Raw genomic sequence first — 112179 nt, 5'->3', positions numbered from 1 at the left:
CCTCGACGCCTTCGATCCCGACACCGAAACGGTGGCCGGCCTCAAAGACGATTACGGGAAAAGCGGCGTGCCCAACAAGGTGCTGAAAGACCGCCTGACCCAGGTCTTGAATGACCGGCTCGACCCGTTCCGCGAGCGGAGGGCGTACTACGAAGCGCGTATGCCGCTTGTGCGCGAATCGCTCGAAGCGGGCACCAACCGGATGCGCATCATCGCCCGCGAGACGATGGAAATGGTCCGCGACGCCCTCGACCTGAACTACCTGGGGAAGTACTGATGCTCCGGCCGACGCTCGATGAAGTGAAGGCGATGGCGGCGAAAGCCGAAGGCAACCTCGTGCCGATTTTCCGCGAAGTGACCGCGGACCTGGAAACCCCGGTCTCCGCCTTCCTCAAGGTGCGCACCGGGCAGTACTCGTTCCTGCTCGAGTCGGTGGAAGGCGGCGAACGTCTGGCGCGCTATTCGTTCATCGGCACCCAGCCCTACCGCGTCTTGAAGACCGGGCCCGGCCAGGAGTACGACGGCGACCCGCTCCTTCCACTTGAGCAGGAGATGGCACGCTTCAAGGCGGTTTCGGTCCCCGGCGTCCCGGCCTTCACCGGGGGCGCGATCGGCTACGTCGCCTACGACGCTGTTCGCCACTTCGAGCCGCGCGTCGTCCCCCCGGAAACCGACGTCCTCGGCATCCCCGAGGCAATCTTCCTCTTCTGCGACTCGATGGTCGTGTTCGACCACATCCACCACACCATCAAGGTCATCGCGCATTGCCGGCTCGACGGCGACATCGACTCTTCCTACCGGCAGGCAGCGTTCCAGATCGACGAAATCGTCGACCGCCTGAATAGCCCGACGATCAAGCTTCCCGAACAGGAAGTCGCCGCCGTACTTCGCACCAACGGCCAGGCCGAGAGCAACGTCGGTCGCGAGGGCTACGAACTCATGGTGGAACGCATCCGCGACTACGTGATCGCGGGCGACGTGATCCAGGCGGTGCCTTCCCAGCGGCTCGCCCGGCCGACGGCTGTCCACCCGTTCAACATCTACCGCCAGCTCCGGACCGTGAACCCGTCGCCATACATGTTCTACCTCGAGCTCGGCGACTTCCAGGTAGTCGGCGCCTCGCCCGAGCTCCTCGTCCGCGTGGAAGACGGTGAAGTCGTGACCCACCCGATCGCCGGCACTCGCCCGCGCGGTGCTACGCCGGAAGAGGACGACAGACTCGCGGTGGAACTCCTCGCCGACGAAAAAGAGCGTGCCGAGCACATCATGCTTGTCGACCTTGGCCGGAACGACGTCGGGCGCGTTGCCGCTCCCGGCAGCGTCCGCGTCACGAAGATGATGGAGATCGAGCGCTACTCACACGTCATGCACATCGTTTCCAACGTCTCCGGCCAACTCGCGCCGGGCAAGACACCTTTCGACGCGTTCCGGGCGGTGTTCCCGGCGGGCACCGTCTCCGGCGCCCCGAAGGTTCGAGCGATGGAAATCATCGCCGAGCTGGAGCCATCGAAACGGGGCATCTACGCCGGCGCCGTCGGCTACACGAGCTTCGCCGGCAGCCTCGACACCTGCATCGCCATCCGCACGATGCTGGTGAAGGACGGGGTCGCCTACCTTCAGGCCGGGGGCGGCATCGTCTACGACTCCGTCCCGGATACCGAGTACGTCGAGACCGTCAACAAGATGCGCGCGCTCATGCGTGCCATCGACCAGGCGGAAATCGCCGCCGCCGAGGTCAAGACCGGTAGCCTCGGCTACGGCTAGGCAGGCGCACCAGAGCCGCCCGCGATGCGGGTCGCAGGCACTTCGAGGAAAGGGGGACGGGAAGGTGACCGACAGGCGGCCTGACTGCGTCTACGGGGTGCTCGTTCGCGACGGGCGAGTCTTCGTGCGCTTGATGGATGGCCACTTCGGCCTGCCCGGCGGCGTATTCCGCCCGATGGCCGAAGACCGCAAGGTCGAGCTGACCGCCCACCTCTGGGACCAGCTGGGCATTGAAGCCGCCTCGATCTGGGGCCAGGGAGCCTTCATCTACCGCAACCCGGAGGAAGACCGCGAGAAATTCTGCGGCTTCTACTCCGTGTGGGACTGGACCGGCGACGTGCCCCCGGAAGCCGGGCGCTGGCTGACCGATACCGAGCTCGCGATGACCGCCCTCCCGGCATCCCTCCGTATCCTCCTTTTCAGCATCCTCCAGACGCACGCGATGAAGACAACATGAGACAGGACATCCACATGGCGGCAATCCTCGAACGCGACGGCAGGCTGTTCCTCGTCCGTGCACGGCCCGATGCCCCGTGGGAACTCCCGGGCGGGCCGCTGCCGCTCGAAAACGACGACATCGACGCCGAGATGGATGCTGTCCTCCAGCGGCTGGGAGTGATGGCGCCCGCCATCGAAGAAGACTTCCTCCAGACCCACTACTTCCCGGTCGAAGGCGGCCAGGTCGTTTATAACGTCTACGCCGCCACGGAATGGGTGGGGGATCCGTCGGTCAGCCCAGGACACGGCGCCGGCTGGTTCGGGCTCGAAGACATCCAGGCCATCCACATGGACGAGCGCGCACGCAACGCCATCCTCCAGGCCTTCGGCCTCAAAGAAGCCGAGGACGACACCGCCAGGATCATGGCGGCCCTCAGCGGACAGGCGGCCGCGGCCCCCGCCGGAGCTCCCTCGCTCGACCTGCTCCCTGCCCCGGAAACGGGAAACCGCGGCGAGCGAAGCCGGCGCGCTGCGGGCCTGGATGTGCTCGGGGCGCTGCGCGCCTCCGATGCCCTCGAAGCCGCCGCCCGGCTGGAGAAAGCCCGGCCGGAGCTCGCCGGAGACATCATCGACTTCGCCCTCGGAGAAGTCTGGGCGAGTCCGGCTCTCGACCCCCGCACCCGCAGCCTCGAGGCCATCTCCATGTTGGCCGCAACGGGCCGCACCGGCGCTCCGCTGCGCACGCATATCGAAGGCGCCCTGAACTACGGCGTCAGCCCCGAACAAGTGGTCGAGACCCTGCGTATGGTCGCTGTCTACGCAGGCTTCCCTGCAGCGCTCGAAGCCTGGCCGGTAATGGAAGCCACCTTCGCCCAGCGCGGCATCCCTCGCCCGGGGAGGCCTTCGTGACCGCGGTGCTCTGGGATATGGACGACACCTTGCTCAACACCCTGCCGGGCCGGATGAAGGCGCTCGCCTACGCCCACGAGGCCTGCCTGGGCTGGAAGACCGACCCCGAGGCCCTCTGGCGTTCGCACCGCGGCGGCAGTCTCGAGGACATGGGCCGCCGCCTGCTGCCGGATGACTACATGCGCTTCGTGAACACTTACCGCGAGCACTACTACAACCTCGCGCGCGAGATCGACCCGTATCCCGGGGTGGTCGCCGTCCTCGAAGCCTTCCAGCAAGCCGAGATCCCGATGGCCGTCGTCACCTCCAAGATCGCCTGGGGGGCGACTGAAGAACTGACCTCGACCGGGCTCCTTCAGTATTTCCACTCCGTCGTCGGCGCCGACGACACCGACGACCACAAGCCGGACCCCGCGCCGGTCTACGAGGCGCTCGATCGGCTCCTCATCGAGGCGTCGCCGCGCGTCGTCTTCGTTGGCGACAGCCCGGCAGACGTCTGGGCGGCGAAGAACGCCGGAGTGACCTCCGTCGCCGCGCTCTGGGGCACGCTCGATGCCGAACTCCTGCTCGATGCAAGCCCCCATCACACCGTCAAGACCCCCGGCGAAGTGCTCGCGGTTTTCGCAAGTGAGGCATCGCCATCGTGACCGCGAACTTCGAGAAATACCTGTCGCACGTGGGCGTCCGCTTCTACCGCAGCGGCGGCGTGGAGCTCGTCCTCGTCCCCTTGATGCGCGAAACGGCAAGCTTCACGCGGTCCGCGGGCGATGGGTACTTCCTCGTATCTCTCATGGGCGAACCCGGCAGCGCCTACCCGCTGAACCTGCGCTCCCCGGGTTCGTACGAGCCCGCATACCTGGAGAAGAAGTTCAAACTCGACCGGCGGGGATTCGGCTATACCCCCGAAGAGCTGGCCGCCACCTTGCGCCTCATCGCCGAAGACCTGGCCCACGAGGAGGGACTGGACCAATGACCACCGTTCTCATCGATAACTACGACAGCTTCACCTACAACCTCTACCAGTACCTCGCCGAGCTGGGCGCCGACGTGAGAGTGTTTCGCAACGACCAGGTGACCATGGCCGAGATCCGTGCCCTCAACCCGGACCACGTCGTCATCTCGCCGGGCCCCGGCAACCCGGACGATGCCGGCATCTCCCGCGACGTCATCCGGGAGTACGCGGGGAAGGTCCCGGTCCTCGGCGTCTGCCTTGGGCACCAGTGCATCTACGATGTCTACGGCGGCACGGTGGCCGGGGCCGGGGAGATCAAGCACGGCAAGACCTCCCACATCCACCATGACGGCAGGGGCGTCTTCAAAGACATCCCGAATGACTACGAAGCCGTCCGTTACCACTCGCTCGCCGGGACACCGGAGACCCAGCCACGTGAACTCGAAGTCACCGCAACGTCCGAGAGCGGCGTCATCATGGGCATCCGCCACCGGGATCTGAAAGTCGAAGGCGTCCAGTTCCACCCCGAGTCGATCGCCACAGAACACGGCAAGGACCTGCTGAAGAACTTCCTCGAAATGGAGGGCGGAAGATGGTGATCCAGGATGCCATCCGCGCACTCGCGGAACGCGGCCCGCTGACCGGCTCGGAGACGGCCGCCGCCCTCGAGGAGATCATGACCGGCAACGCCAGCCCGGCCCAGGTCGGCGCCTTCCTCGCGGCGATGCGCGTCCGCGGCGAAACCGCCGAAGCCGTCGCTGCCGGCCTTGCCGTCATGGAGACCCATGCCGAACCGTGCCCCGTCTCCGACGTCATCGATATCTGCGGGACCGGCGGCGACGGTATCGACACCATCAACGTCTCCACGGCGGCGGGCTTTGTCGTCGCCGCCAACGGCGTGCGCGTGGCGAAGCATGGGAACCGCGCGGCATCCTCGAAGTGCGGCAGTGCCGACGTCCTCGAAGCCCTCGGCGCCCGCATCGACCTCGGCGGCGAACAGGTCGCAAAGGTCATCAATTCCTGCGGATTCGGCTTCCTCTTCGCGCAACGCTTCCACCCGGCCATGCGCCACGTTGGCGGCCCTCGCCGCGAAATCGGGATCCGCACCATTTTCAATATCCTCGGGCCGCTCTCGAACCCGGCAAGGCCGCGCGCCCAACTCGTCGGGGTCGGCGCACGCGCTATCGGCCCGATTGTGGCGGAAGCACTCGCCCTCCGCGGTATGGCGCGCGCGCTGGTGGTCCACTCGAACGACGGCATGGACGAGATCAGTACCGCCGTCCCCACGCACGCATGGATCGTCGCCGATGGGGAGGTCTCCGAGCGCGAACTCGCTCCCGCCGATTTCGCCCTTCCCGTCCGCCCCATCTCCGATGTCGCCGGCGGTGACTCCCGCCAGAACGCTGGCGACATCCTCGCCATCCTCGATGGACACGACGGCCCGAAGACCGAGTTTGTCCTGATGAACGCCGCTGCCGCTCTCTTTGTCGCCGGCAAGGCCACAGCCTTCCCCGAAGGCGTCGTGCTCGCCCGCGAAGCCATCGCTTCCGGACGCGCACGAGAAGTGCTCGACCATTATGTCGCGCTCACGCAGGAGGCCGGCAGTGACTGAACCCGCTGCCCGGACATCTATCGCCCAGTCCGACCTCTTCGCGGAGCGAGAGCTCGAACTCACCACTCCGCAGGGGCGGGCGGGCAAGCTGCATGTGCGCATCGCGCGGCCGGTCGAAGCCCTGGACGGTTCGTGGAACTGCGGCTTGCACCTCCAGGAAGTGGAAGGCACCGTCACGGAACTCTCCGGCGAAGACTCGCTCCAGGCGCTCGTCCATGCGCTCTACGTAATCCCGGTCCTCATCGGGCAACTCCGAAAGCAGGGTTTCACCGTCACCCTCGAAGGCCACGAGGAACTGCTTTTGCCCGAGTTTCCACTCCCCGGGGCCGGCCATGCCTGAGCCGACGATCCTCGACACGATCGTCGCCCGCCGGAAGCTCGACGTGGCGGAAGCGAAGCTGGCGAAGCCCGCACAGGCGCTCCAGGCCGCCCTCGCCGGCGCGCCAACCCCCATCGACTTCGCCGAGCGCCTGCGCCGCGACCGGCCGATGGCCGTCATCGCCGAAGTGAAGCGCGCCTCTCCGAGCAAAGGCGACATCGCCCCCGGGATGGACGCCGTCGCCCAGGGGATGAGATACGCCAGCGGCGGCGCCGCCGGAATCTCGGTGCTCACGGAGCCAACCTGGTTCAAGGGCACGCTTGCCGACCTCGCCGGAGTCCGCGGAGCCGTCGAATCGATGGGCGAAACCCGCCCGGCGGTGTTGCGCAAGGACTTCATCATCGACGAGTACCAGGTCCTCGAAGCGCGCGTCGCCGGCGCCGACTCCGTGCTGCTCATCGTGGCTTCCCTGGACGATGAGACGCTGGCACAACTCCTGGACTTCTCCCGCGAACTCGGCATGGAACCGCTCGTCGAGGTGAACAACGCGGAAGAGATGCGCCGCGCAATCGATAGCGGGGCGGCGATCATCGGCATCAACAACCGTGATCTCCGCAGCTTCGATGTCGACCTGGGCACGACCGACCGGCTTGCCGGGCTGGCTTCTGGCGGCGTGCTGCTCGCCGCGCTCAGTGGGATCAGCACCCGCGCAGATGTCGAGCGCTTCCAGGCCGCGGGCGCCGGCGCGGTGCTGGTCGGCGAATCGCTGATGCTCGCCGACGACCCGGCCGCGAAGATCGGCGAGCTCCGCGGACTCCCTGCCCCGGCGGTGCGGCCATGACTCTCGTCAAGATCTGCGGGATTCGTGAAGCCGAAACCGCCCTCGAGACCGCGAAGGCCGGCGCCGACTTCATCGGCATCATGTTCGCCGAATCGAAGCGCCGGGTGACGCCCCAGCAGTGCCACGACATCGTCGAGGCAATCAAGGGCGGCCGCAGCCAGGCAGGCGAGGCCACCTTCGAAGGCCCCGTCCGCGGCGAGGTCTCGGCACGCACCTGGTTCGGCGCCTGGGCCGAGGCCATCGACCAGTCGGCGACCAGCTGGCGCCCGCTCCTCGTCGGCGTCTTCGCCGGGATGAACCCGGACGAAGTGAACGACATCGCCGATGCCGCCGGCCTCGACCTCGTGCAACTCTCCGGCGGTGAGGACGATGATTTCGTCCGGCGTGTCCACCGGCCGGTCCTCCGTGCCGTCCACGTCCACTCCGGCATGTCCGCCGAAGATGTCGAGGACCGATGCGTCCCCGGGATCTCCGCAGGACTGCTCCTGGACACCGGTTCGGCTGGCGCACTCGGCGGGACAGGCACAACCTTCGATTGGTCGATCGCCGCTCAGGTCGGGGAACGGAAGCCATTCCTGCTTGCCGGGGGCCTGACGCCCGAAAACGTGGCCGAAGCCATCGGGCAGGTAGAGCCATGGGGCGTCGACGTTTCCACCGGCGTCGCAACCGGCGGGGTCAAAGACATCGAGAAGATCCGCGCGTTCATCCGCGCGGCGAAAGGGGCTCCTGTTGGCCGTTGAAACACCACTTCCGTGGCACTTTGGCGAATTCGGGGGGCGCTTCATCCCGGAAGTGCTCGTCGCCGCCCACGAAGAACTCGAGCGCGAGTACAACCGGGCCAGCGCCGACCCCGAGTTCCACCGCGAACTGGACTACCTGCTGAAGCATTACGTGGGGCGCGCGACGCCGCTCTACCATGCCGAACGCCTCACCCGCGAATGCGGCGGCTCTCGCATCTGGCTCAAGCGCGAAGACCTCGCCCACACCGGCGCCCATAAGATCAACAACGCCCTCGGGCAGGCCCTCCTCGCGAAGCGTATCGGCAAGCCGCGCATCATCGCCGAAACCGGGGCCGGCCAACACGGAGTGGCCACCGCCACGGTCTGCGCCATGCTCGACCTGGAATGCGTCGTTTACATGGGCAGCGAGGACATCAAGCGCCAATCGCTCAATGCCTTCCGCATGAAGATGCTCGGCGCGACCCTGGTCCCGGTGGAATCCGGCAGCAAGACGCTCAAGGACGCCATCAACGAGGCCATGCGCGATTGGGTGACCAACGTCGAGACGACCCACTACATCATCGGCTCGGCAATCGGCCCTCACCCGTTCCCGACGATAGTGCGCGACTTCCAGTCCGTCATCGGCAAGGAAGCGCGCGCCCAGATGCTCGAGCAGGCCGGGAAACTGCCTGATGTGGCGATCGCCTGCGTCGGCGGCGGCAGCAACGCCATCGGCCTCTTCCACCCCTTCGTCGATGACCCGGTCCGCCTCATCGGCGTCGAAGCCGGCGGCGACGGTGTCGGGACCGGCCGGCACTCGGCGACGCTAGTAGCCGGCCGGCCGGGCGTGCTCCACGGCACGAAAACGTACCTCCTCCAGGATGCCGACGGGCAGATACTCGAGACCCACAGCATCTCGGCGGGGCTCGACTACCCCGGCGTCGGGCCGGAGCACGCCTGGCTGAAGACCAGCGAACGCGCCGAATACGTCGCCGTCGATGACAAACAGGCCCTCGAAGGGTTCCAGGCACTGACCAGGACGGAGGGCATCATCCCTGCTCTCGAACCGTCGCACGCCATCTACCACGCCATGCGTGTCGCCCGTGAACTCGGCCCAGGAAAGGACATCCTGCTCGGGCTCAGCGGCCGCGGCGACAAGGACATGCACACCGTCGCGGGAGCGTTGGGAGTGACGCTCTGAACGAAGCCGCCGTCCACCGGCCGCCGAGGACGTTCGGCTGGGGGCCGAAGGAGGCCCTCATTGGCGTTGGCGGGTTCATCGGGCTGTTCATCGTCATCTCCGTGGCAATCGTGCTCTTCGCATTGACGACCGATGAATTTACGACCGACGACATCGGCGACAGCTTCGAGAAGATGAACGCCGTCGCCCGGTACGCCGACCAGCGCCTCGAAGCGGCGGCGAACAGCCGGGCCCTCCCCACCCCGCCGGCCGTGCTGGCCGACCAGCGTGACCTCCGCTTCGCCCTGGTGATGACCGGTGTGTCCCAGGTCTTCCTGGTGGCGCTCGTGATCATGGTCGCCCGCCAGGGTTTCTCCGGGTTCGTGCGGCAAACCGGCATGGACCAGATCAACCCCGGGAGGATCTGGCTGATCGCCGGGTGCGTCATCCTCGCCTACGCCGGGACCTTCCTCTACTCGATCGCGGCCGCGGCGACCGGGATCTCGTGGCTCGAACCGACCTCGACCGTGCCGGCAGCGGTCATCCGCGACGACACGACGTTCGCGATCACCGGCATCGTCACGCTCATCGGCGCCCCACTTTCGGAGGAAATGTTCTTCCGCGGGCTGGTCTTCAGTGGACTGAGCCGTTGGGGAACGATCATCGCTGCGCTTATCTCCGGGTTCATGTTCAGCCTCGTGCACTTCGACCCGGGCAGTTTCATCCCGTTCGTCGGGATCGCCCTCCTGATCGGCTGGATCTACTGGCGCCGGGGCTCACTCTGGGACTCCATCGCCTTCCACTTCCTCTTCAATGCGACGAGTTTCGCAATCATGGCGGCCACACGATGAGCCCGCGGAAGCTGGGCGAGATGCCCTGGGGCGAAACTGCAGTGCTCCTCGGCATCTGGCTCGGGCTCGCGGCGTTCATCGTGCCGAGATTGCTCATCGGGCCGACGGCCGGCGCGGTGGGTGCGGAACGGGCGTTCACCGACATCGGCAACTCCTTCGAAAAGGCGGCGGCGGTGGCCGAATACGCCGACCTGCGTCTCGTCCGCGCGGCTGCAGGAAATGCAGTGCCGGACCCGCCTCGGATCCACGGAGACGTCGTCGCAGCCCGTGTCGCCTGGGGATATGCCATCCTCGCGACGCTCCTCTTCGGTGGTATCGCGCTGGTCGCCGGCCGCCAGGGGCCCGGGCGCTTCGCCTCGCTGACCGGCCTTCGGCGATTCGACTTCGACCGCCTCTGGATCCCCGGACTGGCAGTCATGGCCGTTTACCTCGCCGCCGGCCTCTACACCAGGGCTATAGACGCCTTCGGGATCGACGCGCTCCAGGGCGAGCCGGGCGGGCTCGAAGTCACCGCGCGGGACTCCTGGGCGCTGGCACTCTACGGAGTGACAACCCTCGTGGCGGCGCCGTTCGGCGAAGAGTTGTTCTACCGCGGCCTCGTCTTCGGCGGGCTGAGCCAATGGGGATTCCTCCCGGCGTCTGCTGTCTCGAGCGTCCTCTTCGCGCTCTCCCACCTCGATGCGGCGACGGTCATCCCCTTCGCCTGCGCGGGGCTGGTGATGTGCTGGCTCTACTGGCGGAGCGGCTCCCTCTGGGATGCCATCGCCTTTCACGTGCTTTTCAATCTGCTCAGCTTCATTCTCTTATTGGCGAGGATCTGATCGATGTCGAAACGAATGCGCGAACTGTTCGAAGACGCCCGCCGCAACGGGCGCAAGCTTTTCATCCCGTACGTCACCGCCGGCTACCCAACTATGAAGGACACGGTCCCGATCCTGCTGGCGGCGGAGGCCGGTGGAGCCGACATCATCGAAATCGGCGTCCCCTTCACCGACCCGATGGCCGACGGCGCAACCATCCAGCACGCGAACCAGATCGCGCTTGAGCACGGCATCTCGGTTCAGGGCTGTTTCGATATCGTCCGCGAGGCCCGCGAGAAGGGGCTGAAGGCCCCGATCGTCCTCATGGGCTACTACAACCCCCTCTACTCCCGGGGCGAAGCCCGTGCCGTCGCCGAAGCGAAAGCGGCGGGGGCGGACGGTTTCATCGTCGTCGACTTGCCCGCCGAAGAGAGCGGCAACTTCCTCGCGGCATGCCGGGCGAACGACATGAGTCTCATCCCCCTGGTGGCTCCTACAAGCACGAATGAGCGCATCGAACTGCTGGCGACCACCGCCGATGCATGGATGTACTGCGTCAGCGTGACAGGCACGACAGGCGGGAAAACGGTGGATTCGGGAGACCTCGCAACCTTCATTTCGCGCGTGCGCGCCCACACCTCGCTCCCCCTCGCCGTCGGCTTCGGGGTCAATACGCGCAAGCAGGCCGATATCGTCCGCGAAGTCGCCGATGCAGCAGTCGTGGGCTCTGCTATAATCGCGACCATTGACGCCGCGGAGGAAGACCACCGCGCGCAGAGCGTCAGGGAGTTTGTGGAGGATGTCTCCGGTCGATAGTGGACAGGTGATAGCGGCCCGCACGTGGGCTAACGAGCGCCGATGGGCGTGGCGTTGGCCCTTCGTGGGCCGCGCTTATGGCTGTCCGCTGGCCGGGGCTTTTGCGCTCCCGGTTCGCTAAGGGCACAGACACACAACCCGATCGAACCAACCCTGGAGGAGGCAACTGCGCGTATGCCGGTTCGCGGCGTCCGTGGTGCGACTACTGTCACCCGGAACCAGAAAGACGAGATCCTCGAAGTCACGACCGAGCTGCTAAAAACCATGCTCGACGTGAACGGCATCAATACCGAGGACATCGCTTCCTGCTGGATCACCACAACGCCCGACGTGTTCGCCGAATTCCCGGCGGTTGCAGCGCGCCACATAGGGTGGACGCAAGTCCCCCTGATGCAGAGCCACGAAATGTCGGTCCCCGGCATGCTCCCGCTCTGCATCCGTGTCCTTCTCCACTGGAATACGGAGAAAACCCAGAGTGATATCCGCCACGTCTACCTCCGAGAGGCAGCACGCCTCCGGCCAGACCTCAGCTCGAGTACTTTCTCGACCGCGCGTTAGTGGAGAACCCCCCGTGATTATCGTTGTATCGCCGGACGCAAGCCCGGAAGACCTTGACCACATCGTTGCCCGGGTAGAAGAGACCGGGCGCCAGGCACACCTGTCCGTTGGCACCGAACGCAGCATCATCGGCGTCATCGGCCCCGATGACCCCTCCCTTCAGGACACCTTCGAGGCCCTCCCCCACGTCGAGTCCGTCCACCGCGTCACGAAGCCCTACAAGCTCGTCAGCCGCGACTTCCATCCCGCGAACACCATCGTCGATGTCGGCCTCGGTGTAACCGTCGGTGGAACCGAACTGGCCGTGATGGCGGGGCCCTGCTCGATCGAAAACGAATCGCACATCTTCGACGCCGCTCGCGCGGTCAAGGCCGCCGGCGCGAACATGCTCAGGGGCGGCGCATACAAGCCGCGCAGCTCGCCTTACGCGTTTCGTGGACTGGGCCCGGAAGGTCTCGCCTACCTTGCCGCTGCGGGCAAGGCATCAGGCCTGCCCGTCATCACCGAGCTCATGAGCGTCCGCGACATCGACGCGGTCTGCCGGTACTCCGACGTCATCCAGATTGGCGCCCGGAACATGCAGAACTTCATCCTCCTCGATGAGGTCGGCAAGGCGAAGAAACCCGTCATGCTGAAGCGCGCCCTCGCCGGCCAGATCGAAGAGTGGCTGCTCGCGGCGGAGTACATCCTGGCACAGGGCAACCCGGATGTGATCCTCTGCGAACGCGGCATCCGCACCTTCGAAACGGCCTACCGCAACACCTTCGACGTGAACGCGATCCCGCTCGTGAAGGAGCTCAGCCATCTCCCTATCATCGCCGACCCGAGCCACGGCACAGGCAAGGTGGGGCTGGTCACGCCGGTTGCGATGGCAGGCATCGCCGCTGGCGCCGACGGCCTCATGATCGAGGTCCACAACGACCCCGAACACGCCCTCAGCGACGGCGCCCAGTCGTTGACCTATGAAAGGTTCGGAGTGATGATGCGCTCGGTCGCCGGTATCGCTGCCGCCGTCGAGAGGACCCTCTCAGGAGTGAGAGCGCCTGTCGCGGCACGATAACGGAGAGGGTCGTAAGACCAGGACGGGGGTGCCCCTGCGGGGGGGCGCTGGCCCGTCGGGAGTCATGGCCGAAATTTCCCTCCCCGTTTTCCAGGGCCCCCTGGACTTGTTGCTGCACCTCATCGAGCGAGACGACCTCGACATCACGGCCGTCTCGCTGGTCGCTGTCACCGACCAGTACCTCAGGGCCATCCGGACCGGCGAGCGCTTCGACCCGCAGGCGCTCGCCGAGTTCGTGGCTGTCGGCGCCAAGCTGATTTACCTGAAGTCGAAAGCGCTCCTCCCGCGGCCCCCGCAGGAAGACGCGGACCTCCTGGAAGACGACGATGTCGGCGCCGAGCTGATCGAATTGCTCCGGGAGTACCGGCGCTTCTCCGAAGTCGCTGACCTCCTGGAGGAGCGCCAGGAGGAAGGCTCCCGCATCTACACGCGCCTCGCGCCGCCGCCCGAAGCACCGGAAGGGACCGGCCTCGGCAACGTCACCATGGACCGGCTCCGGGCGATCATGCTCGAGGTACTCAACAAGACGCCCGTCGAGCCTCGCACGCGGGCGGTCATCCCGCGGGACACGACGATGACCCTGAGCGACCGCATGTTCGACTTCCGGGAGCGCCTCCAGCGGCGCGGGAAGTTCTCCTTCCGGCGGATGATGATGGAGTGCAAGACGCGAGTAGACGTCGTCGTCTCCTTTCTCGCGGTGCTCGAACTCATCCGCTCCGGGGAATGCGATGCCGAGCAGGACGGGGCATGGGGAGACATCGTCGTGGTGGCGCTGGTACGGGTGTAGCGGCAAGCGGCGCCCGGTGGCCGTGATATCATGCCAGCCGTGGGGTCAGTGGAACTTCAGGAGCTCATCGAGCGGACTCCCGGCATAGCCGGCGGCCGTCCATGTCTCGCCGGTACCGGCATGCCGGTGATACAGCTCGCTGTGCACTACCGGGCAGGCGAGAGTCCGAGCCGGCTATTGCGGCGATTCCCCCACCTCGACCTCGTAAGGATTCACGCCGCGATCGCCTACTACCTGGCGAACCAAGCGGCCATTGACGCCGAAATCGAGCGCGAAGCACTGGCCTTCCAGGCAGCAAAACGGAGCCAGGAAACGACCGCGCGGTCCGCGTAAGCATTGGATCTGCGGCTGTACATGGACCAGGACTCTCTCGATGCGCTGGTGATTGCAGGGCTGCGCCGCGCCGGGGCGGACGTGCTCTCGTCAGCCGATGCCGGACGGCAACGCGCGCCCGACCACGAGCAACTGGTGTTCGCGACGGCTCAAGAGCGGGCGATCTACACCGCCAACCGCCCCGACTTCGCCAGGTTGCACGCCGAGTGGATGGCAACGGGCCAAAGCCACTGGGGCGTCATCATCAGGTCTCGGCAGCAGATTAGCGTGCGGGAACAAATCCGGCTTCTGGTCGCTGCCGCACGGCAACTCACCCACGACCAGTGGCGCGACCGAATCCTCTATCTCTGAACCACGCCGCCACAGCCACCCCGATTCCCCCACCCACCGCATCCAACCCCACATCCAACCAGTTCGAATCCCGGTTCGGGACGAACGACTGGTGAAGCTCGTCACTCATGCCATACAGGACCGAGACCGCCCACGCCGCGAGCACGACCACCGCGACGGGCTGCGCCGAGAGATACGTGCGGAGCGCGCCGAACGCGAGCGCCCCGAAAACCAGGTACTCGATCACGTGGGCGACTTCGTACTTCCACTCGCCACCACCGGCGTCCGGCGGGTTGGGAAAGCTCGAAACGACGAAGATCGCCACCGCCCAGCCGAGCAAGGCGAAAAGGGGGAGGTGTCGCACCAGCCCCAGTCTACGGACGGGAGTGCTCCAGTCTCAGCATGGGATCCCCGAGTGAGCACTCACCCCTTTGAGATCTACGCCGCGATCGCGGCGCATGCACAGTCCACCCTGCGTTGGTAGGCTGTCATGCACATGACCATTCCGTCGTTCACTGCCGCGCAGCTTGCTGCAGGTGCGCCCGGCCCCGAAACCGCGCTCACTATCGGCGTCCTGGACGGTGTCCACCTGGGACACCAGGCGTTGCTTCAGCGCCTGCGCGACGAAGCCCGCAAGCTCGCGCTCTCCCCTGGCGTCGTCACCCTTCACCCCCACCCGATCACCGTCCTCCGCCCGGAGGTGGCGCCAAGCTACCTGACCTCGCTGGAAGACCGGATGGAACTGATTCGCGCCGCCGGCGCCGATTGGGTCGTCCCGCTGACGTTCACGGGCGAGGTCTCCGAAGTCGAATGCGAGGAGCTGGCTGGAGCGTTCTACGACCTCCTGCGCATGCGGCTGATGGTCCTCGGGCCCGATTCCTCGTTCGGGCGCGGCGCGCCGAAAGATACGGTCGATCGTATGCGGAAGCTGGGCGCGGATCTCGGCTTCGAAGTCGTCCAGATCGAACCGCTCATGCACGACCACGAACGCTACAGTTCGACAGCCGTGCGCCGCGCGCTTGCCGATGGAGACATGGACCGCGTGACATCGCTCCTCGGCCGCCGGTACACCATCTCTGGCCCCGTCGTCCACGGCTTCGAACGGGGCCGCACCATCGGCTTCCCAACCGCCAACATCTCCGTTGCCCGCGACCGCGCCCTCCCAGGGATCGGCGTCTATGCCACGCGCGCCCGCGTCGCCGGACATGTGCTCAAGGGCGCGACCAACATCGGCCGGCGCCCGACCTTCGATGCCGGCCACATCTCGATCGAGACTCACCTGCTCGATTTCGAAGGCGATATCTACGGTGAACGCATGGACCTCGAGATCCTCGCACGCGTCCGCGGCGAAGTGAGGTTCGAAAGCGTCGCTCAGTTGAAGGCCCAGATCGCCAAAGACGTCGACTCCGCCCGCAATCTCGTCCCCTGACCGGGACTGCCACCACCGACCGTCCCAGGGGAACGCACACCATGACCAGGACCATGCCTCCAGTCGACGACCAGATCACCGTACTCATGAGCGGCGTTGACTACGGCGATGCGCTCCTCCGCCAGCAGATGGAACGCGAACTTCGGCTCCTCATCGAGCAGGACCGCCCGCTCCGGGTCTACCTGGGCATCGACCCAACTGCCACCTCGCTCACCCTCGGCCACACGGTGCCCCTCCGGAAGCTGCGCCAGTTCCAGCAGTTCGGCCACCATGCGATATTCCTCATCGGCGACTACACCGCGCTCATCGGCGACCCAAGCGACAAGAACAAGCTTCGGCCGATGCTCACCACCGAAGACATCCAGCGGAACGAGGCCACCTACTTCGACCAGGCCGCCCGCATCCTCGACGCGCAGCAGACCGAACTTCGCCACAATTCCGAGTGGCTCGGCCAGCTCAGCTTCCCCGACATCATCAGCCTGATGTCCAAGTTCACCGTCGCAGAAATGCTCCGGCGCGATAACTTCCGCACCCGCTTCGATGCGGGCGATGCCGTCTACCTCCACGAATTCCTCTACGCCCTCATGCAGGGCTACGACGCCTACGCGCTCGAGTGCGATGTCCAGGTTGGGGGCACCGAACAGCTCTTTAACCTCATGGCTGGCCGCAAGATCCAGGAGGACGCGGGCCAGAAGCCCCACGTGCCCGTCACCCTGCCCATCCTCGTCGGTCTCGACGGCAAGGAGCGCATGTCGAAGTCGAAGGGAAACCACATCGGCGTCGGCGACTCCCCCGGGGAGCAGTACGGAAAAGCGATGTCGATCCCGGACGAGGCCGTCGAGGACTTCTTCACGCTCGCCACCAACCTCCACCCCGATCAGGTCCGGGAAGTCATGGACGAGACCCGTAGCGGGCGGCGCAGCCCGATCGACACGAAAAAGCACCTCGCATGGACGATCGTCTCGGAGTTCTGGGGCGAAGCCGCAGCAGCGGAGGCCCAGGATCATTTCGAACGCACCATCCAGCGCAAGGAGGTACCGGACGAAGTGCCCGAGCACAGCGTGGCGGACGGCGCTTTGCTGCTCGATGTCGTTGTCGAAGCGGGTGCGGCGCCATCGAGACGTGAAGCCCGGAGGCTGTTCGAACAGCGCGCGGTGACGATGGACGGCAACGTCGTCGAGCCCACGACTCCTGCGCGCAAGGGGACGATCGTCCAGGTAGGCAAGCGGCGCTGGATCAGGCTCGTCTAGCAGCGCCGACCGGACAGAGTGACATCACCTTCACAGAGTTCTTCACTTTCGACGGCTATACTCCCGCACGCCGCAAATCCGCGGCGGAGGACTCTCTTTTGGCCAACTTCCTACTCATCTATCACGGTGGCGAGACCATGGAAAACGCCACCCCCGAACAGCAGCAGGCGACCATGCAGCAGTGGATGAACTGGTTCGCCGGGCTCGGGGCCGCTGTCGCCGACGGCGGTAACCCGATCAGCCGCGCCTGGACCATCTCGACTGACGGCACCACCGAAGACGGCGGCGCGAACCCGGCGACGGGTTACAGCGTCCTCACCGCCGACTCCATGCAGGCCGCCCTCGAAATGGCGAAGGGCTGCCCGCACCTCGCCTCCGGCGGCACCATCGAACTCGCCGAAACGTACAACGTCGGCCCATAGTCCGCAGCGGGTTTCGAGAGGCCGGCCCCTCGACAGGGTGCCGGCGTCCCGGACGCCACAATCAGCCGGCGGCCACTGCGGCGAGGTGCTCGTCCAGCCGGTCCATCGTCTCCGACATCCCCTCAACGACGCCCATGCCCAGGACCTGCTGCCGGTGCTCGCCGCTCGCGAAGATCGTCTTGTTTCGCACCAGGGTCGTCCCACCCCGGTCCACGAAATCGATTTCGGCGATCGCCTCCGGAGGGATCTCTGTACCGTCCTCGTCCGAGAAGTAGTCGGAGTAGACGAGGCGCGAAGACGGCATGATCTCCCGGTAGACTCCCTTCCCCCAGCCTTCTTCACCGGCCGGGCCACGCATGCGGTAGTGCCAGGCGCCCCCGACACGAAGGTCGACCGTGCAGTAGTCGATCGGCCAGGTGGGCGGCCCCCACCATTGCATCAGGCGGTCGCGTTCTGTCCATGCTTTGAAGACGAGCTCCCGGGGCGCGGCGAACTCCCGCTCGATGAGCAGTTCGCGTTCGCCCGCCGGTGTCGCCGTGGTCTTTGGATTAATCATGGTGGTCCTCCGGTGATTTGGCCCCTCTGGCCTGTGCTTCGCTCAGGTAGTCGTCCAACCGGTCGAACCGTTCCTCCCAGAGCAGCCGGTACCGCTCGATCCACTCCTCTGCGTCCTGCAGCGGCTCGGCCCGCAAGCGGCACGGCCGCCACTGGGCGTCCCGCCCCCGCGAGATGAGCTTCGCGCGCTCGAGCACCTTCAGGTGTTTCGAAATTGCAGGCAGCGTCATCGTGAACGGCGCTGCGAGCTCCGTCACCGAAGCCTCACCGCCCGCGAGCCGGGCGAGGATCGCCCGCCGCGTCGGGTCGGCAAGTGCGGAGAACGTCAGGCTAAGCTGGTCGGCGGTCATTGGAGACTCATTTTACCGATTGGTTAACTAACCATGTGGTAAACTACGACGCACGCGGACGGATGTCAACACGCTCGCGATCGCGTTCAGCCGAACGGCGGCGGCCGCTATACTCCTCGTAATGCCGCGTTCCTTTTCCGCACTCGTCCGGGGCATCGCGCTCCTCCCTGTAGCCGTCGTGTCGTTCGCAAGCCCGGCGCTCCGCACCGGCGACCAGGAAGCGCTCGCCGCGAGCAGCCCGGTCGACTTCGTCGTCGAAAACCTGGACGGTTCGCAGTTCGTCTACGTCGTCTTCCACGCCCTCGACCGCGATGGCTTCTGTAGCCCGCCCGAAGGCGCCGTGAGCCTCCATCCGGTGCTCGACATACCGGTCGACTTCGTCATCGAGGCTGGCGACGGCGTCATCATCGAGACAAGCGATGGCTCCGCCGGGTTCGGCCGTAGCGCGACGGGGGTCAAGACTTTCTCGACGGCGGTAAACGCGGCATCGGCCAGCCCCGTGCGCGCCTTCGCCCCGCTCGTCACCGGTCTGACCGATGAATGCCAGGCATGGATCAAGGTTTCCCAGAGCATCCCTGGACCGCTGCGCGTGCTGGTGACCGTCCCGAGCGATGACGGGGCCGGCGAACTTACGTTCCTTGCCGATCTCGAACGCCCGGCGACCATAGATGTCACGCTCAATTTCCGCTGGAGCCTGGTTACCTGGCACGGCGCCGACACGACCGCCCCCGCCAGCGCCTTGCTCGGCGCGGGCGGAACCTCCGACATCACCGGCAAGGTCACGGCGATCTACGGCTGGGACGCTGCAACGCAAACATGGCGTGCCTACTTCCCCGCTGGGGCGGGCGTCCCAGGCGCAAACGACCTCACCGCCCTGAGAGCGGGCGCCGCCTACTGGGTGGCAATCACCGGCCCCGGCCCGGTCACCTGGTCGATCGCTGAAACCCCCTGAGGCCCGCCGAAGACGCACCCCCCATCTCGATCCACTGGCGTTCGGGGGCGGAGAGGAAGACACTTCCGCTCGCGGGAGATAGAACAATGAAGATCGTCGTCCTCGGGAACAGCGCCACCGCTGGCGAAGGCCTGGCCGACCGGTCGCTCGCCTGGCCGTTCGTCGTTGGCCGGTCGCTCGAAGCGGAGTTCGGCACTCCAGTCGAAGTGGAAAACGTCACCGTCTTCGCAAAGGGTCCGAAAGCCGTCGACGTCGCGCTCTCCAGGGTAGAGGCGGCAAACCCGGACCTCGTCGTCATCTCGCTCGGCTCCTACATTTGTGCGATCCGCGTCGTCGCCGAGCAGGTGCGCCATCTCTTCGGCGAGCGCGCACGTAACCGGTATGTGCGCCTCGAACGTCGCTTCGACCGAAAGACGGCGTCGGGCTCCACCGCCAGCAAAACGACGAACCGCGCCGCGCGTTCTGTCCTCCACCGCATCATCGGCGGGCGCACCCTCGCGACCGTCCCCGAGGTCGCGGCAGTCTGGGAAGAAGTCCTGCACCGGCTCGCCCGCTTCGAAGGCATGCAGGTCGTGGTCTTCTCCGACCCGAACTGGCCGGACCGGGTCGCTCGTGCGAACAAGGGCGCCCAGGCGGCCCTGGACGAACTGCGGCTCCGGGTGAAGACTGTCGCCGATTCCCACCACTTCCCCTGGGCCTCCGCCCAGGACCTCTACGGCGTCGCGCCCGACCGCGAGGCTCTCTACCTGCTCGATGGCGTCCACAAGTCTGTCGAAGGCCACCGTGTCCAGGCACAGGCAGTCCTGGATGTCCTGCGCGCCCAGGTGCAGGCCCGCGAGTCCGCGGCGCCGCGCTGACCCGGTCGCCAGCTTCGCTCCGCTGTGTCACCATGCGCCCCTGTCACTTCATGAGGGCTCCCTCTGTTGAAAATGCTCATCATCGGCTCCAGCGATACAAGGGGCGCCACCCTGCCGGACCCCTCGCAGGCATGGCCCAACCTCGTGGCCGCTGAACTGACGCGGGTGCTCGGCGAACCCGTCGACTTCGTCGACCTTCCACTCGTGCCCGTCGGCCCCAGGGCGGTGCCCCGAGTCGAATCTGCCCTCGACAGAGAGCACCCGGACATCGTCGTATGCTCCGCGGGCGCCTACCAGTTCATCGTCGGGACTGTGGGGTTGCGCGTCCGGCGACGTTACGGCGAACGCGCCTACCGGTGGTTTCGCAAACTCGAAACCGGGTTCGAGCGAAAGACCGCAAGCCCTTCCGGTGGCCCTGCGCGCACCAACCACGCCGCACGTTGGCTCGCCCGGCGCGTCATCGGCGCAGAAGCCCCCTCGACGAAGGAGGAAGTCACCCGGGTCCAGACCGAAATGTTCCACAAACTGTCCCAGCGCGAAGGCCTGATCGTTGTCCTCCTCACCACACCTCCTATCGGCGAGTCCCTCGAGAAGGAGAACAAAGGTGCCAACAGGCTCCTCACCGAACACCAGGAACGCATGGGAGCCGTCGCACGGAGCCACCACTTCCTCATCGCTGACTGCCGCCCCGGGTTCGCCGCAGCCGCGAAGGTAGCCCTCCGTCACTCAGATGGCGTCCACAAGGGCGCCACCGGACATCGCATCCAGGCCGATGCCATCCTCAGCGCCCTCCTCGGCTCCCCTTCGCCTCTCGCGCCCGGCGAACCAGCGCCACCTGCCTCCGCCCCGGGGCGAACTGGCGCGTAGACTGGGCTCGATGGTCATCCACGGCACCTGCCACCCCCGGTTCGCGCCCGTCCGCGAAGCCTTCGAACGCAATCTCCGCGACCACAACGAAATCGGCGCCGCTGTTGCCGTGGCCCTCGATGGCGAACTCGTCGTCGACCTCTGGGCCGGCTGGCAGGACCATGCCCGCACGCTGCCGTGGACGCAAGACACCATCGTCAACGTCTGGTCGGTCGGTAAGGCCGTGACGGCCGTCTGTCTCCTCCGCCTGGTCGAGCGCGGCCTCGTCGAACTCGATGCGCCCGTCGCCCGGTATTGGCCCGAATTCGCCCAGGCCGGCAAGAGCGCGATCTCCGTCCGTACCCTGATGAGCCACCAGGCTGGCCTCCAGGCCGTGGCCAGGCCGCTGCCGCCTGGCTACAACCTCACCGACTGGGACGGCATGTGTGCGGCGCTCGCGGCCCAACAACCGTGGTGGCCACCCGGTAGCCACTTCGGCTACCACACCAATACCTTCGGGTTCCTCCTCGGCGAGATCGTCCGCCGCGTCGATGGCCGCAGCATCGACCGGTTCCTCCAGGAGGAGCTGTCACAACCGCTCGGCATCGATTTTCACTTCGGCTTCGGGCCTGAACTGGATGCGCGGACGGCGGAGTGGATCCCTTATCAGCGTGCCGAAGGCGAACCCAACGACCGCCCCTGGCTCGAACGCGACCCGGCAACGCTCCAGGGCATCGAACTGGCCCGCCTGCTCGCCTATCGCAACCCGCCACCGCACCCCGAGGGCGGCACGAACACCCGCCTGTGGCGCGCCTCCGTCTACCCATCGACCAGCGGCCACGGAAACGCCCGCGCCATCGCCACGATCTTCGGAGGCATGTCTGCGGCGGGAGAATGGCATGGGCACCACATCCTTGGTGAAGCCACCCGGGACGAGGCGATCCAGATCCACGCGGACGGAGAGGATGCCGTTCTCGGCCGGCCCAACCGCTTCGGGCTCGGGTTCCAGCTCACCAACCCGGGAATACGGCCCCTCGGCCCAGGCCAACGGTCTTTCGGTCATTACGGGAACGGGGCGATACTCGGCTTCGGCGACCCCGACGGCCGCATCGGCTTCGGCTACGTCTGCAACCGAGCGGGGCGTTCATGGCGTGACCCACGAAACATCGCCCTCGTCGATGCGCTCTACGCGTCGGTCTAGCAGCCGGAGCGCTGTCCTAGATATCTCCGGAGAACGTGTCGCATTTGTCCGGATCGCCGCTCTGGTAACCGGTCGTGAACCACGTCTTGCGTTGTTCCGAACTGCCGTGCGTCCAGGTGTCCGGGTTCACCTCCACACCGGCCTGCTTCTGCAGACGATCGTCTCCCACCGCGGCAGCTGCCGCGAGGCCCTCATCGATATCGCCGCGTTCGAGGATGACATTCTCGTAGGTGTTGTGCGCCCAAACGCCGGCCAGGCAGTCGGCCTGGAGTTCGAGCCTCACCGAGAGCTCGTTCGCCTCACTCGGCTTCGCCTGCTGCTCCTTGCGCACCGCAGCGCTGACACCGGTGATGTTCTGGACGTGGTGGCCCACCTCGTGCGCGATCACATATGCGGGCGCGAAGTCGCCCGGCGCCTTGTACTTCGTCGCCAGGTCATCCAGGAAAGAGAGGTCGAGATAGACCGACTTGTCGGCCGGGCAGTAGAACGGCCCGACTTCGCTGGGCGCGAAGCCACAGCCGCCTGTCTGGACGCCCTTTTCGAAGAGGATCAGTTTCGCCCGCTCGTACGTCCCACCGGCCTGCTTGAACTGCGCTTCCCAGCTGTCCTGGATGTCGTCCAGCACGTACCTCACCCACTCGACCGTATCCGCCTGTGGGTCCGGCGCTCCGGCCACGGCCGTGGAAAGCGAGTCTGTCGGTTGGACGCCGCCGGCCATCTTGCCAAGGATGTCGCCAAGCCCACCGTCGCCGGAACTGCCACCCATGAGCTGGCTGCCCCCGAGGAGCGCGAGGATAAGGGCGATGATGACTCCGGCAAGGCCCCCCTTCGCCCCACCGGGCAGGGCCATGCCTCCCCTGCCGACCGCCGCGCGAGTCTCCGCCCGCTTGTCGATGACATCGTCGCTGATCGTACCGCCGCGCCGGATCTTCATGCGGCCAGTGTAGAGGAATTCGATCCCACGAGCCTCATCCCGCCGCCCGGCCCTGCGAGGCCCGTCGCCGGAGTGATTCCATCCTTTACACTCGGGCCATGGCGTTCACCTGCGGCACCTGCTCGCGCGAGTTCACCCTCCCGTCGGCGGTCCTTGCGAAGTACCCGAACTGGACCCCGAAGCAGTGCATGGACTGCCGCGACAAACCGTCTCCTGCCGGCCCGGCCAAAGCCGCGAAGCCAAAATCGAAAGGCTCGTCCGTCACCCGGACGCAGGACCTCACGACCGCTGAGGTCCTCGCTCGTTTCGATGGAGGCCCCGCCCACGGCGTCTTCACCGACGGCTCGTCCCGGCCCAATCCCGGCCCCGGCGGCTGGGGAGCCGTCTTCGTCCGGGACAACGCGGTCATCGAACAGCGCCACGGCGCCGACCCCTGGACAACCAACAACCGCATGGAGCTCACCGCTCTGATTGCGGGTCTGGAAATGGCCCCGCCCGCGGAGTCCGTCATCGTCTTTTCGGATAGCCAGCTCGTCGTGAATACGCTCACGAAATGGGCCAGGGGCTGGGAAGGCCGCGGCTGGAAGCGAAAGGAAGGCGAGATCGCCAACCTGGACCTCGTCAAGCGCGCTTGGGATCTCGTCCAGCAACGGCCGAACGCCCGCATCGAGTGGATCCGCGCCCACGACGGCTCGCGCTGGAACGAATATGCCGATGCCTTATCGACAGCTCATCTCAGGTCTGAAGTCTGAACGGCTACTTGTCACCGTGTCGTAACCTAACTGCGCCTGTCTCCGTCACCGCCCCCGGCGAGAGACTTGGGCCATGGATCCAATGCCAGGCGAAAGCAACCGGATAGACAGCCGCGAACTGCGCGAAATCCTCCTTGAAGTGGCCGAGACCCTCGAGGCGGTGATCATTGCCCTGCAGGCGGAACGCACCGGCGCCGAGCCTGGCTACGTCATTCGCGAGGCAGTCCGCCGCGTCGTCCTCCTCCGCCAACATCTCGATGCGCCGGGCGGCGAAGCTATCTGACAGCTCCCGCGACCGCGCCCAATGGGCTCACTATCGCTCGCCGCGGAGCAGCCACGTCCCGTTCTCACATCTCCTGTACATTCAGACACATGGGTTCCTGGTTCCGTGACACCTTCGCCGCGTTAGCGGAGCGCAACTTCCGCATCCTTTGGACGGGCTCGCTTCTCGCCTTCATCGCGTTCTTCATGTCGACCGTCGTCCAGAGCGTTGTGGCGTTCGACCTGAGTGGAAACAACCGCGCTGTCGGTTTTGTCGTTTTCGCCCAGGGCATCGCCCAGCTCGCGCTCGGCCCACTGGGTGGGGCACTCGCTGACCGGCTCTCGAAGAAGGCGGTCATCCTCGCCTGCCAGACCACCATCTTTTCTGCCTTTGTGGCCCTTGGCCTCCTCGTCGCCACCGATGTCATCACGATCGGCTACCTCGCCGGCGGTTCGTTCGTCATCGGTGTAGCTTTCTCGTTCCTCGGTCCATCACGCCAGGCGTTCATGCTCGAACTGGTCGATGGAGACCGCCGGGGGAACGCCGTGGCCCTCAGCCAGGTTGCCTTGAATGCCTCACGAATCGTCGCCCCCCTGGTCGCCGGCGCGATGCTTGCCGTGGGCTTCCTCGGCGCGGCGGGCGCGTTTCTCGGCATGGGCGTGCTCTACGTCGGCGCCATCGTCTGCACCATCGTCCTTCCGCCGTCCCGGACACCTTCCGGTACCAGCCGCAGCGTCCTCGGCGATATCGCCAGCGGTCTCGCCTACGTCCGCGACCACGCCAGGCTCAGGCGCCTCGTGCTCTCCTACGTGCTTGTCATCATGTTCGGGTTCACCTACGTGACGCTCCTGCCGGGCCTGGTTGAGAACGAACTCCACCGCGACGCGAAGAGCATCACCCTCCTCCTCGGTGTGAACGCCGTCGGGGGTCTCGGCGCTAGCATCGGCGTCGCCTCGCGGGCCGATTCAAGGCACGCGCGCACGATCTACACGGTGATGTGCCTGATCTTCGGCCTGTCGCTGCTCGCGCAGGGGTTCGCCCCCAGCTACGCCTTCCTCGCCGTCGCCATGTTCTTCGGAGGGCTGGGAGCCGGGGGGTTCCAGACGCTCAACGGCGCAATTGTGAGCCACATCACCGAGCCCGAGTACTTCGGGCGAGTTGTGTCCCTCACTTTCCTCGCGTTCGCTGCTTCGAGCATCTTCGCGCTTCCCGTCGGCTTCCTCGCGGATGCCATCGGTGAGCGCCCGACAATCTGGATCACCGGGAGCATCGTCACGGCCGCAACAGCGATGTTCTGGCTTCTCGAGCGCGCCGCGGAGTCAGATTCGGTGCCCGTCCCGGCAGCAGCCACCGCGGGAGACTGACTCCGGCCCCGAACTGGCGCCGACTCCTCTTCAAAGCACGAAGCCCGCGCCAGCCTCCCTCAGCCGCTTTCGGCGGGACTGGAAGTCCGGCAGCATCCGCGCGACTTCTTGCCAGAATGCCTGCTGGTGGTTCCGGTGCCGCAAGTGCGCGATCTCGTGGACAACGACGTATTCGGCAAGGTCCGGCGCTCCGAGGACGAGCCGCCAGTTGAGACGGATGGTCCCATCAGGCCCGCAACTTCCCCATCGCGACTTCTGGTCTCGAACCATGAGCGCCCGGGGCACAAGTCCGGATTCGGAAGACCAATGCCGTGCGAACTCCCCGAACAACTCAGCAGCCCGGTCGCGGTACCAGGCTGCCAGGATCCTCCGAGCTTTCTCCCGGCGCGCCTCCGCGTCCATCGCTTCCGGGACATGCACTACGAGTTCGTCGCCTTCGACGGCCGCTCGCGAACGCCTGCCGGCCACCGGTACCACCCGAAGCCGCATCTCTCGCCCCAGGTACGGCAGAGTCTCGCCATCCTCAAAAGTACGGCGGGGCTGCAAAGCCGCCGAGTCTAGCCGCTGCAGGATCCACGAACGCCGCAACTCGACCATGCGCGCGACTTCCGCCTGGGTCGTGCGCATGGGAGCGCGCACGACAACGACGCCGCTATCCACTCCAATGGCAATCGTCCGCCGCCGCCGGGCACTCCGCACGACCTGCAGCGGGATCTCTCTGCCGTCAAGATGGACCGACGTTGCCTGCGGGCGCTGCGCCATCGGCACATCGTGATGCGGCGGGGTGGTTCGGGGAAGGAACCTCGTGGACTACGCCGTTACATGTTCGACCATCGCGGACGGCGGCGGCACCGGCAGGCCGTCTTCCCTGAGTCCTACGACGTGAAACCTGATCGCCTCGCGGATCGCGAGCTCCACTTCCGCGAGGCTATCGCCAACCGCGACGCACCCGGGGAGATCGGGAACGTAGGCGGAGTAGTTGCCCGGCGCCTTCTCTATCACAACCGCGTACCGCATCAGCCATCACCTCGCCGGATCCCTGCCTGTTTCAAGATGCTCCCAAGTGTGCCTTTCACTGCGCGGCCGCGGCCAGCAGCTCGCGGGCAGCCTGCAACCCGGCCTCGCCTGTCCCTCCCAGCATCGCCGCCAGCTCTTCCACCCGTGCGCCGCCATCGACGACGGCGATCTCGGACCAGGTCCGTTCGCCGTCGGTCTGCTTCGAAACGACAACGTGGCGGTCACCGAAAGCGGCCACCTGCGGCAGGTGCGTGATGCACAAGACCTGGTGCTTCGCGGCCAACCTCCGAAGCGCCCGGCCAACAACCGCGCCCGTCCGGCCACCAACACCTTCGTCCACTTCGTCCAGCACTTCGAGCCGGCCCGACCCTGCGCTGCCGAGCGCCGTCGTCAGGGCGAGCAGGAAGCGCGAAGTCTCGCCGCCGCTGGCCACCGCCGAAAGCGGTCGGGGGCTTTCGCCGGCGTTGAACGAGACCAGGAACTCCACCCGGTCGACCCCGGCCTCGGTGAAAGCGACGCCATGCAGCTCGCCTTCCCCGGCCAGCGGGCTCCGCGTGATGACAATCTCGTAGTCAGGCACCGCCACCAGCGGGCCCGCCGCGTCGTCTTCGCACGCGAACCCCACGCTGAGCACCGCCTGGCCCATGGACAACGATTCCAGCTCTTCCGAGATGGCTCGCACGAGGTCGCCGGCGGCCGCCCGGCGCGCCCGCGAAAGGTCTGTCGCCTGTTCGCCAAGCCGCCCGAGGAGCGACGCCTCCTTCGCGCGCAGTCCGTCCAGCGAAGCACCCTCGCCGGTCAGTCCGGCCAGCCGGCGCGCGGCATCCTCGCCGTAGCGCAGCACATCCTCAACGGTCTCGCCGTACTTCCGGCAAAGCCGCGCTATCCGGTCCAGCCGCTCCCCCGCTGCCGCCAGCCGCTCGGGGTCCTCCTCGAGGCTCTCCCGGTAGCGTCGCAACGTGCGCGAGAGCTCCCCGGCGGTTGACTCCAGTGTCGCCGCCAGCTCGGCCACGTCGCTCGCGCCAGGGTCGCGCTGCGCCAGGTCGCCCGTGGCCCGCACCACTTCGCCTAGCGCCGCCGAATCCAGGGCTTCCAGCGCCACAGCCACGTCTTCGAGCAGTCGCCGTGCGTTCCCGAGCACGCTCTGCTCCCGCCGGAGCTCCTCGGCTTCGCCCGGGCGCAGCGCGGCGCCATCGATCTCCTCTGTCTCGAACCGCAGCTGCTCCACCAGCCGCTCACGCTCGCGCGCGTCGGTCGCCAGGCTTCCCAGCTGGCGGCGCACTTCCCGAAGCTCCCGCACCGTCCGCGAGACCGCCTCGCGTTCGCCCGAAAGCCCGGCAAACTCGTCCAGGACCGCCAGCTGCACCCGCGGCGAAAGGATCGCCAGCTGCTCCGACTGCCCGTGGATGTCGACGAAGCCCTCGGCCAGCGCCCTCAGGTCCTCCACCGTCGCCGGTTCGCCATCGATGCGCGCAGAAGTCCGCCCGCTGAGCGCGATCGTCCGTTCGAGCACGCGCCCGCCGACGTGGGCCCGCACCGTCGCTCTTTCAGCCCCGCTCGCGATGACTTCCCGCCCCCGCCGCGCACCGAACACGAACGCCAGCGCATCGACCACCAGCGACTTGCCCGCTCCCGTTTCGCCCGTGAACACCGTCAGGCCCGCGCCGGGCTCTATCACGACCGAGCGCGCGACCGCGAAGTCCGCTATTTCGAGGCGGTCAAGCACCCGGGCTCATCGCGCTCGAAAGTTGCCCTTCGAGCCGTTCCGCGAGGTCTGAATAGAACGTCTGCGGCGCCCTGAATCGCACGAACCGCGTGATGTGCTCGCTCTGGTGCACGAACACCCGCACCCCCGATGCGACCGGCACTTCGTCCTGCCCGTCGATGCTCACGATAGCGCCGCTATCGCTCGTCACTTCGAGTTCCACGACCGAGGCCGGCTGCAGCACCAGGCTTCGCCCCAGCGCCAGGTGCGCCGAGACAGGCGTCATCACCAGGTGGTGCTCCGTCGGCGCCAGGATTGGCCCGCCCGCGCTCAGCGAATACCCCGTGCTCCCTGTCGGCGTCGCCACGATGATCCCGTCGCAGCGGTAGTTCGCCAGCCGCGCCCCATCGATCCGCACGTCCACGTATACCGGCCGCCCCGGGAGGCTCCGGCTCACCACGATGTCGTTCAGCCCGTGCGCCTCGAAATTCCGCCCTGCAGGGTCCCGCACGTCGCAGCGCACCATGATTCGCTCCTCCAGCCGCCAGTCCTCCGCCACGATCCTTTCGACGTTGTTGAAGCAGTCCCGCGGCGACATATCCGTCAGGAAACCCAGCCGCCCCATGTTCACCCCGAACAGCGGGATCCCTCGAGGCACCACCCGCCGCGCCGAACGCAACACCGTCCCGTCCCCCCCGATGCAGCACACCAGGCCCGCCTTGTCCAGCTCCGGGAACGGCTCCTCCGACCACGCATCCTGCACAGCCGTCGCCACCCCGGCACGCTCGAGTTCGCGCGCAAGCTGGCTCGCGAACGCCGCCGCACCCTCGCTCTTTGGCGCATGGAACACCACCGCGTTCTTCAGCACCACACCGCGCCCCCCGCCGAGTTTCGAATCACCAACTTCGAATGTCGCCAGCCCGAACGTCGGACCTGGCGTTCACGGCACACTTCGAAACTCGTCATTCGAAACTCTCCGTGTCTCCGTGGACAGGTCCTTCTGGGCCTCCGGGGGTTCGTACGTGCACCAGGTACTCCGTGTTGCCATCGCCTCCGCGAATTGGCGACGCAATCATGCCATACAGGGGCCATCCGTTGCCCTCAAGCCACTCGACGAACTCCCGGCGCACCCGTTCCAGCACCGCCTCGTCCTTGATCACCCCGCCCCGAGGCACATCCTTCGGCCCCGCCTCGAACTGCGGCTTCAGCAACACCACCCCCTCCGTCCCGGGCCCCAACCGCGAAGCCACACTCGGCAACACCTTCCGCAGCGAGATAAACGAAAGGTCGGCCACGAACAGGGAGATGAAAGATGAAGGATCCAAGATGAAAGTCCCCTCGCCCTCGCCCTCGTCTTGCTCTTTCCTCTTTTCTCTTTCCTCGTTCCTCTCGAGCTCGGGCAAATCCCGGGCGTTCGTCTGCTCCAGCAGCACCACCCGAAGGTCCTCCCGGAGCCGCTGGTGCAACTGCGCCCGCCCCACATCCACCGCGATCACCCGCGACGCCCCGTGCTGCAACAAACAGTCTGTGAACCCGCCCGTCGAAGCCCCCAGGTCCAGGCACACCCGTCCCGCCGGGTCCACCCCAAACGCCGAAAGCGCCCCCTCCAGCTTCAACCCCCCGCGCGACACATACCGCTCCGGCTCCGAAACCGAAAGCTCCGCATCCTCCGCCACCATCTGCGAAGCCTTCACGAACGTCAGCGTCCCCGAACGCACCCGCCCCGCCGAAACCAAACGTTGAGCCTGCTCGCGTGTGTCTGCGAGACCTCGCTCAACAAGCGCAACATCAACCCGGACCTTCGCCACACCGCGATCCTAACCCCTATCGCCCATCGCCTACCGCCTAACCTCTATCGCCTATCCCCTAACCTCTAATCCCTATCGCCTAACCCCTATCGCCTATACCCTACCCATGGCTATGTTCATCCGCCCGCCCGCTCGCGACGCCCCTTGCTCCCGCGCCGGGGGCCACCGGGGTTCCGCACACGGTCGCCCCACACCAACCCTCCCCGCCCATCGTCGAACGACTGGGGTCGCGGGGCTCGGCCCCCGCTTAAGCCGAATCACATCTGCGATTCCCCGCGGTCGCACGAAGCCCACGACCGGCCAGGCGCCGCGACGCGAACGCCGAGAGCGTCGTCCTAGCCCCAGGCTCTTCCGGATCTCGGGCGAAGGCACGACAATTGTCACCGACGGCAATATGCTCTCGCCGTGCAAAGTGAAGCCCGCCTGCGTGCAATTGAGCGAGCTACGAACCTCCCATTGCTCCTCCTCGCCTTGGTCATGGTTCCGCTTCTGCTCTTGCCGCTCGTCGGTGACTTCCCGGAAGGCGTCGAACGGCTGTTTCTGGCTGCAGACTGGTTCATTTGGGCTGCCTTTGCGGTCGACTACGGCGTCAAATTCGCCGTGGCGCCACGCCGTATCCAATACGTCCGCGATCACCCTCTGGAGGGGGCCATGGTCGTGTTGCCCTTCCTGAGGCCGCTTCGGCTCGCGCGATTCCTAAGACTGGCACGCGCGGCAACAGCACTCGGCATCAACGTCACGATCTTGCGAGACCTGGCGCGGCAGCGCGGAACGAAGTTGATGGTCGCCGCCGTATTGGGATGCCTCGTCGCCGGCGCGGGAGGTGTGTTTTTCGTCGAGCGCGACGAAAGAGGCGCGAACATCCAGACGTTCGGCGATGCTATCTGGTGGGCTGCAACAACAATGACCACCGTTGGCTACGGCGACTTCTACCCCGTCACCGACGAAGGCCGTGGAATCGCTGTGGCCCTTATGCTTTTCGGGATCGCCTCTTTGACGGCGCTTACAGCCACCATCGCTGCGATGCTCGTTCGCGAACACGAAGAAGTCGACCGCGCCAGCACCGCAGACTTGGCCGACGAGATTCGAGCATTACGCGGTGAGGTCGAGAAGCTGAGGGACACAATCGAGACTGAACGCGGTATCGATTGAATCCACGGCCGCGCCTCTGAAACATGCTCCATCAGTCGTCGTAATAGCTCACGAGCTGTCCGGTGCAGTTGTACAGGGCGGCGTCGTCATCCTCGGAATTGCTCCACTGGTTCGCCGATGTCCACCAGAGCTGGCTCGGGGAATTTGCGAATTCGGGCGTACCGGACCGAACCTGGACGGTTCCCGTCAGCGTGAAGTTCGCCGGGAAGTCGAACCGCTGATTCCCTCGCACGCTAATCACGTACCACCCCGTCAAGTTCCCTGATCCCGAGACGGTCACGACCTCCGAGTATTTGTCGAGAGCGGTGATCGCTGCCGAGGCAGCCCCGCAGGCGCCGCCGACTGTCGGAGTAGGCGTGGCGGTTCCTGGAGGTGTCGGGGACGGGCTGGCTGTCGACGTCGGGGACTGCACAGGAGTTGGCGTTCCCGGCACTCCGAGCCCTCCACAAATGGGCCAGAGACCGCGACCGTGTGCTTTGGCTTCCTGCTCCGCCGCTTCCATCCGAGCGAGGTACTTCACATCGGGAGGGTAGATCCCGACCGCGGCGTAGCCTTCGCGGACCAGGTGTTCGTTGAATAGTTCTCCGTCGACCCAAATGTAGCGCAGGAGGCGACCGAAGCTGTCCGTTTCGGACTTGTCCTTCTCAAGACCGACTTGGCGGTTCAACAGTCTCTCCGTTGTGTGGGCCGCAGCCTGCTTGCCGAAGCATTCGCCGGGACTGATCTCGGGGGTGTTGACGAGGATGAGCCGGATGCGGCCAGCGGCCGCGCAGCCATTCACATCGACGGTGTCGCCATCGACGATGTGCGAGACGATGCAGAGCGTCAGGTTGGTTGGGGTCGAGAGCGGCGCGGTCGTTGGAGTCTGGGGGAACGTCCCGGAATCCGCGGCGAGCTGCGGCAGCCTCGCCCTCAGCGGGAAGTCCGAAGCATTCGTTGGGCGGCCCGCCGCGAGGAGGGAACCGAGCCCGAGCCCAAGTCCCACCAAAGCTAGCGTTGTCGCGAGAGATCTGCCGTTCAAAGACCGCTCCGAGTGAGAAGTAGAAGCACTCTACTCCCGGGCGGCCGCGCCCTCATAGGTCGGAGCCGAAACACGACATCGATTGACGCCGTCTCCTATTGCAGCGGCTTCGGGACAGGCCTAGTGTCGAACCCAAAGAACGGCTTGGGTGAGTGCCATGACGAACAAACAACCACACCAGCACTCCAGCGCCCCCAACAAGCTCCGGCGCCACGCAGCTCTCAGCGCTGTGGTGCTCCTACTGCCGGTGTTCTGGTCCGCATGCGAAACCGCCACCGAGACGAGCCCGGCGGTTGCGGGGGAAACGGTGGTGCCGCTTTCTGGTACCACGGGAGTTCAAAGTCCAGCGGCAACCCTCGCGTTGCCAACCACCGCTGCCGCTCCTCAACATCGCAGTCCACCTCACCCGCAGCCGCTCCTGCGACAGCCGCCCCAACGACAGCGCCTGCAAGCGACGGGCGTACGTGGTACACCTCGTCGGCGAGCAACGCGCAGTACTACTACTGCGACCTCGACGACGGATGGAAGACCCTGAGCCAGTCAAATCTCCGGGCGTATGGCTCCGAAGCTGCACTCAAAGCGGCGTGGGGTAACTCCCGAGTCAAGCACTCCGCATCGAAGTGCTAGCCAACCGCTCCCTCCAGCCGTTCCTCGCGCACCATCCCCGCTCCCCCTCCAATCCGCCGCAAGCTCCCCCTCTCCCAAGCCTCGGAGAGGGGGCGGGGGGTGAGGGACCGCACCCGCAACCACAGCCACACGAACCGCGAGCGCGAGCGACCGGCCCTCCCACCCTCCAGGCCGCAGGCCGCCGAGGGCCGTCAAGCCACGACCGCCGTCGACACGCGAACACTCCCCCTCTCCCAAGCCTGGGAGAGGGGGGCCGGGGGGTGAGGGACCGCAGCTCGCGCCCTTTCCTCTTTCTCCTTTCCTCTTTCCTCTGGCTCGGTGCGGGGTGAGGGACACCCGCCCCTTCCACCTCCCCCGCCCCACCACGCAACCTCTCCATACACGTCCGTCCCGCGAGGAGAGGCAACATGCACGACCAAACACGGACCCGGCCCATGACCACCCACGCGCCGTCCCCAACCCGACAACTGCGCGCCGCATCACACCCCGAAGACACCTCCGAAGACACCTCACAAAACCCCCGGCCTCGAATCTACCGCGGTGTCTTAAGGTGTCTTGAAGACACCAAAAAAAAGTCCCCGAACTCCAGGGGCAACCAACTCCAAAACCCCCCTCTCCCAGACCTGGGAGAGGGGCCGGGGGTGAGGGACGGTTGCTCGTTTCCCTTTCCTCTTTCCTCTTTTCTCCTTCGTCTTTCCTCTTTCCGCTCTCTCGTTCAACAATTCGCAGGTGACTCCCCCCGAACGCGTCCAGCAGGCCCTCGCTGCCCTCGGCCTCCCCGGCCGCGTCCGCGTCTTCGATGAAGCGAGCACCCACACCGCCCAGGAAGCCGCCGACGCCGTCGGCTGCCAGCTCGGACAGATCGTCAAGACCCTCTTCTTCATGGCCGAAGGACGCCCGACCATGGCCCTCGTCGCCGGCGACCGCCAGGTCGATACCTCCGCCCTCGCCGAACTCGTCGGAGTCGGCCGCAAGAAGCTCAAGATGGGCACCCCGGATGAGGTGCGCGACACCACCGGCTACGAAGTTGGCGGCGTCGCCCCCGTCGGCTGGCCCCAGCCCTGCGACACCATCGCCGATGAGAGCCTCCAGCGCTTCGATGACATCTGGGCCGCCGCCGGCGCGCCAAACGCCGTCTTCCCCGCACGCACCACGGAGCTCGCCCTCGCCGTCAACGCCCAGTGGGCCCGCATCGTGAAGGACCCGGCATGAGCACCACCGCGGACGCACCGGCCGCCACCGCACAGCGTTCCGTCGTCCCGGCCCTCATCGCCGCCATGCGGCCGTACCAGTGGCCCAAGAACGTCATCGTCTTCGCCGCCCTCATCTTCACCACCGGCGATGCCTGGCAGCCGCGGGACCTCGATAGCCTCTGGCCGCTCCTCTGGCGCACGTGCGCGCTCTTCGGCCTGTGGAGTCTTGCCGCCAGCGCCACCTACCTCCTGAACGACGTCCGCGACCGCGAGAACGACCGCCTCCACCCGCGCAAGGCTCGCCGGCCCATCGCCAGCGGCGAAGTCAGCGTCGGGCTCGCACTCGCCGTCGCAGCCGTCCTCACAGCCGTCGCCCTCCCGCTCACCTTCCTGCTCGATACCACGGCGGCGCTCATCCTCGCCGGCTACTCCGCCCTCATGGTCGCCTACAGCTTCGGCCTCAAGACGGTCGCCATCCTCGATATCATCATCCTCACCGGTGGCGTCGTCGCCCGTGCCGCCGCCGGCGCAACCGCCATCGATGTCGACATCTCGCCCTGGCTCTACGTCTGTTCGAGCTTCGCGGCGCTCTTCTTCGCGACCTCGAAGCGCTGGGCCGAGTACCGCCAGCTTGGCCCGGAAGCGGCGCGCCACCGCCCCGCGCTCGAAGGCTACTCCGGCGACGTGCTCGGCCAGATGCTGACCATCACGGCCGGCGGCGCCCTGCTCTCCTACGCGCTCTACACCATCGAATCGGCCCGCGTGCCAACGAACGGCTCGATGGCCCTCACGCTGCCGTTCGTCGCCTTCGGGCTCTTCCGCTACCTGCTCCTGCTCAACGGCGAACGCAAGACCGACGCCCCGGACCGCATCCTCTTCACCGACCCCCAGCTCCTGCTGGCGGTGGCCGGGTTCGTCATCACGGCGCTGGCGGTCCTGGCTTCGAACTGAGGCCCGCGGCGCCTAGTGGCCGGTCCCCAGGGGGGCGCCCGCAAGCTCCGGGTGGCCTGACCATGCCCAGCCGTACATCGTCTTGCTCACGCCCATCAGCATGCCGAACAGCGCCTGCGGGTGGATGAACAGGTTGGTGCCGTCCGGCCGGCCCTCGCCCGGCGAGTAGCGCAGGTGGTTGGCCTCCAGGCGGGCCTGCATGGCGAACACGTCGTCGGTCTCGATGTAGCACATGTAGAGCGAGTCGCCGCGCTTCCTGTAGAAGCGGTCCATCGCGCCGCTGCCCTCGTACGTCGTCACCACCTCCACCCGGTCGAGCCGGTTCGGGGGGTCGAACAGGGTGAGCGTGCCCTGGTAGCCGTAGAGCTTGGAACCGATAGGGCAGTACTTCGAGTCATCCAGGGAGAACAGGTCGGTGTAGTAGGCCGTCGCCGCTTCCCAGTCCCCAACGGGGTTGGTCACCTCGTACACGCAGCGGATGTGCCCGGTGTAGCCGCGGCCCGCCGGCGAAGGGTCCTCGGTGAGCACGATCGGCATCCCGAAGCGAGTCTCGCCAAGGTAGAGCCGCCCGCCTTCCTCGACAGTCGGGCAACCCTTGTCCGCGAGCCGCTTCGCCAGCGCCGTGAGGTCGGGAGTCGAGAAGCCGGCGCCGTACAGGCCCTGGCCCCAGCGGTCGCGGAAGTCCTGGATCGGCCCGGGCCCGGCCGGTTCGAGGAACTCGAAGAGCGAGCGTCCCGCCTGCACGGTCGTCCGGTGGGCGTTCAGGTGGCGCGAGCCGTCCTCGGCCAGCTGTTCAGCGCCGAACACGGCCTGCCAGCGTGCGACGGCCTCCTTGCGGTCAGGTACAACCATCTGGATGCGGTCGACGTAGCTGAGCATGCGAACCCCCGGTTGCCTGTTGGCGCTGGCGGGGAGTATGCGCGAGTCCGCCGTGTTGGACAAAGGGCGCCAACGAGAGACGCCCCGCAAACAGCGGGGCGCTTCGCCAACACTGAGCCTCGGGAAGCTGTTAGGCCGACTCCGCCTGGGTGTTGACAACCGGCGTGTCGACTTCCTGGCCGCCGCGCGTCAGCAGCAGCGGACGAGTCTTGGCGGTGACGCTTTCGGCGTTGACCACGCACTTCTTGACGTCTCCGCGGCCCGGGATTTCATACATGACTTCCATGAGTGTTTCCTCGAGGACGGTGCGAAGACCGCGGGCGCCGGTCTTGTGCTTGATGGCTACTTCGGCAATGGCCTTGAGTGCGTCATCGGTGAAGACCAACTCGACCCCATCCATCTGGAAGTAGCGCTGGTATTGCTTGATGAGAGCGTTCTTGGGCTCGGTGAGGATGCGGACAAGGGCTTCCTCATCGAGCGACTGGAGACCAACGACCATCGGCAAGCGTCCGACGAACTCGGGGATGAGCCCGAATTCGAGGAGGTCGTCGTGCGTCACGTGCATCATGAGCTCGTCTTTGCGCTTGGTGCCGCGGAAGCCGCGCTGGGCCTGGAAACCGAGGCGGACGTGGTCGCGGGTGAGGCGCTTCTCGATGTGGTTTTCGAGGCCCTCGAAAGCCCCGCCACAGATGAAGAGGATGTTCGCCGTGTTGATCTGGAGGAAGTCCTGGTGGGGGTGTTTCCGGCCGCCCTGCGGCGGCACATTCGCGACGCAGCCCTCGATGATCTTCAGCAGCGCCTGCTGCACCCCTTCGCCGGAGACATCGCGTGTGATGCTCGGGTTGTCGCTCTTGCGGGCGATCTTGTCGATCTCGTCGATGTAGATGATGCCGCGCTCGGCCTTCTGGATGTCGAAATCGGCGGCCTGGATGAGATGGAGGAGGATGTTTTCCACGTCCTCGCCGACATATCCGGCCTCGGTAAGGGCGGTGGCATCGGCGATGGAGAAAGGGACCTCGAGCATCTTGGCGAGCGTCTTGGCGAGGTACGTCTTGCCGACACCTGTGGGGCCGACGAGGAGGATGTTCGACTTCTCAAGTTCGATATCGTTCTCGACAGTGGCGCCGGTGCGCTTGTAGTGGTTATAAACGGCGACCGCGAGGACCTTCTTGGCCTGCTCCTGACCGATCACGTATTCCTGGAGGTGGTCGAAGATGAACTTGGGCGGAGGGACTCGCTGACTGACACCTGCAGCGCCCTTGGCCGCGGCGGTGGTGGTGCCAGTGCCGTTCTCCTCATCGATGATCTCGCGACAGAGATCGACGCATTCGTCGCAAATGTAGACAGCACCCGGGCCAGCGATGAGCCGGCGGACCTGGTCCTGGTTCTTCCCACAAAAGGAGCAGTGATACTGGACTCGATTGGTGCGGTTGGTGGCCAAGTTGTGCTGTCTCCCCTCGTCTACTTCGCGTCTTCGGGCCGCACGAGCAGCTCGTCGACGAATCCGTAGTCTTTCGCGCCCTGGGCATCCAGGTAGAAGTCGCGGTCGAAGTCTTTCGTGACACGCTCAACCGGCTGGCCGGTGTGCGAGGCGATGATGTTTCGGATGATCTCGTTGTTGCGAAGGATCTCCTTCGCTGCGATCTCAATATCGGACGCCTGGCCCCTGGCGCCACCGAGGGCCTGATGCATGTGGACGGTGGCATTGGGGAGCGCGAAGCGCTTGCCTTTGGCACCGGCGCAAAGCAGGACCGTAGCCATCGAGGCGGTCTGGCCCACCGCGATGGTGCTAACTGCAGGCTCGATGAGCTGCATCGTGTCGTAGATCGCGAGGCCAGCGGTGATCACACCGCCGGGGGAGTGAATGTACATGCTGATATCGCGTTCCGGATCCTCGCGCTGGAGGTAGAGGAGCTGGGCGACGATCAAGTTGGCGATCTGGTCGTCGATGGGCGTGCCGAGGAAGACGATCCGCTCCTTCAGGAGGAGGGAGAAGATATCGAAGGCCCGTTCAGAGCGTGGGCCGGATTCGATGACGGTCGGAATGACGTCGTGGATCAGCGGGTGAACGTGCTGGCCCGAATTCAAGCTGGTTCCTCCTGGAGTTCGCCTTTGGCGATCGCTGCGAGGCAATCGAGCGTCTTGCGCGAAAGAAGGTTGCGGCGGATCGTCGCAACCCCCTCTTCGCTCGCGAACATCTGGCGGAACCGGGCAGCGTCATCACCCATGGGTGCGACGAGCGAATCCAGCTCCTGATCTATTTCTTCGGCTGTTGCGGCCAGACCTTCAGCCTCAGCGAGCTCGCTGAGCACCAAAGATCTTTGAACTCGCAGTTCCGCAGCTTCGCGCCACGTCTCGCGGAAGTCGGCCTCGGAGCGGCCCACGGTCCGCAGATAGGCCTGGTACTGAGCCTGATCGTTGCCGGTTGCCTCGCGGACGAGGTGGTCAATTTCGTGCTCTACGAGCAATTTTGGGTATTCGAGCGTGGCGGTTTCGACGAGTTTTTCCACGGCGGCGTTCCGCAACGTATTCTCGGCAGCCTGTTCGAGGTTGGCGCGGAGGTCGGCTTCGATGCGCGAACGGAGGGCGTCGAAGGTTTCGAACTCCTCAGCGTTGACCATCGCCGCGAACTCGTCGTCGAGTTCCGGCAGGTCCTCTTCCTTCACTTCGCGGACATGAAGCGTGAAGTGGGCATCCTTGCCCTGGAGCCGTTCGACGCGGAAGTCCGGCGGGAAAGCAAGCGTGAGCTCCTTGGTTTCGCCCTTCTTCATGCCGACGAAACCTTCTGCCAGGCCCTCGATGAAGAGCATCTGACCTTCGCGCAGCGGGAACTCAGCGTCTTTGTCCTCGAGGAACTGGTCACCATCGGCTTCGCCGAAGACGTCGGCGATGAGCATGTCGTCCCACTTGATTTCGCGATCCACGGGCGTGTACGTCGCGTGGCGGCGGCGGAGCAATTCGAGCTGTTCATCGATGGCTTCGGGGGTGACGTCGACTGCTTCCTTCTCGATGCGGATGGCCCGATAGTCGTTGAGCTGGACGCTTGGCCGGACGGGAACGATGGCCGTGAACTTCACGGGCTCGAGTTGATCGATCGCCAATTCCGGCTGACCGATTGCATCGACGTCTTCGGCCTCGATGGCCTCGTTGTAGGCATCGGGGACGAGCTTATCGAGCGCTTCGCGGATGAGGCCCTCGCGTCCGACCGCCCGTTCGACGATGGCACGCGGAGCCTTTCCGGGACGGAAACCGGGGAACCGGTTCTTGTTGGCGATGCGCTTGTACGCGGAATCGAGGGAACGTTCGAGACGGTCCTCGTCAATTTCAATGTTCAACTGGACGCGGCTCTCAGGGAGCCGTTCGGTGGTTACCTTCACAGTGGGTTCGCGAACCTCCAAATTCGAGTATAGCAAACAGGGCGCGCCGTGCCGGGCGGAGGGCAGATGGAACAGCAATTTCGCGTCCTGGACGTACGAGCGTTCTTCCTACTCGGCCGGTCGACGCTTAGCGGTGCGAGTTCTGACGCCGATCGAAGACATCGACGAGGGCATCGCCGAGCAGATTCCAGGAAAAGAGAAAGAGAATGACTGGACCGGCGCCCGCGACGAGCAAGTACGGGTACTGCTCGAAGAATCGGGTTCCGTTCACGTCACCGATGAGGTTTCCGAAACTGGCGGCGGGTTCATCTATGCCCAGGCCGAGGTAGCTTAGGGCCACTTCGGCGCCGGCGATGCCGGCCATGCCGGAGGAAAGGCCGACGAGGAAGAGGGGCATGACTCCGGGAAGTACATGCCGGATAAGGATTCGGGGAGTCGTGGCGCCAAGGCTCTCCGCGGCCGTGACGTACGCCTGTTCGCGGATCGCGAGGACCTGGCTGCGGACGATTCGCGAACTCCCGAGCCAGGCGAAAGGCACAGTCGCCAGGGAGATGATGGTGAACTTGACCAGGGTCTTGGAGTCGTCCCCGAGGAAAGTGTGATCTTCGAGCCAGAAGGACCAGGAGTTGATGCGGCCGCGGAAAGAGGCGGTTATGGCAAGCATGAGGATGAGCGTCGGCATCCCCGAGAGGACTTCGCCGGTGCGCATGATCGCTGTATCCACCCAGCCGCCCCGGTAGCCCGCTAGCAATCCAAGGCCGAGGCCGAGAAAGAGCCCGCCAGAAATGACGATAACAATGGTGAAGACGACGGTTGTCCGGGCGGAGTAGAGGACGCGGGTGAGCATGTCGCGGCCGAGGCGATCCGTCCCGAGGGGGTGGTCCGCAGAAGGAGGCTGCAGGCGCGTTTCGACGGTGAGTTGCTGGTCGTTCAGTCCGTAAGGTGCGATGAACGGGGCAATCAGGCCGCAGGCGTAGAAGATGGCCAGGTAGGCGATTGCAAGGAGCGCGATCTTCTTTCGCAGGAGGTCACGAAACGTGCGGAAACGGCGAGGTGGCGCGAGCTCAGGTTCGGGAATCAGGGCGGGGACTGTCGTCTCACTGGCCACGGCCGACCCCTACTCGCACGCGCGGATCGATGAAGCCGTAGAGGATGTCGATGGCTACATTCGCCAACACAAAGAGAGTGGCGCCAAAGAGAACCAGGGCAAGGATGACATCGTAGTCGGGTGCGAGGACCGCCTGGAGCGACTCGTTGGCAATGCCGGGAATGCCGAAGCCCACCTCGACGAAGAGGGAGCCCGTAGTGATGCCGGGAAGAGACAGGCCGATGACGGTGATCATCGGGAGGAGAGCGTTCCGGGTAATGTGCGTGAGGACGATGGTCTGTTCTTTCAGGCCTTTCGCCCGGGCTGTGCGGATGTAGTCTTCGCCGAGGACACCGATGACGGATGCCCGCATGAACCGCGCGACCCCGGCGACGCCGGGCAGAGACATGACAAGCACGGGGACGATCATGTTCGGGGTCCAGACGCCCTCGTATCCCAAGTCGATAACACCGAGTTTCAACGCGAAGAACCAGCTCGTGAGCGTCACGAGGACGAAGGTGGGGATGGCTTCTATGGCGAGCCAGAAGGCAATCGTGAGGGGATCGATGAATGTGCCGCGGGCCATCGCGGCGTAGACCCCGACAGGGATGCCAAGACCAAAGACGATGACCAGCGCGATCAACCCGAGCTGGGTAGAGATCCAGATCTTCGGCCAGATGATCTCGCTGGCGGTGAAATCGCGGTGGCGGGTGGAAACGCCGAGGTCACCCTGGGCGAGGTTGCCGATGTACTTGACGTACTGCACGGGCAGCGGATCGTCGTAGCCGTACTTGTCGCGGAGAACCGCCGCCTGCTCTTCGGTGTAGCGCTGCCCAAGAATCGCGTCGATCGGAGACCCCGGGGCGAGCCGGAGCATCGCGAATACCGTTATGGAAATGAGAAACAGGACGGGAATGGCCCAGAGCAAGCGGCGGATGATGTAACCGGCAAGCCCTGGGCCCATGCCTAGTCGTCCTTGATTTCGACGTACCGGTACTTGGGGATGACCAGCGCAGCGGAAGGCAGGTTCTTCACGCACGACTTCACGAGCGTGTGTGTCACCGGCCAGAAGGTCGGGATGACTGTCGCATCATCGATAATCTTCTGCTCGGCCTGGCGGTAAAGGTCGAAGCGCTTGGTGCGGTCGGTCTCGATGCGAGCCTGCTTGAGGAGGGCATCGACTTCATCGTTTTTGTACCTGGCATAGTTGAGCGAACTGTCGCTGGCGAAGAGCTTCCCGAGGAAGTCCTCGGGGTCCGGATAGTCGGCAGCCCAGCCATCGGACTGCATCTGGAACTGTCCTTTGCGTTGTTCGCGGAGGAAGGCCGAGCTATCGACAGCCTGGAGTTCGATTTCGACGCCGAGGTTGTCGGACCAGCCCTTCTGGATGGCGACGAGCAGGTCGGGGGCGGCCGACCCCGAGCCGCTGTAGGTGAGGACGATGCGCGGGAGCTTGCCGGCGTACCTGGACTCCTGGAGGAGCTGCTTCGCCTTCACAGGGTCGTAGGAATAGGACTTGATGGACTCGCTGTACCCGGGAGTTTCCGGGGGCATGAATCCATCGGCCACTCGGTAGGCATCGTAGAGGAGGACGGTATTGATGTTCTGGCGGTCGAAGGACATCGCAAAGGCCTGGCGGACCTTGGGGTCATCGAACGGAGCCTTCTGGGGATTCAGCGTGAAGTAGAAGACAGCCATCTCGGGAATTTCCCGATAGTCGTCGCTGAGGGGATTCTGCCCGCTCTTGATCGAGTCGAGTTGGGTCGCCGGGAATCCGCCGACATGGATCTCGTTGTTTTCGTAACGGGTGAGAATGCTCCCGCCGGCGAGTTCGAATACGACTTCATCGAGCTTCGCGACGCCAAGGTGGTAGCGATCGTTCTTTGCCAGGACGATTTTCTCGGCAGGCTTGAATTCCTTGAGCTGGAAGGGGCCGGTGCCACGCGGCTTCTGCGTCCAGTTACGGGCGTTGCCTTCGATCTGCTCCTTGTCGACGACGTAGGCGACGGGGTAGGTGAGTTCGGAGAGGAAGAAGTCAGACGGTTCGACGAGGTCGATTTGCACTGTCGTTTCGTCGATGACTTTGACGCCGCTGACGCTCGATGCCTTGTTCTGAAACCGGTCCTTCAGGCCGACGATGTTGCCGAGGTACGCGAGTACCGTGGGGGAAGCGTTGGCGGGGTCGGCGGCGCGTTCGATGCTGTACTTGAAGTCGTTCGCCGTGACGCGCTTGGCTGTGCCGGAGTGGAACACGACGTTATCGCGGAGTTTGAAGGTGTAGGTCTTTCCGCCGTTCGAGGAAGTCCACTCCTTGGCGATGTCCGGCTGAACCTTCAGGTCGGGATCGAGCGTGACCAGGCCGCCGAAGATCTCGACGACGTATTCAGCAGTGCTGACATCGGCCACCTGGATCGGATCCAGCACCGACGACGGGTCATCGCCGGGGACGATGAGCGACTTCCCATCGCATATCTTCCCGGAGGTGGACGAGCGGTTGTTTTCGCCACCGCCGTCGGCAGGGGAGCCATCGTCGTCGTCTCCACCGCCGGCGAGGGCGATGAGGAAGACGACGCCCACCGCGAGGATAAGGAAAGCAACGAAACCCATCATCAGGGTCAACATCTTGTTCGACATGGGCACCTGCCGGGTGAGTCTGTTCAGGATTCGGTTCGGACGACGAAAGGCGATCCGTCTGGCCACGTCAGGTTGAAAAGCGTACACGGGTTGGCATTCGACGAGAATGCATGGCCGGGCCGCGAGGAAACGCGGCTTTACGGCAGCGGGGTCAGGTTCGGGCCGGGTCGGGCTTGAGCACCAGGCCAAGTTCGTCGAGCTGGGCGGTGTCCACGGGCGAAGGCGCACCCATCAAGGGGTCCGAACCGGAGGACGCCTTGGGGAACGCGATAACATCCCGGATGTTCTCACTGCCGATGAGCGACATGATCAGGCGGTCGATGCCCATGCCGACGCCGCCTTCCGGCGGGGCGCCGTACTCAAGCGCGTCGAGGACGACACCGAAGCGGTCCTGCATCTCTTCGGGGGTGTAGCCCATGAGGCCCAGGACTTTCTCCTGGTCGGTTCGGGTGTTCAGGCGGATGGAGCCACCGCCGACCTCGGAGCCGTTGAGGACCAGGTCGTACTGGCGAGCGATAACCTTGCCGGGGTCTGTATCGAGTTTCGGACGGTCGGCTTCAACGAAGCCGCTGAACGGGTTGTGCGTCGCATCCCAGCGCTCTTCCTCTGGGCGCCATTCGAGCAACGGGAATCCCGTGACCCAGGCGAATGAGAGCACGGCCGGATCCTTCAGGCCAAGGCGGTCGCCGAGGTAGTCGCGGACACCGAACAGCGACCGCGCCACGGTCTCCGGCTGGTCAGCGACGATGAAGACCATATCGCCATCCTGCGCCCCGGCGAGGGACTTGATGGCAGCGATTTCATCCGGGTTCAGGAATTTCGCGATTGGCGACCGGAGTTCGGCAGGCATGAAGCCAATGTAGGCGAGGCCTTTGGCGCCGCCGCCGCGGGCGATTTCGGTGAGTTCGTCGATCTCGCGACGCGTCATGTCTGCTTTGCCGGGCACGCGGATCGCTTTGATCTCGCCGCCGCCCTGGAGCGCAGTAACGAAGACCTGGAAGCCTGACGCACGGAGCGGTTCAGCGATGTCGACGAACTCAAGGCCATAGCGCAGGTCCGGACGGTCGATCCCATAGCGAGCCATGCACTCGCGGTAATCGAGGCGGGGAAACGGAGTGCTCTGGATAGCGCCGCGCCCGAACTGCGTCGCAATACCGGCGTAGAGCTCTTCGATCAGACCCATGATGTCCGCCTCTTCGACGAAGCTCATTTCCAGGTCCAGCTGGGTATGCTCGGCGACGCGATTGGCACGGGTGTCCTCATCGCGGTAGCAGCGGGCGATCTGGAAGTACTTCTCGAAGCCGGCAACCATCAGGAGTTGTTTCAGAATCTGGGGAGACTGGGGCAACGCGAAGAAGTGGCCCGGCTTCATCCGAGAAGGGACGAGGAAATCACGCGCGCCTTCAGGTGTGGACTTGATGAGGGTCGGCGTTTCGATTTCATAGAAGCCACGCGCGACCAGGAACTGGCGAATGTACCAGACGACTTCGTGGCGGAGCTTGATGACTTCGGCCACTTCGGGACGGCGAAGGTCGAGGTAGCGGTACTTGAGGCGGAGTTGTTCGTCCACATCAGCGGGCTCGTTGATGTAGAAGGGCGGGGTGAGCGCCTCGTTGAGGACCGTCACCGAAGATGGGGCGACTTCCACTTCACCGGTCGCCATGTTCGGATTCACGGTCGCGGGGTCGCGGGGGCTCACGACGCCTTCGACCTGGAGGACCCATTCGATGCGGGCGCGGTGGGCGGCGGCGTGGGCCTGGGAATTTTCGGGATTGATCACGAGCTGGACGATGCCGGAGGAATCGCGGAGGTCGATGAAGATGAGGCCACCGTGGTCGCGGCGGCGATGGACCCATCCGGCGATGCGGACGGTCTTGCCGGCATCGGCGAGCCGAAGTTCGCCGCAGTTCGTGGTTTTGAGCATGGGCTAAGGGTAAACGGGGAACCGGGAAGCGGCGACAGGACGGACCTAAGGCTTGAGGGCCACCAGCACGAAGGCGCCGGGGAGCCGCCAACGGACGTCCCAGCGGACGTTGTGAAAGCGGTCGAGCGGTGTCTGGTAGCGCTCCGAGTCCGGCATCTCTTCGAGGTAGATCGTTGGCATCCCGGCCATGCCGAGAGCGGAGATGAGATCGCCCATGGTCCAGCCGGGGCCACCGCCATCCTCTTCGTCGTCAAAGTAGGAGTGCGCGACCGCGAAGACTCCCTTGCGGACCCCGGGCACGTACGCGGCGGGATGCACGTCGTGGATGACGAGGCGCCCCCCAGTCTTCAAGGCCCCTGCGATACCTCCCGCCCAGTCGTCGAAGAATTCGAGCGCGCTCAGCAGTCCAAAGCAGCTGTAAACCGTGTCATATGGCCCACCCGGGATCTCAGGGCTGCCGGGCACTCCTTCGAGAAAGGTGACGGCGATGCCGGCCTGTTCCGCCAGCGCGCGAGCTCGTGCGGAGTTCTCGAGGGAATCGAATACGGAGACGGTGGCACCGAGGTTCGCCAGGGAGAGCGCCTCCTCACCACCGCTGGCGGGATAGACAAGCGCCCGTTCGCCCTTCGCTTCGGCGAGGGCGAGCATTTCGCCCGGCCCGAAACTGTGACCTCCATGGCGATAGAACTCCGGGTCGACTTGGAGCCAGGAGGGGTCTGGCTGAAGCGTCGTGGACATCAGGCGTTGACGTCGCCGCGCGAGGTCTGGAACGGCATGACATGGGAATAGTCGTTGACCGTCAGGATGACGCGGCGGGTGTCGGCAGCACGCATGACGCTGACAGAGGTGTGATGAACCGCGACGAGGTGATCGAACGATGAGCCGAGGACATGGCTGAGGACAGCATTGATGACGCCGCCGTGGCAGACCACGGCTATCCGCATTCCATGGCTCTCAGCGATGGCCGCGTCCAGCGCCGTGAAGACGCGGCTCCGGAAGGAATCGACATCCTCGCAGAACGGGTAGGCGGAATGCTTCCGCGTGCGCGTGACTTCTCGATAGACGTCGGCGAGTTGCTCGCGGGTGTAGATGTCGAGCAGACCCTTGTCTTGCGGCGCGTTCTGCCACAGGTCTATCTCCCTGAGGCCGGGCATGACGATTTCGTTCAAGCCGTGGTGCCCGGCGACTGCTTTTGCCGTGTCGTGGGCGCGCTTCATGTCGCTGCAGTAGACCCGTCCAATGCGGGCGTTGGCGAGGCGCTCGCCAACGGCTTCGGCCTGGCGCCGACCAAGCGCGGAAAGGGGAGCATCGTAGGCCTGGCCAAGGGGAATGTTGTCGAAGAACTGCTGCTCGCCGTGGCGGATGAGCAGTACCTCGCACATACCTTCGAAGGATTCAGCGAAGGGATTCTCGAGGTCGATAGAGCGGACTCGGCGGGGCGTGGTCATTCTGCACTCATCCCGGGCATGGCTACGGCTGCGAGGTTCGGTTCGACGTTAGCGACATAGGTGCTCGCCTTGATAAAGGCCTTGAGACCGGCAGTGAAGGCCTGGAGGTCTCGGGGATCCATCTCGACGAGGATGCGGCGCGTGAAGATCTCGGTGCCCTGTTCCATCCGCTTGCAGGCGTTCTCACCCTGATCGGTGAGGATGTTGCGAACGAGACGGCGGTCGCTCTCATCGTCTTCCCGGCGGACGAGGTTGAGCTTGACCAGGCGATCGACGATGCCGGAGATGGTTGGAGGAGTGACAGCGAGACGGTGCGCGAGTTCGCCGGCGGTGACCCCTGGGGATTCGCGGACGAGAAAGAGGACACGGAGCTGGGCTGTGGTGAGCCCCATCTCGGCCCAGGCACGGAAACGGAGGGGGTCGAACATGTTAAGTGCCTCTCCGAAGAAACGGAGGGCGGAATCCACGGAAGGCTCGGACTGAAGCGCGGGTGTTGGCATTCGTTGCCCTGTAGAGAGGATTCGTGGCGTTTTGCGAAGCGTAGCAGGCAGCCGCCGGTGACGACAGGTTGGGATGCCGCGTGGGAGAATCGGTGAGCATGGCCCTGGACCTTGACCCCGGCAAAGCGGCACTCGGCAACCCCCGGTTGATCGAGGCGATCATCAAGGAGATGGCCGGCGGGGCGATCACTTTCGAGCGGTTCATGGAGATCGCGCTCTATCACCCCCAGCATGGCTACTACCGGCGACCAGGCCGCGTCGGGAGGCAGGGCGACTTCCTCACCAGCCCGACAATTCACCCGATGTTCGGTTGGGCGGTGGCAGGTTGGTGCCGCCACGTGTGGCAACAGATCGGCGAACCGGACGAGTTCGCCATTTTCGAACCGGGCGCTGGCGAAGGCGCGCTGGCGACGTCGATCCTGGACTGGGCGGAGGGGAGAGACCCTGCGTTTCGAGCGGCGATCAGGTACGTCGCCTTCGAGCCGAATAGCCCCGGAAGCGACAGCCGGGTGGAGTGGCGCGAGGGCCCCGAGGGGCCGGCCGCGCACGGCGTTGTCATCACGAATGAGTTGTTCGATGCCTTCCCAGTGCGGATGTTCGACGTGGGGGGACGCGGACCGGTGGAGGTCCTGGTGCGCTGGGACGGGGAGCGATTCGTCGAGCTTCCGGGAGGGGTCGCGAGTATCGATGACGCCCCGGAGGCAGGCCGTTTCGAGGTGAACTCGCGTGCCTACCCGGCGATGCGAGCGCTCTGTTCGCTGGTGCAGCGGGGCGCAGTCCTCGTCTTCGACTACGGCTACCCACAGGAAGAGCTCTGGGCATCGTGGCGGATGAGGGGGACGCTCCTGTGTTACTACAAGCACACTGCCCACGAGAACCCGTACATCCACGTCGGCGACCAGGACCTGACGACGCACGTGAACTTCTCGGACCTTGCCGCGGCGGCTGAGGACGAGGGAATGACGGTGTTCGGGCCGGTAGCCCAATCGGAGTTCCTTTACGCACTCGGTGCCGGGCAACTTGTCGAGGCGGCCAGGAACGACCTCGGTGAGTACTTCGCGCGGCGCCGGGCCCTGGAGCAACTGACCGACGGCGCCGGGCTCGGACGTGTCCGCGTTCTTGCCGCCGTGCGCGGCATGGACGGGCCGATGCCCGGATTCGAGCCGACAGCGTGAGGGAGCCACCCGGAAAGCCACTGCCGGCGCGGCGGGAACCTATCCGGGCCGGGGAAACAGCCCCGCTCTTCGTCTTGCCCGCCGTCGCGACCGACGGCTCACGGTTCGAGCTCGACCTGGCCGAGTGGCTGGGGCTTGGCCCCGTCCTCCTGGTGTTCTACGAGGACGACGGGATGCCTATCTGCACCAGGGAACTCCGCGCCTTCGCCCAGGAAGAGCCTTTGCTGGCCGCGGCCGGGATCCAGGTAGTTGGCATCAATACGAATGGACTCGGGTCGCACGAGCGGTTCCAGGAACGCGACCGGTTCCCATTCCCGCTTGTCAGTGACTTCCACGGCGAGGCGGTCAAGGCGTTCGGGATGTGGGACGAGCGAGAAAAGAAGTCCCGTCGCGGGGTCGTCGCCATCGAAGGCGACGGGCGAGTGACCTACGTCCTCTCGCACTTCAACCCGGGAGCAGTGAACAGCTTCGCTGGCATCTTCGAAGCCCTCGGGCTGGCGTAGCGCCGCCGACGCCCGTGGCCGATTGTGTGGGGGCGGCTCATCGCTTCGAGCCGGGCCGGACGAGATCATCAATCCATTCGAACCTGATACCTTCTGTTCGTGGCCGCTTATTCAGACCTTGTGGTCGAGCACTTCCAGCACCCCCGAAACGCGGGGGAAATGCCGGACCCGGACGGCGAAGCAACGAAGTCCAACCCGGTGTGTGGCGACCGGATGCGGGTGATGATCCGGGTGGCGGACGGCCGGATTGCGGAGGTACGCTGGCAGACGCGAGGGTGCCCGCCGGCGATCGCCACCAGCTCCGTCGCGAGCGAAATGGTCACCGGCTGGGACCTGGAGCGGGTGGAGGAACTGACGCGGGAGGCCATCGCCGAGGCCGTCGGCGGGCTCCCGAAGGACAAGGTTCATTGCAGCGTCCTCGCGGCCGACGCTCTGCGAGCGGCGATCGCGGACTACCGATCGCGGCGGCAGGCGTAACACTCAGCAGCCCCTCCGCGACCCTGAGCAACTCGCTTCACAATCCCTGCATGTCCCCGGCAACGACACCGAGCGTCAACCGGCTGTTCCCGGACGACCGTCGAATCCTCATACAGGTTCCAAGGGGAAGGGGCCTGTCTGGGGGCTTGGTATGGAGGTCCGAAAAACACAGCAACGAGCGGCGATTCCACTCGCCCTTGCGATTGCGGGGGCGCTGTTCGCGGCGTTCGCGATGATGGTGGCGGCGGACAAGGGTGCGGCCGCGCTGACGAACTGCTCGGTCACCCACGATGGGAACGACAGCGAGGAGCTCGCGTTCCTGACACTCATCAACAACTACCGCCAGGCGAACGGACTGGGGACGTTGACGATTTCGACCAACCTGAACCGCGGGTCTGCCTGGATGACGGAAGACCTCGCCACGAACAACTACTTCTCTCATACAGATTCGCTGGGGCGCTCCGCCTACCAGCGCGGCATCGACTGTGGTTATCCCACGGGAGCGGGCGAGAACCTGGCGGCCGGGGGGGCCTGGAGCAGCGCATCGGCGGCATTCACGGCCTGGCAAAATTCGCCGGGGCACAACGCGAACATGCTCGGGTCGTACTACAAGCAGATCGGCATCGGGCGCTACTACAAGTCCGGCTCGCAATACGGCTGGTACTGGGCGACAACGTTCGGCACCACGGATGACGGCACCGGCGGCGGCGGAGCGGGCCCCACGAACACCCCAACGAACACCGCGACATCGACGCCAACCCGTACCCCCACGCCGGCCGGCTCGACGAACACGCCGACAGCCGTCCCTCCGACAAGCACACCGACGTCGATGCCACCGACAAGCACGCCTGCCCAGGGTGGGCAGAGCACGGCGACTCCGACACCTTCCCAGGCCGCGCCAACGAGTACGCCCACCCCATTTGCGCCGACCAGCACGCCGGCCCAGGGCGGGCAGGGTACGGCTACTCCAACGATGGCCGCGACGAGCACTCCCAGCCCGGCCGCGACGAACACGCCGGCGCCGGCCGCATCCAGCACTCCGGCGGCGACAGCGACACCTGCTTCGCCGAGTGCCACCCTGGCGCTCTCGCCTGGAGCGAACTTCGTGGCCTGGCCAGCGGCGAACATGGCTCCTGGAGAGGCGTTCGCCGGCAACACCACGGTGGCAGTGGTCTACGAATGGGACCCGGCGGCGGGGGTGTGGAAGCGCTACTTCCCGGGGCTTCCTTCCTACCTGAACAACCTGCCCCAGATGCGACAGGGGGTCGCGTACTGGATCATCGCGAAGACCAAATCCAACCTCACGATCGGCTGGTAGGGGCGAACCAAAGCCAGAACGAAAGGGCCCGCGGTCTTCGGACCGCGGGCCTTCTCCGTGCGGGGGGCCAGCCGGGGCTACGTCCCGGAGATCGTCATTTCCCGTATCCTGATCGTCGGGGCGGAGGACGACCCGAAGGAAGTCAGGTCGTCCCCGACTGCATCGACTCCCGCGAGCATGGAATCCATGTGCCCAGAGATGTTCACCTCGCTGACGGGGTAGGCGAGTTTGCCGTCCTGGATCCAGAATCCGGCCGCCCCGCGCGAGTAGTCACCGGTGGTTGGATTGAATCCGTTGCCCATGAGCGTGGTCAGATACAGACCCTCGGTGACACCGGCGATGATCGACCCCGGCTCCGAGTTGCCGGCTTCGAAGATGAGGGTCGAAGCACCGGGTGCCGGGAGCGATTCGATGCCCCGCTGGGCGCTCCCCGTCGTTGAATTGCCAGTGCGTCTGGCGGTGTAGCAATCGAACAGGAAACCGGAGAACACTCCCTGCCGGAAGATGTCATTGCGGCGGGCACCGACGCCTTCACCGTCGAAGGGACGGGACCCGAGCCCGCCCGGACGGGAGGGGTCATCGGAGATGTTCACGAGCGGTGAACCCAGGGCCTTGCCGGCCCGGCTCGCGAGGAACGTCGCGCCGCGATAGAGGGCGCTACCGGTCGCACAGCCCACGAGGTCGCCCATGAGGGCCACTGTCATCATCGGTTCGAAGACGACCGGGGACTGGCGAGTCGCAATCTTGCGTGCGCCCAACTGATCGATGGTTCTGCGGGCCGCGATACGGCCGATCTCTTCGGGATCCATGAGTCGATGGAGACTTCGTTCGGCCGAGTACCAGTAGCCATTGCGCTTCTTGCCGTCAGCATCGTCGGCAATGGCCTCGACCATGAGGGAGATGCTCGTCGCCGGATAGGAGCCTTCGAAGCCATAGGAATTGGCGAGTGCGAGCTGGCCGATACGGGTGGAGAGGCTGGCGCCATCGGAGTTGTTCACGCGCGCGTCGAAGCCGAGCGCGGCGCCTTCGCAGGCCTTCGCCATGCGTATCCTTTCGTCCGTGCTCAGGGTCTCCATGTGTTCGTCATAGAGGCTGAGCCCGGCCGCGGTGGTGGCGCGAGAGAGCAGTTCCGGCTCGGGTAGTCCCGCGAACTCGTCCGGCTCGGAGATAGAGGCAAGATCGACCGCCTCGGCGGCAAAGCGCTCCAAAGCGGCCGGTGAGAGGTCGGACGTGGAACACACGGCGGTGCGGCCGCCGTTTATCACTCGAAGGCCGAGAGACATGGAGCCGGCCTCGATGAGCTTCTCGAGTTCACCGAGGCGGACGGTCACGTTCGCCTCGGTATACATGGAGACGATGGCGTCGCACTGCTCGGCCCCGGCGCGGCGGGCGAGGGAGACGACGTTGCGGGCAATTTCGAGCGGGGTCGGCCCTTCCATGTGCATCAGCCTACTTTCGTCCCGCCGACGGTGATGCCGGAAACGAGGATGGTCGGCATGCCAACTCCGACGGGAACCGACTGGCCGTCCTTACCGCAGGTCCAGCGGCCGTCGGACAGCTGGTAGTCGTTCGCGACGGCAGTGACCTTCGAGAGGACATCGGGGCCGTTTCCGATGAGCATGACGTTCCGCAGCGGGGAGGTTACCCTGCCGTTCTCGATGAGATAAGCCTCGGTGACAGAGAAGACGAAGTCGCCGTTGGAGATGTTCACCTGGCCGCCGGAGTAGGAGACGGCGTAGATGCCATGGTTGACGGCGCGGATAATGTCCGCGGGAGTGCTTTCCCCCGGCAGCATGAATGTGTTCGTCATGCGGGGCATGATGTAGTCCTTGAAGGTCTGGCGACGACCGGAGCCGGAAGGAGCCACGCCGAAGTGGCGTGCACTCACCTCGTCGTGAAGGTAGCCACGGAGCATGCCGTTTTCGATGAGGGTGTTTCTCGTGGAGGGATTGCCTTCGTCATCGACGTTGATGGACCCACGCGAATCGAGGATCGTGCCGTCGTCGATGACGGTGACAAGCGGGCTTGCCACTGGCTGGCCGATACGTCCCGAGTAGTTGCTCGTGCCCTTGCGATTGAAGTCGGCCTCGAGTCCGTGGCCGACTGCCTCGTGAAGGAGGACACCGCTGTCGCCGGCAGCGAGGACGACGGGCAGGGTCCCGGCCGGGGCCTCCATAGCGCCTTGCTGGAGGACGGCCTGACGGGCAGCATCGCGGCCCAATTCCTCCGGCGTGACGCGGTCGAAGTATTCGATCCCCAGACGACCACCACCACCGGTGCGGGCGATCTGCCGGCTCTCGCCCTGCTGAGAGAGGGCGCTGACGTTGAAGCGGATGAGGGGCTGGATATCGCCGACCACTTTGCCATCGCTCCTCGCCACCATCACATACTTGAGTTCATCTCCGATGCTCGCATCTAGCCGGGCGATGCTTGGATCGAAGGCGCGGGCGGCCCGGTCGGCACGTTCGAGGAGAGCGACCTTGCGGGCGGCAGGCTCGCCGGTGAGCGGTTCACCGATCGAGTAGAAGGAGCCGCCGGAAAGGTGCGGGGTGGCGTCGACGGGCGCTGGCCGCTCTTCGCTGGCGCCGATGCGAGATGCTGTCCCAGCGGCCCGGCGCATGGCTTCCATGTCCAGCGACTCCGTGTAGGCGTAGCCGATGGCATCGCCTCTTACGACGCGGATGCCAACACCCTGCGCGACGTTGCGAGACGCGGACTTCACGCACTGGTCTTCCCACTGGATGGCGCTGTTCGTCCGGTGTTCGAAGAAGAGCTCGGCGAAGTCTCCACCCCTGCTGAGGGCAATGGAGAGTAGCGAGGACATCGCTGCCGAATCGATGTTGTAGCGGCTGTGGAAGAACGCGATGGAATCGGCGCCCGGGTTGGACATTGCAGCCTCCGCTGGCGGGATGTCCCGATCGTAGCGGATGCAACGCCGCCGCCGAAGGAGTACGTGAGAAAGTCCGAGGACTCTCGGGGAGCACCGGGGCGCGGGTGGCCCGTTCCGGAATGGTTGTGTACGTTCGGACTATCGGGTTTGCCCCTGCACCCGGAGATTACTTTTGGCTTCTCCCGCAGCCCCACACACGGCGCGCCGGAAGCGCGGCAACGGCCTGACCGCGCCCGGGCGACCGCTGGCTTCGCTCCGTCACCGGGACTTTCGCTTCCTCCTCGTTTCCACGATGGCCCTCCAGATTGGGTCCTGGGTGCAGACGATCGGCCAGGGATGGCTGGTAAAGGTCGACCTCGGCGGTTCGGCGACCGACCTGGCAGCGGTGGCGCTTCTGCGGGGGGCCTTCCTGGTGCTGCTTTCGCCGTTCGGGGGGTATCTCGCGGGCAGGTACGAGCGCCGGCGCCAGTTGATGGTGTACACCACCGGCAGCGCGACGATCGCGGCTGCGCTGGCGCTGCTGGTTTGGTCGGGGCGCATTGAAATCTGGATGGTGTACTTCTTCGCGGCGACGGCGGGCATCGTAGAAGCGTTGGCCGGCCCGATCAGGAGCCTCCTGGTATTCGACACGGCAGGCGCGGACGAGATGACCAACGCCGTGGCCCTGAACGCGCTGGGCGGCAACGCGATGCGGGTGATCGGGCCAGCGATCGGCGGGGCGCTGATCGGGCTGATTGGGACGGAAGGCACGTTCACGGCACAGGCGATCTGCCTGATCCTCGCGGTCGCGCTCACATCGAGGTTGCGACCGAGCATGCCCGCGGTCCTTGCTGAGAAGATCGGTGTATTCGGGAGCGTCGCATCCGGGCTTGCCTACGTCGTTCGGGACCGGCGGATGGCGCTCATCGTGACAATGGCTATCCTGCCGAGCGTCCTCGTCTACCCGTACGTCACGTTCCTGCCGGTCTTCGCAATTGATGTGTTAAAGAGCGACGAGAAGGCCTACGGGTATCTCGCCGCCGCCGTCGGGCTCGGGTCGCTGCTGGGCGGCGGCATCGTCGCCGTGACTTCGAACCGGGAGCGGATCGGCCCGGGAATGATGTGGGCTTGCTTCTTCTATTGCGGGGCGGTCGGTCTTTTCAGCCTCACGCGGGACCTCTGGTTAGCGGTTGCGGTGCTGGCTGTGGCAGGGATCTTCCACAGTATCTACTCGGCGTTCAACGCATCGCTGATGCAGATGAAGGCCGCGCCGGAATACCGCAGCAGAGTCGTGGCTCTGCAGACGATGACCTGGGGGCTGACTCCGTTCGCAGGACTCCTCATGGGGCGGATGATCGACGTCTGGGGTGCACCTCACGTAGTCGGCGGATGGATGGTTGTCGCGGCGGCAGCGACACTGGTGATCACGGTGACTTCGCGCGAGCTTCGGCGGATCTGAGTCCATGGAAGACATCCTCAACCTCCTGCAACACGGCCTTCGGCGTCTGGACCCGGAGGGGCGGCTCACCCCTCAACCGGGGACCCCGGAGGATCTTCGTGGGATCGGCGCGCTGTTCGTCGTCGACCTTGAGATGAGCGGCCCGAACGCGCAGATGCACGAAGTGCTGGACCTTGCCGGAGTGCGGGCGGCGTTGGCGCCAAGGCTCCCGGAGAAGGAGGCATGGGGCGCACGGGTGAAGCCGAAGCACATCGGGAATGCCGTGCCGGCTGCGCTGAAGGTGGTGGGGTACTCGGCGAAAGGGTGGAAGGCTGCCCTGGACCTTGAAGAGGCGCTGGACAAATTCAACGCGGCGGGCCGGGACGCAGTCGTCACGGGCTGGGGGATTGGGCAAGACATGGCATTCCTGGTCGAGACGTACCGGCGGATGCAGCAGCCCTGGCCGTTCGCGACGGTGGCACTGGACGTCCAGCCGGTCGCCCGGACTCTCCTGAAGACCGGGGGCCAGGTGGACCGGTTCAACCTGGGACACGTGGCGGACCGGCTCGGGATCGGCCGCATGGGCGAGCACGGGGCGCTGGCGGATGCGTACGCGACGTACGACGTGCTGGTGAAACTGCTCGACCGCAGCCCGGAATGACGGGCTGCTTGACAAGTCCTTCGCTCAACGCGAACCATACCGGTTAGATGTTCTCGGGGCGGGGTGAAATTCCCCACCGGCGGTGAAAGCCCGCGACTCTTTTCGCTCAGCGAAAGGACTGATCCGGTGAAATTCCGGGGCCGACGGTTAGAGTCCGGATGGGAGAGGACACTTGCGGCGTGCCCGTTGCCTTCGCGCAGCCGGGACGCCCGCTCTGCGCTAGCCTGCGCGGAGCCTCTCCCGCCGTCCCTGCGAACTTCGAATTCCGCCAGGGGCAGGGAATGTTCACAGGCATCATCGAAGAAGTCGGCACAGTGGTGGAGGCGGGCGAAGGGACACTTCGCATCCGCGCGCCCAAGGTCCTGGTCGACAGCCAGCTCGGAGATTCGATCGCTATCAACGGAGTCGACCTGACGGTCGCGGAGATGGACGGAGAGTTCTTCTTCGCGAACCTGATGCCCGAGACCTACCGGCGATCAAACCTGGGCGAGTTAAGAGTTGGAGACCTCGTGAACCTGGAGCGGAGCTGCCGGCCAACGGACCGCCTGAGCGGACACATCGTCCGCGGCGTCGTGGAAGGCACCGGAGTCCTGCACTCAATGACGAACGAAGGTGAGGCAATCATCGCTCGCTTCCTCACGCCGCCGGAGCTTCTTCGGTACATGGTGGTCAAGGGCCCGGTCTGCATCGACGGCATCAGCCTCACCATTGTGGCGAAGGACCCGGAGAGCTTTTCGGTCTCTCTCGTGCAGTACACGCAGGAGCACACGAACCTGGTGAACCGGAAGTCCGGAGACCGGATCAACCTCGAGACCGACATCATCGCGCGGTACATCGAGAACTTCGTTGTGGAGACACAGGAGGCACGGAGATGACTGAACGGGACCCCGTGATGGCAACCGTACCTGAAGCGATCGAGGAATACCGCCGGGGCCGGTTCGTCATCATCACCGACGACGAAGACCGGGAGAACGAGGGCGACCTCTGCATGGCAGCCGAGTTCGTGACTCCGGAGACGATCAACTTCATGGCGAAGTACGGCCGAGGCCTCATTTGCTGCTCGATACCGGAAGATCGTTGCGAACAGCTGAAGCTGCCGCTGATGGTTGACCAGACTTCGAACACGTCAGGCTTCGGGACACCTTTCACCGTTTCGGTCGAGGCGCGCACGGGAGTGACGACAGGCATTAGCGCAGCGGATCGAGCGCGAACGGTCCAGGTGCTCATCGACCCGGCAACGCGGCCGGAAGACCTGGCGCGGCCGGGACACATGTTCCCCCTACGCGCCCGCCGCGGGGGTGTGCTTGTGCGCGCCGGCCAGACCGAAGCCAGCCTCGACCTCGCCCGGATGGGGGGGCTGACGCACGGAGCGGTGCTCTGTGAAGTGATGAAGATGGACGGTGAGATGGCGCGAATGCCTGACCTGAAGCGTTTCGCTCGGCGGCACGGCCTCCGCATCGTGACCGTCAACGAGATGATCAAGTACCGGCTGCAGAACGAGCGCCTGGTCACGCGGGTTGCGGAAACGCGGCTGCCCACGCCGTTCGGCGACATGATGATCCTCGCGTACAAGGCCGAGAACTACCCGGACGAGCATGTGGCGCTCGTAAAGGGACCGATCGACGCCGAGACACCGACCCTGGTACGCGTCCACGACCAGTGCGTCACGGGCGATGTGTTCGCCTCGATGCGCTGCGACTGCGGCGAACAAAAAGACCGGGCGATGAAGATGATCGGCGAAGAGGGGGGCGTGTTTCTCTACATGCGCCAGGAGGGGCGCGGGATCGGGTTACACAACAAGTTACGGACCTATGAACTGCAGGATGAGGGCCTGGACACGGTGGACGCGAACTTGGCGCTCGGCTTCCCGGCCGACCGCCGCGACTACGGGATCGGCATGCAGATCCTGCGCGACATCGGCGTCCGCAAGATGAGGCTCATCACGAACAACCCGGCGAAACGTGCGGGATTGGAAGCGTACGGGCTCGAAGTTGTTGAGCGGGTCTCGATCCAGACGGAACCGAACCCGCACAACGTGCGCTACCTCGACACCAAGCGGCAGCGGATGGGGCACCTGCTCGATGGACTCGAATCGGTCAGCAGCGCAGGGAGTTCCTGATGCCGACGCTCGAAGGTGCTCTGGATGGCGCCGGGCTCCGAGTCTGCATCGTGGTCGCGCGCTGGAACGAATTCGTCACGCGCAAGCTGCTCGACGGGGCGGAATCGGCCCTGCAACACCGGGGAATCGCCAAGGACGACGTGACGGTCGCATGGGTGCCGGGCGCCTTCGAGGTCCCAACGGCGGCGAACTGGGCGGCACGGAGCGGACGGTTCGACGCGGTCATCTGCATTGGGGCAGTGATCCGCGGGGACACCGCGCACTTCGAGTACGTGGCCGGGGGCGCGACTGAAGGCATCGGAAGGATAGCCCTGGAGACCGGCGTCCCGGTGATCTTTGGTGTCCTGACCGTGGACAACGTCGAGCAGGCGATGTCCCGCGCAGGCGGCAAGGACGGACACAAAGGTGAAGAGGCAGCGCAGGCGGCAATCGAGATGGCGAACCTGCGGCGATTGCTGCGGGCTGATTAGAACGGGCAGATTTTCGTGAGCCAGGCGCTTCCCGCGGGGTTCGCGTATCCGTAGTTGAAGAGTTGCTCGACGTAGGCGCGGGTGTCGGCTCCGGCCGCGGGCCGGGTGAGGTAGAGGTTGACTGCGGCGCACCCGCCGATGAGGCCACCGCTTTCGTTGTAGCCGCGCCGGAACTCCATGGCAACGTTGACGAAGAGCGGCTCGAAGTCGGGCAGGGCACTCTGGAGGATGACCCGGTCAATGGCCGCGGTGATCGAGGCTGCGTCGTCTTGAAGTACGGCCTTGGCCAGGACGATGCGGAAGAGTGCGAAACCCTTGAGGGCCGGACGGCGGTCCTTCTGGTCTGACTTCGCTTTCCAGTCCTTGAGCGCCTCGCGGGTCAGCACAGATTCGAATGCCGCGATAGAGGCTTCCTTGTCCCGGTCGAAGATGGCATCGGCATCGAGGAATGCCTGGTAAAGGTACTCGGCCGAGTCGTGTTCGACTTTCGTCGCGGTGTAGCGGGAACCGACCAGTTGCAGGGTTGTGGTCGCGGCGCGGGACGGTCCTGCTTCGGCCGGCGCAGAAGCAGGGAGCTTACCGCCGTGGATCCTGAGGGCACTGGTGGCGCCGCTCCCAGTCCAGGAGACCGAATCGACGTTGGCGATGCCCGAATCGGCAGGGCCGGCGTCCCGCCAGGCGGTCCCATCCCAAGTTTGGATGACGACTGTCGTCTTGCAGCCGCTCGCTCCGCAGCGGTTCTCGAGGTACGTGAGGTCTCCGCGCGCGTCCCCGGTGCGGTCGACCAGCGAGAAGGCGGCGATACCCATCGGCGAAGCATCGGCGGTCAGGTCGACTGCGAACTCCTCAAGCTTCTGGGTGCCGCCGCGGCGGAGGAAGACGGCCGAGGGATGGGGCAGCAGGGTCCCGGGGAGCGTGACCGGCAACAAGTAGGCAAGGTCCTTCAGGCCGTCCCCGTCCACATCGCCTTCGGTGCAGGCGACGCCGGCTTGCTGAAAGCGCTGCGGGCAGGGGGGATCGAACCCGCTCGGTCCCAGGGCTCTTTGCAACCAGGCGCGTGCGTCGACATGGGACGCAGGCGGTGTGGCCAGCAGGTCGGGAGTCGGTGAGGGAGTTGGGACAGCGGATGATGGGGAGGCGAGGACGACCGGTTCCGGCGAGGCCCCGGCGTCGCCGGAACCGCCATTGCGGCATCCAGCGAGCAGCACCAGGAGGACAGCCGTCCACAGGACCGCAGCGAACCTCAGGGCTTCTTTACGAGGTAGTCTTCGGCCGCCCATCCCTCACCCAATTCCGTCTGGACTTTCCACCAGATTAGTTCGCCCGCAGATTCTGGCCCGCCGACGACTCGAAGATCCGTGCCGTCTTTCACACAGACTATCGCATCGTTCTCCCGGCCCGGCTTCACACGGACATTGAGACACTCCCCGGTCCCGGTGACGGTGACGATATCGCCTCCCTTGAACTTGCCGGGACCGGTGCTGGGCGCAGCGGAAGGCGATGACGACGGGGACGCGGCGGCGCTCGGGCCTGGCGTGGCGTTGGATTGCGTGGGCAAGGCAGCGCTTGTTGCCGCCGGGGTGGGGCGTTGGGGAGTCGCGGCATCGTCCTCGCCGGTCAGCTTCCCGACCGTCCAGATCACGGCGAAGGCAACGAAGATCGCGAGTCCGATGGCTGCCGGGACGTACCAGTACGCAAGCAGCGGATGGCCCCCGTAGATTTTCGGCATCTGGCGGCGGGGCATCTGTTCGCCGGGCGGTGGCTGGTAGCGTCGTGGGACCGAGGGAACACCAACTGTGGAGGGTAGGGTGCGGTGGACCATCGGCCGAATCTCGGCACTGCCGATCACGAGTGGGTCGTCGGGGTCCGAAGTACCTTCCGGTGAACGACTTGCGGGGCGGAAAGGAATGGGCTCGGAGGTCGCCGGGGGCGGCGCCGGCGCAACTTCGCCGGGATGCGGCGCGGGAGTCCCGCCGGGACGGTCGCTGTGGGGGTAGGCCATGGCGGCCGGGGTGACGCGATGGTCGGCCTGCGTCGCGCAGCCGCCGTTGGTCACCCAGCACCCGGGATGGTGCAGCACGGAACAGCCCTCGCAGCGGAGGACGGCTTCGGCCTCCTGGAAAGCGCGATTGCAGATTGGGCAGAATCGTTGTTGGGCGCTCACAAAGCCAACCCGGGGGTGAGTTCAGTATCCGCCGACCGATCGCCATCATCAACACGGAACGTCGAAAGAGGCGGGAAAGTTCCGTCACCGGCCGGCAAGGAGCGCCTCCACTTCCTGGCGAGTCGGGAGCGACGCCTGCGCACCCGCACGCGTCACCGCAACGGCGCCTGCCGCGGCGGCGAAGTGGGCGGCCGACGCCAGCGGCGCACCTTCACAGAGGGAAAGAGCGAGGCCGGCACAGAAGGCGTCTCCCGCTCCAACCGAATCCACCGCCTGGACGGCGAAAGGCGGAATGCTCCTGGGGCCTGACCCATCATCCACGACGGCGCCATCATGGCCGAGGGTGATGACGGCGCTCCTGGACATCCTGCGGAGCACTCCGACTTCGGCGTCGTGGTCGCCCGACGCGGAGGGAACGAGCGCAGCGGCCTCGATCTCGTTTGCGACGATTACGGAGGCGAGTTCCAGCGTCCCGGGAGGGTAGGGAGCCACTGGCGCAGGGTTCAGCAGGATAGGGACCCGCGCGGCCTCCGCCAGGCGCATGGCGGCGAGGGTGGCGTCCATGTTGACCTCGAACTGCACGAGTAGCATGGCGGCGGAAGAGATCACATCGCGCGCCCGTTCCATCAGCAGAGGAAGACAGGGTCAGATTCGCCTGAGGAACCGCGAAGATGGCGTTCTCGCCGGAATCGAGGACGATCGGGACGGCGACGCCGGTCCCCAGCTCCGGGTCGACGGAGACGAATCGCGTGTCGACGCCTTCAGCTTCGAGTCTCTCGCGGAGGATCTCGCCAAAGCGGTCGGCGCCGACCTGTCCGATCATTGTGACGGAGGCGCCGAGTCTCGCGGCGGCAATGGCCTGGTTGCCGCCCTTGCCACCTGGGGAAGTCCTGAAGCTATGGCTGAGCAAGGACTCGCCGATGACGGGGAGGCGGGGCGCACGGACGACGAGGTCCATCATGAGCGAACCTACGACCACAACCCGCGGCTTCACGGGGGGAGTGTACGAGGCGGATGGACTCCGTGCGCATCGCCCGTTCGCCCGGGGGTTCGTACGCTAACGAGATGACGCGCATCCTTGGCATCAACGGCAGTATGCGACCGCGCAGTTCAGCGGACCGGGCACTCCAGTTCGCGTTCAAGGTGCTCGAGTCGGCCGGGGCGCAGTGCGAGGGATTCGAGATCGGCTCACTGCCGTTGATGGACGGCAGGCCGGAGGACCAGTACCCGGCGGCGGTGGGCGCCTTCCGGGCAGCATGCAGCGCGGCCGATGCTTTCCTGATCACGGTGCCTTCGTACCACGGGGCGATCCCGGGCGGCCTGAAGAACGCACTCGACTTCATCGATCTGCCGCACGCAGGTGGCAAGCCGTTCGCGCTCATCGGCATCGCGGGCGGAGACGCGGAGCCAGGCGTGACGGACACCGCACGGGTAATGCGGCACATCGGCGGCATCGCCGCTGTGCCGGACGTCGTGATTTCCCGGGCGAGCGAGCACTGGGGACCGGGCGACCAACCTGCGAACGCGAGCGTGAAGATTGCAATCGCGAAGGTGGCTGAGGACCTCGTCGCGATGGCGGAGCTCCGAGCGGCGGGCAAGCTGCCCCAGCCGTGAGCGCGACGTTCTGTCCTGACTGTGGGAACCGGCTCGTCGAGGCGGAGAGGGCAGGCAAGACCCGCAAGACCTGTGGCGAGTGCGCGTTCGTGGAGTACCGGAACCCGGCTGTGGGGGTGGCCGTCGTGCTGCGGGACGAAGCCGGACGGGTGCTGATGGGGCGGCGCGCGACGGGAATCTACGCGGGACTCTGGTGCATCCCATGCGGGTATGTGGAGTGGGACGAGGACGTCCGCGACGCAGCCGTGCGCGAGTTCGAGGAGGAAACGGGAGTCCGAGTCGAGCTGGGCGGCGTCGTCGCGGTGCATTCGAACTTCCACAACCGCGACAAACAGACGGTCGGCATCTGGTTCGAAGGCATCACGCGTGACGGCGAGCCCCATCCCATCGACGGCGAATTCACCGAACTGGACTGGTTCGAACCGGAAACACCGCCCGAGCTCGCGTTCCCGACCGACGGGCTTGTGCTCGGGGAGCTGGCCGGCAGCCGCGATCAGAGCACGGCGCCCGCGCGGCTCAGCGGCCAGTAGCGCCAGCGCACGCGACCGGAGATGAGGCTGGCCGGCAGCGGGCCGAAATCCCGGCTGTCGGTGCTCGCCGCCGCGTTGTCCCCTTCGATGCGGATGTACCCGTGCAGATCGACCGAGGTGACTCGTTTGACGAGGTGGCGCCAGGGTTCGCGAGGATCGCGGGCGACGAGGATGTGGCCGCGGCGCGGTAGACGGCCGCGATAGGCGTGCTCATCGACGAGCACCCAGTCGCCAGCGCGCAAGGTCGGGAGCATCGACGTCCCGGAGATGGCGAAGCGGCGGAAGCGGCGGCCAACGCGAAAGGCGGCCGCGACTCCAGCAAGGATGAGCGCGGATCCGAAGAGGACGGGCGCCACCCGCCCGGAACGACTGCTCATGCCCTCATCCTGTCCGATGCGCGACGAATTGGCCACAAGCGCGTTCGCGCGACCCTGAACGCGAGCATCGCCGCGGCGAGGGCGTACGTCGCAAGCGGATGAGTCGCCGCAGCACCCTTCATGCGCACACCGGGAAACAGTAGAGGCCCCGTGACTCGGGCGAGTCACTGGGCCCTACATGCGTTTGTCCGCGAGCGTGATCAGGGGTTCGCGCGATAGAAGGCGATGTCGCGGTTCTTCGTCGCCCAGAAGATCTTGTGGATCTCCTCGATGGCGCCCATCAGGGCTTCGCCGTTGGCCGGGTCCTGTTCGGTCTTGTTCTTCGAGGCGAGCTTGGCGGCCTTCCAGAAGGTGTCGTGGAGGTTCGGGTACTTCTCGAGGTGCTCGGGCTTGAAGTAGTCGTGCCAGAGGATGTCGAGTTCCTTCTTCACGACCTCGGCCTGCTGCTCTTTGATGGTGATGAAGCGCGTGCGAGTGTTGATGGTGGCCGCGTCCTGGGCATCGCCGAGGGCGGCGATCTTTTTTTCCATGGAAAGGACGGCTTCGGCGGCGATGCGGGCAGCGGCGGGGTCGTAGACCCCGCAAGGGCCATCGCAGTGAGCGAACGCGACGGCGGACGGACGAATGAGACGACTAAGCAGATTCACCTGTGGTGCCTCCGGAGAAAAGAATGGACAGACTTAGAGCGTGCCAGATTCGGCGGCGGGGCGCCACTGTGTGCGCGGACACGCGGCGCCGCGCGGGGTAGAGTTCCAGCCCATGGCAAGCGTGTTTGAAGAAGTGATAGACGACCTGGCTGAGGAGCACCGCGCATTGGAGCGCGTGCTCGATCGATTGGCCCCATCGGTGTTCGAGAAGGCGACGCACGCGATCGGCTGGGCGGTGCGAGACCAGGTGGCCCACCTTGCCCACTTCGACGAGGCGGCCGCCCTAGCGATCACCGACGCGGAGGCGCTTCGCGAACACTTCCGGCGTCCCGAAAACGGGGAACCCGCCTACCTCGAGCGCGCAAGGACGCTCGCCCACGGAGACCTCCTCGAGTGGTGGCGAATCGCATCGAGCAACCTGCGGGCGGCACTCAAATCGCTCGACCCCGCAGCGCGCATCCCGTGGGCCGGCCCGCCGATGTCCGGCGTCTCGCACGTCACCGCGCGGCTGATGGAGACGTGGTCCCACGGGCTGGACGTGGTGGACGTTGCGGGTGTCGAACGACCGGACACCGACAGGCTCCGGCATGTCGCCTTCCTGGGGGTGCGGACGCGGCCGTACAGCTACCAGACACGGAACCTGGAGCCATCGAGGGTGCCGGTCCGCGTCTCCCTGACGGCGCCCTCCGGGGCGACCTGGGAACTCGGGGACGACACCAACGAGAACGTGGTCCGGGGCAGCGCCACCGACTTCTGCCGGGTCGTCACCCAGAGGCGGCATATCGCCGACACCTCGCTGGAAGTCATCGGCGACGCCGCGCGGGAGTGGATGGGCATTGCCCAGGCCTTCGCCGGGCCGCCCGGCGCGGGACGGCAGCCAGGCGAGTTCCCGCGAGAGGCGAAGCGATGACCGAACTGGTGCACTACGAACTCCGGGATGGCGTCGGGACGATCACCATGGACTCGCCGCACAACCGGAACGCTCTCTCGCAGCAGCTGACCCGGGAGCTGGCGGCGCACATGGACGCGGCCATCGCCGACGCCGGTGTCCGGGTGATCGTCCTGACGGCAACCGGCACGGTCTTCTGCTCCGGCGCAGACTTGAAGGAACAACGTGAGGCGAACCAGGGAGGCGCCAGCACGGGAGCGACATCGCTTGCGCCGATCCTCGAAGCGATGTGGGAAGCGCCGAAACCGGTTGTCGGGCGGATCAATGGCGCAGCACGAGCGGGCGGGATGGGTCTCGTCGGGGCGTGCGACATCGCGGTCGGTGTGGATACGGCGACGTTTGCGGTGAACGAAGTCCGGATTGGTGTGATCCCGGCGGTGATTTCGGTCATCCTCGTGCGCAAACTGTCGCTGCCCGTCGCGATGGAGCTCTTCCTCACGGGGGAGGCTTTCGATGGAGAAAGAGCGGCGGCCATCGGATTGCTCAACCGTGCGACTGCCGCTTCGGAGCTTGATACCGTCGTCGAGCAGTACCTGGACGCGCTTCGGAAAGGCGCGCCGGGGGCCCTCGGGGGTGCAAAGCGACTCATTCGGGATGTGCCAGCGATGGAGCTACACGCCGGCTTCGAAGAAATGGCTGCCCGCTCCGCGGGGTACTTCGCCTCCGCAGAGGCGCTCGAGGGAATGACGGCCTTCGCCGAGAAGCGGCCGCCGACATGGGCTGCCCAGCGGTTCCCAGTTGGCGGCCCAGATGCCGCGCCTGCTACGATCGATTAGCTATCCCAAATTTGTCCCGTGAGGTTCCAATGTCAGAGACCGCCACCCTCAAGGTGGGTGACGAAGCCCCCGATTTCGAACTCCCTTCGAGCCCAACGGGCGAGAAGTTCAAGTTAAGCGACTACGAAGGCAAGAACGCCGTGGTGATCAACTTCGTCCCGGCGGCGTTTTCCCCGGCCTGCAGCAACCAGATGCCGCTGATCGAGAAGAAGAGGGAGGAGTTCGCGAGCCAGGACGCCCTGCCCGTGGTGATCTCGAGCGACGGTGTGTGGGCACAGGCCGCGTGGAAGAAAGAACTCGGGTTGGAGTTCCCGATACTGAGTGATTTCGCTCCCCTGGGGGACACGGCGCGCAAATATGGCGTCGTCATCGAGCCGCGAGGCATCGCGAACCGGGTCGTCATCGTCGTCGACAAGCACGGGAAGATCGCCTGGATCCAGCCGGTGGAGAAGATCACCGACATGCCGGACTACGACCCGGTGCTCGCCTGTTCGAAGGACTGAGACCTCGTCTGCGAACAACGCAGAACAGAGAAGGCCCGCCGGTTCGGCGGGCCTTCTCTTTCGGTGGAGGCGAAGCCCGGATTAGAAAACGATCACCGAGCGGTTGACCTCGCCGCCCTTGAGGGCGTCATAGGCTTCGTTGATCTGGCTGAGCTGATACCTGCGAGAAATGAGCTCATCGATCTTGAGGCGCTTCTGGCGGTAGAGCTCCATCAGCCACGGCATGTCGTAGGTCTGGCGAGTGGAGCCGTAGTAGCTGCCCACGATGCCCTTTTCCCCGAGGAACGACATGCCGGCGTTCGGGATGGTGAGTTGCTCGGTGAGCGGGAGCATGCCGACGATCACCGCCTGCCCACCGCGGCGTGCCATTTCGAAACACTGTTGCGCGGTCTTCATGAGGCCGATGGCCTCGAAGGCATAGTCCACTCCGCCGCCAGTGAGGGCCTGGACCTGGGCAACGGCGTCGCCGCTTGAGGCATCGACGACATCGGTGGCGCCGAACTCCTTCGCCGCGGCGAGCTTCGATTCCAGCATGTCGACCGCGATGATGCGAGAGGCGCCGGCGAGACGGGCGCCCTGGATGATGTTGAGGCCGACGCCGCCGCAACCGACGACGGCGACGGTTTCGCCGACCTGGAGCTTGACAGTGTTGGTGACGGCCCCGACGCCCGTCATGACGCTGCAGCCAACGAGTGCGGCGACTTCCAGAGGGACAGCATCGGGGACCTTCACACATGCCCGCGAGCTGACGAGCTGGAACTCAGCGAAGGCGGACATGCCGGCGAATTGCATGATCGGCTGGCCGTTGAGCTTCACGCGGCCCATGCGGTTCAGGGACTGACCGTTGGAGCAGAGGTTGGGCCGGCCGGTGGTGCAGCGGTCACAGACGCCACAGGACTGGACGAAGGCGATGACGACGCGGTCGCCGGCCTTTACGTTGGTTACGCCGGGGCCGACCTTCTCGACGACGCCCGCGGACTCGTGGCCGAGGACGACCGGCATCGGATACATCCACTTGCCTTCCATGAAGTGAAGGTCGGAGTGGCAGACGCCGGTGGCGCTGGTCTTGACGAGGACTTCGTTGGCCTGGGGTTCATCGAGCTCGATGTCCTCGATGACGAGGGGCTGATTCGGTGCGTAGAGCACTGCGGCTTTCATGGAAATGGGGCTCCTCCTTATGAAGCATGGCGATTCTTCCGTGGGGTAGGAGGACTGTCAATCAACCCGCGGATGGGACTCGGGACGGCTAGAAGGGGAGCCGGAGCGGCCCGGCACGAACGGTGAAGCGAGCCGCCCGCGTGGGGTTGGCGTCTGCCCAGCGTTCGAAGCGGCAGACGAGAGAGAAAGCCAGGCCGACCATCACCGCGCCGGCGACCATGTCCAGGAAGTAGTGGTTCCCGGTGACAACAATCGCCCACCACATGAGCCCGGCAAACGCCGTCGCGACGGCGCGCAGCGCCCACAACTTCCAATACCACCACACCCCAGCGACAGCGAGCGCAATCCAGCCGAAGTGGTAGGAAGGCACCGCCGCATACCAGTTCGCCAGAGGGCCAGGTTTCGTGCGGACGGCTTCCGGGATGGTGTCGAAGATGCCGAGGGGGTACCCGGCGCTGCCCATGAGCCGGGGCGGCGTAACCGGGAAGACGGCGTAGATGGGGACGGCCATGAATGCGGAGAGGAGGATCGTGTTCCGGATGACCCGGTGTTTACGCGGCTCGGCAAGAAAGAAGAGCCCGCCCATCGCCACGAGAAGGGGCATGTGGAGATTCAGATAGGTGAAGTTCGCGAGGCTCGTCAGGCGTTCGTTTTCGATCACGGCCTGCTGCCAGGCCGGCTCGTGGAAGACTCCGAGGGTGCGCTCGGCGTCGATGATGTAGAACGCGTTCCGGGTAGACTGTGTGACCCGATCGTGGGGGAGGCCGCGGAGGAGGAAATAGACGAAGAAGAAAGCGACGACGAAGGCCATATCCACGGCGTACCAGAGAGCACCTCGGGCAAGTGCACGGAGCCGGGGGCGGAGTTGCTCCACCAGGCGGCGAGTGGGGGCCATCTCAACACTCCTCCAGGGAGGGTTCGTCGAAGGCGATGCTACGCCGACTGGATGTGCAGGAGCGCGGTGGTAGTACCAATTTGAAGCGCAACGCGTAGACTTCGGCGCTACTCACTTCAGGGGAATTCGATGGACATCAAGGGTGGCGTGGTCATCGTGACGGGGTCGGCGACGGGCGTGGGCGCCGCGTGCGCGAAGCTGCTCGCGAGCAAGGGCTGCAACGTCGTCATCAACTACACCAAGAGCGAGGCGGAAGCGAAAGAGACGCAGGCCGAATGCGAGAAGCTCGGCGTGCAAACGCTGCTCTGCCAGGCAGACGTTTCGAACGACGCTGACTGCCGGCGGATGGCCCAGGCGGCTATCGACAAGTGGGGACGAATCGACGGCCTCATCAACAACGCGGGCACGACGCACTTCGTGAACCACGCCAACCTGGAAGGGTTGACGGCAGACGATTTCCACCGGATCTACGGTGTGAATGTGATCGGGCCGTACCAGATGACCCGGGCGGTGGCCGCGCAGATGAAGAAGCAGGGCCAGGGGGCCGTCACCAACGTGTCGTCGGTGGCGGGAGTGATGGGCGTCGGCAGTTCGATCGCCTACACCGCCTCGAAGGGCGCGCTCAATACGATGACTCTCTCACTCGCTCGAGCGCTTGGGCCAGAAGTCCGGGTGAACACCATCTGCCCGGGGTTCATCCAGGGGCGCTGGCTGCGCGGCGGCATGGGTGACGACGCCTATGAGGCAGCGAAGGCGGCGCAGGAGCGCAACACCCCCCTGCGCAAGGCCGGCACGCCCGAGGACATGGCCCAGGCGGCGGTCTGGTTCATCGAAGGGGCGGACCTTATCACCGGAGAAATCCTCATCGTGGACGCGGGCTCGCACCTCGGCGGCGCGCCGCTCATCGCGCGGTAGGGCCGTGTCCAGCGCATCGAGCGCTCGAGGGCGGCAACGCGCCATCCTCACCGGGCCTGTGGCCGCGGGGCTGTTGGCTGTCCTGGTGAGTGCGCTGGCGCTGACGGCGCCGGCCCGGGACGCGGCGAGTGCGGAGGCGCTCACGAATGGTGGGTTCGAGTCCTGGGGAGGAACGAATCCAACGGGTTGGAGTGCGACAGGCGGCCTGCTGGCGCAGGACACAGGAGGATTGGGTGGTGGGCTGGCGGCGAAGGTCTCGAAGACATCGCTCACGACCACGGTGAAGCATCAGGCACAGGAAGTGTCCCCGGGTGACACCTTCACTGGTTCAGTCTGGGTGAAGGGTGCAAACGCAGGCTCGGCACAGTTGCAGCTGCGGTTCCTCGACGAGTACCTCATGCCGAAACTAACGGCTTCGGGAAGCGCCGGATCTGTGGGACCCGCGTTCAGCCAATTCACGATCGGCGGAGTAGTGGCGCCGGGGAACGCCGCGTGGGTGGAGTTCGTTGTGACCCTGACCGGCACAGGCGACATGATCCTGGATTCCGCCTCCCTGGACATCACATCGGCGCCGACCGCGACTCCAACCACCGAACCACCCTCGCCGACGCCAACGCCAACCGACGAAGGACCAACGGCGACACAGCCACCGGCCACGGGTTCGGCCATCCCGACTGGCGGGGCGACTTCGACCGCGACCGCGACCGCGACCGCGAAAGACGGCGACACCCACGAAGACGCCGACCGGGACGCGCACACCGTCTCCGACGCACGAGCCCACAGCGACACGGACGCCGACGCCACCAAAAGCGGCGGGCGGAACCCCGACGGCTCCTCTTCCGACCTCAACGCCGACGATCCCGGCCGGTTCGGGATATGGCGGACTCCTCGCGAACGGCGACTTCGAGATCATCCGGGAGGGAAAGCCCGCCTACTGGGAGAAGTTCGGCGGCATGATGACAGCGACCGGAGAGGCGGCGCGCGGCTCCTACTCCGGGTGCATCGTTTCGGAAACGAACTCCACAAAGTGGCTCTACCAGGTTGTGAGCGTGGAGGGAGGCGGCTGGTATGCCGGCGGCGTGACGGCGCGCGTGACTGGCGGCAGCGCTTCGGTACGGATCAGCTGGTACGCCAGCGACGACGGTTCAGGGAGTCAGCTCTCGCAGGACGAGAGCACCGTGAGCGGGTCCTCCGGATGGAACGAAGTGGCAACTGATGCGCGCCAGGCGCCTGCTTCCGCACTGTCGGCGCGGCTGAGGCTGGTGCTGCAGACCACCGGGACAGCGACGGCCTGCTTCGACGACGCCTCGTTCGCCGCCGTCGCCGCGCCCGAGGCGGCACCCCCTCCCGGAGCAAGCTCGGCACCGACCACCCCGACGCAGACAGCCCCCGGTGGCACAAACGTGCCGGCACAGACGTCAACTGCCACCACCGGCGGTACAGCTATTGCGACGGGGCGGAGCGAGACAACCGTCACCGGGCCGAACAGCCTGCGGATTTCTGAGATCATGAGCGATCCGGAACAACCGGGACGCGATGCCGCCTATGAGTGGGTGGAGCTCGTGAACGTGGGCGCCGAGGCCGTCGAGTTGAGTGGATGGACGATTGCGGATGGGAGCACCAGGCAGTCGTTGCCGGGACTTGTCGTCCCACCACGGGGATTCGTCGTGATCGCTGGCGATGCCGCTACCTTCGCAACTGGAACAGTCGTCGTGGTGGCACCCGGGGGAGAAATTGGCAACGGCCTCGGCAACACTGGAGACCTCCTTCGCCTGACCGCACCGGACGGCACGGTGGTCGACGAGGTTTCCTGGGGTGACAGCACCAAGGTCTTCGACCCGCCGCCGATGGCGGCGGGAGCGGGACAGACGCTCGGCGTGCGGGACGCCGCGGCCGAACCAGCGAGCGAGAATTGGGCCGTCACGCTCCGGCCAACGCCCGGGGAAACCAACATCTTCGCGCCGAAGGCGGCGTCTACCGTGGCTGGTGCTCGGACAGCCGGAACGGGCGCAGGGGGCGCCGAACAGCTGGCAACCGGCATCGATATCCGGGAAGGAGCAGGCCCCGGACTCGCCTGGAGCTGGATCGTGCTCCTCGGCGCGGCAGGAGTTTCCGCTGGGATCGCCGGAACAGCGTTCGCGCCGAAGGCGCGGAAGTGGTGGGATGGATGGCGTGGCCGTTGAACGATTACAGAAGATCCTCTCGAACGCGGGCATAGCCTCGCGGCGGGTGGCCGAGGAGATGATCCTGGCGGGCAGGGTGAGCGTGAACGGCGTGCAGATCGAGACGCTCGGCGCGCGTGCAGACCCCGAGATCGATGAAGTCATGGTCGATGGCGTCCCAGTCCTGAAGGGGCGCTATCGCTATTTCGCACTGCACAAGCCTGCGGGTTTCGTCACGACGGCGAGGGATGATCTCGGGCGCGAGACGGTGCTGGACCTCGTCCCAATCGGCGAGATCCAGCTGCACCCGGTTGGGCGGCTCGACCTGGAGAGCGAGGGTCTCGTCATCCTGACCAGCGACGGACACCTTACCGACTTGCTCACTCACCCCCGGTACGAAGTGGAAAAGGAGTACCTGGTCGGACTCGATGCGATGCCCGCGAAGAGGGACATGGAACGGCTGGTGCGGGGAATCGAGGATAGCGGGGAGCGCCTCCGGGCGGTCTCGGCGCAGGAGGCTGCCGCTCCACCGAAACCGATGGATGTGGAGATCGACTTCGACGACGTTGAGGATGACGAAGAAGACGACGAGCAGGTGACGATGGTGGAGCCGCGGCCAGAACCAAACGCGTGGCTCATCCTCACGCTGAAGGAAGGGAAGAACCGGGAGATCCGGCGAATGATGGCCGCCATCGGGAGAGACGTGCTGGCCCTGAGGCGCATCCGGATCGGCCCTTTGTTGTTAGGCACGCTCAGTTCGGGAGCGTTCCGCGAGATTTCGCCGGAGGAAGTCGACGCGCTGTATGCCGCGGCGGGCGGCAAGGACCGGAATAGCAAGTAGGGCGGGATGCTCTACGATGGCGCACCGATGACGCACCAACTTCCCGGCAGCATCGCGATCGATGGCCCGGCCGCATCCGGCAAGACGACAGTGGGGCTGGCGATCGCGGCGGAATTTGGCTACAGCTTCCTGGACACCGGGTTGATGTACCGGGGCGTGACCCTGGCCGCGCTGCGAGCCGGCGTGCCTGCCGACAACGATGCCGTGAAGCCACTTCTCCGGCGGATGCGGATGACTGTCCGCGTCGACGCGGCGGGAACCCGAATCTTCCTTGGGGGTGAAGACGTCACCGGCGAACTGCGACGTTCGGACGTCGAAAAGAACGTGAGCAAGTACTCGGCGCTGGCGAGTGTGCGGGCTTCGATGGTGCGCCGGCAGCGAACCATCGCGAAGCGGGAGGCTACCGTGCTTGCGGGAAGAGACATCGGGACGGTAGTTCTCCCGAAAGCTCCGCTGAAGCTTTACCTCGATGCGAGCGAGGAGGCGCGGGCGAAACGGCGCGGGACACAGGCGACCCAGGATGAGAACGACGCCAAGAAGGACATCGCCAGCCGGGACAAAGTCGACGCGGCCCGAGCTGTGAGCCCGATGAGGCCCGCAGGCGACGCGATCGCGGTCGACACGACCAACATGACGCTAGAGCAGGTGATCTCCTTTGCACTGGAGAAGGTGAGATGCGCCAGAAACTGAAGAATCGACTCTCCCGCATCGGCTGGGGGATGTTCGCCCCGCCGTTCTACTGGACGCTGACCTATGTCCTCCGTGGGCTGCTCTGGTGCGTGGTGAGCTGGAAAGTGACGGGCCGGGAAAACGTGCCGAAAGAAGGGGCGTTGATCATCGTTTCGAACCACTTGAACAATGCCGACCCACCGATCCTGGGGGCAGGCATCGCTCGACGGCGCATCCGGTTCATGGCGAAGGTGGAGCTGTTCAAGATGCCGTTCGGAGCGATCATCCGGCTCTGGGACGCGTTCCCGGTGCGGCGGTTCGATTCGGACCTTGGCGCGATGTTGACGGCCGAACGGATCCTCAAACGGGGCGGTGTCATCGGAATGTTCCCGGAAGGGCACCGAAGCAAGACTGGCTTCATGGGAGAGGTACACCCGGGGACGGCGATGATCGCGCTTCGTTCCGGGGCGACGGTCCTGCCCTGCTCGATGACAGGGACTGAACAACTCAGGCAGCCACTGGTGCTGGCAAGGCGACCTGAATTCCGGATCACAATTGGCGAACCGATCAGGCTCGAACCGGTTAGACGGCCAACGCAGGAGCAGGTAACCGAACTCACCCGGCGAATCGAGGCGGCCATCCAAGCCCAATTACCCGCGAAATACCTCCCTCCCTATACTGGAAGTGAAGGCGGGAGAGACGCATCCCATGGTGACGGTGATCCGGGCGAATGAGATGGGGTTTTGCATGGGCGTGCGGCGTGCCGTGCAGATCATGGAAGGCGAGGCGAGCCCGGAGCGGCCCGTCTTCAGTGTCGGCGAGATCGTCCACAACCCCCATGTCGTGAGCAGCCTCGAACGTAACGGCGTGATCCAGCTGCCCGGCCCCGACCAGATCCACGGTGACATCGGGGCAGCGACGGCGGCGCGCGTGCCGGAAGGTCGCGTCGCTATCACCGCACACGGTGTCGGCGAACGCGCGATGAAGGAACTCCAGGCAAGCGGCCTCGAAGTCATCGATACCACCTGCCCGATCGTGACCCGGGCGCAGCGCTACGCTCAGAAGTTCGTGCGCGACGGGTGGCACGTCCTCATCTTCGGAGACCCCGGACACAAGGAAGTGCGCGGGATCATGGGCTGGACGATGAGCAAGGACGGGCTTTCCCAGGCGACGATTGCGCCAAGCGCCGACTTCGGGGCGTTGAAGGACCTGGTGGATGGCTTCCCCGGCGGGTTTCCCAACAAGATCGCGGTGATGGTGCAGACGACGCACAAGATGGAGGACTTCGCCAAATTCGTCTCCAACCTGATGCTCCTCGGGCGGGATCGAAACTTCGAGATGCACGTGGTGAACACCCTCTGTCACGCTACGACAGGCCAACAGGAAGCGGCTGCCGCGCTGGCATCGACGGTGGACGTGATGGTGGTGGTGGGCGGGAAGAAGAGCGCGAACACCCGCCACCTGAGAGAAGTGTGCGAGGAACAGGGCACGGTCGCGCACCACATCGAGGGGGCCGAGGAGCTGCGGGCCGAATGGTTCACGGGGGCTCAGCGGGTGGGCCTGACGGCCGGCGCCTCAACGCCGGACTACTCCATCGACGAGGTGGAGGCGCGGATTCGGGAGCTGGCCCCGGCCTGACGGCGAGCACCCGTGAGGGAGCGCCACCACCCCATTGCCGCCCCCACGCCCGACCGCTACCTTCCGCGCATGGTCGAACGTATCACTGCGCGGGAATTCCAGGCGGCCCCCGGTGTCGAAGATTGGCGCGTGGTCGGCGACGGCGCCTGCGCTTTCTTCCGAACGGGGTCATTCACGGCAAGCGCAGGGTTCGTCGCCGCGGTCAGCGAGCTTCCAGGCATCAACGATCAACCTCCGGACCTCGACATCCGCGCCGGGGGCGTCACGGTGCGCCTTATCACCTACACCGCGGACTACTTCGGAATGAGCCGACACGACGTTGAGCTTGCACGCCAGATCTCAGCAGCAGCACGCGAACAGGGCGCGACCGCGGACCCATCTGCCGTCCAGAGCGTACTCGTCGTCCCCGGCGCGCTCGCGGTCCCGGCGGTGATGCCTTTCTGGGAGGCGGTGCTTGGCTATGAGCCTCGCCGTGACAGCCCCACGGAAGATCTCGTCGATCCGAACAATCGCGGACCGGCGTTCTGGTTCGAAGAGATGAAGGAGCCGCGCAAGGATGGCGGTGGCGCCATCCATATCGCCGTCTGGGTACCGCACGACCAGGCGCCGGCTCGTGTCGCCGCTGCACTCGCGGCGGGCGGACGCATGGTCCGGGACGAGTTCGCCCCCGCATGGTGGACCCTCGCCGACGCGGCCGGTAATGAAGCAGACATCGCGACCATCCAGCACCGCGACTGACCCCGTCTGCCTCGGTCAACTTCGACCTCGCACCTTCAGTCCCGCACAATGATCCTTATGCAACGTCCCCCCGCGCCTGGGCTGGTCTCCGCGGTCGTTCCGGGATCCCTCGCCGAAGAGGCCGGGATCGAGGCGGGCGACGCCGTCGTGTCGGTCGACGGGCGCGTACCCCGGGACGTCGTCGACTTCCAGTTCTTTGCAGCCGCACACGAGGTCGAGGTCGCGATCAAGAAGGCGAACGGGCTGGACGATCTGATCCTGTTCGAGAAGGAGATCGACGAAGACCTCGGGATCGAGTTCGAACGGGCGACCTGGGACGATGTCATCCTCTGCAACAACAACTGTTTCTTCTGCTTCCTCAAAGGCCTGCCGAAGGGCATGCGGAAGACGCTTTACACGAAGGACGACGACTACCGGCTAAGTTTCCTTCACGGGAACTTCGTGACTCTCACGAACCTGACAGGGGCGGACTGGGAGCGGCTCGAGGAGCAGCGGCTCAGCCCGCTCAACGTCTCTGTGCATGCCACGGAGCTGGGCCTGCGGCGTCATATGCTTGCGAACGACACGGCGCCGGACATCATCGAGCAGCTCCAGAGGCTGGGAAGCCTCGGCATCGTTGCGCACACCCAAATCGTGCTCTGCCCCGGCGTGAATGACGGCGAACACCTGGCGCGTTCGATACGGGCCCTCGGCGAACTGCACCCGGCAGTGCAGACGATTTCGGTCGTGCCGGTAGGAGCGAGCCCAAAGCTCGAGCAGTGGTCACTGAAGCGAGACGGCATCCAGCTGGTGCGCCCGAACCGTGAGTACGCACGGGGAATCATCCAGATCCTCCAGCCGCTGCAGAAGGAATTTCGGAAGCGCTTCGGTGCAACCATCGTGCAGTGCAGCGACGAGTACTACGTCACCGCGGATCTCCCGATCCCGGGTCGCACGACCTACGACGGCTTTCCCCAGTACGAGAACGGCATCGGCATGGTGCGGACGATGCTGGAGGACTGGTCGCGGACGCGGCGCCGGGTGCGTCCTGGCGCCAGCGCCGGGAAGCAGGTCGTCATCGGGACAGCCGCACTGATCGCGCCGACACTGGCGAAAGTGGCGCAGGAGGTCTCGGCGGTGACAGGGGCGGAAATCCGTGTGAAGGGCATCACGAATACGGTGTTCGGCGAACGGGTGAACGTCAGTGGGCTCGTCTGTGGCAAGGATTATGTAGAGCAACTTGCGGGTGAGCGGCCCGACATCTTCATCCTTCCGCGGCCGAGCCTCGATTACTTTGGCGAGAAGTTCCTGGATTCGATGACCGTGGCGGAGGCCGGAGACCGGCTTGGAGCGCCGGTCGGCTTTGCAGCGCTGTGGTCGGACGTTGTGGAGATCCTCGAGCGCGGACCGCGCGCGCCACACCGGAATGAAGCCCCGAACGGCGCGTTCTGGTCACGGTAGCTTCTCCGGACGTCTTTACCCCACCCGGCGGTTGAGGCACTGACGCAGCAGCCCTCGTGGGGACAAACCAGACACTGGATGCGGGAACTCCCCAATCCACCCCGCGCGCAATTCGGCAGAGACTCAAAGCGAATAGCCACTGGAGGGGCACTTATGCCCACGAATCCTCAGCAGCCCGCGTCTCGCGCTTCGAGCATTCTTTCGGCGATAGAAGCCCTCCCGCCGCTGCCAGCAGTCGCGCTGCGGGTGATGGAAGTCGCGCAGAACCCGAAGTCCTCGGCTTCGGACCTCGCGTTGGTGGTCTCGTCCGACCCGGGACTGAGTGGGAGACTGCTTCGCGTGGTGAACTCGGCGGCCTATCGGCGCGCACGCGAGGTCACATCCGTCCAGGAGGCGCTCGTGACGCTGGGCTTCGTGCAAGCCCGGAATATGGCGATCAGCGGGGCGATTGCGGGGGCGTATGCACCCGACGCATTGAACGCGCTGTTCCGGATCGAAGTGTTCTGGCGCCATTCCATCGCCGTGGCATTCAAGGCGGCCGAACTGGCCGGCAAGAGCCGGCGACTCGACGTACCGACCGCGTTCACGGCGGGCATTCTCCATAACATGGGGCGGTTGGCGATGTTCTACGCCGACGCCACTGCGCTCGACCAGGCCATAGCGGCGTGCCTGGCGCGGGGGGAAACGCTGGAGGCACTGGAAGGCGAACTTCTCGGGTACGACCACGCGGAAGTCGGTGGCCTGCTGGCGAAGCGCTGGAACCTGCCGGCGGATATCCAGGAGGCAGTCGCCCGCCACCATTCGGCGGAGCCAGACGATGTCACGCTCGCGGCGGTTGTGTCGGTCGCGGACCGGTTCGTAACGGCGAACGGGCTGCAGGCGGGGTACATCATTCCTCCTGCGTACGGGGAGTTGCGAGTCCCGACACCGGACTTCCTGCAGCTTTCGAAGCAGGTGGATTCGCTCATGGAACTCGTGAAAGGTTCGCCGGCGGGAGTCGCCGCTTAGGACGGAGAGTCATCGACGGGGCATTGCATGCTATCGCTCTCACCTATATCTCATGCCTCAGCTATTCACATGGCGGGGTAAGTGGCCGTATTCTGCACCAGTCGGGCAACTGCCCCTGAGAGCTGAGTAGAGATGGCTATATCGCCGGCGTCGACCAATGTTGCGAGCCAAATCCTTTCCAATGCCGGAGAGGTGTATCACAACCTTTCGGTGCCCGTGCTCTACGAACACGCGGTCAAGCGCCACGAGGGCAAGCTTCTCCAGGGGGGCACGTTCGCCGTTTTCAGCGGCGAACGGACGGGCCGCAGTCCCAAGGATAAATTCGTCGTCCGCACGCCGGAGATCTCCGAACACGTGTGGTGGGGGAACCACAACCAACCGCTTTCGGTGGATACCTTCGAGCGGCTTCGGGCGAAGGCCACCGCCTATCTGAAGGACAAGGATATCTACCTGCAGGACTGCGTTGTGGCGCAGGACCCAGACCACCGCAAGACGGTGCGAGTCATCACGGAGCAGGCGTATCACTCCCTGTTCGCGCGGACGATGTTCATCCCGTCGTCGCCGAAGCCGGCCGATAGCGCCCCGGACATCACTATCATCCACTGCCCGTTCTTGCAGCTTGAGGGCGAAGCGGACGGCATCAACAGCGACGCGGTAGTCGCCCTCAACATGACGGAGGGCGTCATCCTGATTGCAGGTTCGGCGTACGCGGGAGAGATGAAGAAGTCCGTCTTTACGGCGATGAACTACTACCTTCCGCTTGATGGCGTGCTCTCGCTGCATTCGGCGGCGAACGTCGACCCACGCACGGGGAAGTCGGCACTGTTCTTTGGGCTTTCCGGCACGGGGAAGACGACGCTGAGCACCGACCCCGAGCGACTGCTGATTGGGGACGACGAGCACGCATGGACGGAAAGCGGCATCTTTAACATTGAAGGCGGCTGTTACGCCAAGACGATCCGCCTCTCGAAAGACGCCGAACCGGACATATTCGAACAGACCAGTGAATTTGGGACGATCCTCGAGAACGTGATCTTCGATGAGGACACGCGCGAGGTTGACCTGGACAACGACTCGGTGACCGAGAACACGCGTGGCAGCTACCCGCTCGAATCGCTTCGGAACGTCTACACCGAAGAAGTCGCGCCGCACCCCGCACACGTGATCCTCTTGACGGCTGACGCCTATGGCGTGCTGCCACCGATCGCGCGTCTGACGCCGGCACAGGCGCTGTATCACTTCCTCAGCGGCTACACCTGCAAGCTGGCGGGCACCGAAGTGGGAATTACGGACCCGGAGACCACGTTCAGTCCCTGCTACGGCGCACCCTTCATGGCTCTGAACCCGACGGTTTACGCCGAGTTGCTCGAACAGCGGCTGAAGATGACCGGGGCAGAGGTCTGGATGGTGAACACTGGTTGGACCGGTGGAAAATACGGCATCGGGAAGCGCATCGCCATCCGCGAGACGCGGCAGATGGTGCGCGCGATCCTCAACAACGGCTTCGGCGATGTCACCTTCCGGAAGGACGCGGTGTTCGGCTTCGAAGTGCCGACGGCGGCGCCCGGAGTCGACAGCAAGCTCCTCAGCCCGCGTGATTGCTGGGCCGACAAGGCTGAGTATGACGCGACGTATGCGTCGATCGCGGAGAAGTTCAAGGCGAACTTCGCGCAATTCCGCAACCTGGTGAAGCCGGAAGTCGCACAAGCGGGCCCGTGACCCGGCTTCGGTAGGGATGGGCGTCTCGCTTCTCCCTACTCGCCCGGGCTGTAGAATCGAAGGACTGCGATCTGGAGGGCTGTTCCGTGACTGCGAAGTATCTCAGTGAGTTGCGTCACCAGGGGGCAGTGGCCGAAATCGCGAAGGTGAAGTTCCCCTACCCCGGGCCAGAAGGCGCCGACCTCGACACGATCGTGAACGTGCCCAAGCCGAAAATGGCGGTGGGGGAAGAAGGCGGCAAAGACCTCTACCCGGACATCGTCGTTGTCCGGCGCCCGGGACAATGGCTCCAGATCATGGCTGATGTCGAGACAGCCGATTCGGTGAACGACGAAACCGCAGTGAACGATTGGCTCCCCAAAGCGAAAGCGGGCGAGTTCTTCGTATACGTCCCGGCGGGGATGGTGCCGGAAGCGAAGAAGCTCATCAAGAAGCACAACATCCCGGTGAGCGGCATTCGGACCTGGCGTTTCCGGCCGGTCTGGGGCCTCGACGTCACCGAGGCCTAGACGGAGCCGCGAGGCGGACAGGCCCAGAGGGGATGACCCGGGTGATCGCTACCATCGTGACCTTCAGCCACAGCGAGGCCACGTACGACCGCGCCAGCCTCGAAGCGATCAATCGCTCGACCGCGCCGAAGTACCAGGGCCTGGCAGGGCTGGTGTGGAAGTCGTACTGGTACGACGACATGGCCCGGGAGAACGGCGGTATCTACCTGTGGACCTCCCGGGAGGCCGCGGAGGCGACCCACGACGAGGTTCACCTGGGCCGGTTGGAAACGCTCTACGGTGTCCGGCCGACAGTACGGTGGCTCGATGTGCCGGTGTTCGTGGACAACCGGACCGAGAGTTGAGTGCAGCGTTTCATTTCCCGGGCGAACGCCGCTACAGTGCCCGTTAACGTCAAACGAGGACGACCATGCCGCTAAATATCTTTTTCGATGTCGACCACACGCTGGTGTTCATCGACCAGCACACAAACGCTCTGCGGCCCGGCGCCCACGAGGCGATGCGCAAGCTGAAGGCCGCCGGACACGGCGTTTTCGTCTGGTCGGCGAGCGGGCTGGCTCACGTCGAGCGAGTCGTCCACATGCACGGACTGGGCGAATGGGTCGATGGCATGTTCGATAAGGACCCCCGGGTACAGCCGTATCCCGACTTCATCATCGACGACGACTGGTACCTGGTGGAGAAGTACGGCGGCCATTGCGTGAGCCAGTACAAAGCCGTGAACCCGGACGACACCGAGTTTGAGGATGCGCTGTTCAAGCTGGCGGAACTGGGGCACATGTGATCCGCGCGCTTCACCTGTGGGAACCCGCAGACGGACTCCGGGAGAAGCGTGGCTAGCGTGCGCGGGGTATTCGTAGAGCCGTTCTACGGCGGCAGTCACAAGGCGTTCCTCGATGGACTATCGGCACACTCGTCCCACGAGATTCACCTGCTCTCGCTGCCGGACGGGGAGTGGCGACGGCGAATGAGGCGGGGAGCCCAGGAGCTTGCGGCGGCGGCGCGGGCACTCCCCGGCCAGTTCGACTTCCTCATCGTCAGCGACATGCTGGATTTGCCGGCATTCCTTGCCCTGACGAGACCGCGCTTCGAGCGCGTCCCGGTGATGGCCTACTTCCATGAGAACCAGATGACCTATCCGCGTCTGAAGGGAACGAAGTTCAACTCCTGGTTCGGCCAGATCAACTACCTGTCGGCGCTCGCTGCGGATGTCGTGGCATTCAATTCGCAGTTTCACCGCGAGGACTTCGCCGGCGCGCTGCGATCGCTGGTGTCACAGCCGAACAACTGGCTGCTGGAGGATGGCGTGGCGCAAGTAGAAGCGAAGAGCACGGTGCTATCCGTGGGGGTGGAGCTGGACTGGCTTGCCCAGTTCGAATCGCCGAGACGAAAGAGCGGCCCTCGGACGATCCTCTGGAACCACCGGTGGGAGTTCGACAAGTCCCCAGAATTGTTCGCGCGGGCGCTGCGGGCGATCAAGGGACGCGGTGTGCCATTCCGCCTCGTAGTAGCCGGAGAGCCAGGCGAAAACCCCAGTGAGGCGATCATCGGCCTGGAGAGCGAGTTCGCGACGGACATTGCGCACTTTGGTTTCGCTCCATCGAAAGCAGAGTACGGGCGCCTGCTCTGGCAGAGCGACATCGTGGTCAGCACTACGCGCCACGAGTTCTTCGGCGTCGGAATGGTGGAGGCGATGGCTGCAGGATGCGTCCCCTGTGCCCCGCGCCGCTACAACTACCCGGCACTGGTGCCTTCCGGGCTACACAGCCGTGTGCTCTGGGACGACGAAGGCGACCTCGAAGAGAAACTTGAATCGCTGCTTACCGACCCGCTCCCGGAAAGGACGGCCCTCCAGGAGGCTGCCCGGCGATTCGCCTGGGACCAGGTGGCGCCTGACTGGGACCACGCGATCGAGCGGTTGGCCAGTGGCGAATTCGCGAGAGTCCAGGATGGGCCAGCCCACTGACCGGAGCTTGAGCGGTCCGGGTACTACCATGGCCCGGATGCTGACTACCGTTGAACTCGAGACCAGGGAACTAGAACAGTATCGCCCCGCGGTGCTTCCGGGGGTTGTGGAGGCGATCCGCGATGACGCGCGGCCGCTTCGAGGGGCACGCGTCTTGCATGTGAATGCAACGGCCTATGGCGGCGGCGTGGCAGAAATTCTCGGTTCGATGGTCCCGCTGATGCGGGACCTCGGGCTGGAAGCCGATTGGAAAGTCATCTCGGGATCAGACCCGTTCTTCGGAGTGACGAAGGCGATGCACAACGCTCTCCAGGGGAAGCCGCATCGCTGGACGCAAGAGGAGCGGACGCTCTGGGTGGAGACGAGCCGCGCGAACGCCCAAACCTGGGAGGAGTACGACTTTGTCGTCGTCCATGACCCGCAGCCAGCACCGATCCTGGGCGTGTTGCGTGCGGACGGGCGCAGACCAGGAGGGAAGTGGCTCTGGCGTTGCCACATCGACCTGACCGATGCACAACCGGAGGCCTGGAGCTTGCTCCGCCCGTACGTCGCGGAGTACGACGGGACAGTCTGGACGATGCCGCAGTACGTCCGGGGGGAGTGAGCGAAGCAAATCGGTTCATCGCGCCACCAGCGATCGACCCGCTGAGCGCCAAGAACGTGACGTTGTCTCCGGGAGAAGCCGACAGCGTGCTGAAGCGGTTCTCGGTGGACTCGCCACGGCCGATGGTGTGCCAGGTTTCGCGATTCGATCCATGGAAGGACCCGCTGGGTGTGATCGACGCCTACCGGATGGCGAAGGAGCGATACCCCGAGCTACAACTCGTCCTGGTGGGTTCGCTCGCGCACGACGACCCCGAGGGCGAGGAGTGGCTGCAGAAGGTGCTGAAGCATCGCAGCAGGGACGCGGACATTCACGTGCTAACGAACATGGACGGTGTCGGCAACCACGAAGTCAATGCCTTCCAGGAAGCGGCGAAGGTGGTCATTCAGAAGTCGACGCGCGAGGGCTTCGGACTGGTGGTGTCCGAAGGTCTCTGGAAAGGGCGGCCGGTGATCGGTGGGAATTGTGGAGGAATCCCGCTACAGGTGCGGGACGGCGAGACCGGCTACCTCGTGGACAGCAGCGCGGAATGCGGGGAGCGACTGATCGAGCTGCTTAGCGACGAGGATACCTGTAGACGCATGGGCGCCGCCGGGCGGGAAGTCGTCCGGGAGCACTTCCTTCTCACCCGGTACCTGCACGACTATGTACGCATGTTCCGGACACTTGCGGGGTTGCGCCCTTCGGAGCGTGACTGAATGCTCGAAGCGGCCGCGGAGTCCTGGCGGACGTTGCCGTCACGTGTCCGACGGCCGTTCGACGTCGTGGCCACCACCATCCGGCTGTACGTCGAGGATGGATGTTCGACGTATGCGGCGGCCATCGCGTACTACGCCATCTTCTCGATCATCCCATTGAGCCTGATCACCCTCTCGGTAGTCGGTCTGGTTATCGAGGAGGACCGAATCGCCCAGTGGATCTTCGACCAGATACCACTGAAGGAGACGGAGAGCGTCCGCGAGAGCGTGGACGAGATCGTCAAACAGGCAAGACGGAGCAGCCCGGCGAGCCTGGGCCTGGGCTTCTTGTTCCTGGTGTGGGCTTCGAGCGGGATCTTCGGCGCCGTGCGAAAAGGACTCAGCGCGGCAGCCCACTTGCGGCGGGGGCGGCCCTACTGGCATGGGAAGCTGATTGACTTTGTGATGATCCCTGCCCTGGGAGTGCTCATCGTGCTCTCCGTGGGCCTGACGGCGACCGCGCGGCTGGTGCTCGAGCGCGTGGACGAGATCGGGCCGTTCAACATCGACACAAACACCGCGCTGCGCATCGCGGGATACGTCTTGCCGGCGATGGTGTCGTTTTCGATGTTCTCGCTGCTGTACAGGTACGTACCGACGGTGCGCCCGCCGTGGCGGGAGGCGCTGGGAGGGGCACTGTTCGCGACGGTGCTGTTCGAAGCGGCGAAGAACCTTCTCGCAACGTTCTTCGCCATCGCCGACTTTTCCCGTGACACTGCCATCTACGCGAGTTTCGGGACGGCGCTGGCGTTCCTGGTCTGGATGTTCGTGAACGCCTCGATCCTCCTGCTCGGGGCCGAATTCGGCCGGGCGATTCGGCGTGAGGCCGGGGAAGCCCTTGCGGACGACATACCGGTCTCGCCGGAATACTTCCCATCGCCCGTCGCCCAATCGGCGAAGCTGGACCAAGGACCCAAGTCGCGCTAGGACGAGGGGACGGTTGTTTCGAGTCTGGCGAGGGCCCACCGAAGTTCGCGAACCCACGCTTCCTCGGCCCGGAGGAGCTGGATTGGCCGGCTGTTGATGCACTGCCAGAGCAAGCGCTGGCGCGGACTGCCGAGAGCGACACCAACGCCACGACGCTCGATCTCCTCGAGGCCAAGGAGCTTAAGGCGGACTTCCTCGGCGTAGCGGGACAGCAGCAAGTCGAGGTCTTCGGCCGAGAGGACTTCAGCGGCGATGAGGCGAGAGACGATCGGAGCACGCAGCTGCGGCGCCTCGGTTTCAGAGCGGAGCCACTCGCGAAGGGCCGTGATGCCCTGCGGGGTGATCGTATAGAGCTTTCGGGCAGGACCATCAGCGGGCTGCTGAACTTCGAGGAGGGCGAGACCGTCGCCGTGGAGGCCAACCAGCGCCCTGTAAACCTGGTTGTTGTTGCCGGACCAGGGGAGAGCCTCAGATTGGGCAAGCATCTTCTTCAGGTCGTAGCCGGAAAGCGGCCCGGAAGACAGGAACGCCAGGATGGTGAACTCGATAGACACTTCTCTACTATGTTACATGTAACCTACAGCGATCAAGGAGATAACTGTCGCCGCGATGGTCCCGGTCGGCAAATAGGCGCCATAGAGGACTTTTGCAACAACAAAGTAGAAAAAGCCCGGAAAGGCGCGTAGACTGGGCGTGTGCAAGGAACTCGTGAACGGATCCTGGACCTGGTGGTCGAGCAGCGAGAGGTGCGAGTGGAAGACCTCGCGACCGAGTTGACGATCACGACGGCCGCGATCCGCCGGCACCTGGATCATCTCCGGGCCGACGGACTGGTGGATGTGAAGGCGGTGAAGCAAGCGACGGGGCGCCCGTACCACGTGTACTTCGCCACGGAGAAGGCTACGCAATCGGTTCCTCCGGCGTACGCCGACTTGCTCGAACGGATGCTGAAGAGCCTGGGCGAACGCGAAGACGTCATCTCTACGGTGATGACGAGCGTGGCCGAATCGCTGGCGCTGAAGCATCGCGTCGAAGCGTCGGGCCTGACGGAACAGGAGCTTGTCGCCAAGGTGACGGCGAGTCTCCGGGGAGAGGGCATCCTCGACGCCTGGCGGACCGAAGCCGACGGGATCCACCTCGTAAACGGCAGATGCCCTTACCACAAGGCCGCTGAGATCTCGAAGCTTCCGTGCGAATCGGACAAGCGGGCGATCGAGTTGCTGCTGGGGCACGATGTCGAACAGCTCAACCGAATCGTCGACGGGGCGTCCTGTTGCGAATACCTGGTGAGGGCGCAGCCCGGCCAACCACAAATCATCGAAGTTGGATAAGAGGAGAGCTCCGCAATGACCAAGCTTCTGGAGATACGCGATCTTCGCGCCAATATCGGCGACAAAGAGATCCTGAAGGGGCTCTCGCTGACCGTCGATGCGGGCGAAGTGCACGCGATCATGGGGCCGAACGGCTCGGGCAAGAGCACCCTGGCGAACGTGCTGATGGGTAACCCGAGTTACAAACTGACGGGCGGCGAGATCCTGTTCAAGGGTGAGTCCCTGGCCGGCCTGGCAGTGGACGAGCGCGCGCGGCTGGGGCTGTTCCTCGCGTTCCAGTACCCGGTGGCCATCCCTGGGGTGACGCTGGTGAACTTCATGCGCCAGGCGGTCAACGCGCGGCGCGGCCAGGAAGTGCCGATCCGGGAGTTCCGCGAGTCGCTGTTCAAGAAGATGGACCTCCTGAAAGTGGACCAGAACTTCGCCCGCCGTTACGTGAATGACGGTTTCAGCGGCGGAGAGAAGAAACGGGCCGAGATGCTGCAGATGGCGATGCTCGAACCTTCGATGGCGGTACTCGACGAGACCGACTCAGGACTCGACATCGACGCCTTGCGGACAGTAGCGGAGGGCGTGAACACGCTCATGAACCCGGCGATGGGCCTCCTGCTGATCACGCACTACCAGCGCCTCCTGAACTACATCAAGCCGCAGTTCGTCCACGTGCTGGTGGACGGCCGAATCGTGAAGTCCGGTGGCCCGGAGCTGGCAGAACAGCTCGAAGCGACCGGCTACGACGAATACGAAGCAGCCGCCGCAACCGCCTGAGGAGGCAACCATGACCACCGCACCTGAGTCGATCGTCTCTGATTACCAGTTTGGCTTTTACGACCCGGAAGAGGCGCTCTTCAAGGCGAACAAGGGCGTCAGCCCCGACATCGTGAACATGATTTCGGATATGAAAGACGAGCCGCAGTGGATGCGCGAGTTCCGCCTGCGGTCGCTCGAGCTGTTCCGGGAGAAGCAAAACCCACCGTGGGCGACGGAGCAGCTCACCGACATCAACTTCGATGACATTCACTACTTTGTGCGCGCAACGGACCGCGACGAGCGGAGCTGGGAGGACGTGCCGGAGTACATCCGACGGACGTTCGACAAGCTCGGGATCCCCGAGGCGGAGAAGAAGTACCTCGCCGGCGTCGGCGCGCAGTACGACTCGGAAGTGGTGTACCACAACATCCGAGAGGACCTTGAGAAGCTCGGAGTGATCTTCCTTGGCACCGACCAGGCGCTGAGGGAGCACGAAGAGATCTTCAAGGAGTACTTCGGTACGGTGGTGCCGCCGGGGGACAACCGCTTCGCGGCGCTGAACAGCGCAGTCTGGAGCGGCGGCTCGTTCATCTACGTGCCCAAGGGCGTGAAGGTGGACATCCCGCTCCAGGCGTACTTCCGCATCAACACGCAGAACATGGGCCAGTTCGAGCGGACGCTGATCATCGCGGACGAAGGCAGCCAGATCCATTACGTGGAAGGCTGCACCGCCCCGATCTACAGTTCGGACTCGCTGCACAGCGCGGTGGTGGAGATCATCGTGAAGAAGGGCGCCCGCGTGCGCTACACGACCATCCAGAACTGGTCGAACAACGTGTACAACCTGGTGACGAAGCGGGCGATGGCCTACCAGGACGCAGTGATGGAGTGGGTGGACGGAAACCTGGGCTCCAAGCTGACGATGAAGTACCCGAGTGTGTACCTGATGGAGCCGGGCGCCCACGGGGAGATCCTTTCGCTGGCGTTCGCGGGGGCCGGCCAGCACCAGGACGCAGGCGGCAAGATCGTCCATGCAGCGCCGAACACGACCTCGACAATCATCTCGAAGTCACTCAGCAAGGACGGCGGGCGGACGAGCTACCGCGGGCTGCTGAAGGTGTACGACGGCTGTGAGGGCGTGAAGGCGAACGTCCGCTGCGACGCTCTTCTGCTTGACCACACATCGCGCTCCGACACCTACCCGACGATGGAGATCGACGAGCCGAACGTGAGCATTCAGCACGAGGCGTACGTTTCGAAGCTCGGCGAAGACCAGCTCTTCTACCTGATGAGTCGCGGCATGTCGGAGGAAGCGGCGGCGAAGATGATCGTCAACGGGTTTGTAGAGCCGATCGTGAAGGAGCTGCCGATGGAATACGCGGTGGAACTGAACCGGCTGATCGAAATGCAAATGGAAGGCGCCGTCGGTTAAGGCGGTGCACCCAGGGATAGAACGAGGTAGCGAATGACTGCTTTAGTAGAGCAGCGGATGGATTTCCGGACGGCGAGCGCGGCAGTAGGGACTTCGTGGAAGGACTCCCCGGCGCAGGCGGCGCTGCGGGCGCGAGGAGCGAAGGCTGCGAGCGAAATGGAGTGGCCTGACTCCCGCGCGGAACGGCCATGGAAGTACTTCGAGGCGACGAGTTTCGGTCTGACCCCCGAGACGCCACTCGCCGACATCGGCGTCGCGATCTCGGGGGCGCCGGCTGGCGTTGCCGTCCGGTTCAGCGAGGCTACGGGCGACGCCGCCGGTGTTCTCGCGAAGCACCTTGGGACGGTGGTCCTGCCGGAAGCGGACCGTCTGACAGCACTGCACTACGCCTACCTGCGCGACGGTGTCCTCATCAACGTGCCGGCGAATGCTGAACTCTCCGAGCCGATTCACCTGACGAGGACCGTCAGCGGGCCGGGTGTGAGTACGCCGCACACGCTCATCGTCACAGGCGCGAACAGTCGCGTGACGGTAGTCCAGGAATACGTCTCGAGTGACGAGCCGATTGTGGCACTGCTCGCAGCGGAGGTGATCCCCGGCCCGGGGGCCGAGGTGCAGTACTACTGTGTGCACCGTTGGGGCCGAAAGACGAAGGCGTTCGCCTACCAGCGATTCCTCGGACGCGAGCGCGATGCAGCGTTCCGAAACCTCCACATGGTCCTCGGGGGCGAAGCGGTGAAGGGCCACCTTGAATCGACGTTGGAGGCGCGCGGAACTTCGAGCGAACTCCTCGGCGTCGCGTATGGGACGGGCAACACCCAGGCGGACTTCTACACGTTCCAAGACCATATGGGCCCGGACACGCGGAGCGACCTGGAGTACAAGGCCGCGCTGAAGGACGACTCCCAGGCCATCTATTACGGGGTCACGAAGGTCGGCCTCGGTGCGAAAAACGCCGATGCGAACCAGGAGAACCGGAACCTTCTGCTGAGCGAAACGGCGCGGGCGAACAGTGACCCTGTGCTAGAGATCCTGACCAGCGACATCGTCCGTGCGTCCCACGGAGCAACTGCTGGGCCGGTGGACCAGGAACAGCTGTTCTACATGCAAGCGCGCGGCATCGCCCGTCCCGAGGCGGAATCGATGCTCGTGACGGCATTCCTGGAGGACGTGCTCAGCCGTGTGCCCAACCTCGAGTTGCGAGAGGAGCTGGTCGCGAAACTGGAAGGGGCCTTCGACCGATGACGTGGTTCAAGGTGGCGAACGCCGGCGACATTGAAGCGGGCCACGCGAAAGTCGTGGAAGCCGGCGGAAAGCGCATCGCCCTGTGTAACACGGGCGACGGCATCTACGCGATCGACGACATGTGCAGCCACGACCGCGGACCACTCGACCAGGGCAAACTGATAGGCCACCGGATCGAGTGTCCGCGCCACGGGGCGCAGTTTGATGTAACAAACGGGAAAGTGTTGTCGTTGCCGGCGGTGCGGCCGATCAGGTCATACCCGACGCGTCTCGATGGCAAGGAGATCGAAGTCGAGGTGTGAATCTTGACAAAAGTAACAGCCGGCTGAGAGGGGCCTCCCCAGACTGAGCCGGAAGGCTGCGGTGCAGAGATGTTGGACATAGAGCGACTTCGCGAGGATTTTCCGATCCTGCACCAGCGGGTGAACGGGCATCGCCTCGTTTACCTGGATAGTGCCGCGACGACACAGAAGCCCCGTGGCGTGATTGACGCGCTCGTGAACTACTACGAGACGAGCAACGCGAACATCCACCGGGGCATCCACACGCTGGCGCAGCGCGCGACGGAGCAGTACGAAGGCACCCGCGCGAAGGTGGCGCGATTTATCGGCGCGAGCAACCCCGAGGACGTGGTCTTCACAAGGAACACCACCGAGAGCATCAACCTGGTAGCCCATTCCTGGGGCGATCGGTTCATCGGCGAAGGCGACGAAATCGTTATCAGCCAGATGGAGCATCACTCAAACATTGTGCCGTGGCAGCTGCTGGCGGCACGTGCGGGCGCGGCGGTGCGGTTCGCCAGCTTGACGCCAGACGGACATCTCGACGTGGATTCGCTGCGGGCGCTGATTGGCCCCCGGACGAAACTGGTTAGCCTGATGCATATGTCGAACGTACTGGGGACCATCAACCCGGTGGCGGAGTTCGCAGAGATGGCGCATCGAGCGGGCGCTCTCTTCCTCCTGGACGCGGCTCAGAGCGTGCCCCACCTCCCGTTTGATGTGCGCGCGACCGGCGCGGATTTCGTTGCCTTTTCGGCGCACAAGATGCTGGGCCCGACGGGCGTCGGGGTGCTGTGGGCGCGTGAGGGACTGCTCGAAGAGATGGACCCGTTCATGGGCGGCGGCGACATGATCGCGACCGTGCGGGAGGAAGCCTCGACGTGGGCAGAGGTACCGCACAAGTTCGAAGCGGGCACACCGAACATCGCAGACGTGATTGCCCTCGGTGCGGCCATCGAGTACCTCGAAGCTCTCGGCATGGACGAAGTCCGGCGCCACGAGGTCGCCCTGACGGCATACGCGATGGACACACTCGAGCGGATCCCGGGCCTCGCGATCCACGGCCCGCGCGATCCGGAGGAGCGCGGTGGAGTGGTGAGTTTCGAAGTGCCGGGGGTACACCCCCATGACATGGCGACGATCGCGGATGGGCACGGCGTGGCGATCCGCGCCGGACACCACTGCGCACAGCTGCTCATGCGGCAGCTCCGCGTGCCGGCGACGAGCCGGGCGAGCTTCTCGGTGTACAACGGCGAAGACGACATCGCCCCGCTCGTTGAGGCGATCGAGCACGCGCGAAAGGTGTTCGCCTGATGGCCGAACTGTTTGATGACCTCTACCGGGAGCTGATCCTGGACCACTACCGGCGCCCGAGGAATCACGGCGAGCTCCCTGATGCGCCAATCCGGGTGGAAGGGGTGAACCCGGTTTGCGGGGACGAGATTCACCTCGACCTGAAGGTGGCCGACGGGGCGATCGCGGACATCGGCTTCTGGGGACATGGATGTTCGATCAGCCAGTCGAGTGCATCGATGCTGACGGAACGATTGAAAGGGCGCCCTCTGGACGAGGCAGGGCGAGTGACGAAAAAGGTGCGAGCCATGCTGATCGATGGGGAGTTGCCGGATTCGGAACTTGGCGACCTTGAAGCCCTGGAGGGAGTCGCGCGGCTGCCGGTACGGGTGAAATGCGCGCTGCTATGCTGGAACGTACTCGAACAGGGCCTCGCCGAGGCCGCCACGACCGCCTGAGGAGGCCAGGACAATGACCGACGCGACGACCACGGCGCCGACTTTTGAAGAGATGAAGGCGAAGCTCTGGGAAGTGAACGACCCCGAGATCAACCTGAGCATCGTCGACCTGGGACTGATCTACGACGTCACATACGACGATGGCGACGTGCTCGTGACGATGACCCTGACGAGCCCCGGCTGCCCGCTGGGCCCGATCATTCGGGGTGAGGTGTACGCGAAGCTGCGCGAGATCCCCGGAGTCAAGGACGTCGACGTGCAGATCGTCTGGAATCCCCCTTGGGACCCGCGAACGATGGCGAGTGAAGACGTGAAGATGCAGCTCGGCATCTGGTAAGCCTTCGAGCTTCGACCGGACGCCCCGCTCGCTAGAGCGGGACGAAGGGGAGGAGCATCCGGCTGAGGGTATGGACGGCGACCAGCCAGCCCGGCATCTCATCATCCATGGCGTGTTCATCGACAGTGGACATCGCAAGCGACTGAGCCGGCTTGAGCTTGTAGACCGCTGCGATCTCCCCGACATCGAACCAGGTGCCGCGGCAGGCAGTGCACTGGTCCAGGCGCACCTGGCCTTCCTTGAAGCGCTGCATCGTCTGCCCGCAGGCGGGGCATTCCAGGGCAGGGGGCGCTTTGGCGCACTTCGCACAGGTGTCGTCGGGCTTCAAGTGGCCAAAGCAATAGCGGCAACGCCGCGGCGCCGGGACTGCCTCGAGCGCGGGATGGCTGACGCCGGGGTCGGCTACGCCCCGCGCGAGCGAATCGCCGACGGCCCAGAACCCATAGCAGGCGCCGCAATACGTGATCGGGTCGGCCGAGAGGAGCTCGTAGCGTGGGAAATCGAGCAAGCCGGGGCGCCCCTCGCAGGCGGGGCAGGTAACCGCGGACGGCCTGGCAGCCGGGAGCGTGGCGGCCTGCTTGCGCAGCTCGGCGAAAATAGTATCGGCGCTGCGCTCCCATCCACCGGCGGAAGCCCGGGCGCGTGCATCGGCCAGCCAGCGGTCGTCGGCGGAGACAGTCATGCTGGGAGAATCGACAGGGTGACGGCCTACGAAGAGAGTGCGTCGAAGGCGGCCTGCGCCGAAACCGAATGTCTGTAGACTGACAGTAATGACCTGCGAGGACGAAACCGCAGAGCTGTTGCGACGCGCGGGGCACAAGATGACGCCTCAGCGGCTGCTCATCGTCCGGGCGTTGCGACATGCCGAAGGGCACGTCAGCGCGGCCCAGATCGCCGAACAAGTCCGGGCGGAATTCCCCTTCGTTGATGTGAGCACGGTCTATCGCACGCTGGACGTTCTGAAGCGCCTGCGGCTGGCAACCTCGACCGATATGGGCGCCGGCGACGTGGTTTTCGAGTGGGCGCCGGAAGACCCCCACCACCACCTGGTCTGCTCTAGTTGCGGCCACGTGGAAGCGATCGGGCATGCCTACCTGGAGGGTCTCGAGGCGAAAGTCCGATGCGACTTCGGCTTCGCTCCCGATATGCACCATTTTGCGATTTTCGGGCTGTGCCGCGAATGCCAGCTCGCGGAGAGCACCGATGCCGACTCGGCGTGACCTGGTCCGGGCCCTCGAGGAGGCTGCCGGAGCGAAGAACGTGCTCTGGCGGCCGGAAGACCTGGCCGTTTACGAGTTCGACGGCACGATAGAGCGGTCCACCCCGCACGCCGTGGTGCTGCCGGGAACTACCGAAGAAGTGGCAAAGGTTGTACGGGCGTGCAACCGTTTCGGTGTACCAATCACACCCCGCGGGGCGGGTACCGGTCTGAGCGGCGGGAGCGTGCCGGCGAAGCGCGGTGTTGTCATCGGGACCGGACGGATGCGACAGATCATCGAGATCGACAAGCAGAACCGCCTCGCCGTCGTCGAGCCGGGCGTCCCGAACCTGGAACTTTCGAAGGCGGCGGCGCCGTTTGGGCTCTTCTACGCCCCCGACCCAAGCTCGCAGCAGGCGTGCACTATCGGCGGGAACGTGGCTGAGAACGCGGGCGGCCCACACTGCCTTGCCCTGGGAGTCACGCAGAACCACGTACTGGGCATTGAGATCGTGACCGCCGACGGTGACATCACGTGGTTGGGCGGACGGGTTTCCGATTCGTTCGGGTATGACCTTCGGGGAATCTTCATCGGGAGCGAAGGAACCCTGGGCGTCGCCACGAAGGTGGTGGTGCGCCTGGTGCCGCTACCCGCGAGCGTGATCACGCTGCTGGCTGTCTTCGACACCGTCCAGCAGGCGAGCGAGACCGTCTCGACGATCATCTCCGCGGGCATGATCCCGGCGGCGATGGAGATGATGGACCGGCTGACGCTCCAGGCAGCGGAGGCCGGTCTGCAATGCGGCTATCCGCCGGACGCGGGCGCCGTGCTCCTTGTCGAACTCGACGGACTGCCGGAGGTCATCGACTCCCAGGCGGTGCGCGTGCGGGCCGAGTGCCTGGAGCGCGGAGCGGTGGAAGTGCGGCTGGCAAGCACCCAGCGGGAACGCGAATTGCTCTGGAGGGGTCGCAAGGGGGCGATCCCCTCGCTCGGACGCCTCGCGCCGAATTACTACATCCTGGACGGAGTAGTGCCACGGTCGAAACTTGTGGACGTGATGGAAGTGGTGAGTGCGGTCTCGGAGCGATACGGCATCCCCATCGCGAACGTGTTTCATGCCGGTGACGGGAACCTGCATCCCCTCGTGCTGTTCGACGAACGGGTGCCGGGCGCGAAGGAGCGCGTGCTTGCGGCCGGCGGCGAGATCATGAAAGCGTGCGTCGACGCCGGCGGGGCTTTGAGCGGCGAGCACGGCATCGGGGCTGAGAAGCGGATGTTCATGCCCTGGCTGTACAACGAGACCGACATCGAGAACATGGAGCGGGTTCGGTTGGTGTTCGGCAACGCCGGGCAGTTCAACCCGTGCAAGCTTCTGCCGACCGGGACGGGGTGCGGCGAAATGGCGCACCAGGCCGCTGCCATCCGGGCTGCCGGGCCGGACGCTTATGTCTGAAGGGACCACCCAGACACCGGACATCGCGGGCCGCACTGCGGAGGCCGTCTACGCTCCGGCGAACCTGGCGGAACTGCGCGAGCTGGTACGTCAGCGCGACGGGGTGACACTCGTGCCGCGCGGAGGAGGGACGCAGCTGGCACTCGGGGCGGCGCCTTCAGGGCGTTTTGCGGTAGTGGACTTGCGCAGGGCACTCGGTGGAGAAATTGAACACATCGCCGAAGACCTGACGGCGGTTGTCCCGGCCGGGGCGACGCTCAGCGAAGTTGCGGAGGTGCTGAACCGGTCCTCGCAGCTGTTGCCGATCGACCCACCGAACGCGGAATCGGCGACCATCGGCGGTGCACTGGCTGTAGCCGTTGGCGGCCCCTTGCGAAGCCGGTATGGGTTGCCCCGCGATATGGTGCTCGGGATGACGGTACTACGGGCGGATGGCGAGATGGTGACGGCTGGCGGGCGAGTTGTGAAGAACGTCACCGGCTATGACCTCATGCGAGCCTGGTGTGGCTCGTTGGGGACGCTTGGCATCGTTACTTCGGTATCTGTGCGGGTGCTTCCAAAGCCAGCCGCACGGGAGTTCACCTGCGAGGTGCGCGATATCCCAGGCGGTTGCGCGATCGTTGACCGGCTCCTGACAGCGGACGTGAGGCCGGAGGTCGCGGAGATCATCACCGACGGGCGGGCCGGGCCCTTGCTGTTGCTGCGGCTGACGGAACCGACGGTGGGAGCCGCCCAGCGGGCAGTGGGAAGCCGCTTACTGGGCGATTCGAAGGGAGAGGAATACTTGATCGCCCGCGATGCCGGGTTCCGGGAACGCGACGTGCTTTCGGTGCGCATTGCCGGGCTCCCGGGGGACCTGGCCGCCCTGACAGAACGACTAGAACCATTCCGGCCGACCACGGTTGTCGTGCGGCCCGCCGCCGGCTTCGTTCGTGCAGCCTGGGACGCCCCGGCTGCGCCAAGCGCGCGGGAGGTGGATAGCCTCATGCGTCAATTGCGCGCCGACCTCAGACAGAGCGGCGGGGCGGCGATCGTGGAGCGGATGCGGGACCACTTCCGCGACGTGGTAGAGCCGTGGGGTGACCCGCCGCCAGCGTTCGGACTGATGAGGAAGCTCAAGACGGCCTATGACCCCGATGGCCGGTTGAACCGGGGGAGGTTCGTCGGTGGCATCTGAAAAGCCGCTTTGGCCGCTGCTTGCGGACGCGCCTTCAGACGCAGACCTCAGTCGATGCGTGCATTGTGGGTTGTGCCTGAACGCCTGCCCAACCTACCTCATAACCGGTCTCGAGGTGGAGTCGCCGCGCGGCCGGATTCACATGGCGAAACTGGTCTCCGACGGGCGGAGCGAACTCACGGCATCCATCCAGGCACACTGGGAACTCTGTCTGCAATGCCGCGCGTGCGAGGCGATATGCCCAAGCGGAGTCCCTTACGGGCGAATCCAGGAAGGTGCGCGGGCGCAGCTCGATGCGGCGGCGCCGGTGGGGAAAAACGCGCGGCGCATCCGGAAGTTCGTACTGCGGAATGTCGTCGCCCGTCCGCGGGTGCTGGCCACCGTGGTTGCTCCAGCTCGCTGGTATGCGAACACACGCGCGCGAGGCCTCGTGAGGAGACTGTTGAGAGGACGGCTCCGGGTAATCGAATCACAGCTCCCACACCGGGTGGGCGCGCCGTTCCGGGCGACGACGGGGGGAACTGACGCGGACCGGGCCGACGGTGTGCTGTTCACCGGGTGTGTCATGGGAGAGCTCTTCGGAAACGTGCACCGCGCGACGGAACGGGTTTATGAACGCGCTGGAATCAGGCTTTCGGCGGCGGCGGGCCAGGGTTGTTGTGGTGCATTGCACGCCCACGACGGCGACCTGGAGTTCGCACGGAGACTGGCCCGCAAGAACATCGCTGCACTTGAGCGGACGACCGGACCGATCGTCGTGAACTCCGCGGGTTGCGGAGCAGCGATGAAGGAGTACGGCGACCTGCTGGCGAACGACGAACCCTGGGCGAGACGCGCACAAGCGTTCGGCGCGCGCGTGAAGGACGCTTCGGAGCTGCTTTCGCCAACACAGGGTGGGGCATTCGCGGAAACGGTGGCGTACCAGGACGCATGCCACCTTGTGCACGCCCAAAGGATCAAAGACGGCCCGAGAGCGCTCCTGGCGAGTCTCGAAGGCTGCGAGATGATCGAAACGCCGGGCGCCGATGTCTGCTGTGGGGCGGCCGGGATCTACTCGTTGGTGCAGCCCGCCATGTCCGCAGAGTTGCGAAAGCGGAAGGCCGACCAATTCGCAGCGGCGATGCCTGCGGTCATCGTGACGGCGAACCCGGGGTGCCACATGCAATATGAAGCAGCGGTTGGCGAGGCCGGAATCCAGGCGCGCGTGATGCACCTGATGGAGGTCCTCGACGAAGCCGGGAGCGACGACCGGGTAGGGTGAACCGAGACTGACCCGGTGGCTACCTGCCCCGGAGGCGGGGGTCCAACTCGTCGCGGATCGCGTCGCCGGCGAGGTTGAACCCGAGCACTGCGAGTGTGATCGCCGCGCCGGAGATCACCGACTCCCAGGGATGCAGGTCCAGCGCGACACGGCCGGCGTTCACCATCTTGCCCCAGGTGGTCTTGTCGGCCGGGCCGAGACCGAGGAAGGAGAGCGACGCTTCGGCGAGGATGTACGCGCCGATGCTGATGGAGAAGACGACGAGGATGGGAGCGAGAATGTTCGGCAAGACATGCTGGAGCATGATGCGGATATCGGTGGCACCGTACGATCGGGCGGCTTCGACGAAGGCCGCCTGTGAAACCCCGAGCACGGAAGAGCGGACGATGCGAACCGACGTAGCGAAGCCAAGGAAACCGAGCGCGACGATCATCAGTGTCAGGCTCGGCCGGTCCATGATCGAGACGATGAGCATGAGAAGGACGAGCCCGGGAAAAGCCTGGATCGCATCGACGAAGCGCTGGATCACGAGGTCGATCTTCCCGCCGAAGTAGCCCGAAACGAGCCCGACGATACTCCCGGAGATGACGGCGATCAGGCTCGCACCGACGCCGATCAGCACGGCAAGGCGAGCGCCGACGACGATGCGAGAGTAGATGTCGCGTCCGAACTGATCCGTACCGAGCCAGTGGTCGCTGCCCAGCGGGCTCTCCCAGCGGTCGAGGATGTACGGCGAGGCGAGACCCGGGTTCGCCGCGATCTCGAAAGGATTGGCGGTGGGGTTGAAGTCGGGGTTGGCGGTCTGGAAGCTCTCGGTGTCGTCGTAGCGCTTGATCAGTGGCGAGAAGATGGCGACGAAGAGGATGAGCAAGACGAGGATGACGCCCACGGCCCCGAGCTTGTTACGCCGGGCGAGTGCGCCTGCGCGGCGCAACGTCGAACCTACCGAGCGTCGCCGACGGAAGTCGGTGTAACCGGCGGCGGGGAGCGCTGCAGGCTGCTGAGTCTGCGTCAAGGACGGGCCTCCGTGGCTAGGTGTACCGGATTCGAGGGTCGATCCAGGCGTAGGTGAGGTCGACCGCGAGGTTCACGGTGACGATGATGAACGCGGTGACGAGGACGGTGCCCTGAAATGGCGGGAAGTCGCGGGCGTTGAGCCGGGAGAAGAGGAACCTTCCCACACCATCGATGTTGAACATCGTCTCAAGGATGATCTGCCCGCCGACGATGCCACTGATCGTGAGGCCCATCACAGTGAGGACGGGAAGCATGGCGTTCTTGAGCGCGTGGCGCACCCAGATCCTGGAGTCATGGAGGCCCTTGGCGCGGGCGGTGCGGATGTAGTCCTGGCGCATGACCTCGAGCATCTGGGAGCGAAGGATGCGCATGATCCCGGCGCCTCCCGAAATACCGCCTGCGATCGCGGGGATGACGTAGAGCTTGACGGCGGCCTCCGGGTCGGTCCAAAGATGCGGGTGTCCGACGACGTCGATTTCGAACAGCGAGAACCTGACGACGAGCAGTGAGAGCAGGATCGCGACGAAGAAGACGGGCATCGCCACACCGAGGATGGACACCGCGCGCAGACTGAGGTCGATCCATGTGTTCTGTTTGGCGGCGCTGATGACGCCGATGGGGATGCTCAAGGCGAAGGTGACGAAGACGATGATGCTTCCCAGCTCGAGGGTGGTAGGCACCCTGCGTCCGAGCTCCGCCCACGTGCTCTCCTGCGTTTCCAGGGACGTCCCAAGGTCACCGCGAGCGAGTTCGCCCATGAACTCGACGTATTGGCGGGCCAGCGGTTTATCGAGCCCCAGTTCCCGGCGGGCGGAGGCGATGGCCTCCGTTTGATCCTGCCCTGTGAAGGTGGACGCCACGCGCTTCTGCGCGAAATCGCTGGGAAGCGCGTGCGTGCCGATGAAAACCAACGAAGCAACGAACCAGAGGACGAGCAGATTGAGCAACAATCGGCGAATGATGTAGTTGGTCAACTGCCCTCCCCTTGTCCTGGCTCGTTACTTCGACTGTTTAGATCTTCCGGTTCTTCACCGAATCGGTGTAGGCCGGGCTCTTCGGGTTGAAACTCAGGTTCTTCGCGGCGAGGTGCCCCGCGAAGAGGTTGTATCCTGCCGCCGGCTTGCCGGCCGAGGCCTGGACCTTCACGTTCGCGTTGACGTAGTTCCAGAACGCGCTTCGGCTGATGTAGTTGTAGAGGTTGATGGCCCCGTACATCCCGTTCTCGAGGAGGATGTCCTGGGCCTTGAGCACCAGTTCGCGGGCTTTCGCCAGGTCAGACGTTACCCGGGCGTTCTCGAGGAGTGTATCGAGCTCCGGATTGTTGACGCGGCTCCAGTTCTGGCTGCCCTTGGAATGGAACGAGGTGTAGAGGTCGATCCGGGGATCCGGAGAGTTGACCGAGTTCGTCCAGGCCATCCAGTTGGGGTACTCGCCCTTGGCCAGGTTGGGGATGATGTCTTCGTTGTAGGTGCACTTCGTGGAAGTGAACTGCGAGACGCCGAGGGCATCGTTGAACATCTTCTTCACAACCTGGTTGGTGTCCGGGTAGGGCCCAAGCCAGGTATCGGGGATGCGGATGTCGATATCGCCGAGGGCGGGCCCGCCGCCAGCGGCCCAGAGTTCGCGCGCCTCTTTCATCTCGATGGCACGGTCGGTGCGGAAGCCGGGGCGCTTGATGAGGTCTTCGGGCTTGACGGCGAAGCCTTCCTGGAGCCAGGTGACAGGGCCGCTCACCTGCCCGAGGCCCTGGTGGAACGCCTGGATCAGCTGGCGGCGGTCGACGGCCATGTTCATGGCCTTCACGAGCCGGGGATCCTTGAACTGCTTATGCACGTTGAGGTGCAGCAGAACGGTGTTGGCCACACCGGTGAGGGATTCGGTCATGTTGTCTTTGTTGGCATCGATGACCGACTTCGTTACCGAGGGATCGGGTGAACTCCAGGCATCGACCTGTTTCTGCTCGAAGGCGAGGCGGTAGGCGTTGGGGTCCTCGAAGAGGCCCCAGGGGTTGACCATGCCATCGATGTGGGGCTGGTCCTTGCGGAAGTGGCCGGGGTTCTTCTGGAGGATGATGTCTTTGCCGGTGCGCCACTGCTTGAGAGTGAAGGCGTTGGTGCCCGGCATTGCTTCCTCGGTGAGGGTGCCGTGCGCGCCTTCGAACTTCTCGGTGGCTTCCCGGTTGGGGACGTTGGCGAAGAAGGCGCTAAGGCGGGTGAGGAACGAACCGTTCGGCGCCGGCAGCGTCAACTTGAGGGTGTAGTCATCCGGTGTTTCGACCTTGACGCCGGTCCAGTCCGACTTGAAGCGGAAGGATGGCGCGGAGCCATCGAGGAGTTTACCGGCGGCCTGGCGCTCGATGTGCCACTTGAGGTCCTGAGCGGTGAGCTGGCGCCCGTTGGTAATCGGCGTGTTCTGCCACTTCACATCCTTGCGGACGGCGAAAGTGAAGGTCTGGGAATCGGCGGTTTCCCACTTCTCGGCGAGGTCGCCTTCGAGGTCGCCGGTATCGGGGTTTGAGAAGCGGACGATCTTGTTGAGGACATAGCTGGAGAGCCAGCCTACCTCGTCGCGCTGGCCCCGATGGGGATCGACGGAATCGAACTGGGTGCCACCGAGCCAGACGCCGGTGTAGACGCCTCCATCGACCACGGCGGGCGCCGTTGTCGGGCTCGCAGCCGTGGTTGTGCCGCCGGGCGCGCTCGTAGGCTCGGCTGCATCGTCATCGTCATCATCGCCGCAGCCAACGAGGCTGAGGCTGGCGGCGCCGGCGCCGGCGGCCGTGATCCCGCCAACGAAGCGTCGCCGGGTGACCCGGCCAGTCTGCGCCTTGCGCAGCCAGTAGTCGCTCTGACCCATTTGGTGTGTTTCCCCCTGAAGCAAGTCCGCGCGCGCATTGGCGTGGCCACGGGGGCCGCCGCCGGGCGTGCGTTGCATACGTTGGCGGCACTGTGGGTGCGGGTGTATGACAGTGATCATAGGGGTGTCGCGCAGCAGGGAAGTCGAGGCATTTCGACGCCGTGAACCAGAAAAACAACGCCGCCCGGGAGTGTCGCCTTTACGCGTTCGAGCGGACGTAGTCGAGGTGCTGGGGCCAAAAAGGAGTGGGCTGAGCGGCAACGTGACCAGGACGGCGGAAGACCTCCGCGTACTGTTGCACCCAGGGCACGATGCCGGAATAGCTGGCATTCGCGAGCGATCCGAGCGCATCGCGGGCGCCGCCGGGGCCTCCGCTGGCGCGCTGGCCGGGCGAGCCCGGGCCGTACGTCTCCTGGAAGTAGCGCTCCCGATCCGGTCCCGGCAGGGGAGGCCCCCAGCCAAACCAGAACGCTGCCCGCCCGCTGCCGTAGTAGCCGTCGAGGACGCGCCTGCTGATCGTCGTGTAGGTTTCCACGGCAGCACGGAACTGTGGGCCGATCGCCTCGTTTAAGAGTCCAACCACGATTGAACTGGCGCTGTAGAGCGGATCGAAGATGCTGGGAAAGTCGATGGTCACCGGGCCAAGGCCCGGCCCACCGGCGGCCACCCAGAGCCGCCGTGCGTTGAGCCGGCCCTCCGGGTCGTCGCCGTGGTCGCTCTGCAATCCGTCCGGGGACTGCCCCGCATCGCGAGGTGCCAGGCCGGGCGGTATCGCGCCGGAAACCTCGGCGCGTCCCGCGAACAACCGTTCCACCAGGTCGGCCCGGCTGAGGGCGTTGCTCAAGGCGGACACGAGTTGAAGGTTGTTCCAGGGAGGCGCGCCGACGAAGAACGAACTCATCACGATCTCCGGTTCGTATCGGCGGAACTCGTAGGTCTTGCCACTCCCGGAGAGTTGAAGCGCGTCGTTGACATCGCCGCGCGGGTCGAAGAGCTCCGGGGAGGACTCCTGGCGGACCACGGCTGCTTCACGGCGGTCACGGACGATCGCTTCATCGAGGTGGCCGGCGAGGAAACGATCGGCGACGCGTTGCGGTTCGCTGAGGCGCAGCTCATCGAGGTAGGGGTTGCGGTGACCGGCCCGGGCTGCCGCGAACGTCAGACCGTCATCGGCCCAGTCGAACGTCCATGGGCCGGTGCCGATGACGTGGTCGGAGTCGAGCCTGGACCAGAGGCCGGCAAAGGCGGCGACTGCTTCCGGGGCCTGGACAACGGCGTACTCCCCGGCGAGCGTCCCGAGAAAGAACGGGTCGGCGCGGCCCAGACGGAAGCGTACCTGGCCGGCCGCAGGCGAATCCACAGACGCCACCGACGAGTAGTCGTGGTAGCGCTGGGCAAGCGGCGCATTGCCTTCCTGGGCGAGCGCGAGGGTGCGGTGGAAGTGGCCGACCACATCATCGGCGGTGAGCGGACGTCCGTTGAGCGGCGGTTTGTCATGCCAACGAGCGGCCGGGTCGAGATGGAAGACGATGGTCTGTGCATCAGGTTGTTCCCAGCGCGCGGCAAGGTCGCCGACGAGGGTTCGGTCACCGCGGCCATCCCAGTTGAGGAGGCGCGAGTGCGTGCGGCCAAGGATCTCGACGACTGCCGGTGAGCCACTGAGCTGAGCGTCGAAGGTGTCGAAGTTGAGGCTGGCCGGCGAGACGATCGCGGCGCTGCCACCCTGTCTTGGACGGGACACCGGGGTGGTTGCCAGTGTAGGAGCGGCCGTTGGCGAAGTGCCCGGCGGAGGACCCGCCGGTGCACGCGAGCGGCCATCGCGCGAGGCGGCAAGCACCGTGGCGACGGCGCCGGCGGCAAGCGCGCCACCGCCGCCGATGAACGCACGCCGGGAGACACGCGGGCTCATCCGACGGAGACGGGCCGGTGGGCATGGTCGCCGCGCCCGAGGAGCGCTGAGTCGGGGCTAAGACAGCACTCCATGGCGGCATGGAGTGCCGGCGTTTCGGGCTGGAGGGTCACATGGCCAATGCCGAAGCGGTCCCGGAAGAGGGTCGCGAGGTCGGTGAGGATGTGTTCGGTGCAGGTGACGTCGGCAAGTTCGACGTGGGCACTGAGGGCCGGGAACGAAGGGGCGATTGCCCAGACATGGACATCGTGGAGGGCAACGACGCCCTTCACAGCGAGCGCGGCGGACTCGATCGCCAGGGGGTCGAGGCCCGACGGGGCACTCTCGAGGAGGATATCGCCGGACTGGCGGAGGAGGCTTAATGCGCGGGGGATGACCAGGGCGGCGATGGCGAGGCCTACGAGTGCATCGAGCCCTGCCCAGCCGCCAAGCGCGATGACGACGGCGGAGATGACGACCGCCACAGAGCCAACGGCATCGACCGAGGCTTCGAGGGCGGCCGCGCGCAGGTTGAGGTTGTCCGCACTGTGGTTGTGAAGCAGCCGGACGACGAGGAGGTTCACCATCAGGCCTCCGATACCGACGGCGATGACGGGGCCGGTCGCTATTTCCGGGGTGCTGCGGAGGTGACTGACGGACTCGAAGACGATGTACCCCGCGATGAAGGCGAGGAGCACAACGTGAATAGGCACGACGAGGACTTCGAAGCGGGCGTAGCCATACGTGTGACGGCTCGTGGCGGGCCTTCGAGCGAGGGTTGCAGCGCCAAGTGCGAGGATGAGGCCGGCCGAATCGGCGAGCATGTGTCCCGCATCGGAAACCAGAGCGAGGGAGTTGGTCAGGAAGCCGGCGACGGCTTCGATCACGACAAACGCGGCGGTGAGAATGAGACCGCCGATGAGCGCTTTGCGAGCCTGTTCCGGGTGCGCGTGCACCATTCCATGCTAGCAGAGAGCGGCGGTGCTACAGTTCGGGCAGGGACAACGCCGAGTTGCCCCTTTGTGAGGTTCGGCCCTGCCGGGTGAACTTGCCGGCCTGACGGCCGCTGTTGCTGAAGCTATCCAGCCCCGATTGCGGTTCGGGGAGGGTGTTCTGCGCCTTGGCTTACCCGAATCGGCACGTGCTCCGGTTGCCGCAGCGCTGGCGAGTGGCCACCCTGCGCCGGTCCTGGTGGTGGTAGGGACGCCGGCAAAGTCCCACACCCTGTACGAAGAACTCTCCATGTTCGTCTCCGGAATTCCGCTGGCGCGGCTGCCGGAGCGCGAGGCGCTGCCTTACGAGTTCGCGCGCGACGATCCGGGCATCGCGGTCGAGCGAAGCCACGCACTCGGGTTGTTGCGGAACACGAGCCCGGCAGTTGTCGTGGCCTCGTGGGCAGCGCTCTCGGAGCACTGCGCCGGTCCGGAAGTGGAAGAGGAGGGCCTAACCCTCACCACGGGCGCCTCACACAATCCGGGGGCCCTTATGACGGAACTGGAACGCGCCGGGTACGCGATTGAACCGCTAGCAGACGCCCCGGGGACAGCATCCCGACGCGGCGGGATCGTCGACGTGTTCCCCGCGGGTGCGGAGCGTCCATTCCGCGTGGAGTTCTTCGGCGACGAGGTTGAGAGCATCCGGGAGCTGGACCTGCTGAGCCAGCGCAGCGTCTCCCGTCTGGAGCAGTTGCATGTCCCGCCGGCGGCGACGAGCAGCAGTGAGGCACGTGAAGCGGCCCGCACGCTTCTTGCCGAGATCGAGGCGAATGGCGACCAGGCTGAAGTAATCCAGGAGCAACTGGGACTGCTCGCCGAAGGGAACCGAAGCCCGTTCGCGGCATTCTTCGAACCGCTGCTATACACGGAGACGGCCGCGTCGCATCTCGCACCGGGTGCACTGGTGGTGTTCGACGAACCGGCAGACGGCGCGACCGCGCTGGCGGTGGCGGTCGAGCACGAGTTGCGGACGCGGGCGGAACTGGAAGGCCGGGGGCTCATCCCCACGGGTCTGCCGCCACTGCGCGTGGGGCCCGAGGCGCTTCGGGATGCACTCTCGAACTTCCAGGAAGTGGACCTCCAGCGGTTCGGCTCGGAAGAACTGGGCGCCAGGCGGCTGCCGATGGCAGTCACCCCGAGCTTCGCCGGAAAGCTGCGCCCCCTTGCACAACAGGCCGGTGCATGGGCAAAACAGGGACGGGCAATCGCAATCGTATCGCAGCAGGCATTGCGGCTGGCGGAGTTGCTGGACGACGAAGGGATCCGGGCGGAGCCGCGCCGGCGGTTAACCGTCGCACCCAACGCGGGCGAAATCGTGCTCACGCCGGCGGCACTGGCCGGAGGCTTCACGCTCGGAGAGTCGCTGACGGTCATCTCCGATTCGGAGGTGTTCGGCCTTCGGAAGCGCCGGCGTCCAACGCGGAACAGGGCGAGCATCCGGGCCGACCTGGTTTCGACGCTCGAAATCGGCGACTACCTGGTACATGCGGACCATGGGATCGCCCGTTACGCAGGGCTTGTCCGGCGATCGGTGGACGGCGTCGAACGCGAGTACCTGGAGTTGCAGTATGCGGACCGCGACCGCCTGTACGTCCCGGCCGATCAACTCGAGTCGGTCTCTCGTTATGTCGGCCCGACCGATCACCCGCCCTCGCTGACAAAGCTCGGATCACAGGAATGGGCGCGGGCGAAGCGGCGGGTGAAGCAGGCGGTGGTAGAACTCGCGCAGGAGTTGCTGGAGCTCTACGCGAAACGCGAGTTGGCGCGGGGCCACGCCTTCGGCGCCGATAACGCCTGGCAGATGGAGATGGAAGCCGCCTTCCCGTTCGTCGAAACACAGGACCAGCTGGATGCGATCTCGGAAGTGAAGGCGGACATGGAGAACACCAAGCCGATGGACCGCCTGATCTGCGGAGATGTCGGGTATGGGAAAACGGAAGTCGCCGTGCGGGCGGCATTCAAAGCCGTGATGGACGGGAAACAGGTGGCAGTGCTCGTGCCAACGACGGTTCTGGCAGAACAGCACGGCAACACCTTCCGGGAGCGAGTTCAGGGCTTCCCGGTGCGAGTGGAGGTGCTTTCACGCTTCCGGAACGAGCACCAACAGCGGGAGATCGTTGGAGGGATCAATTCGGGCGAGGTGGACATCGCAATCGGGACGCATCGCCTGGTCCAGAAGGATGTCGCATTCAAGGACCTTGGGCTGGTGATCATCGACGAGGAGCAGCGGTTCGGCGTCAGTCACAAGGAGCGGCTGAAGCAGATGCGCTCGGAAGTGGACAGCCTGGTGCTTTCGGCGACGCCGATCCCGCGGACGCTCCAGATGTCACTGGTCGGGATTCGCGACATGAGCACAGTGATGACGCCGCCGGAGGAGCGGCAGCCGATCCGGACGTACGTGCTCCAGTGGGATGATGAATTGCTTCGAGAGGCGATCGACCGAGAGATGCAGCGCGGTGGGCAGGTGTACTTCGTCCACAACCGGGTGCACAACATCGAACGCATCGTGACGCGGCTGCAGACGATAGTTCCGGATGCGCGGATCGCCGTCGGGCATGGTCAGATGCCGGAAGAGCAACTGGAGCGGGTGATGATGGAGTTCGGCGCTGGCGAGCACGACATCCTGGTGTGCACGACCATCATTGAGAGCGGCCTCGATATCCCCAATGCGAACACGATCATCATCAACGATGCGAACACCCTTGGGCTGGCACAGCTGTACCAGCTGCGCGGACGCGTCGGGCGTTCGGCGAACCGGGCATATGCCTACCTGCTCTATGACAAGGACCGGACGATGAGCGAGACAGCGCAGAAACGGCTGGAGGCGATCTTCGAGGCGACGGAGCTTGGCGCCGGCTTCCAGATCGCGTTGCGTGACCTTGAGATTCGCGGAGCGGGAAACGTCCTCGGGACCGAACAGAGCGGACACATTGCCGCCGTAGGCTTCGACATGTATTCGAAACTCGTCGCGGAGGCTGTTTCGGCGCTGAAGAAGGTGGTGACGCCGGACGCGCCAGCCGGCCCCGAACCACTACCGCCGCCGCCCCTCATCGACCTGCCGCTGAGCGCGCACATCCCGGAGTCCTACGTGCCGGACATTCATGGGAGGCTGGCGGCCTACCAGAAGATCGCCGAAATCACGTCGGCGGAGGGTGTCGCCGAGATGCAGGCCGAACTGGCGGACCGCTTCGGGCCGGTGCCGCGTTCGGTGGAGAACCTCCTGTACGTGGCGCTCGTGCGATCGATGGCGCGGCGAGCGAACGTTGAAAGCCTGAAGACGGACGAGCAAATGTTCCACCTGCGAATCCGGGGCGGGACGACGTTGGAGACGCGGAGCGCTGTGGAGGCGCTCAGGCTGAAGAGCGTCATCACGGGGCCGAACCAGGTGCGCATCGACCGCATCGGCGCCGGGACGAACTGGATGCCGCTTGTGGCACGCGTGCTGCGGGTGATGGTGGAAGCTGCGGCGAAGTAACCCGGAGCGAACCGATGCCGCCAGCGCCCGCACGGGTTCGATCTAGTAGTCGTCTTCGGCCACCAGCGGCGCGGAACGGGAGACGATGCGTTCGAGACGCGAGAGCACAACGGATGCGGCGACGATGGCAGCGCCCATGACCACGATAATTAGCGCGTTTTGCAGCGGCACTCCCAAGGCAGCCTTCGTGATGTCACGGTAGCCGCTGACGAACGGGTCACCATTTCCGATCGCGCCGACGATGAGGCGCAGCAAGAAGAACATGATCACGACCGGGATGGCGCCGGCGGCAGCGGCCATGCCGAGCGAGCGCATTCGCCCCCAGCCGGTTCCGGTGGCGACGACGACGGCCCCACAGAGGGCACAACCCAGCAGGGACGCGCCTGCGAACATGGACGCACGGTTGTGAGTCGGTTCGGAGACCTGGCTGACGCCGAGTTCGAGGACGCCCTGAATGGAGAAGCGGCGCAGGTTCTGGTCCCCGGTGCGGTCGAATGCCTCAATGCCGCGTGCGTAGAGAAGGCCGGACGAACGTTCGAGGATGAGCTGGCGGAGCTCGACATCGGTGCTGTCCACGACTTCGGTCCGGGTAAGCACGATATCGAGCGGATAGTCCGGGATCACGAACTGTTCGACCTCGGACTGGGCGGCGGACTCACGCAGGGCGGGGCCGTCGTCGGCCAAGAATTGGTCCAGGTCGGTGAGGGTGACGATGCCAGACTCGAGGACGTTGCGCGCAGGACCGGGAGCGGTGGCCTGGCGGCAGCTGAGCGAGATGATGAAGACGAAGACGCAAATGGTGAGCAACACGACGACGAACGAACGGCGGCCCTCATACGAGCGAGTGGCCTCGCCGTAGACGCGGTCTCGGACGGAGACGTCGGAGGATTCGGGCGCTGAGTGCATGTGGTCGGTGCCTAAACGAGCCGGACGACGATGGTGCCGGCAATGCGGTCGTGGAGTGTCCGGCGATGGCGGTCGAAGGCGGCCCAGATGAACCCGAAGGCGGCGATAACCAGAGAGCCGCCGATGGCGGCGGCCGCAATCGCCGAGGTATCGCGGAAGGCATAGGCGACGATGACGCCGGCGGCGGCGATCAAGACGTAGACGAGGAGGCCGACGACGCGGGCGACAGCCCCGAGGACACCAAGTGGGCGACCATCGGACCGAATGACCATAACCTGCATGACCGAAGCTCCAATGGTCTGGCCCTTCCACGCAAACCCGATGAAGAAGTAGAGAAGCAGCGCAGGGGCGATGCAGGCAATGCAGACCCAGAAGGCGGCGAGGGCGGTGCCCGAGGGTTCGACTTTTTCGAAATCAGACGAGATGAGCACAATGACCGACCCGGCGGTCACGAGCAGAGCGGCGATGATGAACATCACGAGGACATCAAGCGCACCCGCGGCAACGCGTGATTCGAAAGAGGCGTAGTGGAGACGGAAAGGGGGCCTGCGGCCGCGATCGGCATTCTGCATGGTGGTCGCGCTTGCGCTCATAGGCTATGCGCCAGTCTATCGCGGGGGGCGTAAGGGTACAGGACGGTGAAGCGCGCCGGCGGAATCAGCCAGCCGGCGACTTATCCGGGGCGAGGACTTCGCCGTCCCGAAGGGATTCCGGGATGCCGGTGCCGCCTTCGCGACGGTCGAGGTAGTAGTCGAGGACGACCCGGATCGCGGCCGCTGTGGGCAGCGCAAGGAGCACTCCGGCAATGCCCATCAGTTCACCGCCGATGAGGACGGCAACGAGTACGACGAGGGCGGGAAGGTTCAACGTTTGTCCGTAGATTCGCGGAACCAGGTAGCGATCCTCGAACTGCTGGTAGAAGAGGAGGGCAGCGAGGACGATGACCGCCTGGGTCGGTGACTCCTGGAAGGCCGCAACGACGGCGGGCACGATGGCGATAAAGGCGCCGACGAGGGGGATGATGTCGGCGAAGGCCGCGAGGACGCCGAAAGCGACGGCGTTGGGTACACCGACGATGAGGAGCACGGCGGTGGTGTAGAGGCCGATGATCAACGAGGTGATGAGCTGGCCGCGGACGTAGCCACCGACGACCCGGCTGAGGGCGTTCATGAAGTGCTGGGCTTCGGGTTCTCGTCCTCGCGGGATGAAGCGAAAGACGAAGGTCCGAAGCCGCCCTGCATCGACAAGGAGGTAGGCGGTGAGGACGGCAACGGTAAGGCCGGAGAAGATGCCGAAGACTGCACGCTGGCCGAAGTTCACGGCCTGGCTGCCACTGATGAGCTTGCTCCACTCGATGGACTCGGCGCGTTCGGGCAGATCCCAGCGGTCGGTTTCGAAGCCGAGATCAGACATGAAGTCCTCGAAGTCCTCGGCGTATTCCGGCAGGTTCGAACGAAGGTCGCGGAACTCGTCGAACATCGCCGGGGCAACAATCGCGATGACCGTCCCGAGGGTAACGAGGACACCGAGGAGGATGAGGAGAACGGCGACGATGCGGTTGAACCCGTGCCGGCAGAGCCACTCGACGTAGGGGAGAAGGGCGGCCATGAAGATGAAGGCAGTGACGACGAGGAGGAAGACGGAGAAGAGGTTGACGAGCGCCCAGAGGGTAAGGAGAGCCATCCCGGCAGCGACCATTCCGCGGTAGGAGAGTTCAATTTTCAGCATGGTGCAGGTCCGGGGCGCCGAGCGTAGCGTATGGCCCGGCACGTGCCGGTACAAGCACGGGGAGGCGAGCGATGTTTCGAAGCGTGGAAGCGTTCCTGCGGTACTTTGAAGGGGTGAACCGCCGCGCCATGCGCGACATCGCCGCACTGCCGCCGGAAGCTGAAGGATGGACGCCGGCGACCGGCGAGGGAGAAAAGTCGTGGAGCATCAACCAGCTTGTCGGGCACATGTGCGGCTCGCGGTTGTACTTCGCAAGCGCTTACTCCGGGGAAGGCTGGATCAGTCCGCGTCCTCCCAATGTCTCCACTAGGGAGAAGTGGGTGCCGGCGCTCGAAGTGAGCTTTCGGGAGTTCCGGACGAAGATTTCGGGCACCCCGGATGAGTGGCTCGATCGGCGGGTGGAGATGATCGACACCGACGCGACGCTGCCGGGCTGGCGGGTGCTGCTCATGATGATGGAGCACGACATCCACCATCGCAGCCAGATCGACACCTACGCAGGGATCAACGGCTGGGACGTGCCGGACATCTACAACCGGAGTGCCGAGACGATTGGGGGGCTGCAGGCGCAAGAGCGCGCGAAGCACGGGATCGAAGGCGAGGGGAATCCGCTCGCATAGGCCCGGCACCGTGCAACCGGTCCCAGGACGCTCCCTCCGGGAAGCCAACCTGGAGCGGTTCCGACTGCTCGGTGGTGTTCCCCGGACTGACGGCCGGGGAACACCGCGATCGCCGTCAGTCGCTGGAGAAGGGAAGTTCGCCCTCCACTCGGCGGCCCTGACTGGCGTGGAATTGGCGGATGCGTTCCGGTTCCGGGTCGTGGACGGTGGTGGTCTTGGCGCCGCGGACCATGGCGATGCGACCGGTGCGCGAGAGCTCGCGGATGCCGTAGGGCTCGCACATCTTGACGAGGCCGTCGATCTTGTCCTCGTCGCCGACCACCTGGAGGATGATCGAGTTGGTCGCGATGTCGACCACATCGGCGCGGAAGACGTTGGCGATGTCGAGCAACTCGTGGCGGTTCAGGTTGTTGCAGCGCACCTTAATCATGGCGAGCTCGCGCGCGACCATGTCCTCGTTGCTGAGATCGGTGACCTTGACGACGTCGATGAGTTTGTAGAGTTGCTTCTCGACCTGTTCGATGGGCGCGCTGGTGCCATCGACGACGATGGTCATTCGGCTGAGTCCCTCTGCTTCGCTGTGGCCGACCGTGAGTGATTCGATGTTGAAGCCGCGGCGGCGGAAGAGGCTCGAGACGCGCATGAGGACGCCCGGCTTGTCTTCGACGATGGCGACCACGGTGTGGTGGCCGGCACGGTTCTTGACTGTGGCGTTGACTGCGGGGTTCATCGTGCGAGCTCCTCGGCCGGGGCCTCGATGGTTTCGGAGAGGGCTGCGCCGGCAGGGACCATGGGCCAGACGTTCTCTTCCTGGTCGATCTGGAAGTCGAGAAGGATGGGGCCTTTGTGGGCGCGGGCTTCGCGGATGGCGCTGGCGACTTCGGCTTTCGTTTCGACACGGATGCCACGGATGCCATAGGCATCGGCGAGCTTCACGAAGTCCGGCTGGGTCATGGCCACGGAGACCAGGTTCTTGTCGTAGAAGAGCTGCTGCCACTGGCGGACCATTCCGAGGTAGCCATTGTTGAAAATGGCGATCTTCACGGGGAGCCCCTCATCGACGAGGACAGCCATTTCCTGGAGCGTCATCTGGAAGCCGCCGTCTCCGCAGATGGCCCATGTCTCGGCATCGGGGCAAGCGACCTGCGCGCCGATGGCGCCTGGGAGTTCGAACCCCATCGTCCCGAGCCCGCCGGAACTGATGAGCTGGCGAGGGCGCTTGTAGAAGTAATGCTGGCCGGCCCACATCTGGTGCTGGCCGACGCCAGTGACGATGTTCGCGTCACCGTTTGTCTCTTCGTAGAGCGTGCGCACGACGTATTGGGGGAGCATGCGGCGGCTTTCGCGGATGTGGAGGCTGGGGTGTTCTTCCCGGCACTGGTCGATCCAGCGAATCCAGGGCTGGTGTTTGGCCTCTTTGACCTGTTCGGCCAGCCTGGGGAGGACATTGGCGGCGCTACCAACGATCGGCACCGCGACGGGGAAATTCTTGCCGATTTCGGCGGGGTCGATATCGATGTGGACGATCTTGACGCCGGGGTTGAAGGCGCTGAACCGGCCCATCGCGCGGTCATCGAAGCGCATGCCGACGCCGATGATCAGGTCGGCCTTATCGGCAGCCTGATTCGCATAGAACATCCCGTGCATACCGAGCCAGCCGTAGCTGAGGGGGTGAGATTCGGGGAAGGCGCCGATGCCGAGGAAGGTGGTGATGACGGGGATGCCGGCTCGCTCCGCGAGTTCGAGGAGTGCGGCCTGGGCATCGCTCCAGATGACTCCATGCCCGGCGATGATGATGGGGCGTTCCGCCTGGTCGATGAGTTCGGCGGCGCGGCGGATCATGCCGGAATGGCCCTCGACGGTGGGCTTGTAGCCGCGAAGGTTGATCTGTTCGGGCCAGTCGTACTCGGCGGTTTCCTGGAAGACATCCTTCGGGATATCGACGAGGACGGGTCCCGGGCGGCCGGTCCGACAGATGTGGGCCGCCTCGCGGATGGAGAGTGGGATCTCTTCCGGGCGCATGACCAGGTAGTTGTGCTTGGTGATGGAATGGGTGATGCCGGTGATGTCGGCTTCCTGGAAACCGTCCTTGCCCAGGAGGGAACGGGCGACGTTGCCGGTGAGGGCGAAGACGGGGGTGCTATCCATCCACGAAGTGCAGATGCCGGTGACGAGGTTCGTCGCGCCGGGGCCGCTGGTCCCGAGGCAGGTCCCCATGCGGCCACTGGCGCGGGCGTAGCCATCTGCCATGTGCGCCGCCGCCTGTTCGTGCCTCACGAGGATGTGGCGGATGCCGGGGAACTGGGGGAGGGTGTCGTAGAGGGGGAGCACGACGCCTCCGGGGTACCCGAAGATCGTGTCGACTCCTTCGCGCTGGAGGCTATCCAGCACCATCTGAGCGCCAGTCATGCGCGTCATGAACCGGGGTCCTTCCCGCGGCAGCCATGGTTTCCGGCGTTGCCCCCGGTAAGGGGTATCCGGCGCCCGCCACGCCATTCGGTCGTGGCTGCTCGCGGTTGGCCGTGGGCCAGGTCCGCGGACTGAAGGCGAGGAGGGTTGGCTGGTCGGCCGATTTCCCTCCGGCGTGAACCGCAGTTATTAGAGAGTACGACATGGGAACGTCCGGTGCGAAGTGCCGGGTCTGAGACGCCAGTTTCGAGCTCGGCACTGATTTTACAAAGCGTACTTGCAATGCCAGGCACATGGAATTAGCTTGCGGGAGTGGAGCAAGTCGGGCGGGAAATTCCTACCCACACTTCGAGCCTGTATGGCTCAGGCTCTTGAGTTTCTGCATCGTACCGCTAAAGCGGTCGCGAAGGACGGATCAGCATGCGGAAAATAGACGCCAAGCTTGGTTTGACGATTGCGGCCGCCGCGGTGTTTGTCTCGGCGGGAGCGGCAACGGGCGTTGCGACGAGGCTCTGGTATTCCGGTGCTGAGCCGGAGACCCCTGGGGGAGTTCTCATTGCACAGTCCTCCGAATCAACCGCCGGCGGAATCACGCTTAGGGCCCTTTCCGCCACTTTCTCAGGGACTGAAACCGTCCTCAACTTCCGCGCGACGGACGAAGCCGGAAATCTCATCGACTTAGTCGTTCCAGACGGCGCTTTCACCGGTGATGGTTTCCGTCCCATGCCTCCGCAAGGCTTTCAGCGATTCGATGACGGTTCCTTCATCGTGGAGTTGCCGCCGGTG

The 112179-nt window shown here is 65.2% G+C and carries 122 protein-coding genes and 1 riboswitch (2 of these 123 cut by a window edge); of the genes, 80 read left to right on the top strand and 42 right to left on the bottom strand.

From position 1 onward, the window contains the following. The 20 genes from IPG14_RS08490 to IPG14_RS08395 form a co-directional block, all read left to right on the top strand. Positions 1–277, top strand: partial view of a hypothetical protein gene (locus IPG14_RS08490; protein ID WP_343391512.1) — the final stretch only. 404 nt of this gene lie to the left of the window's left edge; the window shows 277 of its 681 coding nt (coding positions 405–681); the start codon falls outside the window, past its left edge; the stop codon is at positions 275–277. Further along, positions 277–1764 carry an anthranilate synthase component I gene (gene trpE, locus IPG14_RS08485; RefSeq protein WP_343391511.1) on the top strand — a complete coding sequence of 496 codons (1488 nt, stop codon included), beginning with the start codon at positions 277–279 and terminating at the stop codon, positions 1762–1764. Before IPG14_RS08490 ends, trpE begins: the two co-directional genes overlap by 1 nt. 64 nt (positions 1765–1828) lie before the next feature. After that, on the top strand, positions 1829–2221 hold the full coding sequence (locus tag IPG14_RS08480) for a hypothetical protein (RefSeq protein ID WP_343391510.1): 393 nt from the start codon (positions 1829–1831) through the stop codon (positions 2219–2221). Next, on the top strand, positions 2218–3111 hold the full coding sequence (locus IPG14_RS08475; RefSeq protein ID WP_343391509.1) for a carboxymuconolactone decarboxylase family protein: 894 nt from the start codon (positions 2218–2220) through the stop codon (positions 3109–3111). Before IPG14_RS08480 ends, IPG14_RS08475 begins: the two co-directional genes overlap by 4 nt. Next, a complete protein-coding gene (locus tag IPG14_RS08470) occupies positions 3108–3758 on the top strand; it encodes an HAD-IA family hydrolase (RefSeq protein ID WP_343386751.1) in 651 nt (216 codons plus the stop codon). The genes IPG14_RS08475 and IPG14_RS08470 overlap by 4 nt, the downstream gene beginning before the upstream one ends. Next, complete coding sequence (locus tag IPG14_RS08465) at positions 3755–4084, top strand: hypothetical protein (RefSeq protein WP_343386752.1); 330 nt, start codon at positions 3755–3757, stop codon at positions 4082–4084. Before IPG14_RS08470 ends, IPG14_RS08465 begins: the two co-directional genes overlap by 4 nt. After that, entirely contained in the window at positions 4081–4662 is a 582-nt protein-coding gene (locus IPG14_RS08460; protein ID WP_343391508.1) for an aminodeoxychorismate/anthranilate synthase component II, read from the top strand. The genes IPG14_RS08465 and IPG14_RS08460 overlap by 4 nt, the downstream gene beginning before the upstream one ends. Beyond that, positions 4656–5675 (top strand): anthranilate phosphoribosyltransferase, encoded by a 1020-nt coding sequence (gene trpD, locus IPG14_RS08455; protein WP_343391507.1) that lies wholly within the window; start codon positions 4656–4658, stop codon positions 5673–5675. The genes IPG14_RS08460 and trpD overlap by 7 nt, the downstream gene beginning before the upstream one ends. After that, a complete protein-coding gene (locus IPG14_RS08450; protein ID WP_343391506.1) occupies positions 5668–6015 on the top strand; it encodes a hypothetical protein in 348 nt (115 codons plus the stop codon). The genes trpD and IPG14_RS08450 overlap by 8 nt, the downstream gene beginning before the upstream one ends. Continuing rightward, on the top strand, positions 6008–6835 hold the full coding sequence (gene trpC / locus IPG14_RS08445; RefSeq protein ID WP_343391505.1) for an indole-3-glycerol phosphate synthase TrpC: 828 nt from the start codon (positions 6008–6010) through the stop codon (positions 6833–6835). Before IPG14_RS08450 ends, trpC begins: the two co-directional genes overlap by 8 nt. Beyond that, complete coding sequence (locus tag IPG14_RS08440; RefSeq protein WP_343391504.1) at positions 6832–7575, top strand: phosphoribosylanthranilate isomerase; 744 nt, start codon at positions 6832–6834, stop codon at positions 7573–7575. Before trpC ends, IPG14_RS08440 begins: the two co-directional genes overlap by 4 nt. Then, positions 7565–8755, top strand: coding sequence for a tryptophan synthase subunit beta (gene trpB / locus IPG14_RS08435; RefSeq protein ID WP_343391503.1), 1191 nt, complete (start codon positions 7565–7567; stop codon positions 8753–8755). Before IPG14_RS08440 ends, trpB begins: the two co-directional genes overlap by 11 nt. Before the next feature lie 101 nt (positions 8756–8856). Further along, on the top strand, positions 8857–9585 hold the full coding sequence (locus IPG14_RS08430) for a CPBP family intramembrane glutamic endopeptidase (RefSeq protein ID WP_343391502.1): 729 nt from the start codon (positions 8857–8859) through the stop codon (positions 9583–9585). Further along, complete coding sequence (locus IPG14_RS08425; RefSeq protein WP_343391501.1) at positions 9582–10406, top strand: CPBP family intramembrane glutamic endopeptidase; 825 nt, start codon at positions 9582–9584, stop codon at positions 10404–10406. The genes IPG14_RS08430 and IPG14_RS08425 overlap by 4 nt, the downstream gene beginning before the upstream one ends. Before the next feature lie 3 nt (positions 10407–10409). Beyond that, on the top strand, positions 10410–11201 hold the full coding sequence (gene trpA / locus IPG14_RS08420) for a tryptophan synthase subunit alpha (protein ID WP_343386761.1): 792 nt from the start codon (positions 10410–10412) through the stop codon (positions 11199–11201). Positions 11202–11375: 174 nt separating this feature from the next. Beyond that, positions 11376–11759: a chorismate mutase gene (aroH, locus tag IPG14_RS08415; RefSeq protein WP_343386762.1), complete on the top strand. Its 384-nt coding sequence runs from the start codon at positions 11376–11378 to the stop codon at positions 11757–11759. Positions 11760–11772: 13 nt separating this feature from the next. Beyond that, positions 11773–12819, top strand: a complete 1047-nt coding sequence (gene aroF / locus IPG14_RS08410) for a 3-deoxy-7-phosphoheptulonate synthase (RefSeq protein ID WP_343391500.1) — start codon at positions 11773–11775, stop codon at positions 12817–12819. A 64-nt stretch (positions 12820–12883) separates the two neighbouring features. Then, the gene (locus IPG14_RS08405; protein WP_343391499.1) at positions 12884–13606 is read left to right on the top strand and encodes a segregation/condensation protein A; all 723 of its coding nucleotides are present in this window, start codon (positions 12884–12886) and stop codon (positions 13604–13606) included. Positions 13607–13645: 39 nt separating this feature from the next. Further along, positions 13646–13939 carry a DUF433 domain-containing protein gene (locus tag IPG14_RS08400; RefSeq protein WP_343391498.1) on the top strand — a complete coding sequence of 98 codons (294 nt, stop codon included), beginning with the start codon at positions 13646–13648 and terminating at the stop codon, positions 13937–13939. Positions 13940–13960: 21 nt separating this feature from the next. Beyond that, positions 13961–14290: a DUF5615 family PIN-like protein gene (locus IPG14_RS08395; RefSeq protein WP_343391497.1), complete on the top strand. Its 330-nt coding sequence runs from the start codon at positions 13961–13963 to the stop codon at positions 14288–14290. Here IPG14_RS08395 and IPG14_RS08390 read toward each other — a convergent pair. After that, positions 14250–14633 carry a VanZ family protein gene (locus IPG14_RS08390; RefSeq protein WP_343391496.1) on the bottom strand — a complete coding sequence of 128 codons (384 nt, stop codon included), beginning with the start codon at positions 14631–14633 and terminating at the stop codon, positions 14250–14252. The genes IPG14_RS08395 and IPG14_RS08390 overlap by 41 nt on opposite strands. A gap of 132 nt (positions 14634–14765) precedes the next feature. Here IPG14_RS08390 and ribF point away from each other — a divergent pair, with 132 nt between their 5' ends. From ribF to IPG14_RS08375, 3 genes are all read left to right on the top strand, one after another. Then, entirely contained in the window at positions 14766–15698 is a 933-nt protein-coding gene (ribF, locus tag IPG14_RS08385; protein WP_343391495.1) for a riboflavin biosynthesis protein RibF, read from the top strand. A gap of 41 nt (positions 15699–15739) precedes the next feature. Then, positions 15740–16948 (top strand): tyrosine--tRNA ligase, encoded by a 1209-nt coding sequence (gene tyrS / locus IPG14_RS08380; protein ID WP_343391494.1) that lies wholly within the window; start codon positions 15740–15742, stop codon positions 16946–16948. A gap of 98 nt (positions 16949–17046) precedes the next feature. Then, the gene (locus tag IPG14_RS08375; protein ID WP_343391493.1) at positions 17047–17370 is read left to right on the top strand and encodes a hypothetical protein; all 324 of its coding nucleotides are present in this window, start codon (positions 17047–17049) and stop codon (positions 17368–17370) included. Between the two features lie 61 nt (positions 17371–17431). Here the strand turns inward: IPG14_RS08375 and IPG14_RS08370 are convergent, their stop codons facing one another. Both IPG14_RS08370 and IPG14_RS08365 read right to left on the bottom strand, forming a co-directional pair. Continuing rightward, the gene (locus tag IPG14_RS08370) at positions 17432–17926 is read right to left on the bottom strand and encodes an SRPBCC domain-containing protein (RefSeq protein ID WP_343391492.1); all 495 of its coding nucleotides are present in this window, start codon (positions 17924–17926) and stop codon (positions 17432–17434) included. Further along, on the bottom strand, positions 17919–18275 hold the full coding sequence (locus IPG14_RS08365) for a metalloregulator ArsR/SmtB family transcription factor (protein WP_343391491.1): 357 nt from the start codon (positions 18273–18275) through the stop codon (positions 17919–17921). The genes IPG14_RS08370 and IPG14_RS08365 overlap by 8 nt, the downstream gene beginning before the upstream one ends. A gap of 121 nt (positions 18276–18396) precedes the next feature. Here IPG14_RS08365 and IPG14_RS08360 point away from each other — a divergent pair, with 121 nt between their 5' ends. The 4 genes from IPG14_RS08360 (at position 18397) to IPG14_RS08345 (ending at position 22131) form a co-directional block, all read left to right on the top strand. After that, the gene (locus IPG14_RS08360) at positions 18397–19227 is read left to right on the top strand and encodes a hypothetical protein (RefSeq protein ID WP_343391490.1); all 831 of its coding nucleotides are present in this window, start codon (positions 18397–18399) and stop codon (positions 19225–19227) included. A gap of 86 nt (positions 19228–19313) precedes the next feature. Further along, positions 19314–20084 (top strand): GDSL-type esterase/lipase family protein, encoded by a 771-nt coding sequence (locus tag IPG14_RS08355; protein WP_343391489.1) that lies wholly within the window; start codon positions 19314–19316, stop codon positions 20082–20084. Between the two features lie 66 nt (positions 20085–20150). Continuing rightward, positions 20151–20951: a hypothetical protein gene (locus IPG14_RS08350; protein WP_343391488.1), complete on the top strand. Its 801-nt coding sequence runs from the start codon at positions 20151–20153 to the stop codon at positions 20949–20951. A 10-nt stretch (positions 20952–20961) separates the two neighbouring features. Then, positions 20962–22131: a serine hydrolase domain-containing protein gene (locus IPG14_RS08345; protein WP_343391487.1), complete on the top strand. Its 1170-nt coding sequence runs from the start codon at positions 20962–20964 to the stop codon at positions 22129–22131. A 16-nt stretch (positions 22132–22147) separates the two neighbouring features. On the opposite strand, the gene IPG14_RS08340 is transcribed toward IPG14_RS08345, so the two are convergent. Next, entirely contained in the window at positions 22148–23065 is a 918-nt protein-coding gene (locus IPG14_RS08340) for a neutral zinc metallopeptidase (protein ID WP_343391486.1), read from the bottom strand. Positions 23066–23163: 98 nt separating this feature from the next. Between IPG14_RS08340 and IPG14_RS08335 the strand changes: the two genes are divergently transcribed. The 3 genes from IPG14_RS08335 (at position 23164) to IPG14_RS08325 (ending at position 25443) form a co-directional block, all read left to right on the top strand. Then, positions 23164–23817 (top strand): ribonuclease H, encoded by a 654-nt coding sequence (locus IPG14_RS08335; RefSeq protein WP_343391485.1) that lies wholly within the window; start codon positions 23164–23166, stop codon positions 23815–23817. Between the two features lie 73 nt (positions 23818–23890). Then, positions 23891–24100 (top strand): hypothetical protein, encoded by a 210-nt coding sequence (locus tag IPG14_RS08330; RefSeq protein ID WP_343386777.1) that lies wholly within the window; start codon positions 23891–23893, stop codon positions 24098–24100. Positions 24101–24189: 89 nt separating this feature from the next. Continuing rightward, complete coding sequence (locus tag IPG14_RS08325; RefSeq protein WP_343386778.1) at positions 24190–25443, top strand: MFS transporter; 1254 nt, start codon at positions 24190–24192, stop codon at positions 25441–25443. Between the two features lie 30 nt (positions 25444–25473). On the opposite strand, the gene IPG14_RS08320 is transcribed toward IPG14_RS08325, so the two are convergent. From IPG14_RS08320 to IPG14_RS08300, 5 genes are all read right to left on the bottom strand, one after another. Then, positions 25474–26205 carry a SprT family zinc-dependent metalloprotease gene (locus IPG14_RS08320; RefSeq protein WP_343391484.1) on the bottom strand — a complete coding sequence of 244 codons (732 nt, stop codon included), beginning with the start codon at positions 26203–26205 and terminating at the stop codon, positions 25474–25476. A 48-nt stretch (positions 26206–26253) separates the two neighbouring features. Further along, positions 26254–26460 (bottom strand): type II toxin-antitoxin system HicB family antitoxin, encoded by a 207-nt coding sequence (locus tag IPG14_RS08315; protein WP_343391483.1) that lies wholly within the window; start codon positions 26458–26460, stop codon positions 26254–26256. A 55-nt stretch (positions 26461–26515) separates the two neighbouring features. Further along, positions 26516–28186, bottom strand: coding sequence for a DNA repair protein RecN (locus tag IPG14_RS08310; protein WP_343391482.1), 1671 nt, complete (start codon positions 28184–28186; stop codon positions 26516–26518). Beyond that, a complete protein-coding gene (locus IPG14_RS08305; RefSeq protein WP_343391481.1) occupies positions 28179–29036 on the bottom strand; it encodes an NAD(+)/NADH kinase in 858 nt (285 codons plus the stop codon). Before IPG14_RS08305 ends, IPG14_RS08310 begins: the two co-directional genes overlap by 8 nt. Positions 29037–29127: 91 nt before the next feature. Next, positions 29128–29973: a TlyA family RNA methyltransferase gene (locus tag IPG14_RS08300; protein ID WP_343391480.1), complete on the bottom strand. Its 846-nt coding sequence runs from the start codon at positions 29971–29973 to the stop codon at positions 29128–29130. A gap of 456 nt (positions 29974–30429) precedes the next feature. Between IPG14_RS08300 and IPG14_RS08295 the strand changes: the two genes are divergently transcribed. Beyond that, positions 30430–31125: a potassium channel family protein gene (locus IPG14_RS08295; protein ID WP_343388936.1), complete on the top strand. Its 696-nt coding sequence runs from the start codon at positions 30430–30432 to the stop codon at positions 31123–31125. 31 nt (positions 31126–31156) lie between these two features. Here IPG14_RS08295 and IPG14_RS08290 read toward each other — a convergent pair whose 3' ends face one another. Next, a complete protein-coding gene (locus IPG14_RS08290) occupies positions 31157–32110 on the bottom strand; it encodes a thermonuclease family protein (protein ID WP_343391479.1) in 954 nt (317 codons plus the stop codon). Between the two features lie 1392 nt (positions 32111–33502). Here IPG14_RS08290 and IPG14_RS08285 point away from each other — a divergent pair. Both IPG14_RS08285 and IPG14_RS08280 read left to right on the top strand, forming a co-directional pair. Continuing rightward, positions 33503–33985: a YbaK/EbsC family protein gene (locus tag IPG14_RS08285; protein WP_343391478.1), complete on the top strand. Its 483-nt coding sequence runs from the start codon at positions 33503–33505 to the stop codon at positions 33983–33985. Continuing rightward, complete coding sequence (locus IPG14_RS08280; RefSeq protein WP_343386789.1) at positions 33982–34917, top strand: UbiA family prenyltransferase; 936 nt, start codon at positions 33982–33984, stop codon at positions 34915–34917. Before IPG14_RS08285 ends, IPG14_RS08280 begins: the two co-directional genes overlap by 4 nt. Positions 34918–34929: 12 nt before the next feature. Here IPG14_RS08280 and IPG14_RS08275 read toward each other — a convergent pair whose 3' ends face one another. From IPG14_RS08275 to IPG14_RS08225, 11 genes are all read right to left on the bottom strand, one after another. Further along, entirely contained in the window at positions 34930–35796 is an 867-nt protein-coding gene (locus IPG14_RS08275; protein ID WP_343391477.1) for a VOC family protein, read from the bottom strand. A 130-nt stretch (positions 35797–35926) separates the two neighbouring features. Beyond that, a complete protein-coding gene (gene clpX / locus IPG14_RS08270; RefSeq protein ID WP_343388941.1) occupies positions 35927–37237 on the bottom strand; it encodes an ATP-dependent Clp protease ATP-binding subunit ClpX in 1311 nt (436 codons plus the stop codon). A gap of 20 nt (positions 37238–37257) precedes the next feature. Continuing rightward, positions 37258–37884, bottom strand: a complete 627-nt coding sequence (locus tag IPG14_RS08265) for an ATP-dependent Clp protease proteolytic subunit (protein WP_343386791.1) — start codon at positions 37882–37884, stop codon at positions 37258–37260. Further along, a complete protein-coding gene (gene tig / locus IPG14_RS08260; RefSeq protein WP_343391476.1) occupies positions 37881–39173 on the bottom strand; it encodes a trigger factor in 1293 nt (430 codons plus the stop codon). The genes IPG14_RS08265 and tig overlap by 4 nt, the downstream gene beginning before the upstream one ends. Before the next feature lie 127 nt (positions 39174–39300). Next, a complete protein-coding gene (locus IPG14_RS08255) occupies positions 39301–40281 on the bottom strand; it encodes an ABC transporter permease (RefSeq protein ID WP_343391475.1) in 981 nt (326 codons plus the stop codon). Continuing rightward, positions 40271–41224, bottom strand: a complete 954-nt coding sequence (locus IPG14_RS08250) for an ABC transporter permease (RefSeq protein ID WP_343386794.1) — start codon at positions 41222–41224, stop codon at positions 40271–40273. The genes IPG14_RS08255 and IPG14_RS08250 overlap by 11 nt, the downstream gene beginning before the upstream one ends. 2 nt (positions 41225–41226) lie before the next feature. Then, positions 41227–42894 (bottom strand): peptide ABC transporter substrate-binding protein, encoded by a 1668-nt coding sequence (locus tag IPG14_RS08245; protein ID WP_343391618.1) that lies wholly within the window; start codon positions 42892–42894, stop codon positions 41227–41229. A gap of 151 nt (positions 42895–43045) precedes the next feature. After that, a complete protein-coding gene (aspS, locus tag IPG14_RS08240; RefSeq protein WP_343391474.1) occupies positions 43046–44818 on the bottom strand; it encodes an aspartate--tRNA ligase in 1773 nt (590 codons plus the stop codon). A 45-nt stretch (positions 44819–44863) separates the two neighbouring features. Beyond that, the gene (locus IPG14_RS08235) at positions 44864–45556 is read right to left on the bottom strand and encodes a class I SAM-dependent methyltransferase (RefSeq protein ID WP_343391473.1); all 693 of its coding nucleotides are present in this window, start codon (positions 45554–45556) and stop codon (positions 44864–44866) included. Continuing rightward, a complete protein-coding gene (locus IPG14_RS08230) occupies positions 45556–46266 on the bottom strand; it encodes a histidine phosphatase family protein (protein WP_343386798.1) in 711 nt (236 codons plus the stop codon). The genes IPG14_RS08235 and IPG14_RS08230 overlap by 1 nt, the downstream gene beginning before the upstream one ends. Beyond that, positions 46263–46694 (bottom strand): MarR family transcriptional regulator, encoded by a 432-nt coding sequence (locus IPG14_RS08225; RefSeq protein ID WP_343391472.1) that lies wholly within the window; start codon positions 46692–46694, stop codon positions 46263–46265. The genes IPG14_RS08230 and IPG14_RS08225 overlap by 4 nt, the downstream gene beginning before the upstream one ends. A 170-nt stretch (positions 46695–46864) precedes the next feature. Between IPG14_RS08225 and IPG14_RS08220 the strand changes: the two genes are divergently transcribed. The 4 genes from IPG14_RS08220 (at position 46865) to IPG14_RS08205 (ending at position 50239) form a co-directional block, all read left to right on the top strand. Beyond that, entirely contained in the window at positions 46865–47941 is a 1077-nt protein-coding gene (locus IPG14_RS08220) for an SAM-dependent methyltransferase (protein WP_343391471.1), read from the top strand. Continuing rightward, on the top strand, positions 47938–48444 hold the full coding sequence (locus IPG14_RS08215; protein ID WP_343391470.1) for a redoxin domain-containing protein: 507 nt from the start codon (positions 47938–47940) through the stop codon (positions 48442–48444). The genes IPG14_RS08220 and IPG14_RS08215 overlap by 4 nt, the downstream gene beginning before the upstream one ends. Positions 48445–48543: 99 nt before the next feature. Continuing rightward, positions 48544–48921, top strand: coding sequence for an iron-sulfur cluster assembly scaffold protein (locus tag IPG14_RS08210; protein ID WP_343388950.1), 378 nt, complete (start codon positions 48544–48546; stop codon positions 48919–48921). 151 nt (positions 48922–49072) lie between these two features. Continuing rightward, entirely contained in the window at positions 49073–50239 is a 1167-nt protein-coding gene (locus tag IPG14_RS08205; RefSeq protein ID WP_343386803.1) for a CAP domain-containing protein, read from the top strand. A 77-nt stretch (positions 50240–50316) separates the two neighbouring features. Here the strand turns inward: IPG14_RS08205 and IPG14_RS08200 are convergent, their stop codons facing one another. Both IPG14_RS08200 and IPG14_RS08195 read right to left on the bottom strand, forming a co-directional pair. After that, positions 50317–51678 carry a TldD/PmbA family protein gene (locus tag IPG14_RS08200; protein ID WP_343391469.1) on the bottom strand — a complete coding sequence of 454 codons (1362 nt, stop codon included), beginning with the start codon at positions 51676–51678 and terminating at the stop codon, positions 50317–50319. 5 nt (positions 51679–51683) lie between these two features. Next, positions 51684–53129, bottom strand: coding sequence for a metallopeptidase TldD-related protein (locus IPG14_RS08195; protein WP_343391468.1), 1446 nt, complete (start codon positions 53127–53129; stop codon positions 51684–51686). Positions 53130–53301: 172 nt separating this feature from the next. On the opposite strand from IPG14_RS08195, the gene IPG14_RS08190 reads away from it, so the two are divergent. The 5 genes from IPG14_RS08190 to ribH all read left to right on the top strand — a co-directional run bounded on the left by IPG14_RS08190 (position 53302) and on the right by ribH (position 57796). Next, positions 53302–54567, top strand: coding sequence for an MFS transporter (locus IPG14_RS08190; RefSeq protein ID WP_343386806.1), 1266 nt, complete (start codon positions 53302–53304; stop codon positions 54565–54567). A 4-nt stretch (positions 54568–54571) separates the two neighbouring features. Further along, the gene (locus tag IPG14_RS08185; protein WP_343391467.1) at positions 54572–55207 is read left to right on the top strand and encodes a 3'-5' exonuclease; all 636 of its coding nucleotides are present in this window, start codon (positions 54572–54574) and stop codon (positions 55205–55207) included. Positions 55208–55252: 45 nt separating this feature from the next. Further along, a riboswitch (FMN riboswitch) is annotated at positions 55253–55381 on the top strand. 5 nt (positions 55382–55386) lie between these two features. Beyond that, positions 55387–56082 (top strand): riboflavin synthase, encoded by a 696-nt coding sequence (locus tag IPG14_RS08180; RefSeq protein WP_343391466.1) that lies wholly within the window; start codon positions 55387–55389, stop codon positions 56080–56082. After that, positions 56079–57326 carry a bifunctional 3,4-dihydroxy-2-butanone-4-phosphate synthase/GTP cyclohydrolase II gene (locus IPG14_RS08175; protein WP_343386809.1) on the top strand — a complete coding sequence of 416 codons (1248 nt, stop codon included), beginning with the start codon at positions 56079–56081 and terminating at the stop codon, positions 57324–57326. Before IPG14_RS08180 ends, IPG14_RS08175 begins: the two co-directional genes overlap by 4 nt. Next, complete coding sequence (gene ribH, locus IPG14_RS08170) at positions 57326–57796, top strand: 6,7-dimethyl-8-ribityllumazine synthase (protein WP_343386810.1); 471 nt, start codon at positions 57326–57328, stop codon at positions 57794–57796. Before IPG14_RS08175 ends, ribH begins: the two co-directional genes overlap by 1 nt. On the opposite strand, the gene IPG14_RS08165 is transcribed toward ribH, so the two are convergent. The 3 genes from IPG14_RS08165 to IPG14_RS08155 form a co-directional block, all read right to left on the bottom strand. Then, positions 57793–59076 (bottom strand): hypothetical protein, encoded by a 1284-nt coding sequence (locus tag IPG14_RS08165; protein ID WP_343391465.1) that lies wholly within the window; start codon positions 59074–59076, stop codon positions 57793–57795. The genes ribH and IPG14_RS08165 overlap by 4 nt on opposite strands. Continuing rightward, positions 59040–59960: an RING finger protein gene (locus tag IPG14_RS08160; protein WP_343391464.1), complete on the bottom strand. Its 921-nt coding sequence runs from the start codon at positions 59958–59960 to the stop codon at positions 59040–59042. The genes IPG14_RS08165 and IPG14_RS08160 overlap by 37 nt, the downstream gene beginning before the upstream one ends. Positions 59961–60044: 84 nt before the next feature. Next, complete coding sequence (locus IPG14_RS08155) at positions 60045–60587, bottom strand: PfkB family carbohydrate kinase (protein ID WP_343391463.1); 543 nt, start codon at positions 60585–60587, stop codon at positions 60045–60047. Positions 60588–61025: 438 nt separating this feature from the next. Here IPG14_RS08155 and IPG14_RS08150 point away from each other — a divergent pair, with 438 nt between their 5' ends. Next, positions 61026–61574 (top strand): NADPH-dependent FMN reductase, encoded by a 549-nt coding sequence (locus tag IPG14_RS08150; protein WP_343388959.1) that lies wholly within the window; start codon positions 61026–61028, stop codon positions 61572–61574. Further along, complete coding sequence (locus IPG14_RS08145; RefSeq protein ID WP_343391462.1) at positions 61571–62104, top strand: NUDIX domain-containing protein; 534 nt, start codon at positions 61571–61573, stop codon at positions 62102–62104. Before IPG14_RS08150 ends, IPG14_RS08145 begins: the two co-directional genes overlap by 4 nt. Here the strand turns inward: IPG14_RS08145 and sodX are convergent. Next, on the bottom strand, positions 62068–62481 hold the full coding sequence (gene sodX / locus IPG14_RS08140; protein ID WP_343391461.1) for a nickel-type superoxide dismutase maturation protease: 414 nt from the start codon (positions 62479–62481) through the stop codon (positions 62068–62070). The two genes, IPG14_RS08145 and sodX, sit on opposite strands and share 37 nt — an antisense overlap. A 200-nt stretch (positions 62482–62681) precedes the next feature. Continuing rightward, complete coding sequence (gene sodN / locus IPG14_RS08135) at positions 62682–63128, bottom strand: superoxide dismutase, Ni (protein WP_343386817.1); 447 nt, start codon at positions 63126–63128, stop codon at positions 62682–62684. A 112-nt stretch (positions 63129–63240) separates the two neighbouring features. On the opposite strand from sodN, the gene IPG14_RS08130 reads away from it, so the two are divergent. From IPG14_RS08130 to IPG14_RS08120, 3 genes are read left to right on the top strand one after another with little or no spacing between them, the layout of a single operon-like run. Then, the gene (locus IPG14_RS08130) at positions 63241–64038 is read left to right on the top strand and encodes a TIGR03084 family metal-binding protein (protein WP_343391460.1); all 798 of its coding nucleotides are present in this window, start codon (positions 63241–63243) and stop codon (positions 64036–64038) included. Further along, the gene (locus IPG14_RS08125) at positions 64035–64853 is read left to right on the top strand and encodes an enoyl-CoA hydratase-related protein (protein ID WP_343391459.1); all 819 of its coding nucleotides are present in this window, start codon (positions 64035–64037) and stop codon (positions 64851–64853) included. Before IPG14_RS08130 ends, IPG14_RS08125 begins: the two co-directional genes overlap by 4 nt. A gap of 29 nt (positions 64854–64882) precedes the next feature. After that, positions 64883–65356: a redoxin domain-containing protein gene (locus tag IPG14_RS08120; RefSeq protein WP_343386820.1), complete on the top strand. Its 474-nt coding sequence runs from the start codon at positions 64883–64885 to the stop codon at positions 65354–65356. Positions 65357–65437: 81 nt separating this feature from the next. Here IPG14_RS08120 and IPG14_RS08115 read toward each other — a convergent pair whose 3' ends face one another. Continuing rightward, a complete protein-coding gene (locus IPG14_RS08115) occupies positions 65438–66514 on the bottom strand; it encodes a Zn-dependent alcohol dehydrogenase (RefSeq protein WP_343386821.1) in 1077 nt (358 codons plus the stop codon). 88 nt (positions 66515–66602) lie between these two features. Further along, entirely contained in the window at positions 66603–67409 is an 807-nt protein-coding gene (locus tag IPG14_RS08110; RefSeq protein WP_343391458.1) for a phosphatase PAP2 family protein, read from the bottom strand. 129 nt (positions 67410–67538) lie between these two features. Between IPG14_RS08110 and IPG14_RS08105 the strand changes: the two genes are divergently transcribed. The 18 genes from IPG14_RS08105 (at position 67539) to IPG14_RS08020 (ending at position 83282) form a co-directional block, all read left to right on the top strand. Further along, positions 67539–68324, top strand: coding sequence for an SDR family oxidoreductase (locus IPG14_RS08105; protein WP_343391457.1), 786 nt, complete (start codon positions 67539–67541; stop codon positions 68322–68324). Between the two features lie 4 nt (positions 68325–68328). Continuing rightward, positions 68329–69540 carry a hypothetical protein gene (locus IPG14_RS08100; protein WP_343391456.1) on the top strand — a complete coding sequence of 404 codons (1212 nt, stop codon included), beginning with the start codon at positions 68329–68331 and terminating at the stop codon, positions 69538–69540. Next, complete coding sequence (locus IPG14_RS08095) at positions 69530–70507, top strand: lamin tail domain-containing protein (RefSeq protein WP_343391455.1); 978 nt, start codon at positions 69530–69532, stop codon at positions 70505–70507. Before IPG14_RS08100 ends, IPG14_RS08095 begins: the two co-directional genes overlap by 11 nt. Then, a complete protein-coding gene (locus tag IPG14_RS08090; protein ID WP_343391454.1) occupies positions 70497–71327 on the top strand; it encodes a pseudouridine synthase in 831 nt (276 codons plus the stop codon). Before IPG14_RS08095 ends, IPG14_RS08090 begins: the two co-directional genes overlap by 11 nt. A gap of 27 nt (positions 71328–71354) precedes the next feature. Next, a complete protein-coding gene (cmk, locus tag IPG14_RS08085; RefSeq protein WP_343388969.1) occupies positions 71355–72017 on the top strand; it encodes a (d)CMP kinase in 663 nt (220 codons plus the stop codon). Further along, positions 72002–72730, top strand: a complete 729-nt coding sequence (locus tag IPG14_RS08080) for a lysophospholipid acyltransferase family protein (RefSeq protein WP_343391453.1) — start codon at positions 72002–72004, stop codon at positions 72728–72730. The genes cmk and IPG14_RS08080 overlap by 16 nt, the downstream gene beginning before the upstream one ends. Next, on the top strand, positions 72705–73634 hold the full coding sequence (gene ispH, locus IPG14_RS08075; RefSeq protein WP_343391452.1) for a 4-hydroxy-3-methylbut-2-enyl diphosphate reductase: 930 nt from the start codon (positions 72705–72707) through the stop codon (positions 73632–73634). The genes IPG14_RS08080 and ispH overlap by 26 nt, the downstream gene beginning before the upstream one ends. Before the next feature lie 69 nt (positions 73635–73703). Further along, positions 73704–74372, top strand: a complete 669-nt coding sequence (locus IPG14_RS08070) for a VOC family protein (protein ID WP_343391451.1) — start codon at positions 73704–73706, stop codon at positions 74370–74372. A 57-nt stretch (positions 74373–74429) separates the two neighbouring features. Next, on the top strand, positions 74430–75812 hold the full coding sequence (locus tag IPG14_RS08065) for a DUF512 domain-containing protein (RefSeq protein WP_343391450.1): 1383 nt from the start codon (positions 74430–74432) through the stop codon (positions 75810–75812). Between the two features lie 153 nt (positions 75813–75965). Further along, positions 75966–76820, top strand: coding sequence for an HDOD domain-containing protein (locus tag IPG14_RS08060; RefSeq protein WP_343386831.1), 855 nt, complete (start codon positions 75966–75968; stop codon positions 76818–76820). A gap of 132 nt (positions 76821–76952) precedes the next feature. Continuing rightward, positions 76953–78539: a phosphoenolpyruvate carboxykinase (ATP) gene (pckA, locus tag IPG14_RS08055; protein ID WP_343391449.1), complete on the top strand. Its 1587-nt coding sequence runs from the start codon at positions 76953–76955 to the stop codon at positions 78537–78539. A gap of 86 nt (positions 78540–78625) precedes the next feature. Further along, on the top strand, positions 78626–79048 hold the full coding sequence (locus tag IPG14_RS08050) for a hypothetical protein (RefSeq protein WP_343388975.1): 423 nt from the start codon (positions 78626–78628) through the stop codon (positions 79046–79048). A gap of 41 nt (positions 79049–79089) precedes the next feature. Then, the gene (locus IPG14_RS08045) at positions 79090–79392 is read left to right on the top strand and encodes a YdhR family protein (RefSeq protein ID WP_343388976.1); all 303 of its coding nucleotides are present in this window, start codon (positions 79090–79092) and stop codon (positions 79390–79392) included. A 65-nt stretch (positions 79393–79457) separates the two neighbouring features. Continuing rightward, the gene (locus IPG14_RS08040; protein ID WP_343386835.1) at positions 79458–79832 is read left to right on the top strand and encodes an HAD family hydrolase; all 375 of its coding nucleotides are present in this window, start codon (positions 79458–79460) and stop codon (positions 79830–79832) included. Between the two features lie 57 nt (positions 79833–79889). After that, positions 79890–81014, top strand: a complete 1125-nt coding sequence (locus IPG14_RS08035; protein ID WP_343391448.1) for a DUF3524 domain-containing protein — start codon at positions 79890–79892, stop codon at positions 81012–81014. A 37-nt stretch (positions 81015–81051) separates the two neighbouring features. Continuing rightward, positions 81052–81618, top strand: coding sequence for a hypothetical protein (locus IPG14_RS08030; protein WP_343391447.1), 567 nt, complete (start codon positions 81052–81054; stop codon positions 81616–81618). Next, complete coding sequence (locus IPG14_RS08025) at positions 81615–82316, top strand: glycosyltransferase (protein ID WP_343391446.1); 702 nt, start codon at positions 81615–81617, stop codon at positions 82314–82316. Before IPG14_RS08030 ends, IPG14_RS08025 begins: the two co-directional genes overlap by 4 nt. Further along, entirely contained in the window at positions 82317–83282 is a 966-nt protein-coding gene (locus IPG14_RS08020; RefSeq protein ID WP_343386838.1) for a YihY/virulence factor BrkB family protein, read from the top strand. On the opposite strand, the gene IPG14_RS08015 is transcribed toward IPG14_RS08020, so the two are convergent. Beyond that, positions 83279–83836: a PadR family transcriptional regulator gene (locus IPG14_RS08015; RefSeq protein ID WP_343386839.1), complete on the bottom strand. Its 558-nt coding sequence runs from the start codon at positions 83834–83836 to the stop codon at positions 83279–83281. The two genes, IPG14_RS08020 and IPG14_RS08015, sit on opposite strands and share 4 nt — an antisense overlap. A 141-nt stretch (positions 83837–83977) precedes the next feature. Here IPG14_RS08015 and IPG14_RS08010 point away from each other — a divergent pair, with 141 nt between their 5' ends. The 8 genes from IPG14_RS08010 (at position 83978) to IPG14_RS07975 (ending at position 90409) form a co-directional block, all read left to right on the top strand. Next, on the top strand, positions 83978–84613 hold the full coding sequence (locus tag IPG14_RS08010; protein ID WP_343391445.1) for an ArsR family transcriptional regulator: 636 nt from the start codon (positions 83978–83980) through the stop codon (positions 84611–84613). Positions 84614–84628: 15 nt separating this feature from the next. Beyond that, positions 84629–85381 carry a Fe-S cluster assembly ATPase SufC gene (gene sufC / locus IPG14_RS08005; protein ID WP_343386841.1) on the top strand — a complete coding sequence of 251 codons (753 nt, stop codon included), beginning with the start codon at positions 84629–84631 and terminating at the stop codon, positions 85379–85381. Positions 85382–85391: 10 nt separating this feature from the next. After that, positions 85392–86795 carry a Fe-S cluster assembly protein SufB gene (gene sufB, locus IPG14_RS08000; RefSeq protein WP_343386842.1) on the top strand — a complete coding sequence of 468 codons (1404 nt, stop codon included), beginning with the start codon at positions 85392–85394 and terminating at the stop codon, positions 86793–86795. 33 nt (positions 86796–86828) lie between these two features. After that, complete coding sequence (locus IPG14_RS07995) at positions 86829–88040, top strand: SufD family Fe-S cluster assembly protein (protein ID WP_343391444.1); 1212 nt, start codon at positions 86829–86831, stop codon at positions 88038–88040. Then, positions 88037–88342 (top strand): non-heme iron oxygenase ferredoxin subunit, encoded by a 306-nt coding sequence (locus IPG14_RS07990; protein WP_343391443.1) that lies wholly within the window; start codon positions 88037–88039, stop codon positions 88340–88342. The genes IPG14_RS07995 and IPG14_RS07990 overlap by 4 nt, the downstream gene beginning before the upstream one ends. A 69-nt stretch (positions 88343–88411) precedes the next feature. Continuing rightward, entirely contained in the window at positions 88412–89635 is a 1224-nt protein-coding gene (locus IPG14_RS07985; protein WP_343391442.1) for a cysteine desulfurase, read from the top strand. Beyond that, positions 89635–90072: a Fe-S cluster assembly sulfur transfer protein SufU gene (gene sufU / locus IPG14_RS07980; RefSeq protein WP_343386846.1), complete on the top strand. Its 438-nt coding sequence runs from the start codon at positions 89635–89637 to the stop codon at positions 90070–90072. Before IPG14_RS07985 ends, sufU begins: the two co-directional genes overlap by 1 nt. 13 nt (positions 90073–90085) lie before the next feature. Beyond that, a complete protein-coding gene (locus IPG14_RS07975) occupies positions 90086–90409 on the top strand; it encodes a metal-sulfur cluster assembly factor (RefSeq protein WP_343386847.1) in 324 nt (107 codons plus the stop codon). Positions 90410–90440: 31 nt separating this feature from the next. Here the strand turns inward: IPG14_RS07975 and IPG14_RS07970 are convergent, their stop codons facing one another. Then, entirely contained in the window at positions 90441–91091 is a 651-nt protein-coding gene (locus tag IPG14_RS07970) for a zf-TFIIB domain-containing protein (RefSeq protein ID WP_343391441.1), read from the bottom strand. An 88-nt stretch (positions 91092–91179) separates the two neighbouring features. On the opposite strand from IPG14_RS07970, the gene IPG14_RS07965 reads away from it, so the two are divergent. The 4 genes from IPG14_RS07965 to IPG14_RS07950 are packed head-to-tail and all read left to right on the top strand — an operon-like array spanning position 91180 to position 95499. Then, entirely contained in the window at positions 91180–91629 is a 450-nt protein-coding gene (locus IPG14_RS07965; protein WP_343388984.1) for a transcriptional repressor, read from the top strand. Continuing rightward, positions 91613–93061 carry an FAD-linked oxidase C-terminal domain-containing protein gene (locus IPG14_RS07960; protein ID WP_343386850.1) on the top strand — a complete coding sequence of 483 codons (1449 nt, stop codon included), beginning with the start codon at positions 91613–91615 and terminating at the stop codon, positions 93059–93061. The genes IPG14_RS07965 and IPG14_RS07960 overlap by 17 nt, the downstream gene beginning before the upstream one ends. Continuing rightward, positions 93054–94238, top strand: a complete 1185-nt coding sequence (locus tag IPG14_RS07955) for an FAD-binding oxidoreductase (protein WP_343391440.1) — start codon at positions 93054–93056, stop codon at positions 94236–94238. Before IPG14_RS07960 ends, IPG14_RS07955 begins: the two co-directional genes overlap by 8 nt. Next, the gene (locus IPG14_RS07950; RefSeq protein WP_343391439.1) at positions 94228–95499 is read left to right on the top strand and encodes a heterodisulfide reductase-related iron-sulfur binding cluster; all 1272 of its coding nucleotides are present in this window, start codon (positions 94228–94230) and stop codon (positions 95497–95499) included. Before IPG14_RS07955 ends, IPG14_RS07950 begins: the two co-directional genes overlap by 11 nt. 19 nt (positions 95500–95518) lie before the next feature. Here IPG14_RS07950 and IPG14_RS07945 read toward each other — a convergent pair whose 3' ends face one another. The 5 genes from IPG14_RS07945 to IPG14_RS07925 all read right to left on the bottom strand — a co-directional run bounded on the left by IPG14_RS07945 (position 95519) and on the right by IPG14_RS07925 (position 102216). Beyond that, entirely contained in the window at positions 95519–96514 is a 996-nt protein-coding gene (locus tag IPG14_RS07945) for an ABC transporter permease (protein ID WP_343386853.1), read from the bottom strand. Positions 96515–96530: 16 nt separating this feature from the next. Next, positions 96531–97490 (bottom strand): ABC transporter permease, encoded by a 960-nt coding sequence (locus tag IPG14_RS07940; RefSeq protein WP_343386854.1) that lies wholly within the window; start codon positions 97488–97490, stop codon positions 96531–96533. A 37-nt stretch (positions 97491–97527) separates the two neighbouring features. Continuing rightward, positions 97528–99372, bottom strand: a complete 1845-nt coding sequence (locus tag IPG14_RS07935; protein WP_343391438.1) for an ABC transporter substrate-binding protein — start codon at positions 99370–99372, stop codon at positions 97528–97530. A gap of 199 nt (positions 99373–99571) precedes the next feature. Further along, positions 99572–101113 carry an ABC transporter substrate-binding protein gene (locus tag IPG14_RS07930; protein WP_343391437.1) on the bottom strand — a complete coding sequence of 514 codons (1542 nt, stop codon included), beginning with the start codon at positions 101111–101113 and terminating at the stop codon, positions 99572–99574. Positions 101114–101277: 164 nt separating this feature from the next. Further along, positions 101278–102216 carry a cation diffusion facilitator family transporter gene (locus tag IPG14_RS07925; RefSeq protein ID WP_343391436.1) on the bottom strand — a complete coding sequence of 313 codons (939 nt, stop codon included), beginning with the start codon at positions 102214–102216 and terminating at the stop codon, positions 101278–101280. 235 nt (positions 102217–102451) lie between these two features. Between IPG14_RS07925 and mfd the strand changes: the two genes are divergently transcribed. Continuing rightward, positions 102452–105730, top strand: coding sequence for a transcription-repair coupling factor (gene mfd / locus IPG14_RS07920; RefSeq protein ID WP_343391435.1), 3279 nt, complete (start codon positions 102452–102454; stop codon positions 105728–105730). A 42-nt stretch (positions 105731–105772) separates the two neighbouring features. Here mfd and IPG14_RS07915 read toward each other — a convergent pair whose 3' ends face one another. From IPG14_RS07915 to IPG14_RS07905, 3 genes are all read right to left on the bottom strand, one after another. Continuing rightward, the gene (locus IPG14_RS07915; protein WP_343391434.1) at positions 105773–106636 is read right to left on the bottom strand and encodes a hypothetical protein; all 864 of its coding nucleotides are present in this window, start codon (positions 106634–106636) and stop codon (positions 105773–105775) included. 11 nt (positions 106637–106647) lie between these two features. Beyond that, positions 106648–107229 carry an RDD family protein gene (locus IPG14_RS07910; RefSeq protein ID WP_343386860.1) on the bottom strand — a complete coding sequence of 194 codons (582 nt, stop codon included), beginning with the start codon at positions 107227–107229 and terminating at the stop codon, positions 106648–106650. A 64-nt stretch (positions 107230–107293) separates the two neighbouring features. Further along, positions 107294–108364 carry an AI-2E family transporter gene (locus IPG14_RS07905; protein WP_343386861.1) on the bottom strand — a complete coding sequence of 357 codons (1071 nt, stop codon included), beginning with the start codon at positions 108362–108364 and terminating at the stop codon, positions 107294–107296. A gap of 71 nt (positions 108365–108435) precedes the next feature. Between IPG14_RS07905 and IPG14_RS07900 the strand changes: the two genes are divergently transcribed. Next, positions 108436–108984: a DinB family protein gene (locus tag IPG14_RS07900; RefSeq protein WP_343391433.1), complete on the top strand. Its 549-nt coding sequence runs from the start codon at positions 108436–108438 to the stop codon at positions 108982–108984. Between the two features lie 115 nt (positions 108985–109099). On the opposite strand, the gene ilvN is transcribed toward IPG14_RS07900, so the two are convergent. After that, on the bottom strand, positions 109100–109714 hold the full coding sequence (gene ilvN / locus IPG14_RS07895) for an acetolactate synthase small subunit (RefSeq protein WP_343386863.1): 615 nt from the start codon (positions 109712–109714) through the stop codon (positions 109100–109102). Continuing rightward, on the bottom strand, positions 109711–111402 hold the full coding sequence (ilvB, locus tag IPG14_RS07890; RefSeq protein WP_343386864.1) for a biosynthetic-type acetolactate synthase large subunit: 1692 nt from the start codon (positions 111400–111402) through the stop codon (positions 109711–109713). Before ilvB ends, ilvN begins: the two co-directional genes overlap by 4 nt. A 411-nt stretch (positions 111403–111813) precedes the next feature. Between ilvB and IPG14_RS07885 the strand changes: the two genes are divergently transcribed. After that, on the top strand, positions 111814–112179 hold the 5' portion of the coding sequence (locus IPG14_RS07885) for a hypothetical protein (protein WP_343391432.1). It continues 891 nt past the right edge of the window; 366 of the gene's 1257 nt are visible here — the first part of the coding sequence; its start codon is at positions 111814–111816; its stop codon lies off the right edge, out of view.

This window comes from Candidatus Amarobacter glycogenicus (assembly GCF_016704105.1).
GTDB lineage: Bacteria > Chloroflexota > Dehalococcoidia > Tepidiformales > Tepidiformaceae > Amarobacter > Amarobacter glycogenicus.
This window is presented reverse-complemented; position numbering and strand designations above follow the sequence as displayed.

What these genes read in the sequence shown, in the direction of transcription:
- IPG14_RS08330 (WP_343386777.1), top strand. Translation starts at nt 23,891, where the DNA reads ATGGATCCAATGCCAGGCGAAAGCAACCGGATAGACAGCCGCGAACTG.
- IPG14_RS08125 (WP_343391459.1), top strand. Translation starts at nt 64,035, where the DNA reads ATGACCGAACTGGTGCACTACGAACTCCGGGATGGCGTCGGGACGATC.
- IPG14_RS08280 (WP_343386789.1), top strand. Translation starts at nt 33,982, where the DNA reads ATGAGCACCACCGCGGACGCACCGGCCGCCACCGCACAGCGTTCCGTC.
- IPG14_RS08325 (WP_343386778.1), top strand. Translation starts at nt 24,190, where the DNA reads ATGGGTTCCTGGTTCCGTGACACCTTCGCCGCGTTAGCGGAGCGCAAC.
- IPG14_RS08195 (WP_343391468.1), bottom strand. Translation starts at nt 53,129, where the DNA reads ATGTCCAACCCGGGCGCCGATTCCATCGCGTTCTTCCACAGCCGCTAC.
- trpD (WP_343391507.1), top strand. Translation starts at nt 4,656, where the DNA reads ATGGTGATCCAGGATGCCATCCGCGCACTCGCGGAACGCGGCCCGCTG.
- trpC (WP_343391505.1), top strand. Translation starts at nt 6,008, where the DNA reads ATGCCTGAGCCGACGATCCTCGACACGATCGTCGCCCGCCGGAAGCTC.
- IPG14_RS08220 (WP_343391471.1), top strand. Translation starts at nt 46,865, where the DNA reads ATGGCCCTGGACCTTGACCCCGGCAAAGCGGCACTCGGCAACCCCCGG.
- IPG14_RS08355 (WP_343391489.1), top strand. Translation starts at nt 19,314, where the DNA reads ATGAAGATCGTCGTCCTCGGGAACAGCGCCACCGCTGGCGAAGGCCTG.
- IPG14_RS07975 (WP_343386847.1), top strand. Translation starts at nt 90,086, where the DNA reads ATGACCGACGCGACGACCACGGCGCCGACTTTTGAAGAGATGAAGGCG.
- IPG14_RS08200 (WP_343391469.1), bottom strand. Translation starts at nt 51,678, where the DNA reads ATGGAAGGGCCGACCCCGCTCGAAATTGCCCGCAACGTCGTCTCCCTC.
- IPG14_RS07900 (WP_343391433.1), top strand. Translation starts at nt 108,436, where the DNA reads ATGTTTCGAAGCGTGGAAGCGTTCCTGCGGTACTTTGAAGGGGTGAAC.
- sufU (WP_343386846.1), top strand. Translation starts at nt 89,635, where the DNA reads ATGGCCGAACTGTTTGATGACCTCTACCGGGAGCTGATCCTGGACCAC.
- IPG14_RS08365 (WP_343391491.1), bottom strand. Translation starts at nt 18,275, where the DNA reads ATGACCGCCGACCAGCTTAGCCTGACGTTCTCCGCACTTGCCGACCCG.
- trpE (WP_343391511.1), top strand. Translation starts at nt 277, where the DNA reads ATGCTCCGGCCGACGCTCGATGAAGTGAAGGCGATGGCGGCGAAAGCC.
- IPG14_RS07915 (WP_343391434.1), bottom strand. Translation starts at nt 106,636, where the DNA reads ATGCACTCAGCGCCCGAATCCTCCGACGTCTCCGTCCGAGACCGCGTC.
- IPG14_RS08320 (WP_343391484.1), bottom strand. Translation starts at nt 26,205, where the DNA reads ATGGCGCAGCGCCCGCAGGCAACGTCGGTCCATCTTGACGGCAGAGAG.
- IPG14_RS08030 (WP_343391447.1), top strand. Translation starts at nt 81,052, where the DNA reads ATGCTGACTACCGTTGAACTCGAGACCAGGGAACTAGAACAGTATCGC.
- IPG14_RS08405 (WP_343391499.1), top strand. Translation starts at nt 12,884, where the DNA reads ATGGCCGAAATTTCCCTCCCCGTTTTCCAGGGCCCCCTGGACTTGTTG.
- IPG14_RS08230 (WP_343386798.1), bottom strand. Translation starts at nt 46,266, where the DNA reads ATGACCACGCCCCGCCGAGTCCGCTCTATCGACCTCGAGAATCCCTTC.
- IPG14_RS08060 (WP_343386831.1), top strand. Translation starts at nt 75,966, where the DNA reads ATGCCCACGAATCCTCAGCAGCCCGCGTCTCGCGCTTCGAGCATTCTT.
- IPG14_RS08425 (WP_343391501.1), top strand. Translation starts at nt 9,582, where the DNA reads ATGAGCCCGCGGAAGCTGGGCGAGATGCCCTGGGGCGAAACTGCAGTG.
- IPG14_RS08105 (WP_343391457.1), top strand. Translation starts at nt 67,539, where the DNA reads ATGGACATCAAGGGTGGCGTGGTCATCGTGACGGGGTCGGCGACGGGC.
- IPG14_RS08040 (WP_343386835.1), top strand. Translation starts at nt 79,458, where the DNA reads ATGCCGCTAAATATCTTTTTCGATGTCGACCACACGCTGGTGTTCATC.
- IPG14_RS08250 (WP_343386794.1), bottom strand. Translation starts at nt 41,224, where the DNA reads ATGGGCCCAGGGCTTGCCGGTTACATCATCCGCCGCTTGCTCTGGGCC.
- IPG14_RS08345 (WP_343391487.1), top strand. Translation starts at nt 20,962, where the DNA reads ATGGTCATCCACGGCACCTGCCACCCCCGGTTCGCGCCCGTCCGCGAA.
- IPG14_RS08235 (WP_343391473.1), bottom strand. Translation starts at nt 45,556, where the DNA reads ATGTCCACGACGCTTCAGCCAGACCCCTCCTGGCTCCAAGTCGACCCG.
- ribH (WP_343386810.1), top strand. Translation starts at nt 57,326, where the DNA reads ATGCCGACGCTCGAAGGTGCTCTGGATGGCGCCGGGCTCCGAGTCTGC.
- ribF (WP_343391495.1), top strand. Translation starts at nt 14,766, where the DNA reads ATGACCATTCCGTCGTTCACTGCCGCGCAGCTTGCTGCAGGTGCGCCC.
- IPG14_RS07910 (WP_343386860.1), bottom strand. Translation starts at nt 107,229, where the DNA reads ATGAGCGCAAGCGCGACCACCATGCAGAATGCCGATCGCGGCCGCAGG.
- IPG14_RS08315 (WP_343391483.1), bottom strand. Translation starts at nt 26,460, where the DNA reads ATGCGGTACGCGGTTGTGATAGAGAAGGCGCCGGGCAACTACTCCGCC.
- IPG14_RS07970 (WP_343391441.1), bottom strand. Translation starts at nt 91,091, where the DNA reads ATGACTGTCTCCGCCGACGACCGCTGGCTGGCCGATGCACGCGCCCGG.
- cmk (WP_343388969.1), top strand. Translation starts at nt 71,355, where the DNA reads ATGACGCACCAACTTCCCGGCAGCATCGCGATCGATGGCCCGGCCGCA.
- trpA (WP_343386761.1), top strand. Translation starts at nt 10,410, where the DNA reads ATGTCGAAACGAATGCGCGAACTGTTCGAAGACGCCCGCCGCAACGGG.
- IPG14_RS08205 (WP_343386803.1), top strand. Translation starts at nt 49,073, where the DNA reads ATGGAGGTCCGAAAAACACAGCAACGAGCGGCGATTCCACTCGCCCTT.
- IPG14_RS07935 (WP_343391438.1), bottom strand. Translation starts at nt 99,372, where the DNA reads ATGGGTCAGAGCGACTACTGGCTGCGCAAGGCGCAGACTGGCCGGGTC.
- IPG14_RS08120 (WP_343386820.1), top strand. Translation starts at nt 64,883, where the DNA reads ATGTCAGAGACCGCCACCCTCAAGGTGGGTGACGAAGCCCCCGATTTC.
- IPG14_RS08080 (WP_343391453.1), top strand. Translation starts at nt 72,002, where the DNA reads ATGCGCCAGAAACTGAAGAATCGACTCTCCCGCATCGGCTGGGGGATG.
- IPG14_RS08165 (WP_343391465.1), bottom strand. Translation starts at nt 59,076, where the DNA reads ATGGGCGGCCGAAGACTACCTCGTAAAGAAGCCCTGAGGTTCGCTGCG.
- IPG14_RS08225 (WP_343391472.1), bottom strand. Translation starts at nt 46,694, where the DNA reads ATGTTCGACCCCCTCCGTTTCCGTGCCTGGGCCGAGATGGGGCTCACC.
- IPG14_RS08360 (WP_343391490.1), top strand. Translation starts at nt 18,397, where the DNA reads ATGCCGCGTTCCTTTTCCGCACTCGTCCGGGGCATCGCGCTCCTCCCT.
- IPG14_RS08440 (WP_343391504.1), top strand. Translation starts at nt 6,832, where the DNA reads ATGACTCTCGTCAAGATCTGCGGGATTCGTGAAGCCGAAACCGCCCTC.
- aspS (WP_343391474.1), bottom strand. Translation starts at nt 44,818, where the DNA reads ATGCTCAAAACCACGAACTGCGGCGAACTTCGGCTCGCCGATGCCGGC.
- pckA (WP_343391449.1), top strand. Translation starts at nt 76,953, where the DNA reads ATGGCTATATCGCCGGCGTCGACCAATGTTGCGAGCCAAATCCTTTCC.
- IPG14_RS07955 (WP_343391440.1), top strand. Translation starts at nt 93,054, where the DNA reads ATGTCTGAAGGGACCACCCAGACACCGGACATCGCGGGCCGCACTGCG.
- tyrS (WP_343391494.1), top strand. Translation starts at nt 15,740, where the DNA reads ATGACCAGGACCATGCCTCCAGTCGACGACCAGATCACCGTACTCATG.
- IPG14_RS08395 (WP_343391497.1), top strand. Translation starts at nt 13,961, where the DNA reads ATGGACCAGGACTCTCTCGATGCGCTGGTGATTGCAGGGCTGCGCCGC.
- IPG14_RS07965 (WP_343388984.1), top strand. Translation starts at nt 91,180, where the DNA reads ATGACCTGCGAGGACGAAACCGCAGAGCTGTTGCGACGCGCGGGGCAC.
- IPG14_RS07985 (WP_343391442.1), top strand. Translation starts at nt 88,412, where the DNA reads ATGTTGGACATAGAGCGACTTCGCGAGGATTTTCCGATCCTGCACCAG.
- IPG14_RS08115 (WP_343386821.1), bottom strand. Translation starts at nt 66,514, where the DNA reads ATGAAAGCCGCAGTGCTCTACGCACCGAATCAGCCCCTCGTCATCGAG.
- IPG14_RS08130 (WP_343391460.1), top strand. Translation starts at nt 63,241, where the DNA reads ATGGCAAGCGTGTTTGAAGAAGTGATAGACGACCTGGCTGAGGAGCAC.
- ilvN (WP_343386863.1), bottom strand. Translation starts at nt 109,714, where the DNA reads ATGAACCCCGCAGTCAACGCCACAGTCAAGAACCGTGCCGGCCACCAC.
- sufC (WP_343386841.1), top strand. Translation starts at nt 84,629, where the DNA reads ATGACCAAGCTTCTGGAGATACGCGATCTTCGCGCCAATATCGGCGAC.
- aroH (WP_343386762.1), top strand. Translation starts at nt 11,376, where the DNA reads ATGCCGGTTCGCGGCGTCCGTGGTGCGACTACTGTCACCCGGAACCAG.
- sodX (WP_343391461.1), bottom strand. Translation starts at nt 62,481, where the DNA reads ATGAGCAGTCGTTCCGGGCGGGTGGCGCCCGTCCTCTTCGGATCCGCG.
- IPG14_RS07990 (WP_343391443.1), top strand. Translation starts at nt 88,037, where the DNA reads ATGACGTGGTTCAAGGTGGCGAACGCCGGCGACATTGAAGCGGGCCAC.
- IPG14_RS07995 (WP_343391444.1), top strand. Translation starts at nt 86,829, where the DNA reads ATGACTGCTTTAGTAGAGCAGCGGATGGATTTCCGGACGGCGAGCGCG.
- IPG14_RS08475 (WP_343391509.1), top strand. Translation starts at nt 2,218, where the DNA reads ATGAGACAGGACATCCACATGGCGGCAATCCTCGAACGCGACGGCAGG.
- IPG14_RS08335 (WP_343391485.1), top strand. Translation starts at nt 23,164, where the DNA reads ATGGCGTTCACCTGCGGCACCTGCTCGCGCGAGTTCACCCTCCCGTCG.
- IPG14_RS08460 (WP_343391508.1), top strand. Translation starts at nt 4,081, where the DNA reads ATGACCACCGTTCTCATCGATAACTACGACAGCTTCACCTACAACCTC.
- ispH (WP_343391452.1), top strand. Translation starts at nt 72,705, where the DNA reads ATGGTGACGGTGATCCGGGCGAATGAGATGGGGTTTTGCATGGGCGTG.
- IPG14_RS07960 (WP_343386850.1), top strand. Translation starts at nt 91,613, where the DNA reads ATGCCGACTCGGCGTGACCTGGTCCGGGCCCTCGAGGAGGCTGCCGGA.
- IPG14_RS08245 (WP_343391618.1), bottom strand. Translation starts at nt 42,894, where the DNA reads ATGTCGAACAAGATGTTGACCCTGATGATGGGTTTCGTTGCTTTCCTT.
- IPG14_RS08275 (WP_343391477.1), bottom strand. Translation starts at nt 35,796, where the DNA reads ATGCTCAGCTACGTCGACCGCATCCAGATGGTTGTACCTGACCGCAAG.
- IPG14_RS08070 (WP_343391451.1), top strand. Translation starts at nt 73,704, where the DNA reads ATGGTCGAACGTATCACTGCGCGGGAATTCCAGGCGGCCCCCGGTGTC.
- IPG14_RS08185 (WP_343391467.1), top strand. Translation starts at nt 54,572, where the DNA reads ATGGAAGACATCCTCAACCTCCTGCAACACGGCCTTCGGCGTCTGGAC.
- IPG14_RS08175 (WP_343386809.1), top strand. Translation starts at nt 56,079, where the DNA reads ATGACTGAACGGGACCCCGTGATGGCAACCGTACCTGAAGCGATCGAG.
- IPG14_RS08020 (WP_343386838.1), top strand. Translation starts at nt 82,317, where the DNA reads ATGCTCGAAGCGGCCGCGGAGTCCTGGCGGACGTTGCCGTCACGTGTC.
- IPG14_RS08065 (WP_343391450.1), top strand. Translation starts at nt 74,430, where the DNA reads ATGCAACGTCCCCCCGCGCCTGGGCTGGTCTCCGCGGTCGTTCCGGGA.
- IPG14_RS08155 (WP_343391463.1), bottom strand. Translation starts at nt 60,587, where the DNA reads ATGGAACGGGCGCGCGATGTGATCTCTTCCGCCGCCATGCTACTCGTG.
- IPG14_RS07905 (WP_343386861.1), bottom strand. Translation starts at nt 108,364, where the DNA reads ATGCTGAAAATTGAACTCTCCTACCGCGGAATGGTCGCTGCCGGGATG.
- ilvB (WP_343386864.1), bottom strand. Translation starts at nt 111,402, where the DNA reads ATGACGCGCATGACTGGCGCTCAGATGGTGCTGGATAGCCTCCAGCGC.
- IPG14_RS08370 (WP_343391492.1), bottom strand. Translation starts at nt 17,926, where the DNA reads ATGATTAATCCAAAGACCACGGCGACACCGGCGGGCGAACGCGAACTG.
- IPG14_RS08110 (WP_343391458.1), bottom strand. Translation starts at nt 67,409, where the DNA reads ATGGCCCCCACTCGCCGCCTGGTGGAGCAACTCCGCCCCCGGCTCCGT.
- IPG14_RS08150 (WP_343388959.1), top strand. Translation starts at nt 61,026, where the DNA reads ATGACGCGCATCCTTGGCATCAACGGCAGTATGCGACCGCGCAGTTCA.
- IPG14_RS08340 (WP_343391486.1), bottom strand. Translation starts at nt 23,065, where the DNA reads ATGAAGATCCGGCGCGGCGGTACGATCAGCGACGATGTCATCGACAAG.
- sufB (WP_343386842.1), top strand. Translation starts at nt 85,392, where the DNA reads ATGACCACCGCACCTGAGTCGATCGTCTCTGATTACCAGTTTGGCTTT.